At 58.0% G+C, this 115,343-nt stretch carries 91 protein-coding genes (1 of these 91 cut by a window edge); 49 read left to right on the top strand and 42 right to left on the bottom strand.

The genetic code is table 11. The annotated features are described in order from the left end of the window. The 13 genes from RBB49_RS01495 to RBB49_RS01435 all read right to left on the bottom strand — a co-directional run. Window positions 1-290 carry the 5' portion of a class I SAM-dependent methyltransferase gene (locus tag RBB49_RS01495; RefSeq protein ID WP_306140882.1) on the bottom strand. 823 nt of this gene lie to the left of the window's left edge, so the window shows 290 of its 1,113 coding nt (coding positions 1-290); it begins with the start codon at window positions 288-290; its stop codon lies beyond the left edge, outside the window. A 3-nt stretch (window positions 291-293) separates the two neighbouring features. Beyond that, entirely contained in the window at window positions 294-1,526 is a 1,233-nt protein-coding gene (locus RBB49_RS01490; protein ID WP_306140881.1) for a class I SAM-dependent RNA methyltransferase, read from the bottom strand. A gap of 78 nt (window positions 1,527-1,604) precedes the next feature. Then, window positions 1,605-2,849 carry a hypothetical protein gene (locus tag RBB49_RS01485; RefSeq protein WP_306140880.1) on the bottom strand — a complete coding sequence of 415 codons (1,245 nt, stop codon included), beginning with the start codon at window positions 2,847-2,849 and terminating at the stop codon, window positions 1,605-1,607. Between the two features lie 641 nt (window positions 2,850-3,490). Beyond that, complete coding sequence (locus tag RBB49_RS01480) at window positions 3,491-4,231, bottom strand: TlyA family RNA methyltransferase (RefSeq protein ID WP_306140879.1); 741 nt, start codon at window positions 4,229-4,231, stop codon at window positions 3,491-3,493. A 31-nt stretch (window positions 4,232-4,262) separates the two neighbouring features. After that, window positions 4,263-4,400: a hypothetical protein gene (locus RBB49_RS01475; RefSeq protein WP_306140878.1), complete on the bottom strand. Its 138-nt coding sequence runs from the start codon at window positions 4,398-4,400 to the stop codon at window positions 4,263-4,265. Between the two features lie 36 nt (window positions 4,401-4,436). Continuing rightward, window positions 4,437-5,063, bottom strand: coding sequence for an SCO family protein (locus RBB49_RS01470; protein ID WP_306140877.1), 627 nt, complete (start codon window positions 5,061-5,063; stop codon window positions 4,437-4,439). 23 nt (window positions 5,064-5,086) lie between these two features. Then, complete coding sequence (locus RBB49_RS01465; protein WP_306140876.1) at window positions 5,087-5,608, bottom strand: copper chaperone PCu(A)C; 522 nt, start codon at window positions 5,606-5,608, stop codon at window positions 5,087-5,089. A 510-nt stretch (window positions 5,609-6,118) separates the two neighbouring features. Continuing rightward, complete coding sequence (locus RBB49_RS01460) at window positions 6,119-7,582, bottom strand: MFS transporter (RefSeq protein WP_306140875.1); 1,464 nt, start codon at window positions 7,580-7,582, stop codon at window positions 6,119-6,121. A 162-nt stretch (window positions 7,583-7,744) separates the two neighbouring features. After that, window positions 7,745-9,706 (bottom strand): 1-deoxy-D-xylulose-5-phosphate synthase, encoded by a 1,962-nt coding sequence (gene dxs, locus RBB49_RS01455; RefSeq protein WP_306140874.1) that lies wholly within the window; start codon window positions 9,704-9,706, stop codon window positions 7,745-7,747. Between the two features lie 350 nt (window positions 9,707-10,056). Beyond that, entirely contained in the window at window positions 10,057-11,091 is a 1,035-nt protein-coding gene (locus RBB49_RS01450; RefSeq protein ID WP_306140873.1) for a hypothetical protein, read from the bottom strand. Window positions 11,092-11,617: 526 nt separating this feature from the next. Beyond that, window positions 11,618-11,866, bottom strand: a complete 249-nt coding sequence (locus RBB49_RS01445; RefSeq protein ID WP_306140872.1) for an exodeoxyribonuclease VII small subunit — start codon at window positions 11,864-11,866, stop codon at window positions 11,618-11,620. A gap of 118 nt (window positions 11,867-11,984) precedes the next feature. Then, the gene (locus RBB49_RS01440; protein ID WP_306140871.1) at window positions 11,985-12,914 is read right to left on the bottom strand and encodes a histone deacetylase family protein; all 930 of its coding nucleotides are present in this window, start codon (window positions 12,912-12,914) and stop codon (window positions 11,985-11,987) included. Between the two features lie 551 nt (window positions 12,915-13,465). Beyond that, on the bottom strand, window positions 13,466-14,461 hold the full coding sequence (locus RBB49_RS01435) for an L-threonylcarbamoyladenylate synthase (RefSeq protein WP_306140870.1): 996 nt from the start codon (window positions 14,459-14,461) through the stop codon (window positions 13,466-13,468). 226 nt (window positions 14,462-14,687) lie between these two features. On the opposite strand from RBB49_RS01435, the gene RBB49_RS01430 reads away from it, so the two are divergent. The 5 genes from RBB49_RS01430 to RBB49_RS01410 all read left to right on the top strand — a co-directional run bounded on the left by RBB49_RS01430 (window position 14,688) and on the right by RBB49_RS01410 (window position 20,781). Next, window positions 14,688-16,469, top strand: a complete 1,782-nt coding sequence (locus RBB49_RS01430; RefSeq protein WP_306140869.1) for an acyl-CoA dehydrogenase — start codon at window positions 14,688-14,690, stop codon at window positions 16,467-16,469. 16 nt (window positions 16,470-16,485) lie between these two features. Further along, entirely contained in the window at window positions 16,486-17,229 is a 744-nt protein-coding gene (locus tag RBB49_RS01425; RefSeq protein WP_306140868.1) for a crotonase/enoyl-CoA hydratase family protein, read from the top strand. 56 nt (window positions 17,230-17,285) lie between these two features. Then, on the top strand, window positions 17,286-18,149 hold the full coding sequence (locus RBB49_RS01420) for an NAD(P)-dependent oxidoreductase (protein ID WP_306141343.1): 864 nt from the start codon (window positions 17,286-17,288) through the stop codon (window positions 18,147-18,149). A 188-nt stretch (window positions 18,150-18,337) separates the two neighbouring features. After that, the gene (locus tag RBB49_RS01415; protein WP_306140867.1) at window positions 18,338-19,855 is read left to right on the top strand and encodes an ankyrin repeat domain-containing protein; all 1,518 of its coding nucleotides are present in this window, start codon (window positions 18,338-18,340) and stop codon (window positions 19,853-19,855) included. A 119-nt stretch (window positions 19,856-19,974) separates the two neighbouring features. Continuing rightward, window positions 19,975-20,781 carry a mechanosensitive ion channel family protein gene (locus RBB49_RS01410; protein WP_306140866.1) on the top strand — a complete coding sequence of 269 codons (807 nt, stop codon included), beginning with the start codon at window positions 19,975-19,977 and terminating at the stop codon, window positions 20,779-20,781. 30 nt (window positions 20,782-20,811) lie between these two features. Here the strand turns inward: RBB49_RS01410 and RBB49_RS01405 are convergent, their stop codons facing one another. Then, window positions 20,812-23,625, bottom strand: a complete 2,814-nt coding sequence (locus RBB49_RS01405; protein WP_306140865.1) for a cation:proton antiporter — start codon at window positions 23,623-23,625, stop codon at window positions 20,812-20,814. A 65-nt stretch (window positions 23,626-23,690) separates the two neighbouring features. Beyond that, window positions 23,691-24,581 carry a DMT family transporter gene (locus RBB49_RS01400; RefSeq protein ID WP_306140864.1) on the bottom strand — a complete coding sequence of 297 codons (891 nt, stop codon included), beginning with the start codon at window positions 24,579-24,581 and terminating at the stop codon, window positions 23,691-23,693. Between the two features lie 255 nt (window positions 24,582-24,836). Between RBB49_RS01400 and RBB49_RS01395 the strand changes: the two genes are divergently transcribed. Next, on the top strand, window positions 24,837-26,996 hold the full coding sequence (locus RBB49_RS01395; protein WP_306140863.1) for a malate synthase G: 2,160 nt from the start codon (window positions 24,837-24,839) through the stop codon (window positions 26,994-26,996). Between the two features lie 146 nt (window positions 26,997-27,142). On the opposite strand, the gene RBB49_RS01390 is transcribed toward RBB49_RS01395, so the two are convergent. After that, a complete protein-coding gene (locus RBB49_RS01390) occupies window positions 27,143-27,991 on the bottom strand; it encodes a LysR family transcriptional regulator (RefSeq protein ID WP_306140862.1) in 849 nt (282 codons plus the stop codon). 112 nt (window positions 27,992-28,103) lie between these two features. On the opposite strand from RBB49_RS01390, the gene RBB49_RS01385 reads away from it, so the two are divergent. Both RBB49_RS01385 and RBB49_RS01380 read left to right on the top strand, forming a co-directional pair. Then, complete coding sequence (locus RBB49_RS01385) at window positions 28,104-28,949, top strand: alpha/beta fold hydrolase (RefSeq protein WP_306140861.1); 846 nt, start codon at window positions 28,104-28,106, stop codon at window positions 28,947-28,949. Window positions 28,950-28,991: 42 nt separating this feature from the next. After that, window positions 28,992-29,717 carry a haloacid dehalogenase type II gene (locus RBB49_RS01380; RefSeq protein WP_306140860.1) on the top strand — a complete coding sequence of 242 codons (726 nt, stop codon included), beginning with the start codon at window positions 28,992-28,994 and terminating at the stop codon, window positions 29,715-29,717. Window position 29,718: 1 nt separating this feature from the next. Here RBB49_RS01380 and RBB49_RS01375 read toward each other — a convergent pair whose 3' ends face one another. The 4 genes from RBB49_RS01375 to RBB49_RS01360 form a co-directional block, all read right to left on the bottom strand. Beyond that, window positions 29,719-30,696, bottom strand: coding sequence for a cyclic nucleotide-binding domain-containing protein (locus tag RBB49_RS01375; RefSeq protein WP_306140859.1), 978 nt, complete (start codon window positions 30,694-30,696; stop codon window positions 29,719-29,721). Between the two features lie 3 nt (window positions 30,697-30,699). Beyond that, a complete protein-coding gene (locus RBB49_RS01370; protein ID WP_306140858.1) occupies window positions 30,700-31,470 on the bottom strand; it encodes a sterol desaturase family protein in 771 nt (256 codons plus the stop codon). A 147-nt stretch (window positions 31,471-31,617) separates the two neighbouring features. Beyond that, window positions 31,618-31,788, bottom strand: coding sequence for a hypothetical protein (locus RBB49_RS01365; RefSeq protein WP_306140857.1), 171 nt, complete (start codon window positions 31,786-31,788; stop codon window positions 31,618-31,620). Beyond that, complete coding sequence (locus RBB49_RS01360) at window positions 31,785-33,662, bottom strand: bifunctional sugar phosphate isomerase/epimerase/4-hydroxyphenylpyruvate dioxygenase family protein (protein WP_306140856.1); 1,878 nt, start codon at window positions 33,660-33,662, stop codon at window positions 31,785-31,787. The genes RBB49_RS01365 and RBB49_RS01360 overlap by 4 nt, the downstream gene beginning before the upstream one ends. A 103-nt stretch (window positions 33,663-33,765) precedes the next feature. Between RBB49_RS01360 and RBB49_RS01355 the strand changes: the two genes are divergently transcribed. Then, window positions 33,766-34,416 (top strand): TetR/AcrR family transcriptional regulator, encoded by a 651-nt coding sequence (locus RBB49_RS01355; RefSeq protein WP_306140855.1) that lies wholly within the window; start codon window positions 33,766-33,768, stop codon window positions 34,414-34,416. 14 nt (window positions 34,417-34,430) lie between these two features. On the opposite strand, the gene RBB49_RS01350 is transcribed toward RBB49_RS01355, so the two are convergent. The 3 genes from RBB49_RS01350 to RBB49_RS01340 are packed head-to-tail and all read right to left on the bottom strand — an operon-like array spanning window position 34,431 to window position 38,753. Beyond that, window positions 34,431-35,642, bottom strand: a complete 1,212-nt coding sequence (locus tag RBB49_RS01350) for a mandelate racemase/muconate lactonizing enzyme family protein (protein WP_306140854.1) — start codon at window positions 35,640-35,642, stop codon at window positions 34,431-34,433. 10 nt (window positions 35,643-35,652) lie between these two features. Then, the gene (locus RBB49_RS01345; protein WP_306140853.1) at window positions 35,653-37,140 is read right to left on the bottom strand and encodes an aldehyde dehydrogenase family protein; all 1,488 of its coding nucleotides are present in this window, start codon (window positions 37,138-37,140) and stop codon (window positions 35,653-35,655) included. Further along, window positions 37,137-38,753 carry a GMC family oxidoreductase gene (locus tag RBB49_RS01340; protein ID WP_306140851.1) on the bottom strand — a complete coding sequence of 539 codons (1,617 nt, stop codon included), beginning with the start codon at window positions 38,751-38,753 and terminating at the stop codon, window positions 37,137-37,139. Before RBB49_RS01340 ends, RBB49_RS01345 begins: the two co-directional genes overlap by 4 nt. Before the next feature lie 156 nt (window positions 38,754-38,909). Here RBB49_RS01340 and RBB49_RS01335 point away from each other — a divergent pair, with 156 nt between their 5' ends. Next, window positions 38,910-39,806, top strand: coding sequence for a LysR family transcriptional regulator (locus tag RBB49_RS01335; protein WP_306140850.1), 897 nt, complete (start codon window positions 38,910-38,912; stop codon window positions 39,804-39,806). Window positions 39,807-39,830: 24 nt separating this feature from the next. On the opposite strand, the gene RBB49_RS01330 is transcribed toward RBB49_RS01335, so the two are convergent. Further along, a complete protein-coding gene (locus RBB49_RS01330) occupies window positions 39,831-42,212 on the bottom strand; it encodes a fatty acid cis/trans isomerase (protein WP_306140849.1) in 2,382 nt (793 codons plus the stop codon). 5 nt (window positions 42,213-42,217) lie between these two features. Further along, window positions 42,218-42,451 (bottom strand): hypothetical protein, encoded by a 234-nt coding sequence (locus RBB49_RS01325; RefSeq protein WP_306140848.1) that lies wholly within the window; start codon window positions 42,449-42,451, stop codon window positions 42,218-42,220. 229 nt (window positions 42,452-42,680) lie between these two features. On the opposite strand from RBB49_RS01325, the gene RBB49_RS01320 reads away from it, so the two are divergent. Beyond that, a complete protein-coding gene (locus tag RBB49_RS01320; RefSeq protein ID WP_306140847.1) occupies window positions 42,681-44,006 on the top strand; it encodes an FAD-binding oxidoreductase in 1,326 nt (441 codons plus the stop codon). A gap of 1 nt (window position 44,007) precedes the next feature. Then, window positions 44,008-45,330, top strand: a complete 1,323-nt coding sequence (locus tag RBB49_RS01315) for an FAD-binding oxidoreductase (protein ID WP_306140846.1) — start codon at window positions 44,008-44,010, stop codon at window positions 45,328-45,330. 94 nt (window positions 45,331-45,424) lie between these two features. Here RBB49_RS01315 and RBB49_RS01310 read toward each other — a convergent pair whose 3' ends face one another. Continuing rightward, window positions 45,425-45,820, bottom strand: coding sequence for a hypothetical protein (locus tag RBB49_RS01310; RefSeq protein WP_306140845.1), 396 nt, complete (start codon window positions 45,818-45,820; stop codon window positions 45,425-45,427). A 251-nt stretch (window positions 45,821-46,071) separates the two neighbouring features. On the opposite strand from RBB49_RS01310, the gene RBB49_RS01305 reads away from it, so the two are divergent. Then, the gene (locus RBB49_RS01305; RefSeq protein ID WP_306140844.1) at window positions 46,072-46,563 is read left to right on the top strand and encodes a ClbS/DfsB family four-helix bundle protein; all 492 of its coding nucleotides are present in this window, start codon (window positions 46,072-46,074) and stop codon (window positions 46,561-46,563) included. 51 nt (window positions 46,564-46,614) lie between these two features. Here RBB49_RS01305 and RBB49_RS01300 read toward each other — a convergent pair whose 3' ends face one another. Genes RBB49_RS01300 through RBB49_RS01290 form a run of 3 tightly spaced genes read right to left on the bottom strand, consistent with a single transcriptional unit; the run spans window position 46,615 to window position 48,155 of the window. Then, window positions 46,615-47,301: a GNAT family N-acetyltransferase gene (locus tag RBB49_RS01300; RefSeq protein ID WP_306140843.1), complete on the bottom strand. Its 687-nt coding sequence runs from the start codon at window positions 47,299-47,301 to the stop codon at window positions 46,615-46,617. Beyond that, entirely contained in the window at window positions 47,302-47,628 is a 327-nt protein-coding gene (locus RBB49_RS01295; protein ID WP_306140842.1) for an antibiotic biosynthesis monooxygenase, read from the bottom strand. Next, window positions 47,625-48,155: a MarR family winged helix-turn-helix transcriptional regulator gene (locus tag RBB49_RS01290; RefSeq protein WP_306140841.1), complete on the bottom strand. Its 531-nt coding sequence runs from the start codon at window positions 48,153-48,155 to the stop codon at window positions 47,625-47,627. The genes RBB49_RS01295 and RBB49_RS01290 overlap by 4 nt, the downstream gene beginning before the upstream one ends. 90 nt (window positions 48,156-48,245) lie before the next feature. On the opposite strand from RBB49_RS01290, the gene RBB49_RS01285 reads away from it, so the two are divergent. Both RBB49_RS01285 and RBB49_RS01280 read left to right on the top strand, forming a co-directional pair. Continuing rightward, window positions 48,246-48,608: a helix-turn-helix transcriptional regulator gene (locus tag RBB49_RS01285; protein ID WP_306140840.1), complete on the top strand. Its 363-nt coding sequence runs from the start codon at window positions 48,246-48,248 to the stop codon at window positions 48,606-48,608. A gap of 1 nt (window position 48,609) precedes the next feature. Then, window positions 48,610-49,101, top strand: a complete 492-nt coding sequence (locus tag RBB49_RS01280; protein WP_306140839.1) for an SRPBCC domain-containing protein — start codon at window positions 48,610-48,612, stop codon at window positions 49,099-49,101. 82 nt (window positions 49,102-49,183) lie between these two features. Here RBB49_RS01280 and RBB49_RS01275 read toward each other — a convergent pair whose 3' ends face one another. Then, on the bottom strand, window positions 49,184-50,179 hold the full coding sequence (locus RBB49_RS01275) for a J domain-containing protein (protein ID WP_306140838.1): 996 nt from the start codon (window positions 50,177-50,179) through the stop codon (window positions 49,184-49,186). Window positions 50,180-50,380: 201 nt separating this feature from the next. Beyond that, window positions 50,381-50,848 (bottom strand): RT0821/Lpp0805 family surface protein, encoded by a 468-nt coding sequence (locus tag RBB49_RS01270; protein WP_306140837.1) that lies wholly within the window; start codon window positions 50,846-50,848, stop codon window positions 50,381-50,383. An 81-nt stretch (window positions 50,849-50,929) separates the two neighbouring features. On the opposite strand from RBB49_RS01270, the gene pdxH reads away from it, so the two are divergent. Continuing rightward, complete coding sequence (gene pdxH, locus RBB49_RS01265) at window positions 50,930-51,565, top strand: pyridoxamine 5'-phosphate oxidase (RefSeq protein WP_306140836.1); 636 nt, start codon at window positions 50,930-50,932, stop codon at window positions 51,563-51,565. Window positions 51,566-51,603: 38 nt separating this feature from the next. Here the strand turns inward: pdxH and RBB49_RS01260 are convergent, their stop codons facing one another. Together RBB49_RS01260 and RBB49_RS01255 are read right to left on the bottom strand one after the other, a co-directional pair. Beyond that, complete coding sequence (locus tag RBB49_RS01260) at window positions 51,604-52,578, bottom strand: magnesium transporter CorA family protein (protein WP_306140835.1); 975 nt, start codon at window positions 52,576-52,578, stop codon at window positions 51,604-51,606. 839 nt (window positions 52,579-53,417) lie between these two features. Then, a complete protein-coding gene (locus RBB49_RS01255) occupies window positions 53,418-53,846 on the bottom strand; it encodes a hypothetical protein (RefSeq protein WP_306140834.1) in 429 nt (142 codons plus the stop codon). A 204-nt stretch (window positions 53,847-54,050) separates the two neighbouring features. Here RBB49_RS01255 and RBB49_RS01250 point away from each other — a divergent pair, with 204 nt between their 5' ends. After that, window positions 54,051-55,037 (top strand): DUF1499 domain-containing protein, encoded by a 987-nt coding sequence (locus tag RBB49_RS01250; RefSeq protein WP_306140833.1) that lies wholly within the window; start codon window positions 54,051-54,053, stop codon window positions 55,035-55,037. A gap of 4 nt (window positions 55,038-55,041) precedes the next feature. On the opposite strand, the gene RBB49_RS01245 is transcribed toward RBB49_RS01250, so the two are convergent. After that, window positions 55,042-55,944, bottom strand: a complete 903-nt coding sequence (locus RBB49_RS01245; protein ID WP_306140832.1) for an MBL fold metallo-hydrolase — start codon at window positions 55,942-55,944, stop codon at window positions 55,042-55,044. Window positions 55,945-56,566: 622 nt separating this feature from the next. Between RBB49_RS01245 and RBB49_RS01240 the strand changes: the two genes are divergently transcribed. From RBB49_RS01240 to phoB, 8 genes are all read left to right on the top strand, one after another. Beyond that, on the top strand, window positions 56,567-57,046 hold the full coding sequence (locus RBB49_RS01240) for an SRPBCC family protein (RefSeq protein WP_306140831.1): 480 nt from the start codon (window positions 56,567-56,569) through the stop codon (window positions 57,044-57,046). Between the two features lie 187 nt (window positions 57,047-57,233). After that, window positions 57,234-58,574 (top strand): ATP-binding protein, encoded by a 1,341-nt coding sequence (locus tag RBB49_RS01235; protein ID WP_306140830.1) that lies wholly within the window; start codon window positions 57,234-57,236, stop codon window positions 58,572-58,574. Window positions 58,575-59,085: 511 nt separating this feature from the next. Next, window positions 59,086-60,123: a substrate-binding domain-containing protein gene (locus RBB49_RS01230; protein ID WP_306140829.1), complete on the top strand. Its 1,038-nt coding sequence runs from the start codon at window positions 59,086-59,088 to the stop codon at window positions 60,121-60,123. Window positions 60,124-60,204: 81 nt separating this feature from the next. Further along, window positions 60,205-61,677: a phosphate ABC transporter permease subunit PstC gene (gene pstC / locus RBB49_RS01225; RefSeq protein WP_306140828.1), complete on the top strand. Its 1,473-nt coding sequence runs from the start codon at window positions 60,205-60,207 to the stop codon at window positions 61,675-61,677. Next, complete coding sequence (gene pstA, locus RBB49_RS01220; protein WP_306140827.1) at window positions 61,677-63,026, top strand: phosphate ABC transporter permease PstA; 1,350 nt, start codon at window positions 61,677-61,679, stop codon at window positions 63,024-63,026. The genes pstC and pstA overlap by 1 nt, the downstream gene beginning before the upstream one ends. A gap of 11 nt (window positions 63,027-63,037) precedes the next feature. Beyond that, window positions 63,038-63,835: a phosphate ABC transporter ATP-binding protein PstB gene (gene pstB, locus RBB49_RS01215; RefSeq protein ID WP_306140826.1), complete on the top strand. Its 798-nt coding sequence runs from the start codon at window positions 63,038-63,040 to the stop codon at window positions 63,833-63,835. A gap of 31 nt (window positions 63,836-63,866) precedes the next feature. Beyond that, window positions 63,867-64,565 (top strand): phosphate signaling complex protein PhoU, encoded by a 699-nt coding sequence (phoU, locus tag RBB49_RS01210; protein ID WP_306140825.1) that lies wholly within the window; start codon window positions 63,867-63,869, stop codon window positions 64,563-64,565. Between the two features lie 68 nt (window positions 64,566-64,633). Continuing rightward, complete coding sequence (gene phoB / locus RBB49_RS01205) at window positions 64,634-65,332, top strand: phosphate regulon transcriptional regulator PhoB (RefSeq protein WP_306140824.1); 699 nt, start codon at window positions 64,634-64,636, stop codon at window positions 65,330-65,332. Window positions 65,333-65,410: 78 nt separating this feature from the next. Here phoB and RBB49_RS01200 read toward each other — a convergent pair whose 3' ends face one another. Together RBB49_RS01200 and RBB49_RS01195 are read right to left on the bottom strand one after the other, a co-directional pair. After that, on the bottom strand, window positions 65,411-67,060 hold the full coding sequence (locus tag RBB49_RS01200) for a VWA domain-containing protein (RefSeq protein WP_306140823.1): 1,650 nt from the start codon (window positions 67,058-67,060) through the stop codon (window positions 65,411-65,413). Between the two features lie 245 nt (window positions 67,061-67,305). Beyond that, the gene (locus tag RBB49_RS01195) at window positions 67,306-67,842 is read right to left on the bottom strand and encodes a GcrA family cell cycle regulator (RefSeq protein WP_306140822.1); all 537 of its coding nucleotides are present in this window, start codon (window positions 67,840-67,842) and stop codon (window positions 67,306-67,308) included. Window positions 67,843-68,366: 524 nt separating this feature from the next. On the opposite strand from RBB49_RS01195, the gene RBB49_RS01190 reads away from it, so the two are divergent. From RBB49_RS01190 to RBB49_RS01170, 5 genes are all read left to right on the top strand, one after another. After that, window positions 68,367-69,566 carry an aspartate aminotransferase family protein gene (locus tag RBB49_RS01190; RefSeq protein WP_306140821.1) on the top strand — a complete coding sequence of 400 codons (1,200 nt, stop codon included), beginning with the start codon at window positions 68,367-68,369 and terminating at the stop codon, window positions 69,564-69,566. Continuing rightward, a complete protein-coding gene (gene argF, locus RBB49_RS01185) occupies window positions 69,563-70,492 on the top strand; it encodes an ornithine carbamoyltransferase (RefSeq protein ID WP_306140820.1) in 930 nt (309 codons plus the stop codon). The genes RBB49_RS01190 and argF overlap by 4 nt, the downstream gene beginning before the upstream one ends. A gap of 12 nt (window positions 70,493-70,504) precedes the next feature. Then, window positions 70,505-71,479, top strand: coding sequence for an Hsp33 family molecular chaperone (locus RBB49_RS01180; RefSeq protein ID WP_306140819.1), 975 nt, complete (start codon window positions 70,505-70,507; stop codon window positions 71,477-71,479). 272 nt (window positions 71,480-71,751) lie between these two features. Next, window positions 71,752-73,086, top strand: a complete 1,335-nt coding sequence (locus RBB49_RS01175) for an efflux RND transporter periplasmic adaptor subunit (RefSeq protein WP_306140818.1) — start codon at window positions 71,752-71,754, stop codon at window positions 73,084-73,086. 14 nt (window positions 73,087-73,100) lie between these two features. Next, window positions 73,101-76,499: an efflux RND transporter permease subunit gene (locus RBB49_RS01170; protein ID WP_306140817.1), complete on the top strand. Its 3,399-nt coding sequence runs from the start codon at window positions 73,101-73,103 to the stop codon at window positions 76,497-76,499. A 5-nt stretch (window positions 76,500-76,504) separates the two neighbouring features. Here the strand turns inward: RBB49_RS01170 and RBB49_RS01165 are convergent, their stop codons facing one another. Next, complete coding sequence (locus RBB49_RS01165; protein WP_306140816.1) at window positions 76,505-77,152, bottom strand: alpha/beta family hydrolase; 648 nt, start codon at window positions 77,150-77,152, stop codon at window positions 76,505-76,507. A 217-nt stretch (window positions 77,153-77,369) separates the two neighbouring features. On the opposite strand from RBB49_RS01165, the gene RBB49_RS01160 reads away from it, so the two are divergent. After that, a complete protein-coding gene (locus tag RBB49_RS01160; protein WP_306140815.1) occupies window positions 77,370-78,218 on the top strand; it encodes a sterol desaturase family protein in 849 nt (282 codons plus the stop codon). On the opposite strand, the gene RBB49_RS01155 is transcribed toward RBB49_RS01160, so the two are convergent. Continuing rightward, window positions 78,212-79,051 carry a transporter substrate-binding domain-containing protein gene (locus tag RBB49_RS01155; protein ID WP_306140814.1) on the bottom strand — a complete coding sequence of 280 codons (840 nt, stop codon included), beginning with the start codon at window positions 79,049-79,051 and terminating at the stop codon, window positions 78,212-78,214. The genes RBB49_RS01160 and RBB49_RS01155 overlap by 7 nt on opposite strands. Before the next feature lie 310 nt (window positions 79,052-79,361). Further along, window positions 79,362-79,562: a hypothetical protein gene (locus RBB49_RS01150; protein WP_306140813.1), complete on the bottom strand. Its 201-nt coding sequence runs from the start codon at window positions 79,560-79,562 to the stop codon at window positions 79,362-79,364. Window positions 79,563-79,704: 142 nt separating this feature from the next. Between RBB49_RS01150 and RBB49_RS01145 the strand changes: the two genes are divergently transcribed. From RBB49_RS01145 to RBB49_RS01070, 16 genes are all read left to right on the top strand, one after another. Beyond that, the gene (locus RBB49_RS01145; protein WP_306140812.1) at window positions 79,705-81,348 is read left to right on the top strand and encodes a hypothetical protein; all 1,644 of its coding nucleotides are present in this window, start codon (window positions 79,705-79,707) and stop codon (window positions 81,346-81,348) included. A 24-nt stretch (window positions 81,349-81,372) separates the two neighbouring features. Continuing rightward, on the top strand, window positions 81,373-82,482 hold the full coding sequence (locus RBB49_RS01140; protein WP_306140811.1) for a phosphatase PAP2 family protein: 1,110 nt from the start codon (window positions 81,373-81,375) through the stop codon (window positions 82,480-82,482). Window positions 82,483-82,497: 15 nt separating this feature from the next. Continuing rightward, entirely contained in the window at window positions 82,498-84,627 is a 2,130-nt protein-coding gene (locus RBB49_RS01135; RefSeq protein WP_306140810.1) for a S8 family serine peptidase, read from the top strand. 270 nt (window positions 84,628-84,897) lie between these two features. Then, window positions 84,898-85,797, top strand: coding sequence for a hypothetical protein (locus RBB49_RS01130; RefSeq protein ID WP_306140809.1), 900 nt, complete (start codon window positions 84,898-84,900; stop codon window positions 85,795-85,797). A 748-nt stretch (window positions 85,798-86,545) separates the two neighbouring features. Next, a complete protein-coding gene (locus RBB49_RS01125; RefSeq protein ID WP_306140808.1) occupies window positions 86,546-87,787 on the top strand; it encodes a site-specific integrase in 1,242 nt (413 codons plus the stop codon). Between the two features lie 28 nt (window positions 87,788-87,815). After that, complete coding sequence (locus RBB49_RS01120) at window positions 87,816-88,967, top strand: hypothetical protein (protein WP_306140807.1); 1,152 nt, start codon at window positions 87,816-87,818, stop codon at window positions 88,965-88,967. A 93-nt stretch (window positions 88,968-89,060) separates the two neighbouring features. After that, the gene (locus RBB49_RS01115; protein ID WP_306140806.1) at window positions 89,061-89,306 is read left to right on the top strand and encodes an AlpA family transcriptional regulator; all 246 of its coding nucleotides are present in this window, start codon (window positions 89,061-89,063) and stop codon (window positions 89,304-89,306) included. A gap of 105 nt (window positions 89,307-89,411) precedes the next feature. Beyond that, window positions 89,412-89,708: a hypothetical protein gene (locus RBB49_RS01110; protein ID WP_336623379.1), complete on the top strand. Its 297-nt coding sequence runs from the start codon at window positions 89,412-89,414 to the stop codon at window positions 89,706-89,708. Further along, window positions 89,698-91,944, top strand: a complete 2,247-nt coding sequence (locus tag RBB49_RS01105) for an ATP-binding protein (protein ID WP_306140804.1) — start codon at window positions 89,698-89,700, stop codon at window positions 91,942-91,944. The genes RBB49_RS01110 and RBB49_RS01105 overlap by 11 nt, the downstream gene beginning before the upstream one ends. Before the next feature lie 266 nt (window positions 91,945-92,210). Then, a complete protein-coding gene (locus RBB49_RS01100; RefSeq protein ID WP_306140803.1) occupies window positions 92,211-92,693 on the top strand; it encodes a hypothetical protein in 483 nt (160 codons plus the stop codon). A gap of 87 nt (window positions 92,694-92,780) precedes the next feature. Continuing rightward, on the top strand, window positions 92,781-93,362 hold the full coding sequence (locus tag RBB49_RS01095) for a hypothetical protein (RefSeq protein ID WP_306140802.1): 582 nt from the start codon (window positions 92,781-92,783) through the stop codon (window positions 93,360-93,362). Window positions 93,363-93,430: 68 nt separating this feature from the next. Then, window positions 93,431-93,871 carry a hypothetical protein gene (locus tag RBB49_RS01090; protein ID WP_336623385.1) on the top strand — a complete coding sequence of 147 codons (441 nt, stop codon included), beginning with the start codon at window positions 93,431-93,433 and terminating at the stop codon, window positions 93,869-93,871. A 771-nt stretch (window positions 93,872-94,642) separates the two neighbouring features. Further along, entirely contained in the window at window positions 94,643-95,263 is a 621-nt protein-coding gene (locus RBB49_RS01085) for a GNAT family N-acetyltransferase (RefSeq protein ID WP_306140801.1), read from the top strand. Window positions 95,264-95,532: 269 nt separating this feature from the next. Further along, window positions 95,533-96,207: a hypothetical protein gene (locus tag RBB49_RS01080; RefSeq protein WP_306140800.1), complete on the top strand. Its 675-nt coding sequence runs from the start codon at window positions 95,533-95,535 to the stop codon at window positions 96,205-96,207. A 744-nt stretch (window positions 96,208-96,951) separates the two neighbouring features. Beyond that, window positions 96,952-110,370 (top strand): DUF4214 domain-containing protein, encoded by a 13,419-nt coding sequence (locus RBB49_RS01075; RefSeq protein ID WP_306140799.1) that lies wholly within the window; start codon window positions 96,952-96,954, stop codon window positions 110,368-110,370. Window positions 110,371-111,380: 1,010 nt separating this feature from the next. Continuing rightward, window positions 111,381-111,884, top strand: a complete 504-nt coding sequence (locus RBB49_RS01070) for a hypothetical protein (protein WP_306140798.1) — start codon at window positions 111,381-111,383, stop codon at window positions 111,882-111,884. 430 nt (window positions 111,885-112,314) lie between these two features. On the opposite strand, the gene RBB49_RS01065 is transcribed toward RBB49_RS01070, so the two are convergent. The 3 genes from RBB49_RS01065 to RBB49_RS01055 all read right to left on the bottom strand — a co-directional run bounded on the left by RBB49_RS01065 (window position 112,315) and on the right by RBB49_RS01055 (window position 114,190). Continuing rightward, window positions 112,315-112,785, bottom strand: a complete 471-nt coding sequence (locus RBB49_RS01065; RefSeq protein ID WP_306140796.1) for a DUF3592 domain-containing protein — start codon at window positions 112,783-112,785, stop codon at window positions 112,315-112,317. Between the two features lie 203 nt (window positions 112,786-112,988). Continuing rightward, window positions 112,989-113,501, bottom strand: coding sequence for a DinB family protein (locus RBB49_RS01060; protein ID WP_306140795.1), 513 nt, complete (start codon window positions 113,499-113,501; stop codon window positions 112,989-112,991). 89 nt (window positions 113,502-113,590) lie between these two features. After that, the gene (locus RBB49_RS01055; protein WP_306140794.1) at window positions 113,591-114,190 is read right to left on the bottom strand and encodes a TetR/AcrR family transcriptional regulator; all 600 of its coding nucleotides are present in this window, start codon (window positions 114,188-114,190) and stop codon (window positions 113,591-113,593) included. A 78-nt stretch (window positions 114,191-114,268) separates the two neighbouring features. Here RBB49_RS01055 and RBB49_RS01050 point away from each other — a divergent pair, with 78 nt between their 5' ends. Next, entirely contained in the window at window positions 114,269-115,060 is a 792-nt protein-coding gene (locus RBB49_RS01050; RefSeq protein ID WP_306141341.1) for a crotonase/enoyl-CoA hydratase family protein, read from the top strand. 2 nt (window positions 115,061-115,062) lie between these two features. After that, complete coding sequence (locus RBB49_RS01045) at window positions 115,063-115,245, top strand: hypothetical protein (RefSeq protein ID WP_306140793.1); 183 nt, start codon at window positions 115,063-115,065, stop codon at window positions 115,243-115,245. The last annotated feature ends 98 nt before the right edge of the window (window positions 115,246-115,343 follow it).

Below are 115,343 nucleotides of genomic sequence, written 5' to 3'. Positions count from 1 at the left end.
GGGTAAAGCCCGTCCTCGACCGCTTTCAGGTCCTCGGCGAAAAGCTTGAAAATGTCAGCCAGCATCCGCCTCTGTCCGGGGACCGGACCTTCGGGGACAACCTTCGGCGCTTCCGGAAGGTCTTTCTGGATGCGCTTGTTCATGCGGCGCATGGCTTCCGAGTGAAGCGTATAAAGCGCAACGCGGCTTCCCTGGTGAAGTGCATAGCGCGTGCGCCGTGCGAGACGCGCGACAGGAGGAAGGCTTCGGAGTGCGCTGCTCACGCGCGGTTTGTCATTCGCCTTAGCCATGGATCACTCCCTGATCAGCACACCAACCACTTCAATATGGGGCGAATAAAGGAACTGGTCCACCGGTGTGACGCTTTGAAGCGTATAGCCGCCGTCCAGCAGCAGCCGGACATCCCGTGCAAATGTTGCCGGATTGCAGGAGACCGCGACGATCGTCTTCACGCTGGATTGCGCCAGAAGCTCGGCCTGTGCCTGTGCCCCGGCGCGCGGCGGATCGAACACGACGGCATCGAACGGTTCCAGCTCTTCCAGGACCAGAGGCCTGCGGAACAGGTCCCGCCGCTCGTAACTGACTTTCTTCAATCCCTGGGGTTTGCGCAGGGCCTTGTCGAAAGCGGCGATGGCTGCCGCATCACCCTCCACTGCGTGGACGTTTGCCTGCCGCGCAAGACGCAAGGCAAAGGTGCCGGCACCAGAGAAAAGATCCGCCACCGTCTTGGCCTTGCCGACGGCTTCAAGCACGCGTTTTGACAGCGCATCCTCCGCCGCAAGCGTCGCCTGTGTGAAACCGCCCGGCGCGGCGGCAAGGCCGATACCGTCCATGTCGAGCATCGGCGGCCGGACTTCCAGAAGAACCTCGCCGTTGATCGAGAGCCGGGCAAGATCCAATTCGATCGTCTTCTGCGACAGGGCAGGGATCTTGCGCTCATAGGCCTTGTCTGCCTTGTCGATGGCGACATCCAGCCCTGCCGTCGTGTTCAGCACTGTCAGCCGGGCCTCGCCTTTGCGCGGAAGGATCTCCGATACCAGCGATTTCAGACCGTTCACGGCCTGGGCGATGGCGGGATCCAGGATCGGGCATTCCTTGATATCGACGAGCCTGTGGCTTGATTTTTCATGATATCCGAGCAGCGTGTGCCGTCCTGCGCGCGTCGCCGTAAACACGGCGCGGCGTCGTCCGCCGGCGGTCGCCGAAACCGTATCGGAGACGTCGGTCTCAATTCCCCGGTCACGCAGCGCCTTTTCCACCAGCGTGCGCTTCCAGGCGAGATAGGGCGCTGGTGCAAGGTGTTGAACCGTGCAGCCGCCGCATGTTTCGAAATGCCTGCAGACCGGAGTGATCCTGTCCGGCGACAGCGATTTGAAGATCGGGTTTTTCGCACGTCCATCTGCGACCGATGCCGTGACGACCTCGCCCGGCAAGGCACCTGCAACATAAACCGCGCCGTGATCCGTTGGCGCGATCCCGTCGCCGCGGTGGCCGAGTTCGGCGATTGTCAGTTCTCTCTCACTCATGAGCGAGCGATAGCGCCAACGCCCCGTGCGGGCAAGCTCTGGCGCATGTCTATTTGAGCGGCGATGACGATTTTCGGCTCAGCGATCGTTCTTGAACAGCCCCTTTGCCCGCGACAGCCAGCCCTTCGCAGGTTCAATGCTTTCCACTTTGTCTGGCGTGCTGGAGCGTTTCGCGAAATCCCGCAAGGCGTTCAGGTCCTGTTTCTGCTGGGTGATCCTGGTCTCGCGGCGGGCATCGTTGGCAACCTCGCTCTCGGCGGGCTGACGATCAGAAGAGCCCACGCCATCCGAAGCCGTGTCGGGCCGCCTGCCGAAGGGCTGTGGATCATTTGCGGCTGTGACCTCGTGTTCTTCTTCCTCGGCGCGTTTGCGGATGTCTTCCTCGGTTTCGTACTTGTGGTACCGCTTGGCCGTCGTGTCTCCATGAATGCCGAACTGAGGCGCGTTCACGACCACGAGCCTGACTTTGTCCCAGGCGGAATGGCCTTCGATCTTTTCGTGATAAACAGCGACCGACCAGTTGTTGTCCTCGTCGCCGAATGTGTTGTTGTGCGGCAGGATGGAACCTCGGATCTGGCACACTCGGATAAAGCCGTAGACGACCTCCATCATCCATGGAAACGGCACGGGCGCTTCCTCGAATTCGATCATTTTGCCGATGATCCACTGGGATCCGTGCACGATCATCTTCAGCGGCAGGCCTTCGCCGAGCCGCCCGGCGCTGGAACTGAGATAGGGACGAATGTTCAAGAGCGTAATATCGCCGTCCTTTGCAGAGCTCTCGAATACTGCCTGGGACACAAGATTGTCGCTGACGCACCAATGGATCGCCGACGCCTTGTTGTGACCGATGATGAGCTTGGTCAGGGCGTAGCAGAACGCTCTTGCCCGGTCCGCCTCTGCAAGCGTTGTGAAGGACGAAACGGCATTGACGGCTTCGAGAAGAAGGGGAGAGCCCCCGTGTTCTCTGATATGCCGGCTGTCCAGGAACCCCTTGCCGATCGTGATGAAGGTGTTCGCCTTGTGCCGCATGACGACGTCATGGGCGTTTGGGAGGACAAATCCCGTGTACGGGGTGGTCAGAGCGCTGCGAAAGCCTTCCGGTTCCAGGGGCTGTGGATTCTGGCTGACCAGAATGCGGTGCCCGTTTGCGATTACATGAATGTCTTTTTGTGTCGATGAGCCCATCAACTGAACATGGGGAGCGTAGTTTAGTTCTCTGGCAAGTTTCTGGATCGCCTCGAACAGAATGTTTCCGTTCAACGGCTTGAATTGCTCATGGAGTATCGCGCACTCGACGCGCTCCAGCGCTGGAATTTCCATGCAAGGCTCCCCTTTGTCTTGGTCCGGTTATACGTCCGAAACCTTCCCAAAAGGGAAATGCATTCGCAGAAAATTCAACCAATGAGGGAATTTTTGTGGCCCGTGAATGCGATGTCGGGCACTCGCGGCTGTCAGCCGGCACCGGACCTTTCGGGTAGATGCACTCATGGCCGGGTGAAGGATTAAGGTTACCAATGCGCTTCAGACGCTCGTCCCTTCACTCCCGACAGGAGAGGGAAACAGCGGAAGTGGAGAGACCGTCCCCCGCCTGTGCTGGCCCTCAGCACGATGGTCGTACAGCCCGCCGTCCCGGACCTGATCCGGGACCCGAACAACCCAATGCAGGAGGCCCCGGCTCAAGGCCGGGGCGGCAACGTGGGAACACGACATTGAACGCATTCTGAGAGGTGCACCCCGACGAAGCGCAGCGGAGATCCGGTCCCTACGCGTTCGCAGAAACGATGGTGTCATCCGTTGCGCTGCCGCAGCTCTTTCAGATCCTTCGGCAAGTTGACCGGCGAGTGGGCCCCGGCTCGAGGCCGGGGTGACGATGTGTGTTTGGTTCAAGCTCTCAACAAACACACAGTGCCGTCCCGGACTTGATCCGGGACCTGAGCAGCACCCTGGCGACTATCAGCTGATCAACCGGTTTTCCTGCCGTAGAGCAGCCATTCGGCGTTCCCGTCGCCGCCCTTCACGGGGGAGGGGATCAGGTCGCCCGCCTCCCAGCCAGGCACCGATGACAGCCAAACCTGTAGTTCAAGCGCCGTTCTTGCGGCGACATCGGGATCGACAAGTCCGCCCTTGCCGATCTTGTCCTTGCCCGCCTCGAACTGAGGTTTCACCAGAAAGATACCTTCCGCTCCCTCCTCGGCCAGCGTGAGCGCCGGCGGCAGGGCGAGTTTCAGGGAAATGAAGCTGACATCGGACACAATGAGATCCGGTGTGTCGTCACTCAGGTGCGCCCGGGTCAGATCGCGGGCATTGAGGCCCTCTTGCGCAATCACCCCCGGATGGGACGCAAGACTTTCATGCAATTGGCCGTGGCCCACATCGATTGCATGAACCTTCGCAGCGCCGTTTTGAAGAAGCACCTGGGTGAAGCCGCCGGTCGAGGCACCGATATCCAGGCAGACCCGCCCTGCCGGATCGACCCCGAAGCGGTCCAGCGCTTCAATGAGCTTGAGCGCGGCGCGCGAGACATAGCTGGAAGCAGGGTCATCGACGTCAACCGGTACACCCGGCATTACTTTCTGTGCCGGCTTCTTGCAGACGGACCCGTCAAGAAGGACCGTGCCGCGCAAGATGGCATCACGTGCCCGCGCCCTGCTTGCAAACACGCCCGTGTCGACAAGATGCTGGTCAAGGCGTTTGGATGACATGGCGTCCCTGGCGAAACGGTCGAAAAAAGTGCTAGCCGAAACAGCTTGCGATTGCCGACAGCAGCCGGTCCGCATAGACCCGTTCACCGGCGTAGAGCCAAAGGATCGCCGACAGCGCGACAAGTCCTGTCGCACCGGCGGTCAATCCTATGAAGAGCGGCATACGCATCAGAAGATGTTCATGTCCTTCGGGTCTCGGCTCGTCTCAGCTCTGGGCCGGCGCGTTGGCGATCAGCCGGCGCAGCTTCTGCAGGGCCGTTTCCTCGGCCTCAGCGTAGGCGATGGTTCCGACAAACTTGTTGTCCGAATTCATCAGATAAACAGCTGCCGAATGGTCCATCGTATAGTCGCCGTCGTCAAGCGGAACCTTCTTGGCATAAACGCGATAGGCCTTGATCACGGTATCAATCTGTTCGCGCGACCCGGTCAGCGGATAAATGCGCTCATCGAATGCCCAGACGTAATCCCGCATGACATCGGGCGTATCGCGTTCAGGATCGACGGTCACGAAAGCGTAGTTCAGCTTGTCGGCGTCAGGACCGAGTGCTTCTATCCAGCCCTGCAGTTCGGAGAGGGTCGTCGGACAGACGTCGGGGCAATAGGTGAACCCGAAAAACAGAACCAGCGGCTTTCCGGAGAAGGTCGCGTCGGTGACGGTTTCACCGTTGCCGTCGACAAGTTCGAACGGTCCGCCGATGGCGGCCAGGGGTTCGATAAGGGAGCCGGAATTCCCGTTGCCTGCGGTCTGCTGATAAACGAGAAATCCGGATGCGGCGGCAAGGACGGCAACTGCCGCCCAGGCCACGTAACGGAAGAGCTTTAAACCGGACATGGTGTGTCCTCTTCTGGCAAAAATCAGTTTTTGCTGTGGTTCTTGTGGTCATGGCTGCCGTGATCGTGATCACCGTGGCCATGCTTCATCGACTTCGCACCCATCTTGGCTACATCAAGCTCGATTTCGACGTCGCCGGCCTTTTCAAAAGTCAACACGACGGGAACGGTCGTTCCTTCCTCGAAGGGCTGGTTCAGTCCCATGAACATGATGTGCAGGCCGCCCGGCTTCAAGGTAACGGTCTCACCTGCCGGTATCTCGATGCCGTCTTGCATTTCGCGCATTTTCATGACGCCGTCGGTGACTGCCATTTCATGCAGCTCGACATTCTTGGCAACATCCGAGGTTGCCGAGATCAGGCGATCGTCTTGCGAACCGGAATTGACGATCTCCACGAAACCGCCGCCCGCCTTGGCTTTCGGCGGCGTCGCGCGGGTCCACGTTTTGGACAGCGACAGGTCTCCGGCAGTGTAGTCCGCGGCCGTGGCGGAAAGGGATGCGAGCGTAAGCGCCGTCGCTGCGGCGATGGAAGTCCAGAGTTTCATGACATTTCCTTGGGTCTGAGTTTTGTAAGCGGAGTCAGATCAAGGAAAGGGGTGGTGCCCGGATTGCTGTGACGCGTCCCGGCTGCGCATTTCGGACTTCGTGGTCTGCGGTGCGTAATATTCCACTTGCCGCAAGACCGGTCCCGGGCAGCGCGGAGTTTCCGGGAGGCGTGGCGGGCGCCAGTGAGCACCCGTGAACGCAGGCCGGACCGCATTGGCAGACGGCCGGGTCGTGGAACGCAAGCGTGTGTTGCTGGTCTGAGGTCTGACAGAGTTTTGTCAGGCCGGTTGCTGCCGCGAACTCGGGCGCGAGCGCACTTGCCAGGATGACAAGGAACAAACGCAGTGTGAACGCGAGCGTCGCAAGTGCCACCAGTGGGTGACGCTCTCGCCGTAGAAGGTTCAGATTTTCACCACGCATGGCCATGACACGGCTATAGGGCCGTTCTGCGTTTCTGTCGAGGGGCGAAAGCGCACAGGTAAACCCGGGCCCCGGACCCGGGCCCGGTATCAGGGCTTTGTTTCTGCTTTTTCGGGTTCTTTCGCGCCGTCGGATTCTACAGCACCTGAGCCGTCTGCCGGTGTTTCTTTACCGTCTCCATCTGCGGACTGAACCTGTTCCGCCGTCCCGTCATCAACTTCCTTCGGCTCGCCGGCGTCTTCGGTCTCGTCGGAGCCGGTGTCGAAATTGTAGATGTCGTCCTCGTAGGCCGGGAACTCTTCCGGCGGAATGACATATTCTTCGGCTTCGACGTCGAGCGGTTCTGGAGAAATGACCGACCCGACCTGCGCGGTTGCCGCATATTCGAAGTCCGTCTTTTCTTCGTCGGTGAGCGCCTGGCGCGTCAGGACACGGGTGAGAACAAAGGCTGCCATGGCAAGACTGACGACGGCAATCATCAGGTACAGGCCTGAGGGGCCGATCCGGCCCATCACCAATGAGGCGGCCAGAGGGCCGATGATCGATCCGATTCCGAACGAGAGCAGCATGCCGGAGGATGTCTCGACGAAGTCTTCCGGTGCGGCATGGTCGAACGCATGGGCCACGGCGATGGCGTAAAGCGGTTGCGTGAACATGCCGACCAGGACCGCCGTCATGATTGCAATCAGGAATACCGTCGGTGAAAAGAACACGATGGCAAGCGACGCGACAGCCGTGGCAACGCCGAGCCCGACAAGCACGAGGCGGCGGTCCATGCGGTCGGAGAGACGGCCGACCGGCCATTGCGCGATCATGCCGCCGCCGATGATGGCCGCTGCGTAATAGGCGGACTGGTTGGTCGTGAGCCCGATCTGCGATCCATAGAGCGGCGACAGCGTGAAAACCGCGCCCTGGCAGATCCCGATCAGGAGAATCCCGACAAACGCGGCCGGTGATGTCTGATAAAGCCGTATCGGTCTGAAGCGCACCAGCGTGATCGGTGCCGGTTGCGTCGCCGTCGTCAGCGAAATAGGCATCACGGCAAGGCTCAGGGCAACGGACGCGACCGCGAAGGGGACGAAGGATGAAATGCTCATGCTCGCGATCGAGACCTGTCCCAGGATCAGCGATCCGAAAACGATCACGATGTAGATGGACATGATCGTCCCGCGATTCTCGTTGGTCGCGCTTTCGTTCAGCCAGCTTTCGACGATCATGTAGAACCCGGCAAGGCTGAAGCCTGAAACGACACGAATGAGGAACCATGCGTAAGGGTCGATAATCACCGGATGCAGGATCGCTGCCCCGGACATCAGCGACACAAGCGCTGCGAAGGCGCGGATATGACCGGCGCGCATGATCAGGAGAGGCGCGGCAAGGCAGCCAACCACGAGCCCGACGAAATAGGCGGACGATATCGCGCCGATTTCGAAATCGGTGAAGTAGTAGCGATCGGCGGCAAGCGGCAGCAACGTCGTCTGGAGACCGTGCCCGAATATGAGCAGCGCAACCGACAGCAAGAGTGCGGACACGGAAAGAAGCGTCTGAGCCATGGTCGACCCCTGGAGATGATGAAAAACAAACGCGCCGTTCGGCGCCGGCGCGGTTGATCCTGATCATCAGCCTTTCCAGTAATGGCGGCTCGTGTCAATCACGATTTGACGCGTGCCGCATTTGCGGTCGGACGCGTCGATTCTGTCTGAATTGGACGCTGGTCAGGCGCGTTGGGGAGCGCTCAGCGTTTCCGTGCCAAGGGCGGTGAACACCGCCTTCATGATGCCGTCGCAATTCAGGCCGGCCCTTGCATACATCGCGTCGGGTTTATCCTGGTCGATGTAGATGTCCGGAAGCGCGAGCGTGCGGATCTTGAGCCCGCTATCCAGCAAGCCTTCTTCGGCAAGCCGGCTGAGAACGTGGCTGCCGAAGCCGCCGGCGGAACCTTCCTCGATCGTGACAAGAACCTCGTGCTCACGCGCAAGGCGCCGGATCAGTTCCATGTCGAGCGGCTTCGCGAACCTTGCGTCGGCGACGGTTGTCGACAAACCGGCGGCATCGAGCTCGTCAGCAGCCTTCAGGCATTCGTTCATGCGGCCGCCAAAGCTCAACAACGCGACCTTCGTGCCTTCGCGCCGGATCACACCCTTGCCGATCTCAAGAACGCTGCCGCGCTCCGGCATCTCCAGCCCGACGCCTTCGCCGCGCGGATACCGGAACGAAATCGGCCCTTCGTCATAGGCGGCGGCGGTCGCCACCATGTGACGCAGCTCCACTTCGTCGGCAGCCGCCATCACGACGAAACCGGGCAGGCAGGACAGGAACGCCGTGTCGAACGCACCGGCATGCGTTGGCCCGTCCGCGCCGACGAGACCGGCACGGTCTATCGGAAACCGCACCGGCAGACCCTGGATCGCGACATCGTGGATGACCTGATCATAGGCTCTTTGCAGGAACGTCGAATAGATCGCGGCAAAGGGTTTGTAGCCTTCGGTCGCAAGTCCGGCCGCGAAGGTCACCGCGTGCTGTTCGGCAATGCCGACGTCAAAGGTGCGCTTGGGAAAGGCTTCGCCGAAGAGGTTCAGCCCGGTGCCGTCCGGCATCGCCGCCGTGATCGCGACGACCTTTTCGTCGTGTTCGGCTTCCTTGATCAGGGAGGTGGCGAAAACATTGGTGTAGCTCGGCGCATTGGCCTTGGGCTTCGCCTGCTTGCCCGTGATGACGTCGAATTTGGCAACGCCGTGATACTTGTCCTTGGCGCCTTCTGCCGGGCCGTAGCCCTTGCCCTTCTGCGTGACCGCATGAATGAGGACCGGGCCGTGATGCGTGTCGCGGACGTTTTTCAGAACCGGAAGCAGATGCTCCATGTTATGTCCGTCGACAGGGCCGACATAATAAAAGCCGAGTTCCTCGAACATGGTTCCGCCGGTCCAGAAACCGCGTGCATATTCTTCCGCGCGCGCCGCCTTTTCGAAGACCGGCTTGGGCAGGTTCTTGGCGATGTGCTTCGCCGCATCGCGCAGCGTCTGGTAAGTGGGGCCTGACACCAGCCTTGCAAGATAGGCGGACATGGCTCCCACGGGCGGGGCGATGGACATGTCGTTGTCGTTCAGAATGACGATGAGACGGGAGCCGAGATGCCCGGCATTGTTCATGGCTTCATAGGCCATGCCCGCGGACATTGCGCCATCACCGATGACGGCAATGACATTGTTGTCGCCGCCGTCAAGGTCCCGGGCGGCCGCCATGCCGAGCCCTGCGGATATGGATGTCGATGAGTGCGCCGCGCCGAACGGGTCGTAGCGGCTTTCGGCGCGCTTGGTGAAGCCGGACAGGCCGTTGCCCTGCCGGAGCGTTCGGATCCGCTCACGCCGCTCGGTCAGGATCTTGTGGGGGTAGCACTGGTGGCCCACGTCCCAGATGATCTTGTCATCGGGCGTGTTGAACACGTAGTGCAGCGCGACTGTCAGTTCCACGACCCCCAGCCCGGCACCGAGGTGTCCGCCGGTTATCGACACCGCATCGATGGTCTCCGATCTGAGTTCGTCAGCAAGCTGGGTCAGATCGCTTTCATCAAGTGCACGCAATTCCTCCGGGGAATTGACCTTGTCGAGAAGTGGGGTATCGGGCTTTGAAGACACTCTGCTGAAGGCTCCACAAATTAAAATCTGGCGGGCAGGCATACACCAACGGAATATAGGGCGCAAATGCTGTGGCCGTAATGCGCCATATTGTTGCGTCATCTCAACAAGAGATGTGCCGCTGATCCTGTCTCATTATTTCTGAGTCAGCGTGCAGATCACGCGCAATTTTGGATGCATTGATGGTTTTTGAATTTGAGTCACCCTTTTGGGTGATGCATCTACGGAGGATCTGGCCTAAGGAATTAGGCGTGGTCGATGGGGCCACGTGCACAGTGATCAACTTGGGGTCGCATCTCGCGGCCCCTTTTTGTTTCTGCCGGCCACCTGGCCTGACGTGGCAGACTGACTGATGTTTCCGGTCCGGGAAACCGTCGATTCGCCTCTGACATTCAGAACAGGCTTGAAAGGCCGTGAACAAGCTTTGCGAGCTGAAGTTGCGTGTTGACGCCGGTCTTGTCGAAAATGCGCCTCAAATGGGTCTTTGCCGTATTTTTGGTAATCCCGAGCTCCTGAACCGTGTCGTTCATGGATCCGCTCATCGTCAGGTGGCGCGCCAGATGGGCCTCCGAATACGAAAGCTCAAATCGCTCCTGCAGGACGGTCTCCAGCGCTTCGGGAAGTTCCGACGTTTCAAAAATCTTGAGAATGAGCCAGGGTGCGCTCCCGCCATTTCTGCTTGTGCCGGTCGCGGGGACAGCCTTGATCGTGATCCGTTTGAGCTGGCCTTTCGGATCTTCGAACCAGACTGACTGATCGCCGCTCTGGTCTGCCGGCGCTTCGGTGTGTCCGTGCTGGAGAGCCGTATGGGTGTTTCCGGCGAACGTGTCGACAACGTGCTGAAGCCCGGCTTCCAGCTGTTTGTTCCTGAATTCGAACCGAGGCGCCTTGAACCTCACGCTTCCCGTCGCCAGGAGTTTCTCCAGCCCGGATGCCGCGTGCCCAAGCAGAACCTTGTCCCTGGTCATCAACACCGACGGACTTGCAATGCTCGACAGGAGCGCGTCCTGTATCCGCATCTGCGCCTTGTGGCGTTCGATCTGGAAAAAGGCATCGAGACCCGGTTTCAAGACCTTGGTGAGTGTCCGGAAGGTCTTGCGCGCGGTTTCCACGTCGATTGTTTCCGTGGTGTGTTCTTTGAAAAGGCATCCAAACAGGATTGTCGATTTGGCGTCCCGGGACAGGGGCGAAATCAAGCCCGCCGATTCCGCATGGCCGCCGTCTTCGCCGTGACTGACGGATGCGTTTTCAGGGTAGGTCAGTCCCGGTGGCCCGCCGTCTTTCTGCGGGTAATGTGAAACCGGCCTGTTACGTCCGAAGTCGCCTTTCCGGAGCGTTGCCTTGCAATAGGGATAGCTGAGTTCCGCCTCCGTGAGTAGAAACTTAAGGGCATCATCGCCACGCTGCACGGGTTCCGAGAACAGCATATCGTGCAATTTCCGCGAGGACCGGCCACCATCGAAATTCTGTGTCGGAATCCCGTTGTTTTCGAACTCGCACAGGACAGAAATACAGTTCAGCTTCGCATCAATTGAGTCCAGAATGGAGGTCCATCCATCGGATTGTGTTGCGCATTCCAGTACTCGTAAAAGTAGATCTGCCTCGTCTGTTTTGCTTAGTGATGGCATTGTCCAAAGCGTCAACTAAATATTACATAAAGATTTATTATACTTGTAAATATTACTATCAATTTGCGTCAAAAATGGCAATAGAAACACCGCTTTGTTGTCCAGGACATGGTCTGGACCGCCTTTGCGACCATTTGGGGCGCCGGCCGGCGTCAATTGGAAACAGCAGTGGGGAAGGCGCGGTTCCGCCGGAAAGCACGTGGCCTGAAGCTCATCGTGAAGACCCGAAGCGCGTTATGCGTGCTTGAAGTAAATGGCCGCCCGGCACGTTGGCCCAGACGGATTGGGGCGCGGTCGGGATCTGATCCTTGACGAATAACGCCGTCTATTGCGGGTCCAGTTCGGTTGTGCCCCGCGCATTTCCGTCTTGGCCGAGCTGGATCTTCTCCACCTTTGCTTCCGCGGATTTCAGCAAGCTATCGCATCGTTTGCGCAGCGCATCTCCGCGTTCATACATTTCGATGCTGCGCTCAAGCGGAACGTTGCCCTGCTCGAGTTCGCGCACGATTGTTTCCAGCTGCCTGAGAGCATCTTCGAAAGTCAGTTCGGAAATGTCTGTTGAAGCGTCACTCATCGGTGCGTTCCCTTTTGAAGCCGGACAATATCTGGAAAGTCGCGGGACTGGGCGCAAAGGTCAAGCCGGGATATGTGGTTGATCCCGGTGATCCCCGGCGTTTTTCGGCTCAGGGCCGTCAACCTGTCATCAGCGTCATGACATGTGCCGCCGTTGAGCGCGCCAGACCTTCCAGGTCGTATCCGCCTTCAAGGACCGAGACAACGTGCCCATTGCTGTGTTTGTCCGCAACATCCATGAGAACGCGCGTCGCCCATGCGAAATCCGATTCAACAAGGTTGAGGCCCCCAAGCGGATCGCGTGCGTGGGCGTCGAACCCGGCTGAGATAATGACCAGCTCCGGCTCGAAATCGTCAAGGCGCGGAAGCACCGCCACTTCGAAGGCCTCCTTGAACGCAAGACCGTCTTCGCCCGGCGCAAGGGGAACATTGACGATAGTGTTCTTCTCACCGGTTTCCGATGCGGCACCCGATCCGGGGTAAAGCGGCATCTGGTGTGTCGAGCAGTACATCACGCTGCCGTCATCCCAGAAAATGTCCTGCGTGCCGTTGCCGTGGTGCACGTCGAAATCGACGATGGCGACGCGGCCGAGCCCGTGCTTCTCCTGGGCGTATCTGGCTGCAATCGCGACATTGTTGAAGAAACAAAAGCCCATTGCCCGTTCTTTTTCCGCGTGGTGACCCGGAGGCCGCGATGCGGAAAACGCGTTGCTGACCTTCTTCGAAAGGACCTCGTCAACCGCCCGGCACGCCCCACCGACGCCTCTGAGCGCTGCTTCCCAGGTTCCGGGCGACATGGTCGTGTCCGCGTCGACGCGCGCAACGCCTTCGTCCGGAGCGAGGCGATGCAATTGATCGACATACCCCATCGGATGCGCACGCGCGATGTCTTCCACTGCGCCCATCGGCGCGGTGTCACGCTCAACAGATTGAAACTTCTCGTGTTCCAGTATCCTGTCGATCGCCCTGATCCGGTCAGGCCTTTCGGGGTGTCCAAGCGGGGTCAGGTGATCGAGGTAGCAGGGATGGTGCAGGAGGAGCGTAGACAATGCGGCGTTTCCGGAAAGTTTTGTTTTTCGATTGATCGCCGTCCATCAGAAAGGTCTCAACCTGCGCTGTCAATTGATGATAGGTCGCATGAAGCAGGCAGTCGCAGGACACGGGCAACTGGGCAAAAAGAAGGCCGGCTATCTTGCCGGCCTGTTCAAAGGTGCGAGCACCGCAATGCCCGAGGGGAGGTCCGCTGCATCTCAATTGTGTGAACAAGATTACGTGATTCTCGTAAGGGAATGCGAGTTTTTTACCGTAATCCGCCGAAGGTCGGTGTTGATAACTCTCCAAACCGTCAACTACAGGCGTAAATTCTTGGGTTCATTTCTTGCGTGTATTGCAGTTGTAAACTTGATTTTTGTTTATCTGTTATATTGGAAACTTGTTGAGGGCCGGTCTTGACTTCAACCTTTCAAGTGTCGTCTTCCGGTTCGGAATTCTGCCGGGAAACGCTGAAATATATACCTTTTTTCGATGCAGCTGAAAATTGCACCACGAGTCGCCGCGGAGCGGACGCGTTACTGGCCGCGGCCACGCAAGGTTATCGATATCATGGGCGCGGGGCAGCCGCCCGGGTCAGGCGATCGTTGATCGCCTCGCCCAGTCCAAAGCTGGGGATAAACTGCACCAGGATTGTCCCTGCGCCGCTCTCGTCCAGAGTTCGCATTCCACGAAAGAGATTGGCCGCTGCTTCCGCCAGATCGCCGTCCGGACTGAGGTTGAATTCCGCACGGGCGCGCTCCGCGCCCGGGATTGGCTCAGGACCGAACGAAAGCAGGGCATCGTCCTGCGACGCTTCCCGTGCATTCAGGATCATGGACGCATTCGGTGCATAGTGAGAAGCCAGCATGCCCGGAGCGGCAGGTGCATCGGGGCGCATGTCGGGCGAAGCGGCCAGCAGGCTCAATCCCAGCACGCCCTCTATGTCGTCACGCGAAATGCCGCCGGGACGCAGAAGCCTTGGCGTCCCGTCCTCGAAACCGACGATGGTTGATTCGATCCCGACATCGCACGGCCCGGCATCGACGACGAAACTCAGAGCGTCTCCGAGATCGTCAATCACGTCCTGCGCGCAGGTCGGGCTGATCTTGCCGGAGAGGTTGGCGCTGGGCGCTGCCAGCGGCCGCCCCGTTCTTTCGGCAAGAAAGCGCATTACCGGCCCGTTGGGCACACGCAGGGCAACTGTCTCAAGCCCTGCCGTTGCCATGTCCGAGATCGGCGAGGTTTCTTTCCTGGGCACGACGAGTGTCAGCGGACCGGGCCAGAAAGCGTGCGCAAGTTGAAGCGCCGGATCGTCGAAGTGACCGTGCAGACGCGCTTCGTCGAGGCTTGGAACATGTGAAATCAGCGGATTGAATTGCGGACGGCCTTTCGCCTCGAAAATCCTTGCGCAGGCCCTGCCGTTTGTGGCGTCGGCGGCGAGTCCGTAGACGGTCTCGGTCGGAACCGCGACAAGCTCGCCTGCGCTCAGCGCAGCGCACACGGCCTCTGCTTCCGGCGCAGCCTGCCAGTCGGGTTTCTTCAAATTGACGGTCCAGAGCTGCATTCAGATTAACTTGCCCGTTTGTGCGGCCCGCTGCGGGAGCTGTGGGAATTGTGGATGACCTGCCGTAGCGACACGGGTTGACGTTAACGTCAACTGGTCTATTGTCCAGTCCCGAGATGTTTCATGCGCCTTTTGCGGACAAGCATTGCATCCGTCAAGAGTCGAACGAAGAAAACACAGAATGGCCGGCGTCAAAAATAGCCGGATGGTTCTGGGGAGGACCTGAATGTACCGTGCGCCCGTCGATGAGATCGCTTTTACACTGAAGACCGTGTGCGGCCTTCGCGACCTGCAGAACACTCCCCGGCATGCCGAATTGGGAGACGATCTGGTCGATGCGATTGTCAACGAAGCCGGCCGTTTCGCGGCCGAAGAGATCGCGCCCCTGAATGCGGTTGCCGACAAGCACGGAACCCCCTTGAAAGACGGCAAGGTCAGCACGCCTCCCGGTTGGCGTGAGGCCTATCATGCCTGGATCGAGGGAGGCTGGAACGGCCTGTCTGCCGACGTGGACTCCGGCGGTCAGGGACTGCCGCAGATGCTGTCCGCGGCGGCAATGGAAATGTGGAATTCCGGGTCGATGGCCTTCGCCATCGGTCCGACGCTGACGATCGGCGCGGTCGAAGCGATGGAAAAACACGCCTCGCAAACCCTGAAGGCGACATATCTGGAAAGGCTGGTATCAGGCGAATGGATGGGCACCATGAACCTGACCGAACCGCAGGCCGGGTCGGACCTCAATGCGCTCCGGGCCAAGGCAGAACGCAACGATGATGGCACTTACAGGATTTTCGGCCAGAAGATCTACATCACCTACGGCGACCATGACCTGACCGATAATATCGTTCACATGGTGCTGGCGCGCTTGCCGGATGCACCGGCGGGTACGCGGGGCATTTCCATGTTTCTTGTGCCCAAGTTCCTGGTCAACGAAGACGGCAGTCTCGGCGAACGCAACGATGTCCGCGTTGCAGGTGTGGAACACAAACTCGGGATTCACGGCTCTCCGACCTGCACGATGGTCTATGGCGACGAAGGGGGTGCAATCGGCTGGCTCGTGGGTGAAGAGAACAAGGGGCTGGCCTGCATGTTCACCATGATGAACAACGCCCGCCTTGCCGTCGGCATTCAGGGACTGGGCGTTGCCGAAAGGGCCTACCAGCAGGCCCTTCATTATGCGCTGGAGAGACGACAGGGCAGGGCGCCCGGTGACAGCGGCGAGGCGATGAGCCCGATTGCGCGCCACCCGGACATCAAGCGCATGCTCTTGACCATGAAGTCCAAGACGCAGGTCGCCCGCGCGATCTGTTATGCCTGCGCACATGCCATCGACATGGCCAATGTCACCGAGGACGAAGCCGGCAGGACGTTCTGGAACCACCGGGCCAGCCTGCTGACACCGATCGCGAAGGCGCTGTCGACCGACTTCGGCGTCGAGGTCGCATCGCTGGGTGTCCAGATCCATGGCGGCATGGGATATGTCGAGGAGACCGGCGCAGCCCAGCATCTGCGCGATGCCCGCATCGCACCGATCTATGAAGGCACAAACGGCATCCAGTCCATCGACCTGGTCACGCGCAAGCTTCCGCTTGCAGGTGGCGACCACATCAAGGGCTTCATCGCCGAGCTCAAGGCAACCGCAGATGAAGTCGCCGCATCCAACAGGCCCGAATTCGGGGCAACCGCGGCACGACTTGCCGCGAGCGTTCAGGACCTTGAAGAGGCGACGGGTTACATGCTTGCCGCGCTTGCCGATGGGCGCATGGCGGAGTCGCTTTCCGGCGCAACACCCTATCTGCGGGTCGCGGGCCTCACCCTTGGCGGAGCCTTGCTTGCGCGGGGTGCGCTTCGCTCATCCGGGGAACCGGCAGAGCGGCAGGCAGAGAGGACTTTGCTGGCGCGCAGTTTCTGCGAAACGGTACTGGGTGAGACCGCCGGGTTGAGATCGGACATCATCCTGTCCGCGGACGCGATAACGGCCTTCGATCCCGAAGCACTTGCATCCTGAGACCGGAGACAGACGAATGATCCGCAAAAGCCTGGAAGAGGGTGTTCAGATCCTGCGCCTGGATCGGCCGGAGAAGAAGAATGCCCTAACGGGAGCCATGTATACGGACCTTGCCGACGCGCTGGAAGCCGGCAACACCGATCCGGACATTCGCTGCCACCTGATCTGCGGGCACCCGGAGGTGTTCACGGCGGGGAACGACATTGGTGATTTCCTGCAATATGCCGGAAAGGTGGCCGTGGCCGACACGCCGGTTGTCCGGTTCCTGCGCGCATTGGTCCGGACGGAAAAGCCGCTGGTCGCATCGGTCGACGGGCTGGCCATCGGTGTCGGTACCACATTGCTGATGCATTGCGACATGGTGTTCGCGAGCCCGCGCGCCTTTATCCGCTCTCCCTTTGTTGATCTGGGGCTCGTGCCGGAGGCCGGTTCCAGTCTGCTCGGGCCACAGCTGATGGGGCACGCGCGCGCCTTCGAACTCCTGTGCCTCGGCAATCCGCTGACGGCGGAAAAGGCGGAGCGGTTGGGCCTTGTGAACGAGATCGTTGAAGACACTGTCGACGAAACGGCCTTGAACTGCGCGAAACAGATCGCATCGAAGCCGCCGGAGGCCATGACCCTGTCGAGAAAACTCCTCAAGGGAGACACGGGTGCCTTGTCGGAGCGCGTTGAAGAGGAAATCCGTATTTTCGCCGACCGGCTGACTGCACCGGAAACAATCGTGGCATTCCAGGCATTCATGAGCAAGAAGAAGGCGTGAGCGGACATTCCCGCACCGAACACGGCGACAACGGCAATTTTCTGGAGGAAACAAGCATGTCCCTGAAGGGCAAGACACTGTTCGTCACGGGTGCCTCTCGCGGCATCGGCAAGGCGATTGCGCTCAGAGCGGCACAGGACGGCGCCAACATAGCCGTTGCCGCGAAGACGGCGGAACCGCATCCCAAGCTCGAGGGAACGATCTTCACGGCAGCCGAGGAGATCGAGGCGGCCGGGGGAAAGGCCTTGCCGCTTGTTGTCGACGTCCGTGACGATGAGGCCGTGAAAGCCGCGATAGACAAGACGGCCGATCATTTCGGTGGACTGGACGTATTGGTGAACAATGCCAGCGCGATCCAGCTGACTCCGGTTCAGCAGACCGACATGAAGCGTTTCGACCTGATGCACCAGATCAACACGCGCGGCACGCTGGCCTGCTGCAAACACGCGATCGATCATCTCAAAAACGCGGAAAATCCTCATATCCTGATGTTGTCGCCCCCACTCGACATGCAGGAAAAATGGTTCGCACCGTTCACGCCCTACGCCATTGCGAAATACGGCATGAGCCTGGTTGTCCTGGGTCTTGCGGGTGAATTGCGCTCCAAGGGCATTGCGGTCAACGCGCTCTGGCCGAGAACGACCATCGCCACCGCCGCCATCAGGAACATCATCGGCGGCGACAAGATGATGCAGCAAAGCCGGACGCCAGACATTCTCGCCGACGCGGCCCACGAGATTTTCACATCCCCGTCGAAAGATTTCACCGGTCAGTTCCTGATCGACGACACATTCCTCGCCCGCCGGGGTGTGACCGATTTCGACAAGTACCGGGTTGACCCCAGTCTGTCGCTGGCGCCCGACTTCTTCGTGCCCGACGATGTTCCGGCGCCGGCGGACCTTGGCCCGGCGGAATCCTGACGCGCGCAAGCTTGAACCAGGACGGGCTTGCAATTGTAAGTCCGTTCAGGCAGCTTTTCAGGGTCGACGAGGGCGGCAGCCGGATCCGCGGAAAGCGAAAGCACCCTGACACCCAACGCACATAGCCGGTTTTTCACCTGCGCCCGAAACCAGCGGATCGTCCGGGCGGTATAAACAGGAGAAAAGCCATGACCGACGGCATTCCCCAGGATCTTGCAGCTTACAAGAAGGCTGCTCGCGCGCTGCGAAAGCAACATGCGGCAGGCGATGCGGACGCGCTTGCGCGCGTGTCCGTCCACGTGCCTGCCGACAGACAGCTCAGACACGCGGATTTCCTGCATGTGATCGCACGCGAGGCCGGGCAGGACAGCTGGCCGAAACTCAAATTTGCCATCGAAAGCCGGGCGATGAACCGGGAAGAGAAAGCCGAACGGCTGAAGATTGCGCTTTATTTCGGTCAGCACTGGGTGACGGAGCGATTGCTGAACGAGGACCCTGATCTGAAAGACGACAATCTGGGCCTGCAAGCCGCGCTCTATGATCTGGACGGCGTCCGCCGCGCGGTTGACACGGACCGGACATCAGCGACGCGCAAGGTTGGCGTCAGGTCGCCGATGCTGCACCTGGCCTATTCGCAGGAAATCCACCGCAGACCGGAAAAGTCCGGCGATATGCTCGCCATCGCGGAACTGCTTCGGGCGGGCGGCGCAAACGTGGACGACGGTTATTCGCCGGAACCCGACGGCGACTACAAGCTGTCTGCGCTCTACGGGGCCATGTGCCACGCGGACAATTTCGAATTGGGCAAATGGCTCCTGGAGCACGGTGCCGATCCGAATGATGACGAAAGCCTCTATCACAGCACGGAACTCGGGCATACGCGGGCGTTGGCGCTGCTTCTGAAACACGGAGCAAAACCGGATGGTACGAACGCGCTGCCCAGAGCGCTCGATTTCGACAATGTCGAGATGGTGCGGATGCTCCTGGAAGCCGGTGCGGATCCGAACCTGACCGTGCCCGATCATCCGAGCGGTCAGCCGATGAACACGATCCCGTCGCTGCATCAGGCGGCCAGGCGCGGCGGCTCGGTCGAAGTGGTCGAATTGCTTCTGAAATTCGGTGCCGATCCGAACGCGGTGTGGGACGGTCACACCGCCCACGCAATGGCCTGCATCTACGGCAATGACGCGGTCGCGGACCATCTGGCGCGGAAGGGCTTAGCGGGTACGCTCGACAGCAACGAAGCCATCCTGTCGGCATGCGCCTCCGGTGCGGATGCGCCCGGAGTGCTCGATACGTCCCGTCTGAGCGAGGAAGACCAGGGGCTCCTGACCCGTCTCGCCTTCATCCCGGGCAAGCTGGACCACATGAAGCGGCTCGTGCGCGCGGGCCTCGATCCGGATGTTCCCGACACGATGGGCCTGCCGCCGCTTCACGTTGCCGGCTGGAACGGACTTGTCGACGAGACGCGCTATTTTCTTGCGTTGGGGCCGGATCTGACGCGCAAGAACGACTATGGCGGCGACGCTCTCGACACGGTTATTCACGGGTCCGAATTCGCGCCCAAGCGTCCGGAAGCCGATCACGTGTCCTGCGCGCGGCTGCTTCTGGAGGCCGGCAGCGTGCTTTATCCAGATTTCATATCCGGATGCGGGAACGAGGACATGGTCCAGTTCCTGGAAGACTGGCGCGACACACACGCTTAGGCACAGTTCCGGGCGGCCATACCAATCTGTGGTCGAAGACCCGATTGTTTTGACGCGTTCACAATTCTGGAGTTAAGTCGGATCAGAACGGTCGGGTTGTTTCCAATAAGGGGGATCGCATGGAAAGCGCAATGGATCAGGTCGGGGCGTACGGGCCACTGATTATCAATGCGGTGAAAGCAGTCGTTGTTCTCATCATCGGCTGGATTGTGGCAGGCATGATCTCTGGACTGGTGCGGCGCAGGATCGTCAGTCATCCGCAGATCGATGACACGATCGGCGGGTTCGCCGCGTCCATCGTCCGCTGGCTGATCCTGCTGGTCACGCTGATTGCGATCCTCCAGCTCTTCGGCATCGAGGCAACCAGCCTTGTCGCCGTCCTCGGTGCCGGTACCCTGGCCATTGGTCTCGCGCTCCAGGGAACGTTGAGCGACGTTGCTGCCGGGGTGATGCTGATCATCTTCCGGCCTTACAAGATCGGCCAGTTTGTCGACATCGGCGGCACCTCGGGCACGGTCAAGGATCTGAATATTTTCGTTACGGAACTCGTGACGCCCGACAACGTGCAGATCATCATGCCGAACGGTCAGGCATGGGGTGCGGTCGTGACCAATTTTTCGGCGCATGACACGCGCCGGCTCGACCTGACCTTCGGCATTGACTACGGCGACGATGCCGACAAGGCCATCCAGATCATCCTGGATGTCGCCAATGCGGACGAACGGGTTCACAAGGACCCAGAGCCATGGGTGCGCGTCACCAACCTGGGAGACAGTTCCGTCGATCTCGGTGTGCGCCTTTGGTGCGAGGCAGCGGATTACTGGGAACTCAAGTTCCACATGCTCAAGGCCGTCAAGGAAGCCTTTGATGCGGGCGGGGTGTCCATTCCCTATCCGCATTCCGTCGAGATCCAGAAGGCCGGATAAACGGTTTCATGCGCTATCCGGGAGACCGCCTCAACCCGAGGCGGTCTCTTTCTTTGTTTCCTTGTCTGATGCAGTTTCCTGTTCGGAGCCGTTTTCCGATGCGCTTGCGATGCCCGTCTTGTCCTTGTTTTTCGAAACCGTGATCGTTTCGGTCACCTTGATCTCCTCGGTGACCTCGATATTGACCGTCTCTGTGTCTGTTCCCTCAGCGGCGGGAACGGCATCGGCTGAGGTGATCTGGTCGCCTTCCTCGCTTTTCGCTTCGCCCGCCTCCTTCTGATCCTGCACAGGATCCTCTGAGGCGAATTGCGGCACAACGGGGTCTTCTATCTCGTGCTCCGCCTTGTCCGTGTTCATGAGCTGTCTCATTTCGGCAAGGGCGACGACGTGATCGCGCAGGTCGGGATGCTGATCCATGAGGGATTTGAAATCATGCGCACCGAGGCTTAGCAGCTGACAGTAGCCGAGCGCGACCACGTCGGCACTGCGCCGCCCGCCTGTCATGAGCGCGATTTCGCCGAAGACGTCGCCGCGCCCGAGACGGACGGTGTGGCTTGGCGCCTGCACTTCCACTGCGCCCGAGGCGATGAAATAGGCCGCATCGCCCCTGTCTCCGCGGCGGATCAGTTTTTCGCGGGGCGTGGCAAATTGCGGGCGCATCATCCGGCGGATCGCCTTTTGCTGCTTGCCGGGGAGGTCCTTGAACAGCGGATGGGCACTGACGAGATCGCGGGTCTTCAGGCCGAGGTCAAGCGATGGCCGCGTATGGCTCGTGCGCCTGGTGTTTTCCACGTCGCGCAACAGATCGCGGTGGAGTTCCGTGCCGATCAGCATTTGCTCCTTGGCGTCGTCAAAGGCGGTTTCTTCAAGCCGCACGCCGGCCTTGAGCAGGAACAGGCGTTCCAGTGAATCCGCGTAATCCGGGTATTGAAGGCGCAAGGCGTCGATGGCCTGGATCGTCTCGTCCTGCCGCAGGCACAGGATATCGTTCAGGATATCGCCGACACGCTCGCCCAGAAGCGGCCGGATACGGCGCTGGTTGAAATCGATCAGCTCGTCGGCAAGGATCCTGTAGATCAGCAGAAACTCGAACCGGTCGGCAAGCTGATTGGCCAGTGGCCGGGCGATCCGCAGGCGCCTCTGGAGCGCTTGCGCAAACCGGAAGCCGAAACCGAATTTCAGGGGCTGACGCGTCGCCTTGTTGTATCCCGCCCGGCCATCGCTTCGGGTCAGGTCGCCGATCTGGCCCGTCAGCGTCAGGAAACGTGACACCGCGCGTCCCGAAATCGTCTTCTCGTGAAAATGCTCCAGAACGAGCTGCTGCTCGCGGTCGGCGAGTGCGATCAGACCGATACGGACGCGGTCCCAGTCCGAGAGTTCTTCGAGCTTGTTCGTTTCCGAAGCCGCCGCGGCGGCCCGGTCCTCGTATCCTTTCAAAACACCAGACGCGACCCGATCATCGATGTGATAGCTCTGGGCAGCGGCTTCGAGTTCTGATCGGACATCCAGCATGGAGAGCGAAAGGAACTGGGTTCTGAGCGCCTCGTCCCGCGCATTCAGCCGGTCCAGCCCAAGAAGACGGATCAGCGGTTTCAGACTGGTTCCGTAAACAAGCAGGGTGAACAGGACGAAGCCGGTCGCAAGTTTGGTGACGAAACCGGAGATTTCCTCGTTCAGGACCGCGTGTTCCGAGACGCTGAGCGCCAGGATCAGCGTAACGGCCCCGCGCATGCCGCCCCACAGGATCACCGTCTTGTACTTGTTGCTGACCGATTGCCCTGCGCCGAAAAGGCTCATCATCGGCAGGAGCCCGAAGATCACCAGCGCACGTGCGGCAAGAGCCGCCACGATCACGACGGCCAGCAGCAGGATGTCGATGGGTGCGAACCCGCCGACCAGCTTGGGGATCAGGATCGCCGACAGCAGAAAGATCAGGGAAGCGGCCCAGAAGGAAAGCTGTTCCCAGACCGAATGCAGGAACTGCCAGTTTTGCGGCTGAATACGCGAAAGGCCGTAAAGGTTGAAGATCGTGCCCGCGCACACCACGGCGACAACGGCCGACACATCCGCGAACTGGTCGCTCAGGACGTATGTTCCATAGGGCAGGGCGAGGCTGAGGGTCACCTGTGCGAGAGGCAGGTCGCGCATCAGTGACAGCAGGCTGACGGCCACGCGCGCCAGGATAGCCCCCACGATCAGTCCGCCAATGAAGGATCTGCCGAACGCAATGGCCGCTTCGCTGAAGGTGATGGCCTGATCCTGGGTGAGGACGCCGAGCAGAATGACGAAGATCACGATTGCGGCGGCATCGTTCAAGAGACTCTCGCCTTCGACGATCCGGCCAAGCCGTGCGGGCGCGCCGATATCCCGGAAAATGGCGACGACGGCGACCGGATCGGTCGTTGCGACGATCGCACCGAGCAGGAGGCACACGATCAGCGTGATTTCCTTCGAAACGAAAATGGATGTAAGCGGGTAGAGGGCGAAGCCGATGAAGCCGGTCGCCACAAACACGGCCAGGACCGCCATCACCAGGATCGGGACAATATCCTCAAGAATTCTGCGGATATCCAGCGTGATCGTTGTCTGGAACAGCAGCAACGGCAGAAACATGTAAAGGATCATCTCTGAGTTCAGAGGTGGATCGGCGAAAATCTCGGCGAAGTCGTCAAACGTGTTGGTATGGCTCGTGTAGAACAGGTAGGTCGCCGAGATCCCGATCAGCGTGCCGACGATCGCAAGCAGAACGCTCGGTGCGAGTCCAAGCCGGCGGGCAAGTGGTTGCAGCAAGGAGATTGTTATCAATAAAAGCGCGAAGGCGCCTGTAATCAATGGTGTTTCCATAAACCCAATGTGCCTTGTGAATGCGGCGATATCAAATTCACCGAGATTTTATTTGGCACTTGCTTTCAGGCCGCAGGGGCCGCCTTGCGCTCCGAAAGCCAGATCCCGCCCAGAACCAGGACGAGGGCAACGCCGTGGTGCGTCCTGAATTGTTCGCCGAGGATCGAAACGGCGAGCACAGCAGCAAAGATCGGAACGAGATTGACGAAAACCCCGGCGCGCGCCGGCCCGATGAGGTCGACACCCCGCATGAAGAAGATCTGCGAAAGGCAGGACGGAAAAACGGCGATGTAAAGCACGACCAGCCAGCCGTCGAAAGTCGGCCACTTTGCCGTTCCGGTCGAGACTTCAAAGATCATGCCGGGGATCGACGCCAGCACGGATATGGCCGACAGAACGGCAAAGAAGGTCAGACCGGAGACTTTCGGACGGTTCCTCAGGGCAAGCGCATAGCTTGAATAGAGAAGACACGACAGCAGCATGTAACCGTCGCCCGGGTTGACGGCCAGTGACATGAGAACTTCAAGGCTCCCCTGTGCCGCGATCATGGTCACCCCCACCAGGGTCAGCAGAATGCCGAGCACCTGCAGAACCCGGACTTTCGTCCCGAAGAAAATCACCGAACCGATCAGGACGATGATCGGCATGGACCCCTGGATAATGCCCAGATTGACGGCTGTTGTCTGGGTTGCCGCGACATAGAACAGCGAGTTGAACCCGACAAACCCGAACGCGGCCATCAGGATCATGCGCGGCAGATACGGGCGCATGATGTGCCAGTCGGCCCGGATCCGGGTCCAGCACAGCGGCACGAGAATGCCGGCGACCAGCACCCAGCGCAAGAACACCACCATCATCGGGGAGACCTCGCCGACGGCAAGGCGGCCGGCAACCGTGTTGCCGCCCCAGAAAAGGGTGGTGAGCGTCAGCATGACAAAGGCATTGCCATATGTCATGTCGCCGAATCTTCGAGCTATCGCGAACATGCAGGGCCTGGAAAGCGGAACAGTCTGGAGAAGACACCGGTATAGGATCAGCCGTTGGACGGAAAGCCAAATCTTCGCTCCGGATGCGCGATTTCAGATATAATAATGTTTATTTTTTCCGTTTTGGAAAAAGTCATGCGTTTTCTTGAGCAATTGACGAATGGCACGGAACGCCCCAAAACACCGTTAAATGACAATACTCGAGCCATGCGCCTGGAGATACGAATGACTGCCCGAACAAATGCCCACGGATTGCAAGTTGCCGACGTTCTTTTTGACTTCGTGAACAGTCAGGTCTTGCCGGGAACGGGAATAGACCAGGATCATTTCTGGAGCAGCCTGTCGTCCCTCGTTCATGATCTTGCGCCGCGCAACAGGGCGCTGCTGCAAAGACGAGATGCGCTTCAGGAAAAGATCGACGCCTGGCACAAGGCCAATCCGGGAACGCCCGACATGGCCACCTACAAGGCTTTCCTGACAGATATCGGCTATCTCGTGCCCCAGGGCGACGACTTCGGCGTTGGCACGGCGAGGGTCGATCCGGAAATCGGGTCTGTCGCCGGCCCGCAGCTTGTCGTGCCGGTCATGAACGCACGCTACGCGCTCAACGCGGCAAACGCACGCTGGGGCTCCCTCTACGATGCGCTTTACGGCACCGATGCCATGGGGTCGAAGCCGGCACCGGGAGGGTTCGACCCTGACCGCGGTGCAGAGGTGATCGCCTATGCCCGCAAGGTTCTCGATGAGGCGGTACCGCTTTCAGCCGGCAGCTGGACGGACGCGACGGGCTTTGCCATCGGCGACGAGGCACTGGTCGTGAAGACGGCAGGCGGCAGTGTCTCCCTGGCGGACCCGGCGCAGTTCGCCGGCTATTCCGGCGACACCGATGGGCCGTACAAGATCCTTCTGGTCAAGAACGGCCTTCATCTGGAAATCAACATCGATGCGCAGCATCCGATCGGCAAGACGGACGCGGCACACATCTCTGACGTCGTGCTTGAATCGGCCATGTCCACGATCATGGACTGCGAGGACTCCGTTGCCGCTGTCGACGCGGAGGACAAGGTCGTTGTCTACGGCAACTGGCTGGGCCTGATGAAGGGAGACCTTGAGGATACGTTCGAAAAGGGTGGCAAGTCGGTCACGCGCCGGCTGAATGGCGACCGGAACTATACGGCTCCGGATGGCAGTGCTCTGACGCTCCATGGCCGCTCGCTTCTTCTGGTGCGCAATGTCGGCCACCTGATGACCATCGACGCGGTGCTGGACAAGGACGGCAACGAGGTTCCGGAAGGCCTTCTCGACGGCATGATCACCTCTCTGATCGCGCTGCATGACATTGGCCCGAATGGCGGCAACATCAATAGCCGGGCAGGGTCGGTCTATATCGTGAAGCCGAAGATGCATGGCCCGGAAGAAGTCGCGTTCGCTTCGGAGATCTTCGACCGGATCGAAGACGCACTCGGCCTTGAGCGGAACACGCTCAAGATGGGCATCATGGATGAGGAGCGTCGCACGACGATCAACCTCAAGGAGTGTATCCGTCAGGCAAAGGACCGCGTTTTCTTCATCAATACCGGTTTCCTCGATCGCACCGGCGACGAGATGCACACGTCGATGGAAGCCGGCCCGATGATCCGCAAGGGCGACATGAAAGCCTCCACCTGGATCGGTGCCTACGAAAACAACAATGTCGATGTCGGCCTTGCCTGCGGCCTGCCGGGGCATGCGCAGATCGGCAAGGGCATGTGGGCGATGCCGGACCTGATGCAGGCGATGCTGGAACAGAAGATCGGGCATCCGATGTCCGGCGCCAACACCGCCTGGGTGCCGTCCCCGACGGCCGCGACCCTGCACGCGCTTCATTACTACCAGGTCTCGGTCGCGAACCGCCAGGCAGAGCTCAGGTCACGTGACGCCGCCAAGGTTGAGGACATCCTCTCCATCCCCGTTGCCGAACGTCCGAACTGGGCTCCGGCTGATATTCAGGCCGAACTCGACAACAATGCACAGGGCATTCTTGGTTATGTCGTGCGCTGGGTCGAACAGGGCATCGGCTGCTCCAAGGTTCCGGACATCAACAATGTCGGCCTGATGGAGGACCGCGCGACCTTGCGGATTTCGTCCCAGCATATCGCCAACTGGCTGCATCATGGCGTGGCGACGAAAGAGCAGGTCATGGAAACCATGAAACGCATGGCCGCCGTCGTTGACGAACAGAATGCCGGCGACCCGCTTTACCGGCCGATGGCCGCCGATTTCGACAATTCTGTCGCCTTCCAGGCCGCCTGCGAACTTGTCATCGAAGGCACCAGCCAGCCGAACGGATACACGGAGCCGGTGCTTCACCGCCGCCGGATCGAGTTTAAATCCAAAGCGGCCTGATCTGGCCAAGCGCCGGCACCTGAAGCGCCGATGACGGAAAATTCACGGCGGCTGCTGAACCTTGCAGCCGCCGTTTGTTTTGAGGGCTTGCGTTCCGAGATTGCGTGCGCCTCAATCTAACCGGCAATGCGCAACGGGATGGCCGACTAGACTTCCTTGGCAATCTCGCTGATCAACGCGTCGACAGCCGGACTGCGCGCGCCGTCCTGAACCCGGGCGATGTAGGTGATGTCGGGGGGCGTGGGAAACACGCCCGCTATCGTGGCGATATCCGGGGTGACATGCAGTCCGTTCAAAAGCGCGACGCCAAGACCCGACCTGACTGCCGACTGAATGCCCGCAGCGCTCGGGCATTCCAGAACGTTTTCGAACCGATGACCCGCTGATAGGCCTTCTGAAAAGGCCCAGACCTTGTAAAAGCAGTTGCTGTCAAACGACAGGAACGGAATGCGATCACTCGTATCCAGGACAAGGTCTTTTGAGCGGACCCAGTGAAGCGTGTCCTCAAAAAGGATCAGATCACCGGGCTGAACGTCCTTCTTGAAGATCTGCATCACCGCAAGGTCGAGTTCGCCCGCCTGCAGCCAGTCCTGAACACACAGGCTCTGGCTCGCGCGTGTGTGCACCGTGATTTCGGGGAAGAGCCGTGTGAACCGGCCGAGGATCCGGGCAACGCCGCTTGTCGTCGTGTCCTCGGTCATGCCGAGCCGGATCGTACCTGAAACCGGGCGTTTTCGCAGCGAGGCGAGGGCCTCGTCATGCAGATCGACAATCCGGCTTGCATAGGTCTTGAGGCGTTCGCCATCTTCCGTCAGAAGCGGAGCTCCCGTGCGTCTGGTCAAAAGCTCGCAATCAAGGTTTTGCTCCAGCCGCCTGATCTTGTGGCTGACCGCCGACTGGGACACGCACAGATGTTCGGCGGCCCTTGTGACGCCGCCCTGCTGCACGATCGTCAGCAACGCGCGCAGGGCATCGATCTCCAGACGTTCCGGCATGTTTGAGCCTTTCATGACAAAAGTAGATTGAAGTATGACATTCATTCATTTGCGTCATAACATAGATGCGCGCTAGGAGTTTGGAAAGACCTCATGCCACGGAGCGGCACACATGCATCTCGTCAATGACCACACGCTGATCGGCAACACCCGCATTGCGCACGGGACGCATGGCGAAGGTTCGCCTGTCGTTCTGATCCACGGAACACCGTCCTCGTCCTATATCTGGCGCAACATTGTCCCGCCGCTGGTGGAGGCGGGGTATCGGGTTCATGTTTACGATCTCCTCGGCTTCGGGCTGTCGGAACGCCCCTGGAACCCGGATGTCGATACGTCCGTCACCGGTCAGGTGCCGATCCTGGAAGGGTTGCTGCAGCACTGGGGTCTGGACGATTTCCACCTCATTGCGCATGACATCGGTGGTGCGGTCGCACAGCGCCTTGGCATCCAGTCGCCGGAACGGCTCCGGTCCCTGACCATGATCGACACGGTGTCATTCGATTCCTGGCCGTCAAAGCGCACGAACGAGCAGATGAAGAACGGTCTTGAGCACCTCATCAAGGCCGGTGACGACGAACACAGACGGCACTTCCACGACTGGCTGCGGAGCACCGTGCACGAACCGGACGGATTGGATGAAACAGCGGCTGCCATTTACCTGGACTTCATTTCCGGCCCGATAGGTCAGGGAAGTCTCTTCCAGCATCAGGTCCGTCACTACGAGGCGCGCCACACTCAGGATGTGGCGGACCGCCTGCACGAACTGGGCAGGCTTCCGGTCCAGCTGATCTGGGGAGCTGATGACGCCTGGCAGGTCGTCGACTGGGCGCACAGGCTTCACGCGGCGATCCCGGGCTCGGAGCTGCATGTTCTAGAAAACTGCGGGCACTTTGCGATGGAAGATCAGCCTGAAAGGATTTCCGGCCTTCTGGTCGATTTCCTGGATCGGCAAAAGTGACACGCCGCGCACCAGCACATTTTCTCAAGATCGGATCACCTCATGAAACTCTCTGATTTCAAGGCCCTCACATTTGACGTCTACGGCACGCTTATCGACTGGGAAAGCGGCATGGTAACCGGGCTGAAACCGCTGACGGACAAGGTCAGCCGGCACCTGAGCCGGGACGACATTCTGGAGGCGCATGCCTATCACGAATCCACCAGCCAGCGCTGGACACCGGCGAAGAAGTATTCGGACCTGCTGGGCGTGGTCTATCGGCGTCTCGCCGAAGAGTGGGGCGTCGAAGTGACCTGGGAGGAGTGTGCCGCCTATGGCCTGTCCGTGCGCCAGTGGCCGGCCTTCGACGACAGCAGGGACGCGCTGGCCTACCTGAAGGAACACTTCAGGCTGATCGTGCTGACAAACACCGACAATGTCAGCTTCTCCGGTTCCAACGCCCGCCTCGGTATCTCTTTCGACGGTGTCTACACCGCCGAGGATGTGGGCAGCTACAAGCCCGCCGATCGCAATTTCGAATACATGCTTGAAACGCTCGCCCGAAACGGCATCGCCAAAAACGAAATCCTGCACACCGCCGAAAGCATGTTCCATGATCATGCACCTGCCAACAAGCACGGTCTTGCGAACTGCTGGATTTACCGCCGTCATGACAAGGAAGGTTTCGGCGCAACCATGAACCCGGGAGAAATGCCGAGCTACGATTTCCGTTTCGACAGCATGGCGGACCTCGTCAAGGCCCACAAGCAGGAACTGGCTGCCGGCTGATCTAGCGCCAGCGATTGCGTCTCAGGCGTTCGTCGATGGGAATGCGGGCGTGGTACTCCGCGACATCGAGCACCATTGGAACGGAGAGTCCGTTCTCGTAGTGGACAAACTCTTCCGCCGATTGCCGGAACTTCATCGTCGCGTAGAAGCGCGCGAGATCCGGAACGCAGTCGATGTAGATCTCGCGAATGCCCGAAGCCTGCACGAAAGTTGCGATGCCTGCGAAGATCCGCATATACGTCGCGCCGCCGCGCCATTTCTCCGGGATCGCATATTTGGTGATGACGCAGGTCTTGTGCGGATGGTGTTCGGACGTGCCCATGCCGTAGAGATCCGGCAGGATCGAGAGACCGCCATGCTTTGCGAGATTGACCCGCGCGGTCCCCGCGTCTTCGCCTTCGTAGACCGCGATAAAACTGGTTCCGTGCTCATCGAGCGGATCGATCAGCATGCGCGCATCATGGTCGGCGTAGGGGGATGGCCGCCTGAATTCCCCGCAATAGACCTCGTAGCGCAGCCGTTGCGCGCGGATCATGAGGTCTTCGGTGTTGCACTGGAAGACTTCGAGGGCAGGGGGATCAGCCGTTTCAAAGTCGTCCATCAGGACGGTGTTCTGCTGCAATCGCGCGCGCATGAGCTTTGCAAGATATCTGGAGAAGGCGGCTGCCATGTCCGGTCGCCTTGTTTCCAGAAGTTCCAGTTCCTTGCGGCCGATGCCGAGCGCACGAACGTCCGTGAGCGTCTCCACGCGGGCAGACGCGCCGCTCCCGGTCAGGAACCCGATTTCACCAAGGATCGTGTTGCGCGCCGATGTAATCATGGTTGACGCGTCGCCCTGCTCGAACCTGATTTCCACCTCGCCTTCAAGCACGAGCAGCATGTCGCCGGCAAAGCCGCCTTCATAGCGCAGCACGTGTCCGGGCGGGAATGCGCGCTCTTCGCAGATGGAGATCAGCTGGCTCAGAATATCGGGATCCATGGATCAGCTCCCGTCCGGTTCGGCCACGGTCTCCTTGAGCGACGTCAGCGGTTTTTTCTCCACGACCACGCGCTCGAAGACGGCTTCCGAGTCGGGCCACTCCGTTCCGAACAACCGGTCCAGAAAGCGTGTGCCAAGGCCATAATTCCCCGTGTACCGGGAGTGATGCAGGGCATGGTACACCGTTGACGTGATGTACTTCCCTTTGACTTTCATGAAGTTTTCCGACCGGATCTCGTAGTTGGCGTGCCCATAGGAGTTGATCACCAGGTAAAGCGCAAACCAGGTCGCGATGCCGAAGAAGTTCAGCGGCATCAGGAACTGGTCGACAAGGGCGAGCGCCCCGAGAATGCCGAGGTCGAAAATGAGCTTTTCCCAGAACGAGAAGGAAAGCGCCGTGAACGGGCTGGAGAGCCGGCTCCGGTGATGCTCGGCATGGATCCAGTGGAGCGACTTCAGGTGAAAAGCGCGATGGGACGAATAGTGCCAGATTTCCGCCCAGACAGCGGTCAGGAGAAGACTGCCGAAGAAACCGGTGACCGACCTGTTGTCGAAAAGGCCAAGGAGCAGGAACACCATCAGCATGAGCGCATGCAAGGGCGTGTGCAGGGAGTTTTTCAACTCACGCCGCACCTGCGGGTCCTTGATGGGAAGATTGTAGATCCGGTCGCGTGACAGATCGACTTCGTAGTCCTCAACGCTTAACCAGAACAGGGCCATCAGGTGGCCGATGACGGCGATCAGGCAAAGCATTGCCGCTTCCGCTGCATCCATTTTCGCCCCCCACTCGTTTTGTTTCTCCTGGCGTCGAGATCCTGAGGCTAGGAAAATCATTGTCACCGGTCAAGCGGCGTGAAGGGCTTAGTCTTTTGGAATATAGGCGGTTTTGGCGATTGAATGACGTAGGGCCACCCACCGTCCTCAAACGTCGGCTCGGATTGAGTCCTCGTTGTGAGACGCAATGGCAGCGTGAATGAAGCGAACGCCTGCTTCTCCATCCCCGACACGTGGCAAACCGAACCAGCCGGCCGGGCTCGCGATGTTTTTCCAGCTGCGACCGAAACCGATCAGGCCCACCTTGAGGTGTCTCACGGCTTTTCCTGCCGCATCAGCCGCTTCATGGCGGCCGTCCGGAACGGCGCGTTCGGCCCGCCATAACCGGAGTAGTTTCCCGTCCGTTGAACGATTTCGAAGAAAAAACCGCCGGCCAGCGGACGGCTATAGATCTGATAGAACGCGCCTTGGTCGTCTTCGTCGTAGAGAACACCCGATTGCTTCAGGCGCTGGATTTCCGGATCGTCGAATCCAAAGCGGGCCGCGAGATCGTCGTAGTAATTGTCCGGCAACTCCAGTGGCTCAAATCCTCTTGCCTCGAGCACTGCGGCAGTTGCGAAAATATCGGCGCATGAAAAGGCGATGTGCTGGACGGCCGACGCGGCGCGGTCCGCGATGAATTGCCCGGCAAGCGTGTCCTTTGAGTCCGCACCGTTCAATGTCAGGCGAAAGCTTCCGTCGGATGCTTCGATCACCTGGCTGCGCACGATGCCGCCAGGGTCGACCACGTCAAAGACCGGACGTTTGTTCAGGGCGAACTGTGCCGTATAGAAAAGCGACCAGCTCAGCATCTCGGCATAGTCCATCGTCTGCGCGATGTGATCGACCGTCTGAAGCAGTCCTGCATCCCCACCGCTTTCAACCGGCTTGAACTCCACATCCCAGACGTCGGAAAGTCCGCTTGGTTCGTCAAGCAGATGCATGATCGACCCGCTGACGGCATGGATCGCCGGCAGCGCCATTTCCCCGTCGTTAAGCGGCTGGTGAAAAGGTTCTGCGCCAAGGCGCGTGGCGCGGTCCACGGCTGCATTTGCATTGTCGACCCGCAGGCCAATGTCGCAAACGCCAAGGCCATGCTTCTTAAGGCAGGCACGTGCGAACCCGTTGCCGTCCTTGTTGATGACAATCCGGATGCCGCCCTGCTGCCAGACGGCAACCGATTTGTTGATGTGCTGCGCCGCCAGGCGAAACCCGAGCGATGCCAGAAGCTGTTCGAATTCCGCACCTGATGTTTCATCTGCCGTGAACTCGATGAACTCGACCCGCTCGATACGCGGGCGTTCGGGCATCGGCTGAATGCCGATCCGGGAATGCGGAGCTTCCCGCTCAACATCGTCGGCAAGCGCCATCAGCGACCTGTAGCCGTCGCACGCGATCATTTCGGGACTGCCGCCCCGAAACTGATCGTTGAAGATTTCCAGGGAAATCGGACCGTCATATCCGGTTGCGGCAACGGCTTTCAGGAAGGCTGTCACGTCGAGATCGCCTTCTCCCGGCATGTTCCTGAAATGGCGCGACCAGTAGAGCAGGTCCATGTCGATTTGCGGTGCGTCGGCAAGCTGGACGAAGAAGATCCGGTCACCGGGGATCGACTGGAGACTGTCGGGTGAGAGTTTGCGCCCAAGCGTATGGAAACTGTCGACGATCAGACCGATGGTCGGATGATCTGCCCGGCGCACGACTTCCCAGGCGTCGCGGTGGTCGTTGATGTAACGGCCCCAGGCCAGCGCTTCATAGCCGACGCGCACGCCGTGCGCGCGGGCGATGTCTCCCAGCTCGGCCAGATCGGACGCGGCCCGGTCAATGCCCCCGAGTGCCTTTGGATGTACGCTCGAACAGATCAGAACCAGATCGGTCCCGAGGTTGTTCATGACGTCGAACTTGCGCTTCGCGCGCTCGAAAGCGCGGCTACGCTGGGGATCGGGCAAACCTTCGAAATCGCGGAGGGGTTGAAACAGCAGAATTTCTAGCCCATGGTCGCGGACCATTTTTCCGACATCCGTAGCGCCACCGTCATGTGCGATGAAATCCTGTTCAAAGATCTCGATACCGTCAAAGCCGGCGGCGGAAATCGCGGCCAGCTTGCGCGGCAGGTCACCGGCAATGGATACCGTCGCAATCGACGTCTTCACCGCGTCGTCCTCCTCCAAAGCGCGCACCGGACTATCGGGTGAACAGAATGTACCAAAAGGTTAATTTGTCAATGATCAATTCTCTTAAGAGCGGTTCAGGCGCGTGAAAAGGAACGAGGGAGAGCGCAAGTCGAGCTGGAAGCAGGACCCGGAAGGCGTCAAGGCGGACATACTGGCCGTGGCCACATCCGTATTCGCCGAATCCGGTTTTTCAGGCGCGCGGATCGACGAGATCATCCGGCGCACGAAATCGTCGAAGCGGATGATCTATTACTATTTCGGTGACAAGAGCGGCCTCTATGCCAAGGTTCTGGAAGCAGCATACGCGCGGCTGAGAAAGGGCGAGGGGCAACTCGACCTGCAGGCGTTGCCGCCTTTGGACGCTCTTGCGAAGCTGGCAGCCTTCACCTTCGACTTCCACCGGGAAAACCCGGAATATATTCGGCTGATTACGATCGAGAACATTCATCACGGCAAGCACCTGAAGCAGTCCGAAACAATCCCGAAGCTGAACAGCCAGATCATCACCGGCCTGGAGGAGCTTTGCCGCCGCGGTATCGGGGAAGGCACGTTCAGGGAAGATGTCGATCCACTGGAACTTCACTGGACCATCTCGGCATTCTGCGTTTTCAACATCTCCAACAGGGCGACGTTCTCGCACCTTTATGGCGATGACCTTTTCACGGACGCCGGCCAGGAAAGACTGCGCGCGCGGCTGGTTTCCATGGTGCTTGACGCGGTGCGTGCGTCATAAGTCACACCGTCTCTTCAAAGTGGCAGCGCCGGAGTTTCCTGCAGACCCAGATGCAGGTCATCGCCTTCGTAAGGATGCGCGCGGGCAACCTCTTCGTTGAGGTCGGAGCCGAGCCCCGGTTCGGTTGAGGGAATGACGTAGCCGTCCTGCCAACGGATCGGCGACTTCAGAAGCTCCGCGTAGAACCCGTCGAAGGTGCGGATCGATTCCAGAACCAGAAAATTCGGGCTGCAGGTGGCGAGCTGGATGTTGGCGAGCGCGACCAGAGGGCCGCAATAGAGATGTGGCGCGACCTGGGCGGAATGACACTCGGCCATCGCGGCGATTTTCTTGGCTTCGAGCAGACCTCCGACACGGCCGAGATTCATCTGCAAAATGCTGGCGGCCTTCGTTTCCAGAACGCGCGAGAACTCGTACTTGGTGCACAGCCGCTCGCCGGTCGCAACTGGTATCGACGTATAGCGGGCGACCTCGGCCATGTCTTCCGGTTTTTCAGGCGGGATCGGCTCCTCGAACCAGAGCGGGTCGTAGGCTTCCAGCCGCCGGGCCATGCGTTTGGCTCCGGAAACGGTGAATTGTCCATGGGTGCCGAAAAGGAGATCGGCCCTGTCGCCGACGGCCTCCCGGATCTTGCGGCAGAACGCTTCGGAGCGGTCCAGATCCTGAAGGCTCGGCTGGTGTCCGTCATAGATCGTGTAAGGCCCGGCCGGATCGAACTTTACCGCGGTAAATCCCTGTTCGACGGCGGCCATGGCGGCCTCGGCGGCGATGTCCGGATCATTGTAGACATTGGGCTTGTCCGGGTCCGGATAGACATCCCCGGCCTTTGGGTAAAGGTAGGTATAGGAGCGGAGCCTTTCATGAACCCTGCCGCCCAAGAGTTCGTATGCCGGTTTCCCCGCCGCCTTGCCGACAATGTCCCAGCAGGCCATCTCCAGACCGGACAGAACACCCATGACCGAAACATCCGGGCGCTGCGTGTAACCGGCGCCATAGGTCCTGTGCCACAGCAACTCGATATGGTGCGGGTCCTGGCCTTCGAACTGCCGCTTGAAAACATCTTCCGCCATCGCGGCGACCAGGTGCGGCCCGAAAGTCGCGTTGTAGATCTCGCCGTAGCCGGTGATGCCGCAGGACGTCACCAGCTTCACGAAGATGAAGTAGCGTCCGCCGTGGCGCGGTGGCGGATTTCCGACGACAAAGGTCTCGATTTGATCGAGTTTCATGAAACGGTTCTCAACTCGCGTTGCTGATCGTGATCGACTTCACCTTGGTATAGGCATCCAGTCCTTCCCAGCCCTTTTCGCGGCCGTATCCGGACTTCTTGTTGCCCCCGAAAGGCAACTCCAGGCCGCCGGCCCAATAGTCGTTGACGGAAACCTGACCGCAATCCATTGCATTCGCAACCCGCATCGCGCGCCCGACATCCCGTGTATAGACACTTGCAACGAGCCCGAATTCCGTACCGTTGGCAAGCCGGACGGCTTCTTCCTCGGTCTCGAAATTCTGTACCGAAAGCACCGGACCGAAGATTTCGTCCTGGACGGCCGGATCATCGGGGCCGAGATCTGCAATCACCGTCGGCTGGAAGAACCAGCCCTTGCCGGTGTCTGCGTCGACAGTAACGTCACCGCCGGTCAAGAGGTTCGCACCCCGGGCTTTCGCCGCCTCGACATGCGCCTTGATGCGGGACAGATGCAGGTCCGAATTGATCGCCCCCATGTCGGGTGAAGACAGTCCGTGTCCGGGTCTGATGGATTTTGCACGCTCGGCCAGGATCGCAAGCACATCGTCCCGGATCGCCTTGTGCAGGATCAGCCGCGACCCGGCAGAACAGATCTGACCGGAATTGGAAAAAATAGCCCAGTAGGACCCGTCGGCGACCTTCTCCGGATCTGCGTCCTCGAAGGCGATCAGGGGTGACTTGCCACCGAGTTCAAGCGTGAGCCGGGTGACATTGGGCGCGGCCATTTGCGCGACGTTGATGCCGGTGGAAACGGAACCGGTGAAGGTGAGCTGCTTGATCCTTGGATCGCGTGCCAGTTGCGCACCGATATCGCTTCCAAGGCCGGTAACGACGTTCACAAGGCCTTCCGGAACACCTGCCTCGCACAGAAGTTCCGCCATGATCAGCGCCGTGAACGGCGTCGTCTCCGCCGGTTTTGCAACCACGGAGCAACCAGCCGCAAGCGCCGGAGCCACACCGCGTGCAAAGGTGGATGTCGGATAGTTCCAGGGAATGATATGCCCGGTGACACCGACCGGTTCGCGCACCGTGAAGGCGGTATGATCCGGCCCCAGATTGACCGACCGGCCGTCGAGCTTGTCGGCAGCGCCGGCATAAAATTCGAACAGCCGTGCGGAAGACTGCACATCGCCCTGCGCCTCGGCAAGGGTCTTGCCGCTGTCGATAACCTCGATGACGGAAAGGCGATCGGCGTTTTCGCGGAAAAGGCGGGCGACATTGTTGAGGATCGTGCACCGTTCTCCCGGCGAAACCTGCCGCCAGCGGGCCGCCGCCTTTTCCGCCGACGCGATCGCCCTGTCCATGTCGGAGGTCTCGCCAAGCGAGAATTCCGCGAAGGCCTCGGCTCGTCCCGGATCGAAACTTTCCATTTTCTTCGGCGACGGAGGTGTCGTCCTGCCGTCGATGAAGTGGCCGTCGGGAAGGCCCGGAAAGCTGCCGGTCTTCAGATAGTCCCGGGCGATTGTGTTGGCTGTCATGTCGCGGCTCGTTTCAGGTCTTGCAGGATAAGGTCGGCCCCTTTCAGGGCGAGCATCATGGTCGGGGCATTTGTATTGCCAGAAGTGATATTGGGAAAGGCTGAGGCGTCGACAACACGCAAACGATCAACACCGTGCACGCTGAGGCGGCTGTCGATGACGGCCGTATCCCGGTTTTCGCCCATCATGCAGGTCGACACCGGATGATAGACCGTGCTCGCCCGATCCCGGAAATCGGCAAGCAACGCGTCATCGTCAAGGCTTTCAAGACGCGGCTCGAGCGATGTTTCGACGACACCGCGCATCGATTGGCTGGCCATGATGTTCTGACAGAGACGGCCGCCGGCGACCACGGACCTCCGGTCTGCTTCCGTGCTGAGCGAATTCGGCTGAATGCGCGGTGCAACGGCGGTATCGGCGGTCTTGATTTCAACGCGTCCACGGCTCGTCGGCCGGGTCGGCTGGGCGCAGATGATGAACCCGTTGAATGGATCGAGCGCCAGTCTGGTCTGCCTGCCGCCCTGGGTTACGCGGTAGCTGATCGGATTGAAATAGAGCTGCTGGTCCGGCCGGTCCATGTTCGGATCGGACCTCAGGAACCCGCCGCATTGATTGACCGAAAGCGCAAGCGGCCCGCGCCGGGTGAAAGCGTATTGCAAGGCCGCAAGTGCCTGGCCGGCAAGCGGCCGCAAGACGGAATTCAGTGTGCGTTCCCTGGCCCGGAAAGTGTAGGTCGCCGTCAGATGATCCTGAAGATTGGCGCCGACATTGTCATTGGCGCAGATGACCGGAACCTTGAGGGACTGCAATAACCGCCCGGGACCGATGCCGGAGACCTGCAGCAGGTGCGGAGAGCCGATGGCACCGGCGGATAGAATGACTTCATGCCTTGCAGCGAACCGGGATCCGTCAGCAAGCAGAACACCTGTGGCTGTCGTTTCTTCAAATAGGACGCGGCTTACCTGCGTCTCGGTGCGCAGCACAAGATTGGACCGTGCGAGGGCAGGCCGCAGAAACGCACGCGCGGACGAGCAGCGTTCACCGTTTTGCGTGTTGATGTGGTAGACGCCCCCGCCTTCGGGGAACGCGCCATTGAAGTCATCCGATCTCGGCAACCCGGTTTCTTCAAGCGCGGCGAAAAAATGCCGGTTCAGCGGGTGTATCTGATCGGAAGTGTCCTGAACATGGATCGATCCGGTGCCCGTCTTTTCACCACGTCGCCCGACTTTGGTTTCCAGCCGCTCGAAAACGGGTTTGACGTCAGCCCAGCCCCATCCGTGTGCGCCCGCGCGCGCCCAGTCGTCGAAGTCGCCGGGGAGACCGCGGCAATACACCATCGCATTGATGGAGCCGGACCCCCCGAGCATCTTGCCGCGCGGCCACGAGAGGCTGCGTCCGTTCAGCCCGGTGTCGGGATCAGTCTGGAATTGCCATGTGTGTTTTTCACTGGTGACGAGTTTTGCATATCCGAGCGGCAGGCGAACCCAGGGCGATGAATCGCGCCCGCCTGCTTCCAGCAATAGCACGGAGATTTCGGGATCGGCGCTCAGGCGTTCGGCCAGAATGCATCCGGCTGACCCGGCACCCACAATGATGTAGTCGAAGGTTTCCAATGCGTCATCGCCGGATAATTGGTGTTTGCACGGGATATTCATCGCATTCGGAAAAAGGTCAAAACGAAAAAAAATTTGGCTGTATGTTGAAAAATTTTGTAGGAAGGCGTTGCCTGCAAACGCGAATATTTGCACAGCCAGTGTCGGAAAGTGTTTATGTCATACAGTCTTCCACCCTTGCCTTGGCTGCGTGCGTTCGAGGCCGCGGCACGGCTCGGAAACTTTACCAGAGCGGCCGAAGAGCTGTTGCTGACACCGGCAGCCGTCAGCTATCAGGTGCGGCAGCTGGAGCAGAGGCTTGGCTTTCCGCTTTTTGACAGGGTGCACCGGGAACTGGTCCTGACCCGGCTTGGCCAGACCTACCTGCCGAGTGTCGAGAAGGCGTTCTCGGACTTGTCCATCGCAACCGTTTCAGTCTTTGGAGACCGCGACCGCCAGCCTGTCCGCTTCCGCTGTCTCAACAGTTTCGGCCACCTTTGGATGATCCCGAGATTGAGGTCCTTCCAGCAGGCGTTTCCAGGCATCGAACTGCAGATGATTTCGGCAGCCTGGGCTGAAACCCTTCAGCCGGATCTCTTTGAAATCGACATTCGTTTCGGGGACGGCAGCTGGGGCGATGGTCATGTGACGTTTCTGCTGAATGATCCGATCATCCCGGTGTGTCATCCCGGCCTTGCGCTGGCGAGCAAGGAAAAGGATCTGCCGGCGCTGGCAAAAGCGCCTCGTCTCGACATCATGGGTGTCATCGACACATGGGAGAGTTTCTTCAGAACATTCGGGCATCCGGTTCCGCAGCGTACCGGGCTTCAGGTCGATCAGACACTGTCCGCGCTGGAGCTTGCCGCCCTCGGCCACGGACACGCGCTCGTTCTGCAAAGCCTTGCGCAACCGTATCTTGACAGCGGCCGTCTGATCGTGTCGTCAAGCCGCAGGATCACGAGCCGCCACAGCTATCACCTGGTGACCTCCGGGCCCCGTCAGGCCCTGAGCCAGGATGCCGCGATTTTCTGCAAGTGGCTGATCGATGAGCTGTCAGGAAGCGGTGCTCAATGACGTCCGGTCCGGTAACCAAGCCGCTCAGTCGAAGGAGAATGTGAATTCGAACAGCCGCTCGATCGGGTCCAGCGGCTTGGGGTCATTGTAGCGGTTGATGTCGAGCAGACCCGCTTGAACCGCATCCTGATCGTTGAGTTCGGACTGGATCAGATCGATGCTCTCCCAGAACCTGGGGTCGGTTCGCCGGATTCCGTAGGCCGCGATCACGTTCAGATAGTCCCGCTGGCTGCGGATTGCCCTGACGCCGGTCACGAAATCCGGTACCTCTGCGGCTTTCATCCGGAAAATGAAGTTCGGATAGCTGCTGAACTGCCCCTTCACGATCGTGAGTTCGTCCTGTTCCGGTTCCCGGCGCAGATCTTCGTTGAAGATGAAGGCGACGTTGCTGTGCGCCATGTCATGCGCAATCGTGAAGGCTTGCCTCTTGCCGCCGTCCTCGACAACGAGAACCGAAACGTCAGGCATGAACTTCGCCCATGGCGCGGGTTGCTGGCTCAAGCCACGAAGATGGCCGGCGGCAGATGCCGTGTCGGCGCATGCATCGCCGGCGCAACGGTTGATCGGATCGCTCTGCGACCAGAGCCGAGGCGCAATGGTCAAAAGCCGTGTCAGAAACTCTGTCTTGGGTCTGTCGGTCTGAAAACGGATTCCCGTCGGCGTCGTGTCGTCGATGGGGCTTTCCTTCCAGAGATCGAGCAGGCTGGCCAGCGGCCCCTTGTACCAGCTGTCGTGAAGGGCATCGCGCCGGTTGGCGGGCAGAAAGTAGAGGAACATGCGTTCGCCTTCCCGGCGAAGATTGTCCATGTACATGCGCGTGGTCAGTTGATGCTCGACATTGCCGAACACGTCGAACCCGGCAACAAGATCATAGTAGATCCGCTCAAAGAGCGGGAAGTCGATAACCCAGGCGGTTTTCGGGATCGCCCCTTCAAAGCCGGTGACGACCGAAGCCGAGGAGAAGTTCCTGTAGATCGTCAGGCGGGCGTTTGTGTTGGTGCCGTCTCCATCCCAGATGTCCGAGTAGGTCAGGCCGCCGTCTTTTGCCGCTTTCCGCGCGTAGCGCTCCTGACGGAAGGTCTGATACTTGAGTGGCCCGACCAGAAGAAAACTCTTCAGCCGTTCCGACATCTTGTCGTCTGAAAGGGCGACGGGCAGTTCCAGGACGGGAATGGCGTCGGCAAGAAAACTCGGATCCGTGACGGAGAGATCCGCATCGGGGTCAAGGAAGGATACCCAGAACCGGTCCTGAATGACATTCACCGCAACCTGACCGTAACAGACCGGTCCGCGGATGAAGGTGCGCACGAAGAAAAGGGCATCGTCCAGCAGAAACTGGTACCTGCTGCGCGCCGGAATCGCCCTGAAGGTTGAAAGCGGATTGCCGCCAGCTTCCTTCGAGTATGGCGGAAGGTTCTCAAGATCCCAGTCCGGTGCGAAGAACAGGTCTTGATAGCGGGCCAGTCGGTCAGCCCCGATCTCGTAGACGATATGTTCCTTGTGCAGGATCGTGCCGTCTATCGGAATGAGGCGGTAGAAGAACGAGCCGCCAGGGTCGTCGAAGGGTCGCCGGGACGGGATTTCTTCATGTGGCTCTCCTGGCGGCGTGCGCGACCGGATCAAACGGAAGAAACGTCTCGGGTCATCCCCTTCAATGTGCAGATGGGCGAGGAACAGATGTTCATAAAGGTAGCGCGCGACCAGCTTCGATCTCAGCGTGTCCGTGTTGAAGAACGTCTCGACCTTGTTGACGCTGTCGGCGACGTGACCGGGGACCTCGGCGGTTTTGCCCACAGCCGGCGAGCCGTCGGCGGCCCAGGCCAGAAGTGTCTGAAAATCTGCCTCGGGCAGCGGTGCGGTTGCGAACGGCATGCCGCCGTATCTGTGGTCGGACAGGTAGTCCTTGATCTCCCCGGGAGCCGGACAACTGTTGCGGCGCAGTGGACTGATGTTCAGCTCGTCGGGAAGGGCTTTTCCCAGTTCAAAGGTCTGCCGTCGTCCGGCCTTCAGCAACTGTTCCAGGACGGACGCACCGCCTTGATCTGCCGTAACCGGGAAAAACCCTTTTTGCCGCCATTCGGGCACGGTTGTCGCGTCGATGCCGAGGCGCGTGGTCGGAGCATCCTCCAGCCGCTTGGAATCGTAGACCCTTGCCTTCGTTGCCCCGCGTTGCCAACCGTCGGGAGACGACAGTTTCAACTGACAGGGCGCGTCGTAACACCCGTGGCAAACGACACAGCGCTTGTTCAGGGTGTCCTGCACGGATGCATGTGGAACCGAAACCGCTTCGCTGGCATCGGCCGTGCTCGGGACTGCCCACGGCCCTGCAGAAACCAGGAAAATCCCGAGCATCGCGGCTGCCAGCCTCGCTCCGCTCAGGATCCCGTGTGCGAACAACCAGCGCATCGTCTCTATTGCGCCTCGTCTTCACGCGCCTCTGCGGAGGCTTCTGAGGCGGCCGCGTCGGAGCCTTTGTATGCATACAGGTAACACCAGGCCGCGTAGGCCGTGACTGCCCCAATGATGCTTCCCCATCCCGTGTTGCCCATCGCAAATTCCACGACCGTCCAGACACCACAGAAGACAACGAGTACGACGCGCCGCCAGAGCGGATCGAGCCAGGGGTGTTCAGCGGGTCCCAACACAGTTTCGCCTTCCTTTTGGGTCATTTGGAAATGATCATGTCATCAGTCCTGCCCGGGCTGTCAAGGGCCAGTGTTGACGTCGGGTGAGTTCCAAGAGCTTGCAAATTCAAGCGAAACTTACGCGAAGAAAGTCGATTTTCGTCTTGAAGTTGGCACCTGAACGCGGGAAGGTGGCGGCCTTGTTTCAGTTCAACACCGGGTTTCAGTTTACGGGAGCTGGCGGTCCGCGATGCTAACAGCGCTAGATCTCCTGACGGCAAATGACACGCCGGGCCAGCACGCACCTTCCTATTATGCCGCGACTGCGAACTGGACGACGAACAATCCGCCTCTCGATGGGTCCCGAAACTGTCAGGTGTGCATTGTCGGTGGTGGGTACACCGGTCTGTCGGCCGCGTTGCACCTGGCCCAACGCGGGATTGACGTTGTGCTTCTGGAGGCCAACAGGATTGGCTGGGGCGCATCGGGCCGCAACGGCGGCCAGGTCGGTTCCGGCCAGCGCGTGGAACAGACCGTTCTGGAAGAACGGCACGGCAAGGCTCATGCAAAGTTGCTCTGGGATCTGGCGGAACAATCCAAGGCGCTTGTTCGGGATCTGATTTCCCGCCACGAAATCGCTTGTGACTATGCACCGGGCATCCTGCATGCCGATCATCGCAGATCCTATGTTGAGGAAAGCCGGGACCATGTCGAGCATCTCCGGCTTACATATGGATATGAGGACATTCGTTTCATCGACGGCGATGAAATCGGAAATCTTGTCGGCAGTCCGCGTTACTTTGGCGGATCACTCGACATGGGCGCCGGACATCTTCATCCGCTGAACTTCGCACTCGGGCTTGGCCGTGCGGCGGAAGCGGCCGGCGCGAAGATTTTCGAGGAAACAAAAGTCACCGGGATAGACGGCAAGGGAAGCGGCAGGATCACGGTCAGAACCGGGCAGGGCGATGTCACCGCCGACCATCTCGTTCTTGCCTGCAACGGCTATCTTGGCAGGCTCGAGCGAAAGACCGCCGCCCATGTCATGCCGATCAACAATTTCATCGTTGCGACGGAACCCTTTTCGGATGGGGAAGCGGAACGGATCATTCGCGGCAACGTCGCCGTTGCCGACAGCAAGTTCGTGATCAACTATTTCCGGTTGTCCGCAGACCGGCGCCTGCTCTTTGGCGGCGGTGAAAACTACGGTTACCGTTTCCCGGAGGACATAAGAACCTTTGTCCGCGCTCCCCTGGAAGAAATTTATCCTCAGCTCAAGAATGTCGGTCTTGACTACGGCTGGGGCGGAACGCTGGCCATAACGCCAAGGCGCATGCCCTATTTTGCACGGCCTGCACCGAACATCCTGACTGCTTCCGGCTATTCCGGGCACGGTGTTGCCATGGCAACGCTCGGCGGCCAGATCCTGGCTGAAACCGTTGCCGGGACGGCGGGGCGGTTCGATGTCTTTGAAAAACTGGACATTCCGGCATTTCCAGGCGGTGATCGTCTGCGCTTTCCGCTTCTGGTTCTTGCAATGACCTGGTTTTCGCTTCGCGACAGGCTGGGGATCTGAGATGCTGCAGCAGGCCAAGCCACCGCGCGAGGTGATCGGCAGTTACTGGGAAGCCAGTGTCGATCAGCCGCGTCTCGACCGCCAACTGATGGGCAATGCCCTGTTCGACGTTGCCGTTGTCGGTGCGGGATATGCAGGTCTCAGCGCGGCGCTGAAACTTGCCCGGAGTGGCGTATCCGTGTGCGTGCTGGAAGCCGAGCATGTCGGATATGGTGCTTCGGGACGCAATGGCGGCTTCTGCTGTATCGGTGGAACGACGCTCGACCAGCATCAGCTGATCAGAAAATTCGGCCTCGATGAGGCGCGCAGGTTCCTTGCCTACCAGGTTGCGGGGATCAATCTGGTCGCTCAGAGACTTGAAGCTTGGGGTGTCGATGCCGATTGCCATTCAAGCGGAGAAACGGTTCTTGCGCATCGCCCGAGGGATGCCGAAACGCTGAAATCAGAAGCAGATTTCCTCAAGGAAAACTTCGGGATGAAGGCGCGCCTGCTGTCAAAGGAAGCGCTCGGCGAAGAAGGGTACGGCGGCGCCGGTTTCCACGGCGGCATGCACGTGCCTTACGGATTTGCGCTGAACCCGATGAAGTATGTTCTTGCCCTCGCAGGCGAATTGCGCAAGGCGGGCGGCAGCATCTTCGGCAAATCGCCCGTCACGAACCTGACCCGGGACGGGGAGCGCTGGCATCTTGAAACCGAACACGGATATGTCCGTGCAAGAAAAGTTGTCCTTGCAGGCAACGGTTACGCCCGAGAAACTGCGCCGAAATGGCTCTACGGCCGGACGCTTCCGGCCATGTCGTCCATTCAGGTGACGCGGCCCTTGAGCGACGGTGAATTGGCCGATCAGGGATGGACGTCGCAGACCATGGCAGCCGATACCCGCGTTCTGCTTCACTACTTCCGGCTTTTGCCGGACAGGCGGTTCCTTTTCGGAACGCGCGGAGGCATTTTCGAAACCGAGCCCGCGCTGACAACCATGCGAAAGCATGCTCGCTCGGACTTCGAGTCCATGTTTCCGGCATGGGCGGACGTCGAGACCGAGTACAGCTGGCACGGCAACGTCTGCCTGGCGCGCGCACTCACGCCTTTTGTCGGCGCGGTGCCGGGTATGGAAGGCGTCTATGCAGCGCTCGGCTGGCACGGAAGCGGCATCGCCATGGCCTCCATTTCCGGCGAAAAGCTTGCCGGACTGATCACGGGGGCACTGACGCAGGATGATCTGCCTGTACCGTTGCGGCAGCCACTGAAGAAGTTTCCCTTGCCGCTGTTTCGCAAGCTTTATCTGCAAGGCGCCTACTGGTTCTACGGCTGGAAGGATCGCTAGGTCAGAGCTGTTTCCGATCAGTTTGGATCATTTGACCGCGACCCGTTTTCGCGCTGGGAGACGCCTGGATCCGCCGCGTCTCACCACGCATCCCTCACTTCACATCAATGATGTATTTGTTGCTGACGTTCCGGATTTTTGCAGTCCCGTATGTGTGCATGTCCATGACGAACCTGACGCGGAACACATCCTCGCCGCGGAAGCCACGGTTCGGTTTGTAGACCACAAGAGTTCCCTTGACGGTCTTGCCGGCGCAGCGGCCCGCTTTCTCGTTGAGCTTGCTGCTGACCTGCTGGAAGGAAACGCTGCCGTTTTTCGGGGCTTGCGTGACCTTCATCTTCGGAATGGTGCCACCCTCGCACATAGGGCCGTAGGTTGCGTGGGCTCCGACCACTGATGTTTTGTTGGCGGGGACTGTTTCCCGGATCGTGTCTGCCTGGGCGACTGCCGGAACGAGCAGAACCAGGAGCGAGAGAGCAAATGAACGCATTGTCTTGCCTTGTGATTTTATACAATAATGTATTTCCTATTAAATGCGCTTTTTGATTGCAATGAGTCGATGTCGGACGCGCTGGTTTTGATGGAGCTTTGTTGCATAAGTGCAACTAAAGATGGCAGGAATCTCGTGCGGCGCGTTTGACTTTTCGCCCGAAGCACCGGTTCGGGAACACCCCTTTTTTGTTTCAAGTCAATGCCGCCTGGTGTGGATCGCGCTTTGCTTTCAGGATCAGGGAGGGCCGCGTGGCAGCATCGACAAAACAGGACCTTCTGGCACTGACCGGAATGGAATACCGCAAGCTCCGCAACATGCTGGATACCTTGCCGGAAAAGCTGAGGCTGGCAGCCGATGACGACGGTGTTTCGCCGAAGGACATTGTCGGGCACCGGGCCCATTGGATCGAGCTGTTTCACGGCTGGTATCTGGGGGGTCAGGCGGGCAATCCGGTCGATTTTCCCGCCAGCGGCTACAAGTGGAACGAGCTCAAACGCTACAACGCGGATCTGCGCCAACGGCAATCCGGCCTGAACTGGGACGACGCCGTTGCGCTGCTGGAGGTTCGACACGGCGAACTTCTGGAGTTCCTGCAAAGCCTGTCGCAGGAAGAACTCTATGGGGCCCCGATGAAGGGCGGCAAGAATGCCTGGACGACAGGCCGCTGGGCGGAGGCCGCCGGGCCAAGTCACTACCGGTCGGCGGCGAAATATCTGAGGCAGAGACTAAAGACATCTTAGCGGGACAAGGCGGAACGTATTCACCAGCTACCGCGAGGTGTCCCGCGCCGGTCAGGGGCGCCGGCGGACGACCGCAACATTGACCTCGTTCCAGATTTCAAATCCGAGTTTCCGGTAAAGCGCGATGGCGCCATGATTGTCCGCATAGGCATGGAGAAACGGTGTGTCGCCGTCCGCCCGTATTTTCGCGGCAACATGCAGCGTCAGCGCGCTTGCAAGGCCGCGCCCCTGAAAGTCGGGATGGGTACAAAGACCGCTGATTTCCCTATAGCCCGTCAGATTGAGCCGGGTTCCGCCCATCGCCGCAAGCCGGCCATCGTGCCTGACCCCAAAAAACGTTCCGAGTTCAGGCGTCCTGTTCGTGAACGGCCCGGGCTTCGTCAACTCCGCCAGCGCGACCATCTCCGGCACGTCCGCACGCGTCAACGGCCTGATTTCAACGTCTTCGGGAGATGATGCGACAGCTATTTTCTCGATCATCAGGACCCCGAGAGCGGTTTTCTCGGCAGCCAGACCGCTCGGGAGCCGTATCTCGTCCGCCTGCAGAAGGAACACAGGATCGTCCCCTGGCAGGATCAGCTCTTCAAGCGCTGCCAGGGACTCGTTTGATTCATCTTTCGCGGCGGCGAAGGGAGAAACAAGCGGATCAAAGCGGCGGGCCAAGCTGTTCCCTTGCGAGAACGCGCCCTGCCGGGTCGCAAGGGCGGACCATACCACGCGGTTGAGAAGATCGGTCATTCAGGGTTCCACCGGATTTGTCAGGGTCATTACTTCGTAGTGGGAAGCGGTCTCCTCCCAGCGGGCAAGGACCGCCCGGGCAGCATCCGGAACGTGGCTGCGCGCGTAGTCGGGACCCTGAAAGGCGACAATGTCGTCGATGCTTTTGAACGTCATGATGGTTGCGAATTCCACCTCGTTTGCATGGTCGCGCCGCAGAACCTCTATCCCGAGAAATCCGGGTAAGGACATGGCTTTGATCCCGGGAATGACGGTACCGGAAAGAACATTGAAGTACCGGTCCGCATTGTCCGGTGTGGTCCAGCCATGCCAGATGCGCTTTATCATCGCATGTTCTCCATTTTCGACATCAAATCTTCCCAATCCGGCAGTGGTTCGGCTGACCGCCGTGCCCGTAGCGACTGGGCCTCGAGAGCGTCTTCCAACTGGGTCAGCTGTTGCAGCAGGGAACCGTTCAGTCCGGAACAGGCGTCCGCGACCGCCAGGATGATTTCCGGCCAAAGGGTTTTTTGCAGATGCCGGACAAGAGCCTGGCCCTTGCCGGTCAGCGCGATCCTGGCGACGCGCCGGTCACTCGGGTCGGGCGAACCCTCGACCAGTCCGTCTGATTTCAGCTTGTTGACCATGCGCGTTACGCCCGGCTGGCTCAGGCCGACCGCATCGGTGAGACTGCCAACACTGAGTGGTCCGTATCGGTCGAGGGCCGCGAGGACCGGATGATGCGACGCCGGAAGGTTCAGTTCCTGCGACCGTGCGCTGATTTCCTGGGTCTGCGCCTGCAGTTTCTCGCCCATCCGTTTCAACCGGCTGCCGAGTGTTCCGTAGCCAAGTGCCCGGACAATGTCTTCCGTCATCGGGATCTCCAATTTAGATAACAAGTAATATAACAAGTTATACAAAACAAGGGCCTTGACAGATTTGACGAAAAGAATAACCATTAAGTTATGGAACAAGTTGGTTATATAAAGGGCGACTCCTCCCTCGATGCGGTCTTTGCCGCGTTGTCAGACCCGACTCGCAGGGCGATTCTGACGCGCTTGGCGGCAGGAGAGGCATCCGTCAACGAAATCGCGGAACCGTTCGACATGAGCCAGCCGGCGGTCTCCAAGCATTTGAAAGTGCTGGAGCGTGCGGGCCTGATCATGCGTGGTGCAGACCGGCAGCGCAGGCCGGCGAGGCTCAATGCGGTGCCCATGAAGGAGGCCGTCGCCTGGCTGGAAGAATTCAAGACGTTCTGGTCATCGAGCTTCGATCAGCTCGACGCTTTGCTCGATGAGCTGAAAAACACGGAAAAATGGGAGAAATAGCGTGTCCTTGCCTGAGTATGTTCTGGAAAGACGTTTCAATGCACCGCGTGAGCTTGTCTGGCGAACCTGGACGGAGCCGGCGCTGCTGTCCCGCTGGTACGGTCCCGGCGTGGAAACGGTCATTCACAAGCTGGATGTCAGGCCGGGCGGGCTTTGGCTGAACGAGATGAGATTTGGCGGCGGCTCACACTACCAGAGGGTCGAATACACCGAGGTCGTCGAACCGGAAAAGCTTGTCTGGCTGCATTCCGTTTCGGACGAAAACTGGGACCCGTCTTCCAATCCGATGATGCCTGACTGGCCGAGGACGCTTCTGACGACCGTCACCTTCACCGAGGCGGGCGAGGACACCGAAATGCGTCTCGTGTGGACGCCGCATGACGCGACCGATGCCGAAATATCCTGCTTTGCCGGTGCCATCAGCGGCCTCGACCAGGGCTGGGGCAAGGGTATGGAGATGCTGGCCGAGCTGCTGGGAGAGCTCAAGAACTGATCTTCGGCAAGCGCCGCTCGCCGAAAGGCGAGCGGCAGCCCGGAAAGGGCACCGGGCAACTCGGGCTGCCGGGGCAGAACGCTCAGTCGTATTCCGGTCCGCGCGCACGATAAGGCGTGATTTCCTTCCAGGCCTTCATCAGCGTGTCGAGTTCGTTGTCGCTGTGAGGCGCCATGATGATCTGCGGTTTCACCAGGAGATCGCCGTGGCCGCCATTCTTGTTGGGCAGGCCCTTTCCCTTCAGCCGCATGGCCTTGCCGCTCGACGTGTTCGGCGGGATCGTCAGATTGACTGCCCCGGACAGGGTCGGCGTGCGCACCTTGGCTCCAAGCACGGCCTCATAGAGCGTAAGCGGAAGGTCGAGATGCAGGTCCGTTCCCTTCATCTCGAACAGCTTGTGCGGCTTGATCCTGACCTCGACCATCACATCGCCCGCGGGACCGCCGTGTTCACCCGGATGGCCCTGACCCTTCAGCCGGATCTTTTCGCCTTCCTCCACGCCTTTCGGCAGCGTGACGTTGACGGTCTTGCCGCTTGGCAGCGTGACCTGTGTCTTGCCCGAATTCACGATGTCTTCCAGGGAAACGCGCGCGATGATCTCGGCATTCTTTCCCTTCTTCCGCGGCGGTGCCTTCGCGCGTGCACCGGCTCCCGCGCCGGCGAAGCCACCTGGACCCGCACCCGCGCCGGCACCGGAGCGGCTGCCACGGCCGCCGAACCCGCCGAAGATATCGTTCAGGATGTCGTCAAATCCGCCGGTGTTACCGCCACTTGAGCGGAAGCCCTGGGCACCGCCGGTTGCTCCGAAATCTTCAAAACCGGAAAACCCGTCAAACCCCTTCGACTGGAAGCGCTGCTTGCCCTCCGCGTCGATCTCGCCGCGGTCGAACTGGGCCCGCTTGTCCTTGTCTCCAACGATTTCGTAGGCCTGGTTGACTTCGGCAAAGCGCTGCTGTGCACCCGGATCGTCCTTGTTCTGATCAGGGTGGTATTTCTTGGCCAGCTTCCGAAAAGCCTTTTTTATGTCGCCCTCGCTGGCAGTTTTCGCCACCCCGAGAACGCTGTAGGGATCTCGCATTCACATCACCAGGTATCTAAGATTTTCCGGCCATCCGCCTCACGCGGAAACGCTTCGGACACATGACCTGCTCCGAAGCGCGCGTTTTCCCGAGGCTGAACTGACCGGACTTATCTACTATATCGGGACGGTACAGGCAAAATTCCAGTCCCTGGAAGCCTTTGTGCGGCGCGCAGCCGGGAATTGACGGCCTGTTGGCGGTCAGGTGTCCGTAACGCTGAGAGCGGTCACGGCGAATCGTTGCGTGACATCCCGGCAGGCCGTTCCCGAATAGAGCTTTATTCCAGCGATTGTGTTTGCCGTCGTGTGGAAGGAGAGGCACCCGGTCGCATCGAACGTAGCGGTCTCGATCTTCGTGAGCGTTCCCGAGTTTCCGCTGACAGGGTTGAGCCAGGACAGCATGACGTCCTTGCTTTCTTCGCTCAGATCCAGATCGCCGCTCAGCGTATCGAGGTTTTCGGCGATAACCGCACGATCATCTGCGTTGACGTCGGAATAGGCCTGATCTGACGGGGTCGGAATTGAGCCGGTCAATACCGTCGGAGTATCGACGTTGTTGCTTCCTGTTGGAACGGTAACCTGGGCGCAGCCGGCAAGACAGATCGAGAGGATCAGCGCTGTGGCGACAACGGGGTGGATCTTGCCGCCTCTAAGAGTATATGAACGCATAAGATACAATTTTTCAGCCGGCCCCTTCACTGGCATATCCTTGCCGTGCTTCAGGCGGTCGAGTTCTTCGACAGGTAACCCATGACAGATCCCAACCTTCCTACTGAAGAGTTAACAAAAGGTGACTTTGCGGACGTCAAGAAGCCATTTGATCTTTTTTCTGAATGGCTTGAGGACGCCAAGGGCACTGAACCGAACGATCCGAATGCACTTGCGCTGGCAACGGTCGACGAAACCGGCCTCCCGAATGTGCGCATGGTACTGCTGAAGGGGTTCGATGAACGGGGCTTTGTTTTCTATACCAATTTCGAGAGCGCCAAGGGCATTGAGCTTCTGGCTTCCGGCAAGGCGGCAATGTGCTTTCACTGGAAATCCCTGAGACGGCAGGTTCGCATTCGCGGTGAGGTGCACAAGGTGTCTGACGAAGAGGCGGACAGCTATTACCAGTCTCGGCCGCGCGGCAGCCGGATCGGAGCGTGGGCCTCGAAACAGTCCAGACCGTTGGAAAGCCGGTTTGCGCTGGAAAAGGAAGTCGCCAGATACACCGCGAAATTCGGTGTCAGCGACATTCCGCGTCCCGAGCATTGGTCCGGCATGCGTCTGGTGCCCACATCCATCGAATTCTGGCACGACCGGCCGTTTCGGCTGCATGACCGGATCGTGTTTTCACGAGGCGCTCCCGACCAGCCGTGGGAAAAGGAACGGCTCTACCCGTAAGCCGCGGCGCGGCACTGCACATCCTGGAAACGTCCGGTTCACAAGAGGCGTTTCCAGCGGAAGAACAGGAAAGTCAGGACAACGGACACGAACATCATTCCAAGGGAGAACAGGAAACCCTGCTCCCATTTGAGTTCGGGCATGTTGGTGAAGTTCATTCCGTAGATGGACGCGATCAGGGTCGGGGGCAGAAACACAAGGCCGAGGACCGTGAAGATCTTCGAGATCTGGTTCTGTTCAAGCGTCACGAGACCAACCGTTGCGTCCAGCAGAAATGCGAGCTTGTTGTCCATCGCATCGGCATGTTCCTTGATGGATCGCACATCACGTCCGTAGGTTTTCACTTCCGCCGCCTGGTCCTCGGCCAGGCTCACCCGCCTGGAATGCGTGTTGAGGAACAACAGCGCGCGCGACAGGCTCGTACACACGTCGTGCATCTTGGCAACGTGCAGGCCGATCTGCCCGAGTTGCTTGATAGCAACCTGGTAGCTTGCGGTCTTGCGCGTGTTGAGACCGTCTCCGAATACCTGCACAGCCAGTTCATCATAGCGGGCGGACGCGTTTTCCATTTCGTCGGCGCAGCGGTCCACGATGATGTCAAGAAGCGCGAACAGCACTGCGGGCCCCAGATGAGCGATTGTGGCGTCGCCCTGGACCTTCTTTGACAGCAGGGCAATCGATCTGGGTTCGCCGTAACGAACGGTGACAAGCCGCTTGGAGCTGAGCACGATGGTCACCGAAGACAGGATCGGATCGAGCGTACGCGTCGCCATCGGCATCTGCACTGTCATGACAAGTGCGCCGGGCTCGGCGTAGAGCCGCTCGGAGGTCTCGATGGATGCAATCTCGTCCCGCGTCGGGATCTCCGCGCCCATGAGCTTTTCCGCAGCTTTCTGCTCGTCGCGTGTGGGGGAAACGAGATCGATCCAGACGGACGTTGACGGCAAAGGTGTTTCGGGTGCGAGCTCTATGCGCTCAAGACCATTCACGGAAGGGCAGTAGGCAATGATCATATGGTCAGACTCCGCACGGCCTGGCCGCACGTCTCCGGCCGGCATTTCATTCCGGATCTGACAAGAAGCCGATGGGCCGCACAAACCAGGGTCGCAAAGGACCTTCGGCAGGAATTGCAGGACACGTCACCTGGGATGTGTGGCCTGCAAAGCCATCCGCTATGGATCCGTGCACCCCGGTTCTCGATGTCGTGCGCGCCAAAACGCACAGCCACGTCAAGACACCGAAGGTGCTGATCCGTCTGCGACTTTGATCGAACGCGATTCTCGACAGACCTCGACGGGTGCAGTTTGCCGAACAGGTCGGCGCACGGCAAGCGTACTGGAACCCGAAAGACTGTGGTTCGCTGTCCGAAGGGACCGAAATATGGTCCTCAAGCAATCGTTCCGCTGTGCGGCTTCGATTACTTGTTTTTCTTTGTCGAAGCGCCCGCGTTCTTGCAAAGGGCGGCTGCATTCAAAGCAGCGATTCCGACAGGTTTATATTGATTTTCCAATTTGGCTCCCGCCGGTACTTCTGCAGCCGGTTGGGATGATTGCTCAGACATTTTTCCAAGGTCCGTTGTTTGTACCAGTTCCCGCTGACTGGCGGTTTAAAGCGCGGATAATTGCGGGCCGCGTGCATGTCGTGTCCAATTGCGGCATTCAAAGGGCAAGCTTCTGCAAACCTCAAAAAAAGTCGCAACCAGCCTTTGAATGATGCGCTTCTTCGGCCGTTTCAGCCAGTCAAATTCTATAACAGGATGTAACGTAAGGGCAGTGAATTTGAAGTAAATGGTTAAGTAAAATTTAACTTTCTTTTGTGCAGCAGGTCATCTGCGGCAAGTACGCGGAGCGGTTCACAAAACATAGGAACGGTAGGACGGGGGAGGCTTGCGCATCAGGGCGAAAGCAACGCCTTTAAAACATCTTGCAATCGTAAGCATTCCGGCAAGCGCGGCCAACAGTAGGCCGGCAAGAATAAGATGTGTCGAGATCTCGGCTCCCAGAACAATCATCACGCCGCCGATACTGCTGCCGATAACCATCAGGGCTATTGTTGTCCTGATGTAATAATAGTGAGCAAAAAGCCGTTCTTCGCTGTGATCGGCGAATTGTACTGCAAACAGCAATGCGATCGGAGCAAGGAAAAAAACGCAGATGCAGGCGTAACAGATCACGGCGTTGGGGAAACCGGGCGCAAAGAGATGCCAGGCGGCGTCGGTGCCGGTATGCGGGTTCGAATCTGCGCTCTGACAGATTTCGTCAGCAGGTTGTCGTGAGTTCATTCCAATCGTGCGCTGCTCCGTGCGGTTAAGGCTTTTTTCCCCACCATTGGCTCAGAATGATTCGAACCTTGACCAGATAAATTATGAAGAGTGCGCCGTATAAGTGAAGTTCTAATTTGACAAATTGTCCACAAACACAAAAAACAGACTAGGTTTTGGTGATCGGGCACCCATTGCAAGTGCCGCGATCCGGGTTGGAAACGTATGAAACGCTATGCCGTCCATAGAACAGCTTCCGCGCCGGCGAGCCGGACCATTGCTTCGGTCGCGCTAGCAATCACGATAACTGCCTTCGCCGCCAAGCGTTTCGGCTTCATCGATGCGGACGTGTTTTTCCTCTCGCTTCTGTTTTCCGCCTGTGTGGCGCTGTTTGCGCTTCTGGCGGCCTTTGTCGCGTTTCAAAGGATCTGGAGCAAGGGAGGACCTGGCGTTCCCTCGGCGCTGACCGGGCTTCTGTTCGGGGTGGCAGCGCTTTTCCCGCCCGCCGTCGTTGTCGGAATGCTTGTCACAAGCGGCGGCGTCAATGATCTCGCGACCAACCCGGTCGATCCGCCCGAACTGAAAACGCAAGCCATTGTCGAGCAGCAGCCGTTTTTGAGCTGGACCACGGTTCTTCTGAAAGAAAAGGCGTATCCGTTTCTTTCCGGCCTGCCGCAGGAAGCTGCGCTTCGTCGATTCGAGCCGGATCGCGGAACCGCAGATATCGTTCCGCGCCGATACAGGATTGCACCGGGCCAGTTGCATGTGGCCGGTGCCAAGGCACTTGAAAACCTGAACTGGACAATCGTCGACGAGTTGCCGCCCGATCTGCTCGATGCCGCGACGAGGCTTCAGGCCGAGGGAGAAACGCACATCCTCGGCCTGAAATTTGATGTCGCGTTGAGAATACGGCCCGATACCGTTGGAGCGCTCCTGGATGTCCGCTCAAGGTCCAGAACGTCCTTGCGGGACCTGTCAACGAACGCCGGCCAGATCAGGACCGTTTTCGACGAGATCGATCGTGTCCTGCTGGAGACGTATGGCAATCTTGCCCGCCTTTCCGTCGATGAAGGGGAAGAGGAGGAGGAACTTCCTCCGATCGCTCTGGAAGATCAGAGAGAAGTCATCCCTCTGCCTGGCTTCAAGCCTTATTTCGAGAACGGCGAAACCACCGACCCGGACGCTGAGGATCTGCCCGACCTGGAAGGCTGAGGGCTTACGCGGTCGCCTTGTAGTAGGCGCTAAGCGACAGGTCGGGACGGGCCCCTGCAAGGCCCCTTTCGACCAGATCCTCAAGATGCGCGAAAACCGACAGCGACGCGGCCGGATGAAGCGATGGGTCGACGGACGCGTAGAGCGTGCCGACAATCTCGGGGATCGATTTTTCCGACGCAGAAATCTCCGAGAGAATCGAGTTTTCGCGGCGTATCCTGTGTTGCTTCAGGTCCGTGACATAGCTATGCGCATTGTCGATATGTCCGCCATGCCCTGGGTAATAGGTCTGTTCGGACCTGGCCAGAAGCTTCTCGATGGAGGCCATGTAGTCCCGCATCGAGCCGTCGGGTGGCGCGACGATGGACGTGGACCAGCCCATCACGTGGTCCGCCGAAAGAAGCACGTCATCGCCGGCGATGGAAAAACACAGATGGTTTGCCGTGTGACCCGGCGTCTCGACTGTTTCGATCGTGACTTCGCTCGCCTTGTAAATGTCTCCGTCCCATAGTTGGAGGTCCGGCGTGTGCTCCCTGTCACCGCTGCTGTCGAGCGGATTGATCTCGTTTTCCATGAGTGCGCGTGCCGGCCGGTGAGGTCCGCTGCCGACAATGGGGGCGCCGGTTCGCTTTTGCAGCAACCGGGCACCCGGAGAATGATCCATGTGTGTGTGGCTGACCAGGATCGCTTCCAGCTCGCTTCCATCGAGCGCATGCACAATGGTGTCGATATGCTCTTTCAGCGCCGGCCCCGGATCTACGACCACGATTTTCCTTGTTCCGATAAGGTAGGTGTTGGTGCCCCGAAACGTAAACGGCCCCGGGTTGCGCGCGGTCAGCCGCCTGAGACCGGGAGAAAGCTCAACGGCGGAGCCGTAATTTGGATCAAAGTCGAGATTGTGTTTCATGTTGTCCGGCGGCAGATCTCAGATCGGATTGGAGGCGTGACGTCGCATGGCTGAAACTCCGCCAATGCGCAGCCTTTGGCAACTCCCAATTTCGATCTGAAAGGGCAAAGGATCTTCCCTGAGCAGTTCCGGCTTTACTGTCATCTGGATGACGTCGGAATCAGCTAGGGCCCGGTTGTATGAGCCGTTTTGTTCCGGATTGTTTGAGAAATCGGGACGGCTCTTGCATGCCGGTGCAGATTTCCGATGAATGAAAACAAGGCTGATGCACTAGGGACACAGAATATTTTGTCTTCGTGGGCTAGGGGCAGGACCCATTAATTTGGTAGAGTTGGCGCAGCAAACGGCGATGAGCTGCAAGGAAAAGCGCGAGAAGCGGGCCGCCTGCCCGGTTGAGCGGTTTGACGTGGCAGATCGAAGCCGTTTTTGCGTCTTGGAGAGATAGAGTGAATTTGCCCGGCAACATCGTTGCAAATCTTTGGAAACCGGACGGTTTCCTGCAGCTTTGCGCCTCGTATCCGAACAAATTCATCTCTACCAATTCTTCCAAATTAATGGGTCCTGACCCTAGAATGATTTGAAATCAAGCAAGGCTCAAAACCGGGAACGTGGTGTTTTAGACATGGCAGATGATCAGGAATGCCGGTTCGAAGTGGTGCTGGGCCTTTCCCGCGACCGGGCATTCTCGCTCTTCGTTGACAGGCTTGATACCTGGTGGACGTCGCCTTTCCGGGATGCGGGCGAAGAGGGCGTAGAGCCGCATATCGAACCCTGCGTGGGTGGGCGTTGCTATGAAATAGACGGCAATGGCATCACGCGCACTTGGGGAACGGTGCTTTCCATCGAACCGCCGATCTATATCCGCATGGCGTGGCAGGTTTCGCTTGAAGGAGAAGAAGTCGCCGATCCACTCACTGCGAGCCGCGTGATGGTCAATTTCCGCGAGGCCGGCGAGAACACCCGGATTGAGATTGTCCATACAGAGTTCTTGCGCCACGGCGAAAACGGTGCGGACTATTGTGCCTTCATGCGCCAGGAACACGGCTGGCCCCGGATGATCGCAGGATTGAAGTCCGCGGCCCTGACGGCAAAGTGGCGGTAGGGGTCCGGGGTCGAAATCAATTCGCATCGGTGTCGCTTCGCTGACATGTTTGATGTGGTAAGCCAGTTGCAGCCCATGCCCTTAAACCTGAATTCGACCTTGCAAATTACTGAGGCGTCGAAATAGTGTGCGGCAATTGAGGCGTAACCCACAGGTTCCCGATCTTGCGCTTGTCTTCATGTCTTCAATGTCTGTAGAGGAAAACCCGGAAGGGCACCCTCCGGCGTCGCCGCTCACCCGGATAGGCGAGGCGCGCTGGATACTGCTCACGGCACTGTGCGCAGCCTTGGCCGCAGTCCTGCTGTTCAACGTGCCTTTCTGGCCGGCGGCGGCTACCGTCGGACTTATGACCGGTGTCGCGGCCTTTGTTCCAAGACGGTCCGCGAGCCGGCGGGTGAAACTGAACACACAGCGGGAAATCCGGCGGATGTGGCCGGGCACGGGCATGAAGGTCACGGTGGACGCCCTGCCGACCCCATGCTTCGTTGCTGATGGGCGAGGGATCACGCGCTACGTGAATGCCAAGGCGCATGCGATCTACGAAGGGGTGAAACCGGGCGATCCGCTGTCCTTTTCTCTGCGCGCCCCGTCGCTGCTGGAAGCCTTCGACCGTGTCTGCAGCAGCGGAAAGGAAGAACGCATCTCCTGGATCGAAAAGGTGCCGACCGAAACCTGGTATGAAGCGCATATCGCACCGATCTACATGCCCGGCTCTGCGAATTCCGGGCGCACCCATCTCCCGGATTTCATTTTGGTGGTTATTCAGGACCTGACCGAGAACCGGCGTCTGGAACGGATGCGGACCGACTTCGTCGCCAATGCCAGCCATGAGCTGCGCACCCCTTTGGCCTCGCTCACGGGCTTTATCGAAACGATACAGGGCCCGGCCAAAAACGACCCGGAAGCCCAGGACCGGTTTCTGGCGATCATGCTGGATCAGGCTGCGCGCATGCGCCGCCTGATCGACGACATCCTCTCTCTGTCCAGGATCGAGCTGAAGGCGCATGTGCGCCCTGTGACGGTGGTCGATCTTTCCGAGATCGTGCGCCACACGGCAGATGCGCTGTCACCGCTTGCGCGCGATCTTGACGTTGACATCCGGATCGACCTTCCGGACGGACCGACACGGCTGAGGGGAGATCGCGACGAACTCATTCAGGTGGCGGAAAACCTGATCGAAAATGCGCTGAAATATGGCAGCTCCGGCAAGTATGTCGACGTCTCGCTGCGTCTGATCGACGAAACGGAGAGCGCACCGATGTGGGTTTTCTCGATTCGCGACTATGGCGAAGGCATTCCCGCGGAGCATTTGCCCAGACTGACCGAGCGCTTCTACCGGGTCGATGTTGAATCCAGCAGGGCCTTGAAGGGCACCGGGCTCGGTCTGGCCATTGTCAAGCACATCCTGACGCGTCACAAGGCGCGAATGGACGTGGAGAGCGAGCCGGGCGAGGGCGCAACGTTCAAGATTTATCTCCCGGCTCTCGAGGAGACGGAAGACGCCAGCGGGAATGCACCGCACCACTAGTCACTTCAATCTGAAGTTCAACCCATTTTGCAGCGCGCTCCGAACGAACTTCAAATTCAAGACGGTGACTAGCCAGTCTTTGTTTCTAGTGCGGTTTACAAATTTGAAGTTCACTTCGCAGACTGCTGGAGCAATGATGCGGCCTTCAAATTCACCGCACTACCATTTCAGATAAACAGGCGATGCATTGGGGCGCGCTTTTTCTGGCATGATCTTCATATAGGCTGCGCGACGGGCAGCCGCGTGCGCCGCGTTTGCCATTGCCCCATCGTCAATTGAGAGACGGACTCAGGTGCCTGGAACAGGGACATGACTTTCTGCGGGATCGATTCTGACACAAATCAGTCAAGTGAGAAAGAAACTCTTTATTTTTCAGAGGCTTAAATTGTCACATAACTGATAACAAACTGTCATAGAACTCTCATCCATCAGGCCTACGGTCCCGGCATCGCTCAGGCATGACATGCATGGCGACTATCCATAAACCTTGACATTCAAAGGGAGTGGTCAAGTGAAATTTACGACCCTCGTAAGCGCAACTGCCCTCGCGGTTGCATCCACTGCATTCGTTGGCGCAGCCCAGGCTCGCGACCAGGTCCAAGTTGCTGGTTCTTCCACTGTTCTTCCTTACGCCTCCATCGTTGCTGAAGCTTTCGGCGAGAACACCGACTTCCCGACGCCGGTTGTTGAGTCCGGTGGGTCTTCCGCTGGTCTGAAGCGCTTCTGTGAAGGTGTTGGCGAAAACACCATCGACGTTGCCAATGCGTCGCGCAAGATCCGCGAAAAGGAAATCAAGGCCTGCGCGGAAGCTGGTGTAAAGGACATCATCGAAGTCCGCATCGGTTATGACGGAATCGTTTTCGCTTCCCAGAAAGATGGCCCTGCATTCACCGCTTTCGAACCGGTAGACGTGTTCAACGCTCTTGGCGCCAAGGTCCTGAAGGACGGTCAGATCGTCGACAACCCTTACAACACGTGGTCCGAGTTCAACGCCGAACTGCCGGCTGTCGACATCGCTGCCTTCATCCCGGGCACCAAGCACGGCACCCGTGAAGTCTTCGAAGAGAAGGTTCTTGCAGTTGGCTGTGAAGAGTCCGGCGCCCTGAAGGCCATGATCGACGGTGGCATGTCCGAAGACGACGCTGAAGATGCCTGCATCGCAGTTCGTCGCGACGGCAAGTCCGTTGACATCGACGGTGACTACACCGAGACCCTGGCCCGCATCGACACCAACCCGAACGGCATCGGCGTCTTCGGTCTCGCATTCTACGAGAACAACACCGACAAGCTGAAAGTTGCGACCATGAGCGGCATCGCTCCGTCCACCGAGACGATCGCTTCCGGTGAGTATCCGGTTTCCCGTCCGCTGTACTTCTACATCAAGAAGGCACATATCGGCGTGATCCCGGGCCTGAAAGAATACGCTCAGTTCTTCATCGCTGACGAGGTTGCCGGTCCCCAGGGCCCGCTGGCACAGTATGGTCTGGTTTCAGACCCGGAACTGGCCGCTGTTCAGGCTTCCGTCAACAACGAAGAAACAATGAAGTAATCGAGCGCATGCTCGACCGAGGGGCGGCAGTTTCCGCCGCCCCTTTTCTATTCGGTTTCCGTTACATTTCCGGGGGAGCAAATGCCTTTGTTCTGGCTCATCTTGATCGTGCTTGCCATCGCTGCGGTGGGGTACGTTCTGGGGCGGTCACGGGCCATGTCCAGTGCCGGGGGAGAGCTATCGGCTCTGCATTCCCTTCCGTCCTACTATGGGACAAACGTTGCAATGAAGGTGGTTGTTCCTGCCTTCCTGCTCCTGATTGTATGGCTGCTCGCGCAGCCATTTTACGTTAACAGCGTCATTTCCGGGATGATCCCCGAAACGTCGATTGAAGAAGGCTCGTCCCGCGGGCTCGTGATTGCCGAAGTGCGCCGTGCTGCCAGAGGCCTCGACAACGCCGTTGCAAGCGGCGCAATGACTGAGGAATTTGCAAGCAACGCCCGCGCCGATATCGCTGACGTCAGCGCGCGGCTCAAGGACGCTGGCCAGATTGTCACCACGCAGATCACACAGCCGATCCTGCTTGCGGCGCAGCGCTACCGCGTTCTGAATTCAACCGGCAACTGGATCATGTCTGTTGTGGTTATTCTGGTTGCCCTGTTCGGAGCTTTCTGGGCGCTGCGGGAAACCAATGCCGAATTCAGGGCGCGCAATGTCGTTGAAAAGGGCGTCAAGGCCATTCTGATTGCGGCGGCGTCCATCGCCATCCTGACCACCATCGGAATTGTGCTCTCGCTGGTGTTCAACACCTGGGAGTTTTTCCGGCTCTACCCGGCTTCGGACTTCTTTTTCGGTTTGACATGGTCGCCAAGTTTCTCAGGACGAGGCAGCTCGTCTCAGCTCGGCATCCTGCCGCTGCTTTGGGGTACGTTCTACATTTCCATCGTCGCGCTGGTCGTCGCGGTGCCGATCGGCCTCTTTGCCGCTGTCTACCTGTCGGAATATGCGAGCCCGAAGGTGCGCGCCGTCGCCAAACCGCTTCTTGAAGTTCTGGCTGGTATCCCAACCATCGTCTACGGCCTGTTTGCGCTTCTGACGGTCGGCCCGCTGCTCTTGTCCGTCTTTGGCAACGAAGGCCTCGGCATCATGCAGGCGGGAACGGCGGTCATGACCGCCGGCCTCGTGATGGGAATCATGCTGATCCCATTCGTCAGTTCGCTGTCGGACGACATCATCAACGCCGTCCCCCAGGCAATGCGCGACGGATCGTACGGTCTTGGGGCGACCAAGTCCGAAACGGTACGCCAGGTGATCCTGCCGGCCGCGCTTCCCGGGATCGTGGGTGCGATCCTTCTGGCCGCCTCACGCGCGATTGGCGAGACGATGATCGTTGTACTCGGTGCCGGCGCGGCTGCACGCCTCAGCCTCAATCCCTTCGAGGCCATGACGACCGTCACCGCCAAGATCGTCAGTCAGCTGACGGGCGACGCGGACTTTGCCTCGCCGGTCGCCCTGGTGGCCTTCGCGCTGGGCATGACACTCTTCGTGATAACCCTGGGTCTCAATATTGTGGCACTTTATATCGTGCGCAAATACCGGGAGCAGTATGACTGATGACCGACGCAACACTTCCTCCCGAGACATCCGCACAACCTGCAAAAGCCTCGAGGCAGCCCAAGTCGCTCTACGCGCTCGATGATCTGACCCGCAAACGCAATGCTGCGGAAAAGCGGTTCCAGGCCTACGGGATCGCCGCGATTGCCATCGGGCTCTTCTTCCTCGTCGTCCTGGCTTACGCGATCATTTCGCAGGGCATTCCCGCATTCTCGCGCACGGTCGTTGAAGTAGAGTTCACCTTGACGCAGGAGCAGTACGACGCTGCAGAAGGCACGTTGTTCAAGACGAAGGCCTACGAGGAGATCTTCATCAACGCCCTGTCCGGCCAACTCACGGAAAGTGGCATCGAAACACCTGTTGAGCCGGACGCCATCGAACGCATCGTCGGCAAGCCGGGCGGCACCATCCGCGCGTTTTTTCGCGAAAACGAGGACCAGTTGGGTCAGGCTGTGCGCTTCGACCTTGCCGCGTCTTCCAGGGTGGACGGCTACATGAGCGGCCGCATCACCCGCGACAGCATGACTGACAGCCGCTTCCTGATGTCGTCGGATCTGGACGTCGTCGACAATCTGGTCGAGGCCGGCGTCATCAAGACGGTGTTCAACTGGCCGTTCATCACCGGTGCTGACGCCGGCGTCGACAACGCCGCCGCCGCAGGCATTGGCGCTTCGGTGATCGGGTCTTTCTTCATGATGCTGGTGGTGCTGTTCCTGTCGCTCCCGATCGGGGTGGCCGCATCCATCTATCTTGAGGAATTCGCTCCGCAGAACCGGTTCACGGACCTGATCGAGGTGAATATCTCCAACCTGGCCGCCGTTCCCTCGATCGTGTTTGGTATTCTCGGTCTGGCGGTGTTCATCCAGTTCATGCATCTGCCGCAGTCTGCACCACTGGTCGGCGGTCTGGTTCTGACGCTGATGACGCTGCCGACGATCATCATTTCGACACGCGCGTCACTGAAGGCGGTTCCTCCGAGTATCCGGGATGCCGCGCTCGGTGTCGGGGCGTCCAAGATGCAGGCGACGTTCCATCACGTACTGCCGCTGGCCATGCCCGGCATCCTGACCGGCACCATCATCGGTCTCGCACAGGCCCTTGGCGAAACAGCGCCGCTTCTCCTGATCGGCATGGTCGGATTTGTCGCGCGCGGATATCCGGACGGGTTCATCGCCGGTTTCACGGAGCCGAATTCGGCAATGCCGGCCCAGATCTACACCTGGGCTGCGCGGTCGGACCTCGCCTTTACCGAGAAAGCCTGGGGTGGAATTATTGTCCTGCTGATTTTCCTCCTTTCAATGAATATTATCGCGATCATCCTGCGCCGCAGGTTTGAGCGCCGCTGGTAAGGACTGATGCGATGAATGAAATGCCGAGCATTGAACAGGCGAAAGACATGACCGAGAGCAAGATTTCCGCAAACAAGGTCCAGGTCTTCTATGGCGAGAACCACGCCATCAAGGACGTCGACATCGAGATCCAGCCGCGGTCGGTGACCTCCTTCATCGGACCGTCCGGCTGCGGCAAGTCCACGTTCCTGCGAACCATCAACCGCATGAACGACACGATCGACATCTGCCGCGTTGAAGGATCGATCAAGATCGACAACGAGGATATCTACGATCCGAAAGTGGATCCGGTGCAATTACGCGCAAAGGTCGGCATGGTATTCCAGAAGCCGAACCCGTTCCCGAAGTCAATTTATGACAACATCGCCTACGGCCCGCGTATCCACGGTCTCGCCCGCAACAAGGCCGAGCTTGACGACATCGTCTCGTCCAGCCTGCAGAAGGCCGGTCTTTGGGAAGAGGTCAAGAACCGTCTGGATGAACCTGGAACCGGAATGTCTGGTGGCCAGCAGCAGCGCCTCTGCATCGCGCGGGCCATCGCCGTCAGCCCTGAAGTCATCCTGATGGATGAGCCCTGTTCCGCACTCGACCCGATCGCAACGGCAAAGGTCGAGGAACTGATCGACGAGTTGCGCGAGAACTACACGATCGTGATCGTGACTCACTCCATGCAGCAGGCTGCCCGTGTCTCGCAACGCACCGCATTCTTTCACCTCGGGGTTTTGGTTGAAGAAGGTCTGACCGAGGACATTTTCACAAATCCGAAAGACAAGCGCACTCAGGATTACATCACTGGCCGCTTCGGCTAGGCGGAATTCCGAAATCGGAAGGAGACACACGATGTCTGAACACATTGTCTCGGCGTATGACGAGGAACTGACGGAAATGGCCGGGAAAGTTGCCGAAATGGGCGGCCTGGCGGAGCGCGCGTTTGCCGACGCGGTCGCAGCGCTTGTTTCTCAGGATCATGAGCTGGCCAAAACCACGATAGCAAATGACGAACGTCTCGATGCACTCCATCAGGCTGTTGAGGCGAAGCTGATTGAAATGATCGCGCGCCGTCAGCCGATGGGCCAGGACCTGCGTGAAATCACGGCGGCAAGCCGGATTGCCAACGACCTTGAGCGCGTCGGCGATCTTGCCAAGAACGTTGCAAAGCGTGCGATTGCCATCGACAACAATCTGCAGTCCAAGAAGCTGGCGATCGGTGTCGAGCACATGACCGAACTTGCCCTTGGCCAGCTGAAGCAGGTTCTGGACGCTTATACGCGCCGGGACGCGGAAGCTGCACGACGCGTCCAGGAAGCCGATGCGGAGGTGGACGCAATCTACACGTCCCTCTTCCGGGAACTGCTGACCTACATGATGGAGGACCCCCGTGTCATCACGCAATGCGTCCACCTGCTGTTCTGCGCCAAGAACATTGAGCGTATCGGCGACCACGCAACCAACATCGCCGAAAACGTCTATTTCATGGTGACCGGCGAGCGCCTGCCGGAAGACCGTGAAAAGGTCGACGAGATGTCGGGTGCTGTCTGAGCCGGGGAAACGGCTCGAATTTTTGGGCTGGCGTCACAGTGCCGGCCGGACAATCGGAGCGAAGTTGAATGCCGAAGGTGCTCATCGTTGAGGACGAAGAACCTCTCAGCCTTCTTTTAAGATACAATCTGGAAGCGGAAGGATATCAGGTCGAGTCCTGCGTGCGCGGTGACGAGGCGGAGATCCGCCTGCGCGAAAGCCTGCCTGATCTGTTGCTTCTGGACTGGATGCTGCCGGGACTGTCCGGCATTGAACTCTGCCGGCGTCTGCGCGCGCGTGAAGACACCGAGCGTCTGCCGGTGATCATGCTGACAGCCCGCGGCGAGGAGGCGGAACGCATCCGGGGCTTGTCCACCGGCGCCGACGATTATGTCGTCAAACCGTTTTCTGTTCCCGAACTCATGGCCCGCGTCCGCGCGATCCTGCGCCGTGCCAGCCCCGAAGTCGTCTCGACGATGCTGCGCTCGGGCGACATAGAGCTGGACCGAGAGACGCATCGCGTGCGCCGCAGCACCAAGGAAATCCACCTGGGTCCGACCGAGTTCCGCTTGCTGGAATTCCTGATGACTTCGCCTGGCCGTGTGTTCTCGCGCGAACAACTGCTCGATGGCGTCTGGGGACATGACGTCTATGTCGACGAACGCACCGTGGACGTTCATGTTGGGCGGCTGCGCAAGGCCCTCAACCGCGGCAAGGCGAAGGACCCGATCCGCACTGTCCGCGGTGCGGGCTACGCCTTTAACGATCAGTTCTCGGTCGCCAGCTGAGGCGCTCGCGTCGCGTCGTCCGACTGCAAGGTCAAAAAAATACCCGCTGGAACAGCGGGTATTTTCGAGAGCATTGCCTCACATCTTTGCTGTGATGAATTGTCCTGGCTCAATCGTGACTTCCGGCACGATCGTCATGGGCGCAGAGCCCTTTATCTGCATATCGATCTGGTAGCGCCCCGCGCCGAGCGGCATGGGCGGCCAAGGGTTTCTGGAAGTCCCGCTCCAGTTGATTGACGCTTCGCGGCCGGTGTCGAGATTTCTGGCGGTGACCTTGATCTCTCCAGGGATCTGTGTGTCGAACCTGATCCCGGATGTCAGCTTGGCGTCGACAAATCCTTGTTCGGGAACAGTGATCGTGCCGAAGTCCGCCTCCGTGTGATTGTGTTCGGTCAGCCGCAACGCAAGATCATAGGTGCCTGGTGCCAGGAACACGGGACCGCGTCCGTCGAACTTGGTTTCAACACCGCTTGAGTCCGTGACCTTGAGATAGGAGATGCCGTCCCAGTCCTCATTCCAGTAAAGATTGAGACCCTGATCGAGTGCAATCTGTTGCAACTTTCCTTTTTCCAGTGAGATCTTCCCGAGATTTACCTCAGAATGATCATGCTCGCTTTGACGCACAATCAGCGTGTATTCACCAGGGGGAACCGGCACGGCGTCCCAGACCCAATACCAGGCGGCGGGTTCTCTTTTTCTGAAGCCGTTTTCAAGATCGCTGTCATTGGTCAGCAATTGCCAGTAATACGGTTTGTCCTGACCAGTTGGCGGTACAAGCTGGAGACCGGTGTCGATGGATACTTCGGTCGTTTGACCCGATGTAACGGACACCACTTCGGGAAGTGTCACTTCCTGCGCACCATGTTCGAGATGCCGCCAGACAAGCTGATATGATCCCGGCATGGCGGAAACGCTGTCTTCGGTGACCTTCGCCATTTCTTCCGCGGTTTCCGGGTTGGTGATTTTCCAGTACTTGGGCATCTGGGCCCAGTCGGCGAGTTTCAGCTTGATGGTTCCAGGGCCGGCGATCTGCAGCTGGATCGTGCTTGCGGTTGCCGTGACTTCCGGCGCTTCAACAACGATTTCTTTCTGATTGGATATGCTCTCGGTGACCTGGGTGAGAGCGTCGGTGAGACCGGAGGTATCGTTCGCCGTGAAATACGCTCCGCCACCCTTCTCGGCGACACATTGCAGCTGGTTCTGCGCCTTCGCGTCTACGCCATATCCAACCACGTGAATCTTGAGTCCGGCATCTGATTTGTGAAGCGCTTCCGCAAGGGCGCAGGGATCGCCTTCGCAAGTCTCGATTCCATCGCTGACCAGAACGATGGTTCTGTCCTCCTCGTTTCCGGTCAGCGTGTCGGCGGCGAGACGCAGTGCTTCCGTAATCGGCGTTTTTCCGCGTGGCGAGATAGACCCGATCTTGGTTCCGATAACCGCGCCACCTGCAGCCGACACCGGGTGGACCACTTCAATGTCTGAGCAGTCCCCTTTGCGTCTATGGCCGTAGGCGATCAGGCCAGCATTCAGCGAAGCGGGAAGCTTTGACGTAAGGTCGCCCATGACTTCGCGTGCAGCCGTGATCTTGTGACGCCCATCATCCAGACGGCCCCACATTGACCCGGAAGCATCCAGAATGAACATGGAGGAGGGGTCCGCAAGGCCAGGCGTGGAAACAGTCAAACCGAGTGCTAGTGCGGTAACGGCGGTTTTTGTAAGATATTTCATTCTGATCCTCTAATAGTTTAGTCGCCAGGAATGTAAAATTCCGAAAATGAGATTCAGAGTTCTTATGTATTCAAGCAACTCTGTGTCATTGATGGCTTCAAGTTAGAAGAGTTTCAGGGATTATCTGTAATATCGGTCACAGAAGGGTATATGGGTGACGCAATAAGAGATGTTTCTCTAGGTAAGGTAAATAAATACAAAAAACCCGCCGTTCGGCGGGTTTCTTAAAATCGATGCGGTTTACGTCAGGAAGCCCGGGCGACGGTCTTGCGGTCGCGCCTGCGGTCGGCGACGGGCTGATAGGCAATTTTGCAGTGATAAGTGCAGTAGGGCACGTTGGGGTCCGACTGCCGGCCACAGAAATAGAAGTCGTCCGTTGCCGGATCTCCGATCGGCCATTTGCAGGTGCGCTCGGTCAGCGTGAGAATGCTGGCACGTTCCGATATCGGCACGACCATTTCAGGCACCGGTTCCACACGCGGCTTGAGCTCGACCACGGGATCCGGCGCAGTATCAGCCTTCAGTGCCGTTGCACCGACCGACTGCGGCGGACTAACCGGCTTTTTCGGCGCACCGCCCGCTGCCGGTGCGGCTGCGCGTGGACGGCGGGGTTTGCCGGCCGAACTGGACGTCTTGGCGCGGCCCGACAACCCGAGCCGATGCACCTTTCCGATGACCGCGTTTCGCGTCACACCGCCAAGTTCGCCTGCGATCTGGCTTGCGCTCAGGCCTTCGCTCCAAAGTTTCTTGAGCAGTTCAACCCGTTCGTTCGTCCAACTCATTGCCCGCACCCTTTTGTCTGGCTCAAAAAGCCAATCATCCCCTGAAGGACGTGCACCCACACGTCCAGTGTGGCATATCTTGTGCCTCTGGATGGTTTGTCCCACGAGATCTCGTGTCTGATAGGCCAAAGGTTACAATAACGTTAATTTGGCAGGCAACCGTTGCGCGCAAAGCAGTTGGGGATGAAACGACTTTTCCCCAGTTATGGTAAGCTCTTCGGGAATTTTACGAATTCGGTTTCGGAGCTTCCGCGCGCGCGGGCCATTGACAGATCACCGTGATGACGGTGTATAACAAGAGCGCAACGTGCCGCCTCTTCGGGGCGGCACGTTGCGTTTTGGCTTATTTCCACTTTCGGGACGCATCGGTGCGAAACGCATGTTTCGTTGCGGCGATAAGCTTTTCCAGATCCGGGAATGCGCGGCCGGGATGGCCGGCTCATTGTCCTGGTTGATTTCAAACGCAAGGAGCCACCGGCTTGCACTGACAGCAGCCAGAATGCTCTAGGGAGTTACACGAGGTTATGTCCGCGACTGCACTATTCGGAAACTACGCAAGATCGAACCTGACATTCGATCACGGGGAAGGTGTCTGGCTGGTTACGACCGACGGCCGACGATTCCTCGACTGCGGGTCCGGCATCGCGGTGAACTCCTGCGGTCACAGCCATCCGCATCTCGTTGCGGCCCTGCAGGAGCAGGCGGCAAAGCTCTGGCACGTCTCCAATCTGCACCAGATGCCCGAGGGTGAACGTCTGGCGCGGCGGCTCGCCGAGGCGAGTTTTGCCGACAAGGTGCTTTTTGTGAACTCCGGTGCCGAGGCGATGGAAGCAGCGATCAAATGCGCGCGCCGGTATCATTACGACAACGGTCAGCCGGACCGGTATCAGATCATCACCTTCGAAGGCGCATTCCACGGCCGGACGCTCGGCACGATCGCCGCCGGCGGCCAGGAAAAATACCTGGAGGGATTTGGGCCGAAGGCGCCGGGTTTCGATCAGGTTCCGGCAGGTGATCTGGATGCGCTGAAGGCCGCGATCGGGCCTCAGACTGCCGCGCTCGCCATCGAGCCCATCCAGGGCGAGGGCGGTATTCGCGAGATCCAGCCCGACTTCCTGCGCGCCCTGCGGCAGATCTGCGACGATCAGGGCATCCTGCTCATATTCGACGAGATCCAGACCGGCGTCGGCCGGACCGGCAAGCTGTTTGCGCATGAATGGGCGGGCATCAGTCCGGACATCATGGCTGTCGCAAAGGGTATCGGCGGCGGATTTCCCGTCGGCGCGTGCCTGGCAACCGCCGAAACGGCAACCGCGCTGGCGCCTGGGACCCACGGGACCACCTTCGGCGGCAACCCGCTCGCCATGGCGGTCGGCAATGCTGTTCTCGACGTGATCCTGGCTGACGGGTTCATGGAGGATGTTCAGAAGAAGGGGCTCAGCTTCAAACAGAAACTCGCCGGCCTCGTTGACGGGCATCCCCAGGTTCTCGATCAGGTGCGAGGCATGGGACTGATGCTCGGACTGAGATGCGTTGTGCCGGCAGGTGACTATGTCGCCGCGGCGCGGGAAGCGGGCCTTCTGGCGGTTCCTGCAGGCGACAACGTCGTCCGGATCATGCCGCCGCTGACCATGACCGAAGAAGAGATTGCGACAGCCGTGGAGCGCCTGGAACAGGCCGCACAGGTCGTTGAAGCGAAGCTGGTGGAAGGAGCGGCCGAATGACCGCCAACGGAGCTTACCGGAACTTCCTGGACCTGACGCAGTTCGAAGGCGACGAACTGCGTGCCATCCTTCAGACCGCGAAAAAGATCAAGGCAACCCGCAACGGCGTCCGCCGCGGCGAGGGACCGCTTGCCGGCAAGGTCCTGGCGATGATCTTCGAGCAGCCGTCCACGCGCACGCGCATCTCCTTCGATGTCGGCATGCGCGAACTCGGCGGCGAGACGCTCATGCTCACCGGTGCGGAGATGCAACTCGGGCGCGGGGAATCGATAAGCGATACCGCCAAGGTTCTCTCGCGCTTCGTCGATGCCATCATGATCCGGATCCTGGATCACGATGAGCTGAATCAACTGGCAGAGCATGCCACGGTTCCGGTGATCAACGGTCTCACCAAGATCTCGCATCCGTGCCAGATCATGGCCGACCTGATGACATTCGAAGAGCACCGCGGTTCGATCCGGGGCAAAAGTGTTGCCTGGACGGGCGACAGCAACAATGTCCTTGCCTCCTGGATCCACGCCGCGCCGCGCTTCGATTTCGAGCTGCGTATCGCAACCCCGGGCGAACTCGCTCCGCCGCAGGAGCTAATCGACGTCGCGCGCGCCAAAGGGGGTTCCATTCAGGTGACAACGGACCCATATGAGGCGGTCAAGGGAACCGACTGTGTGATCACAGATTGCTGGGTATCCATGGGCGACGACGATTCTGAATCGCGCCACAACCTCTTGAGTGCGTATCAGGTCAACGAGCGTCTGATGTCGGAAGCAAACGGCAATGCGCTCTTCATGCACTGCCTGCCCGCGCATCGCGGCGAGGAAGTCACGTCCGAGGTCATGGATGGCCCCAATTCGGTGGTGTTTGATGAAGCCGAAAACAGGCTGCACGCCCAAAAGGGCATTCTGGCCTGGTGCTTCGGCAAGGATTGAGGCAAAGCCGACGTGGCATTGAATCTTGAAGAACTGGGTATCGCACCCGCGGGGCTGGACGCTGTCCGGCCCTTTGCCGTCGAGGAACTGGATGTGCGCGGACGCGCCGTGGCGTTCGGACCTGTCCTGGATGGCATTCTCGGACGGCATGACTATCCCGAACCGGTCTCCCGGCTTCTGGCGGAAGCGATTGTCCTGACCGGTCTGCTCGGCACCTCGCTGAAATTCGACGGCCGGTTCACGCTCCAGACCCAGACCGAGGGTCCCGTCTCCATGCTGGTGGTCGATTTTGCGTCTCCCGACGCAATCCGGGCCTGCGCGACCTTTGACAATGACCGTGTTCAGGCGCTGATGGCGGCCGGCAAGGCGACGCCCGAGGCATTGCTCGGCCATGGTCATCTGGCGATGACCATCGATCAGGGTCAGCATATGCAGCGCTACCAGGGGCTGGTCGAGCTTGACGGCATTTCGCTTGAGGAAGTCGCACGGCGCTATTTCGAGCGATCGGAGCAGATCCCGACGGAAGTGCGTCTTGGTGTCGGAGAACTCTATACGCGCAAGGAAGGGGAGGGTCACGCCAGGACCTGGACCGCCGGTGGTATTCTCATTCAGTTTCTGCCCGAAGCGCCCGAGCGCCTGAAGCAGGCCGATATCGATCCCGGGGACGCGCCGGAAGGCACCGTGCCGCACGAGGTGGAAGAAGACGATGCCTGGGTCGAGGCCAAGGTGCTGGTGGATACCGTTCAGGACGATGAACTGACCGATCCGGAAGTCAGCGTCGAGATGCTGCTTTTCCGGCTGTTCCACGAGCGTGGCGTCCGTCTGTTCGATGCGCAGCCGCTGGCGGACAAGTGCCGCTGTTCACGCGAAAAGATAGAGGGCGTGCTGGCAGGCTTCAGCGTGGAAGAAATCGACGAAATGACCGTGAATGGCAGGATCGAAGTGACCTGTGAATTCTGCAACGCGAAATACGATTTCGACCGCTGATCTCCCGGACCGCGGGACAATTTTGAGTCTTCAGACACATTTCGTTACACTTTTGAAGGTGTCATCTTGCGTGCCAGGGCGTATGCGGGACTTGAATTTTGCAGTGCGAAGTAAATCTATCTGCAAGCACGCAGTTCTAAACTTTGCCCAGGAAACGGTAGTCCGGAACGCAGACAATGTTGCAGTCCTTGCCTCAGGAACCCGGAAAGGAACCGGTTTCCGAATTCCTCCCCCCAGCCGACCCGCAACCGGGAAACGGCTGGCGAAGGGTGATGCTGATCCTCAAAGCTCTCCTTCAGGCCTTGATCGCCTTCGCGATCCTGGTGGGCGCATTCATGGGCATGAAAACGCTCGTGGCAACCAAGCCCGAAGTTGCCAAGCGGCCGATCCAGGAACGCAGCTACGCGGTCGTCACCACGGTTCTGGAACTGGGTGATTTCGCACCCGACATCCGCGTCTTCGGTGAAACCGCGGCAGGGCGCGAAGTCGAACTCCGGTCGCTCGTTGGCGGAGAGGTCACGGAAGTTCATCCCGACCTGAAAGCCGGGGGCCACGTTTCGCAAGGAGACTTGCTCGTTGCGATCGATCGCTTCGACTACGAGGGGGCCGTGACCGAGGCGGAAGCCAACCTTGCCGAGGCAAACGCCGGGCTGGTCGAAAGCGAAGGCCGCGTTGAACTGGAAAAGGCCAATGTTGTCCGTGCGCAGGAACAGCTTGAGTTTGCGGAAAGGGACCTGGAACGTGCCGAGGAACTGATCGGACGCGGTGCGGTGACGGAACGAACGGTTGACGACAGGCGATTGCTCGTTTCACAGCGCCAGCAGGCGGTCGAGCAGCGTCAGAACTCTCTCGCGCTTGAACAAGCCAAGGTCGTGCAGCAGACGGCAACCGTAAAGCGCCTCGAATGGGGTCTTGAAAACGCGAACCGTCAGCTCGACAACACGATCCTGAGGGCTCCCTTCGACGCCGTTGTGCGCACGGAGGCGGCCGAGCCCGGTCGTCTGGTCAGCGTCAATGACGCGGTGGTGTCGCTTTACAGCAGTGATGAGTTCGAAGTCCGCTTCACGCTCTCCGACAACCAGTACGGCCGACTGCTTGCGGACAGCGGAACCGTCATTGGCCGTCCCGTCAACGTGACCTGGTATCTGGGCAACACGCCTGTCACCTATCCGGCAAAGGTATCCCGCGTGGGTGCCGATGTTGCCAGCACGCGCGGCGGCGTGGAACTGATTGCCGCGATCGACAATACGGATGCCGCGGTGCCATTGCGCCCGGGTGCGTTTGTCGAGGTATCGCTGCCGGATCAGACCTATCTGCAAAGCTTTCGCATTCCAGAAACCGGATATTACGGCGAAGGCACGGTCTATGTCGTCAAGGACAGTCGGCTCGAACCGCGCAAGGTCGAGGCCCTGGCCATTGATGATGGTTTCATTCTGGTGAGAGGAAATCTCCAGCCCGGGGAAACCCTGCTGACAACACGCATTCCTGAGGCAGGAGCGGGCCTGCTGGTCAATGACGTGGCTGTTTCCGCACGCGAAGCGCCGACACCCCAGGGCGAAGACGGCGCTGCGCAAACGGCGGGCAATCGCAACGCCGACGCGCAGTAGACGGGGGCACGGCGATGAGACAGATCCGGTCCAGAGGCTTTCTTGAACTGATTGTCCGGCACGCAAATGCCGCCAATCTCATCATGGTGGTGATGGTGCTCTTTGGGGCCTACGGGTTGGCGAAGCTGAACACCCAGTTCTTTCCGACCGTGAAGACCGACAGGATCTCCGTTTCGGTGATCTGGCCGGGTGCGAGTGCCGAGGATGTCACCACGAACATTCTAGAGGTGATTGAGCCGGAACTGCGTTTCATCGACGGGCTCGACGAGATCGTCTCCTATGGCCGCGAAGGGGCCGCATCGGTGCAGATGGAGTTCATCGAAGGCACCAACATGCAGCAGGCGCTGTCGGACGTGGAGCAGGCGATTTCCGGCGTCACGACATTGCCGGTTGATTCCGAAACACCGGTCGTGTCAGCATCCACCTTTACCGACGGTGTTGCAACGATCGCGCTGCGCGGCCCCTTTTCGGAGCAGGCGCTCAAGGTGTTCGCGCGCCAGATGCGCGACGATCTGCTTGCGCGCGGCATCGACAAGGTCGAGCTTTATGGCTACCGCGCGCCGGAATATCTGGTCGAGATTCCGGAGCGGGAATTGAGGCGTCTCGACCTGACGATCTCTGACGTTGCGGGTCAGATTGCCGGAAACACGATCGACGTGCCTGCCGGCAATCTGGACGGCGATGTTGAAAGACAGATCCGCGCCCTTTCCGAAGACCGCTCCCCGGAAGCCGTCGGCAGGGTGGAGGTCAAGTCTTTCGCCTCCGGCGAGAAGACCCTCGTCGATGATATAGGAACCGTTGTCAGGGACTTCGATTCCAGCGAGAACCAGGGATTTTCCAATGGAACCCGCGCGATTGAGCTGCAAATTCTCAGGACCGAGAAAACCGACACGCTGAAAGCTGCGCAGATCGTCGACGACTATCTTGCCGAGATTTCCCAGCAGCTGCCGCAGACCCTGGAAATCCTGAAATACGATGTGCGTGCCGACGCCGTGAAGGGCCGCATTACGCTTCTGCTCGAAAACGGCCTGACCGGGCTGGTACTGGTTGTCGCCATCCTGTTTCTTTTCCTGAATGCCAGGATAGCGCTTTGGGTCGCCGCCGGCATTCCGGTGGCGATGATGGCAACGCTCGGGATCATGTGGCTCATGGGCGAGAGCATCAACATGATCTCCATGTTCGCGCTGATCATGATGCTGGGTGTCATTGTCGATGATGCCATTGTGGTTGGTGAGCATACGGCGACACGCCAGAGCATGGGCGACGACCCTGATGAAGCGGCGGTCAACGGCGCGACCACGATGCTGGCCCCGATCTTTGCGGCAAGTCTGACAACGATCGCGGCCTTTCTGCCCATACTCCTGATCGGCGATGTGCTCGGGCAGATCATGGGCACGCTGCCCATCGTCGTGATCGCGGTTGTGATTGCCTCGCTGATCGAGTGTTTCCTCGTGCTGCCGGGTCACCTTTCGCACGCGCTCGGGCGCAGGCCCGGCTGGAGCTGGTGGCGCGTCGTGATCGTTGCCGGCGTACCGGCCTTCTTCCTGAGTGCGCTTGTCGCGCAGCCGGACATCTCCGTGCCGCCTTATCTTGATGTCGTTGACGATCCCCTGCGCAGCTTGCGGGACACGGCGGGCGTGTTCGTGTTCGAGATGATCGTGATTGGCGTCTGCTTTATCTTTGCCCTTGCTTTCGAGACGTTGCTGATGGCGTTGCGCCGCAGGAAACAGCAAGAACGGGATCCGGCGCGGCAAAGCTGGTTCCGGCGCGGGTTCGACACCGGTTTCGGCTGGGTCCGCGATTATCCGTTCCGGGCCTTTGTCTCCCTGGCCGTTCACTGGCGGTACGTGACGCTTGCCGTTGCAATTGCGGCAATGGTTCTCGCGGTGGGGCTCGTCCGCGGCGGCCGCGTCGGTTTCACCTTTTTCCCGTCTCCGGAAGCAGAAAACCTGACCGCGTCGGTCTTCTTCCATGCCGGCATCCCCGAAGCCGAGGCGATCGAAGGCATTGCAAGGATCGAGCAGGCGCTCAAGGACGCCGAAGCCGATCTGACCCGCGACAACGGCGAGACGCTGGTGAATGCGACATATGCGACCCTCGGACAGGCAGGGAACAATCGCGGCGACAACGTCGCAAACATTTCCGTTCAGCTGAGCCGTTCGGAGGATCGCACGATCCGCACGCCGGAGATCGTTCGCGCCTGGCGCGCGGCGCTGCCCGCAATTCCAGGAGCGGCTCGCGTCGCTGTCGCGGAACGGCGTGGCGGTCCACCGGGTCGTGACCTCGACATTCGACTGACCGGCGCGTCCTTGCAGGAGTTGAAGGCAGCAGCCGAAGAACTGCAGGAGGAACTCTCCGCATTCCCGGGCACGAGCGCCGTGGAGGACGATCTCCCCTGGGGCAAGCCGGAGCTGCTGGTTGAACTCACCCCGCGTGGCCGGGCGCTTGGCTTTACCGTTGAAAGCGCGGCCCGGCAGATCCGCAACGCCTTTGAGGGCAACATCGCCCGGCGCTTTGCCGAAGGCGACGAGGAGGTTTCCGTCAGGGTCAAACAGGTGTTCGATGCGGACGGCACCGCGGCGCTGAGACAACTTTCCCTGCGCACGCCCGCAGGCGAGTTCGTCCCGCTGACGGAGATCGTCGATCTGACCGATGCACAGGGCTTTTCCGTGATCCTGCGGCGCGATGGCCGCACTGTTGTCACGGTCGTTGCCGATGTCGACAGCACGATCACCTCGAACAACGAGATCATCGCGGAACTGAACAAGGAATTCCTGCCGGCTTTGTCGCAGAAATACGGTCTGGAATACTCCTTTGCCGGACGGGCGGAAGAACAGTCGAACGCATTTTCCGATCTCCTGACCGGCATCCTCATGGCCGTGGCCGGGATCTACATTATTCTGGCGGCGATCTTCGGAAGCTATTCAAGGCCTGTTGTGGTGATGTCGATCATTCCCTTCGGCATCGTCGGCGCGATTGTCGGGCACTACGCGATGGGCTTCAACCTGACCATCCTCAGCATGATCGGGCTGCTCGGACTGGCCGGCATTCTCGTGAACAACTCGATCATCCTTGTCGCGCGTTTTGAAGAGCGTCTATCGGGAGGTGAGGATCTGGATGCGGCGGCAATCGGTGCCAGTTGCGATCGTCTGCGTGCCGTCCTGTTGACCTCGATGACAACCATTGGCGGGTTGTTGCCGCTCATGTTCGAAACCAGCCTGCAGGCCCAGTTCCTGCTGCCCATGGCCATCACGATCGTGTTTGGCCTGGCGACCGCGACCGCGCTTGTCCTTGTGCTCGTGCCGGCGCTTGTCATGATCGGTGATGATATTGGCCGGGTTATTTTCCTGAGCAGACGTCAAAACCGGCATGCCCTGCCGGGGAGCGGCCGGAGCGTGACGCCTGCCGAATGATGGGCTTAATCAGCGAGTGATCCTGTGAACGACGCGACTTCCTTGGCAGCCTTTTGAATGTTGCCGTCCAGCGTCGCCGGCGATTTTCCGCGCGGGCCGAAGTCGTGATTGCCGTCTTCCAGGTAGGTCAGGGTAACGCTCCCCGGCAGAGCCACCGCATCGAGTTCCACCTTCGACCCGAACGGGTCCCGGTCTCCCTGAAGAACGAGAACCGGTCGCTTGCTTTCCTCTAGCGGCGACAGACGCCATTCGGCGTCCGGTTTGCCGGTGGGGTGAAACGGATAGCCGAAGCAGCAGATGCCGCGTACCCTTTGCGGGAGCGAACCACCTCCGCCGAGCATCGCCGCAACGCGTCCGCCCATCGATTTGCCGCCCAGAAGCAACGGGCCGCCGCTGTCTCTGAGAAGGGTTTGAAGTGCGGTCTGAAACTCTCCGGTCAGGCGATCCGCGCGCGGCGGCGGCTTTTTGGGGCCGCCGGTGCGCCGCCCGGCCATGTAGGCGAACTCGAAGCGCGCCACAGCAACGCCCTCAGCGGCGAGCGCGTTGGCGAGTTTTTCCATGAACGCAGAATCCATGGGTGCTCCGGCGCCATGCGCCATCAGCAGCGTTGCCGCAGGTTCGGTTTCGGGACGGGTCCAGAGAAAGTCGCTCATGGTGATGTGATCTGTCGCAGCTTCTTTTTTGGGAGTGTGGGCTATATTTTCACGAATGGTGAAATAAAAGATCCCGTTGCCAGTTGCCCTGGTGCGGTGAATTTGAAATTCGCATCATTGCTTCTGCAGCCTCCGAAGCGAACTTCAGATTCAGGTGACTAGCGCGCCTTTCGGGACTTGGCAAGGTGCCTTGAAGGGCCAGCGGACACGAGACGGAATGTTTGAACAGATCGACATAAACCAGCTACGCATGGCCTGCTTTGCCGGCATTTTTCTGGTGATGGCGTTGCTGGAAGCAGGTTTGCCCCGGCGCCGTCTGGAAAACGGGCGATTGAAACGCTGGCCGACAAACTGGGGCCTGATCCTGCTGGACTCCCTTCTGGTGCGCTTGATCTTTCCGATCGGAGGTGTCGGGCTCGCGCTGCTGGCGCAGGAAAACGGCTGGGGCCTGTTCGGACTGCTTGGCTGGTCGGGGGCGCTCGCCGGTATCCTGACGTTTTTCGCGCTCGATTTTGCCGTGTGGGGCCAGCATGTCGCGTCCCACAAGATCCCTTGGTTCTGGCGTATCCACCGCGTCCATCACGCCGACAGCGAAGTCGATGCGACGACGGCGCTCAGGTTCCATCCGATCGAGATCCTTCTGTCTTTCGTCTGGAAGGGGCTTGTGATCGTCGCTCTGGGCGGCCCGGTCGAGGCGGTGCTGATCTTTGAAATCGTGCTGAACGCCTCTGCCGTCTTCGGACATGCAAATGTCCGCTTGCCTCTTTGGCTCGACAGGATTTTGCGCCTGGTCATCGTGACACCGGACATGCACCGTGTCCATCACTCGGTAATCCGGCGGGAAACGGACAGCAATTACGGCTTCTACCTGTCGATCTGGGATCGGATGTTCGGCACCTATGTCGATCAGCCGGAAAAGGGCCATGACGGCATGGAGATCGGCCTTGGCGCGCCGCTCACCCCGAAGGCGCATCAGTTCCCCTTCAGTCTCGCGATTCCCTTCCTGGGCGGTTCAAAAACGAAATCCGAAAAGTCCGAAGCGATGGATGTGCGCAGCAATCAGTAAAAGCTGAGCGGAAAATAGCGCAGGTAGAGTTCCCGGTAGATGCCCTTTTGCTGAAGCTGTGTCAGCGCGTAGTTGAGCGCCGCCGCGCGCTCGGTATCTTCCGGGCGTGTCGCGATCGCCATGCCCCGGTCGAAATAGCCCGGCTCCAGCCAGGGACCGCCGGCAAACGTACAGCAGGACGCGGCCGCTTCGCTCGGGAGCCAGAAGGCGAGGCTCAATCCATCGCCGAAATGGGCGTCGGCCTCCCCGTTCTTCACGGCGTCTCGTGCCAGGGACACGCTTTCCAACCCGACAATGTCGGCTTCCGGCCAGAACCGGTTCGCAAAAGCCTCATAGCGGGAGCCGGTCACCACTGCGATTTTCTTGCCGTTGAGCGCCTGTTCATCGAAGTTGCCGGCTTTGCCCGCCGCGACCACGAACCGTGCGGGCAGCTTGAGATAGTCGTCGGTGAAATTGAGACGCCGGGTTGCCGGCAGGCCCCGGGAGAGACCGGAAATGATCGCATCGCCTTCTTCCTCGTCGAGGGCGGAAAGAAGCACGTTGAAATTCTTGATCCGGAGCGCGCATGAACTGCCGAGTTCCTGGCACAGCGCACGCGCCAGATCCACATTGAAGCCGGTGAGCCGGCCCTGCGGGTCCCGGAAGACGAAGGGCGGGTAGTTGTCGGTTGCCAGGAACTGGATCTTGTCCGGAATGGAATTCGGCCGGTCGCTGACCGCCTTGGGGTCCCAGAAATTGGGGACGCGCACGCCGTCATCCTGCGCAAAAACTTGCGCGGGCATCAGGGAGGCAAAAAGAAGCACGAGCAGGAACGCGACCGGATATGTTTTCATGAAATTCTGGATCTGAAACCGCTTTGATTGTCCGCAACCGGGTGACTGCTCACGCAGCGTACCCCGCGCGAGTCACCTCTTGTGGCAAGGATGATACCGCAAAGTCATCCCCGTGAGCAAAAATCAGAATGCGGCACCGGCCTCGGTCCCGGCGAAACCGGGGCCAAGGCAATTAGGGATGGAACTGATGAGCCGTCTGCACAAGCACGAAAAGAGGCTCCGCGACCCGTCGCCAGTGTCGCGCCTGAGCTGTTTCCGTTATGGCAGCGGCTTAAGGCCGTGACCGTTCATCGAGGAATTCCTGCATGCCCTAATGCAGATCGTCCTTCTCCAGATCGGTCAGGCTGACCCTGTCCGCCATCTTGACGAGCCAGTGAAGTGTCTTCTTCTGCTCGCTGTCCAGCTGGTCCATTTCCGAAATCTTCAATACGGTTTCACGATGATTGTTCCAGGCCAGGAAGAAATCAACAACATCCGAAACATCGTCAATAATAGCATTTTTGTCTGACAATTTTCCTGCTCACGGTTCTGTTCCTCACGGCGTGAGTTTAGTGGCTGTTCCACGCGAAGGAGCGTGAAAAAAGTGTGAGGCTGTTGGATAGTGACTATAAGTGCTGTTCTATAGATACGTAGTTTTCTCGAGGCGACGGGGCATGCGCGCAAAGATATTGGAAATCAGCTTGTTCGGGTCCTGCATCGTACGCTCCCTGGAACCGGGGGCGTTTGACGTCACGGGCAAGAAACACCGTGCCTTGTTCGCATTGCTGGCAACCGCACCGCATGGGTGCAGAAGCCGGACCTTCCTGCAGGAAACACTCTGGGGCGTCTCGAGTTATGACACCGGCCGGCAAAGCCTGCGGCGTGCCCTGGCCGATATCAAGGCGGCGCTTGGGCCCTATTTTGCCCAACTGATCACAACCAACAATTCCGAGGTAACCCTCGACCTGAACAATGTCGTCTTTTCGGGCAAACCGGGGCAGGGAACCTTCCTGGAAGGGTTGGACATTCCGGCACCCGATTACCTGAGCTGGCGGGAACTGATACGAAGCAACCCGGAACAGATCAGCGCCTTGTTCCGGGCACCGTCGTCACCAATTCCACGCCCGCCCGTACCTACCGTAACGGTCGTTCCGCTTTTGAGCGTCGAAAACAATCCGGAACTCATAGCGCTGGGAGACTGGTTTGCCGAGGAAATCTGCCGCTCCCTGTCGCGGACCAATCTTCTGGCGGTGATTTCGCATCTTTCAAGCCGGGCGCTCGCTGGACGCCAGATCGACATCGGATCGGTTCGTTCGAAACTCGCCGTTGATTATTGCGTGTGCGGCAGTATTCGGCAGGACGACGAGGAAGTCATAACGGATATCGACTTTCTGGACGCTGAAACCGGCCGCATCCTCTGGACGCGGCAATACAGCACCAATCGCCGGGATTTCCTGAAGGATGCCGGTGAAGGTCTGTCGAATATCGTGCGGTCCGTCGGCAGTGCAATCGCGTCCGATACGCTGAACTATGTGCGTGGACGCCCGATCAGCGAAATTGCCGATCACAGGCTGCTCATGGCCGGCGTCAGCCTGATGCACCGGCCGACTTTGCGTGATTTTGCAAAATCGCGGGAGATCCTTGATGAGGCCATTTCCAGAACGCCGCAATCGGCTGAAGTACATGCCTGGCGTGGCAAATGGCACGTCTTGAGCGTGTTCAATGGCTGGAGTTCGGATCCGGTAAAGGATACGAAGGGTGCGATCAGCAATACCTCCAAGGCACTCGATATCGATCCTGAAAGTGCGTTCTGCCTCACGATTGACGGGTTCGCGCACAACAACTTGTTGAGAAGGTTGGACGTCGCCTCGGAGCGCTATTCCACGGCTCTCGAACACAATCCGAACGAGGCACTCTCCTGGTTGCTGAGAGGTACGTTGTTCGCATTTCAGGATGCAGGCTCGCAAGCTGTCCATGCGGCCGAAAAGGCGCGGCAGCTGTCGCCGATCGACCCCTTCAAATACTATTTCGACTCGTTGAGTGCGACGGCATATCTGGCCGCGGAAGATTACGAGACGGCCTTGAAGTTTGCCGACAATTCGCTCGCCCGAAACCAGCGGCATCTGTCAACGCTGCGGGCAAAGATCACCGCACTTCACTTTTTGGGTCGAGACGAAGAGGCAAAAGAGGTTGCAGAGGAACTGCGCCGCAGACAGCCGAACTTTTCGGTTGATGATTACATGCGCGCGCACCCTGCAGCGGACCATCAGCTTGGGCAAAACGTTGCACGTTCGTTGCGCGCGGCAGGCTTTCAATAACGTGATTTAAGAAGGGGAATGAAAATGGCTTATTACGGCGGTGTTGGCGGTGTTGGTGGTGTTGGCGGAGTTGGTGGCGTCGGCGGCGTCGGCGGCGTCGGCAATTTGAACGCCACCGGGCTCGGTAGTTTTCTGGGCGCAGGTACGGTTCCGGTCCTGGACCCTGCAACTGTCCAAGGGCTGCAGGTCAGTGCTCAAGCCATAAGTCATGCTGCCGGTGATGACGAATCGCATGCGTCGCGCGAATTGGCGTTTTCGTCAGCCGACAATCTCGACTATTGGGGCGATTGGGTGCGGGCATCCCTTTACTTGAGTGACTTTCTCAGCGAACTGCGTTGGACCGTGGACAAGAACGAACCAGAATCAGTGACGTTGAGCCACCAGGGTTCTGGCGGCACCGTCCAGTCGTTTTTTGAGATCGTGCGTCCTGCGGCGGCTGTGTTTGACGAGCAGCTGAAATACGTGCGCGCCTACATGGACCAGCGCCCGGAAAGAACGCCGGAAATCACGTCCCAGCTCGGGTTTCCAACGCCCTATTTTGCCATGATCCTTGGGCTCCATGCTGCCCGCAACGCGAAGACTTTCGAGTTGATCACTGTCTGCCAGGTTCTGGCGGCACACGTGGCGATGATCGTGAAACACCACCTGGCCATTCGCAGGCCTGATCGCATTGGTGCAACAGTGTTACCGATGATCCCGACACCCGGTCACGGGGCATTTCCGAGCGCACATGCAACAGAAGCTTTTGCTGTAGCGCATCTTTTGGCGGGTCTGGTCGATGCCACCGGGTCGCACTATCCGGATCCTGACAAACGCAAAAATCTTCTGTTCAAGCAGGCCGAGCGTATTTCTGTCAGCAGGACCGTCGCCGGTGTTCATTATCCCATCGACAGCTGGGCGGGTGCCCTGCTCGGCAAGATGATCGCGGAGATCATTCTGAACAAGTGCGGTATCACGAACACCATGACCGGCTTGAAATACGCGGCCAAAGGCGACTCCGACTTTATGCTGTCGCAGTACAAGGATCCGGTCTGGAAAGATCACGGCGTCAGCGAACTCTCGAACTGCAATGTGGCGAAAAGCGAGCTGTTCGAATGGCTTTGGCTCAAGGCCGTAGACGAATTCGAACTCTGAGCAGGAGCGCCGGACATGACTGACGAAAGCACGGCTGCGGACAGCAGCTTTGATGTCGAATCGCTCAAGAACTATCTGGGGCCGTATGAAGCCTGGAATTTCGGGATTGGCAATCCTTATGCGTTTCCTGCCTTCAGGCGCGATGATGTTCGATATTTGACCGCTCTGGCTGAGCTCCCGACAGGGCAGGTGCCATCAGCCGGCACGGGTGGCCCGAGGAGATGGTTTCCAACACTTTGGGGGATTTCTGACAATGTGCCGCTGAAGTTCTGGCCGATGGTTATCGACAATCCGCTGGGGCGCATGGCCGGTCCGCGGGATATAGGTCAATGCGTGAACGAGGGCCTCGGGGCTTCCGGGATCAGCAAGCCCCGTTTCAGGATGGCCTTTCCTGTCGCGGACACGGCGATGAACGAAACCACCAGCGGGTTTCCGTCCGATCCTGTCTGGTCGCCAGACCCATCTGTTCAACAGAATCGTAAGCCGGGAAAGCGCATCAACGTTCTCGGTGTCATTGAAGACGGCGTTCCGTTTGCGCACCGGAATTTTCGGGCTGCGGACGGAAAGAGAACACGGCTCGAATTCTGCTGGCTGCAATCCGCGGACAAAGACCCGGATCTCCAGGACCCGAGCGTCATCTGCGGCCGGGAGTATACGCGCGATGAAATCGAGACCCTGATCCGCGACTATGGAGCGGACGAGGACGCGCTCTACGACGCTGCTGGCGCGACCTCGGACATGTTCGAACTCGGCCCGGCCATAAACAGGCATGCCACGCATGGGGCGCATATCATGGATGTCGCCGCGGGATATGATCCGAACGGACTGAAGGAACCTCCAGAAGAGACACGCCTGATCGCGGTGCAGCTTCCCAACACGATCGCGTGGGACACGTCGAGCTTTGCCAAAGACATGTATATGCTGGCCGCCGTGCATTACATTCTGGAACGGGCCGAGAGAATTGCCGCCGGCTACGACGAACCTGACATCCGGGTTGCGATCAATTTCAGCTATGGTTTTTCGGGCGCACGTCACGATGGCGAATCCGAGCTGGCGGCTGCAATCAACGAAATCGTTACCGAACGCCGCAAGCTCGGCCGTCCCACTGTCATGGTTCTGCCTTCTGGCAACACCTTCATGGATCAGTTGCATGGTGAGATTTCCGCTGATCAATTCGAGGAGAACGAATTCGCCTTCACCTGGGCGGTTCAACCCAACGACAGAACCTCCAGTTATCTGGAGGTCTGGTTTCCGGGCGGTGTCGATCCGGCGGGGTTCGTGCTTGAGCTGGAAGGCCCTTTCGGCAAGACAAAGGCGTCGCTCGATCTCACACCAGACCCGCTGTGCAGGGGAGGCGATCCGAGGCGTTTTGAAGTGCTTTACCAGAACCGGCCGTCGGGACCTGTCCCGATAGGACAACTGAGCGTGGACAACCATCGTACGTCCGGTCATTGGCGGGCGATGATCGCACTGGCACCGAGCGAGCCGGAAGACATGGATCTTCCCGCCGCACCAGCGGGCGACTGGAGCGTGACGCTCAAACGCGGTCAGGGAGCGCCAACGTCCCATCCTCCGCTTTATGTGTGGATACAACGCGATGAAGATCCGGATGAATTCCGGTCCGGCAGCCGGCAAAGCTATCTCAGAGACCTTGACTACCGCAAATTCAGCGATCTGGGAGAAGAAGCTCAGGATGACGACCAGAACAGTCATGTCCGGCGCTTCGGCACCTTGAACAGTCTTGCGACGGGGCAGACCTCGCTGATTGTTTCCGGTTGCCGTCCGGCCGCCCAAACGGGGTGGAACCCTGATAAACCTGTCGCATCGACCTACAGTTCGGCGGGAAAGGTGGACCTTGCGGCTCCTGCGGGTGCTGTCGATTGCACGGCGCCTGCCGACAGGTCGAACATAAACCTTGGCATCATTGCAGCAGGAACGCGAAGCGGGTCACATGCGCTCGTACAGGGTACGAGCGTGGCGGCTCCTCTGGTTGCGCGACGTCTGTCTGAAGCATTCGCGACCGCATCTGATGTTGCGGTCAAGAATGCAGAAGCAGAAAACTATCTTCCGATCGTGGAGAAGTGCGCGTTGGCAAATCAAAATCCCGAAGAACGCGCTCGACTTGGCAGATATCTGGTCAGATGAATTGAAGCATATTCAAATTTTACTGATTGGCCCGGCATTTGCCGGGCCTTTCTTTTTGTGAGTGTTTGTTTTCACGCTTTTCTCACGCGCGTGAGCGCAATGGATATTGTACAAAAAATCAACAACGACGCACTCAAGTGGGGATCTGAGCGGATCGGTAAGACTGCGTTGATGCGTGCCAGGTGGGATGGCGCGCACTGGAGAAAGAGAGCCGGGTCTCCCGTTTTTCCCTTTCCATCGCACAGACCGACGAATGCTTAGGAGGTAGCCATGTACGCCGATATCCTGGAAGCGACAGTCCTGAACAACACGCGGTATGAAAAGGATCCGAGCAAGTGCCTTGCCTATCATGTTCTTGACGATACGCGGATGCCTCTGACCCAGGAACAGATCGCCGCCGAATGGTCCGCCTCGGGCAAGGGCGATGACACGCATCCGATCCGCGTGAGCCGGTCACCGTTACGGGTGTGCGCCTGCGGAGATTCATGGATCAACGTTGTGATCGAGGTCTCAAGGTACCTTGGCTACAACAAGACCTTTTTCGACATTCTGGAAGGCTACTACCAGACGGCAAGTTCCGCATGGCCCGGTCACAGTTTTGAAAGCATCGTGAGGGAAAAGCCCTTCCGCGTCCATGTCGACAGGGGTATCTACGACTACCTTGTCTTTTCAGGTGGCGGCGGTGAGGTCCTCGGCGGATGCGCGCTGACCAGGCTGCTCAAGGACAGGAGCGCGGGGCTCGGGTCCGACGATCCGGAGGATTTCCTCCAGATGGAGAAACTGGAAGAAATCCTGGCAGGGCTGAAAAGCGGCTATGTCGAGATTGCACGCTACCTGCACCAAAAAGCACCGCGCACGCAGCTTCTTGTGCACGGCTACGACTATCCCGTTGCCCATAGCGACGGACCCTGGTTCGGCCGCCCGTTCATCAAGCGCAACTTTCGCTTCGAGTCCGACAGGGACCTGATCCACGCGATCCTTGCCTATCTTGTCGACCGGTTCTACGGGTTCCTGAATGAGATCGACGACGCCAATCCGAACGTCACGGTGGTCGATATCCGGAACGTGGTGCGCGGGCGCTGGACGGACGAATTTCATCCCGATCTGGACGCGTCCAAGGACATTGCCGGATTTTACCGCAACATGATCGATGGATATCCCATCGTCTGAGGAACGAGTTTCGCGGGCAACCGCACAATCCCTTTTTGCCGACGGGCCATCCGGCCCCGAAGCGCCAGACCTTTGACCATACATTGCTTTTTAGTTCTATTCGGTGGCGGAGATCTTCTCCGCCACTTATTTTTTGTGGTTTGGATATGGAGAAAGTGAAGCCCGGCCTGAAATCGAGGGGAGGTGGAGCGGGTGAAGGGAAACGAACTCTCGTCTTAAGCTTGGGAAGCTTATGACGGTATTTCTTTTGATTTCGATAGAGTACGATAAAGTACTCAAAATATTGAATTAATAAAAAAGCTGTGCGATGACTTATGATCCATATTGCGCTGAATTGCTTCCCCGTGCTTCCCTATTGCTTCCCCGGCAAACCCGGACAAGGCAGAAAGTCCGATCCTTTGGGCCAGTTTAAGTGCGTTGTTCAATTACAATACGGAGGATCCGCCGCCCGTGCCGTCCACGCCGTCTAAGACCTTGCTAATTGGTGGGATATTACTGAATGAAATGCGTTCTTATACCGTCCTCTCAGCTTTCGCAGCTGTCCTAAGGGTCGGCTTGTCTCGTGACCTTGAGCTGTGATGCGACCGGCGTTGGGTTTTTAGGGACCGTACCAAACCGAATTCAGATACGGGGTGGCTAAGCGTTGGATGTCGCCAGTCAGGTCCAAAAACTGAAGCCTAAAGAACTAAACTAAAGTCCTAAAGTCGGAGAACGACTTGAGCCTGTGGAGCCATCGTTGAGAACTAAGTTGACCAAAAGAACGATCGATTCGACCAGCGCCGCTGACAAAGAAATATTTCTTTGGGACACGGAAGTTCGGGGGTTTGGTGTTCGGGTCAAACTAAGCGGGACAAAAACCTACCTTATACAGTACAGGAATGCCCAGCGTCGAACCCGAAAACTGGCTATCGGTCAACACGGCCAGCTTGCCCCGGATGAAGCACGCAAAATCGCCAGGCAGCTTCTTGCCGACGTCGTACGTGGCGCGGATCCTTCGGCGGAGCGAAAGGCCATCAGGGATGCGGAAACGGTCGCTAAGTTGCTCGATCGTTTCGAGACGGATCATATAGCGAGGAACCTGGCAGCAAGCACAGCCAAGGTCTGGCGATATCTCATTGCCACTCATATCCGTCCGTCATTGGGTCCGTTCCTTGTGGATGCGGTGACGCGGCAAGACATAATCAAACTTCACCGATCCATCCCCGGCAGCGGCCGGCAAGCGAACAATGTGCTGACTGTACTCAGCAGCGTCTTCGCGCGTGCCGAGGAATGGGGTGCGAGGCAGGAGGGCACAAACCCGGTCACGGGCGTGCAGAGACACAAGGAAAACGCGCGCGAGCGGTTCCTGACTGACAAGGAAATCACCCGGCTCGGTAAAGCGCTGGCTGTCGTTGAAGCATCGGGCAGCGAGCACCCCAGCCACCTCGCCGCGGTTCGTCTGCTGCTTTTCAGCGGAGCGCGAGCAAACGAGGTGCTGACTCTCGAATGGCGTCATATCGATCAGGAGCAGGGACTGGTGGCGTTTCCCGGAGTGAAAGGCGGCGAACGTGTCGGACACCCTGTGAGCGTTGACGTGCTTGAGATCTTGAAGGCGCAACCCCGAGTAAAGTACTCACCGTGGGTTTTGCCGATGCCGACCGATCAGCAGAAGCCGATGCCCTACCACCAGCTGCGTCGCTGTTGGGACCGTTTGCGGACGGCAGCCGATTTGAAAGACGTGCACCTGCACGATCTTCGACATACGGTTGGCACACTCGGTGGGCAGTCGGGTGCGAACGCCTTCATGGTTCGCGATCTTCTGCGGCACCGCACGGTCGCGATGACAGGGCGATACGCCAACCGGGACAATGACCCCTTGCGTGAACTGTCAGACAAGGTTTCAAACCGAATTGCAGTCGCGTTGGGCCAAGGGAAAGAGCTCGCCGAGGACGAAGCGAAACCGATGGAGGTCCGGGGCGACACCTTGGCAGCGAGAGAGGGTTCTTCGTGAACAGATTTCATTTACGGGATGCCCGGTAATGATTGGGAAGAGACCGACCGATCAGCTGCAATGGTTGCCAGAGGGATATGAGCCTGCACTGAAAGCCCTGATCCATTTGCGGGACAAAAGGGCGAGCTCCGTGCTTTCCTCGGACGACGCAAGGGACCTTGACAGGGGAACCCGGGATCAAGCCTTGTGGCACCGGTTGTTTGGCGAGAAGCTCCCGCTTCAAGCACTGGCGCGACCGTACCAAGCGTCGTTTCCGCCAAACTGGCGAGCATGGGAACGCCCGTCCACTTCCTTCAACCGTCATGCGTTTGATGCACTCATCGAAGAAGCCCTCAAATGTAGGGGTGAGGCGTGGAATTGGCGGCAGCAGCATTCCGGCGTTCAGTGCATTTACCTAGAAGTCAGGGCCGAGATACGTCGATGGTTTTTGACAATCGAAAGAGCTCATTCAGACAACGTCCAACGGCAAGAAATCGTAGAGAAACTGGAAATCCTTTTGTCTTCGAGCTCAACAATACTCGGAGCCATGGATGAGATGCGAGGCGCAATCTCATACCTTTCAAATCTAAAACTGCCGCATGATGATGATGATGTTGGTGTCAATACAAAGATTTGGGAGCTTTTTGATCAGGAGGTTTTCGAAGATCGATTTGAAGGTTTGGAAGAATATCTTGATGATCTAGAGCATCCGACACGTCGATACGCCACCTACTACTCTCCGAAAGAGGAAACCTCGCACCCGGGCGAAAACAAGCGACCCGGCCGGAAGAAGGGAGTGGGTGTCAATATCAGGAGAAGACTGTTTGGCATCAACGCCATGACATTGTTCGCGTTTCTCAAGGGCTCATTTCCGGGTGAAGGAAACGGTGCTTTTGAGAATTTTCTCTCGGACCTTGAGTATATATATTTTGCCGATGAAGACACGGAAGCATCCCTGCCGACAGAGGTGCCGCCCGTTAACCGCAAGGATATCCGTAGTCTTGCGTCCAGAACCGTTTGGCTCCTCAAAGATGTCGACAACGGTGAACGCACGCATCTCATCCCGAAGGACTTTGAAGACTTGACGGAAGTGCAGGCGCGCCTTCGGGAGCTCTTTGAAAAGCAAATCTGGAACACCTGGGAAGAGACGGCTCCGCTGCATGAGTCCGATCCGTGCGAAGATACTTTAGGCCCCACTTAATTGGCTGAAAAAATCACAATTCGGGTTGGGTGCTAAACTTCGATTCTCAGTCATCAATCTCCTGCGCAATCCATAGCGAAGGAGAGAATCACGATGATGAATTTGGTTGAGCAACTAGATCCCGACCGGTTGATGAACGAACAGGAAGCAGGCGACTTCTTGGGCATCAGCTTCAGAACGCTGCAGGCCTGGCGTGTGCGTGGTGGTGGTCCTCGCTTTTGCAAGATAGGACGAGCTGTCCGCTATCGCCGCGCGGACCTGGTTGCCTTTGCCGGGGCCAACATCGCCCGCACCACGACTGAAGCAGATGCAAATCGTGAGGGCCCGGTCGATGTATAAAACTAATATTCCATCGTACTCCGATTCTGACTGCTTAAGTCCCGTTCTCAAAGTTGCTCAAGATATGGAAAAACCTGCAAGCGGAGCAGTGGTATGAGGCGGCGGGTGAATTTTGAGCAGGTGGCAAGGGCCGCGTTGTCGCGGTCCGGTATCTTATTGGAGCGCTGGTTGCCGGATGGCCGCCGGGAGGGCACGGAGTGGGTGGCCCGCAATCCGCGAAGGATCGACAGGCGGCACGGGTCCCTGAAGGTGAATATGCGCACAGGGAAGTGGGCGGATTTTGCGACCGGGGAAGGCGGACGGGATCTCATCGCACTGGCTGCGTTTCTGTTCGATTTGTCGCAGCGAGAGGCGGCCATCAAGGTCTCGGACATGTTGGGGGTGAATCCCTTTGTCAAATGATCCGTTTGCACCGATTAGGGAGGCAGAGACGCCCGACAAGCGGTCTGCCTCGCAGGACTGGATCCCCTTGGTTCCCGTCCCGGATGAAGCCCCAACTCCGCCCGGGACGCATCCTCAGCGAGGGAAGCCTTCTGCCGAGTGGCGCTATCTTGATGTGGGCAGCAAGCTTTGTGCCATCGTCGCCCGCTTCGAAGGCGACGATGGTGACAAGGTTGTCCTACCATTGACCTTCTGGCGGAACGACTCAACAGGACGCACGCGTTGGCGCTGGGCCGCGATCTCCGAAAACCGCTCTCTTTATCGGCTTGACCAACTTGCACAGCACAACGAGGCGGTCGTGTTGGTCACCGAGGGTGAGAAAGCCACAGATGCGGCTCAAAAACTGCTTCCAGACTTTGTAGTAACAACAAGTAGTGGAGGCAGCAAAGCGGCCGGGAAAACCGATTGGTCCCCCCTTGTTGGACGTCATGTTGTCATCTGGCCAGATGCCGATAAAGCGGGTAGTGCCTATGCGGCAGATGTGATGCGCCTGGCATTCAATGCTGGAGCTGAGTCAGTTGCGATAGTTGAACCGCCCGAGCAGGTCAACCACGGCTGGGATGCTGCCGATGCCTTGGCAGAGAATTGGAACCAAACACGTGCAAGGGATCTGATCTCGCGTGCAAAAGCGTGCTCGACGCGGGCACCCCACACGTCGCGCGGAAATGAAATTTCATCCGATTCCAAAGAATTGTATTCGACGCATGGCTCAAACAGCCGGACGCCCCAGGACACCATTGCCGACGACTATGCTGAAGAGGGGGCGAATTCCAGAAAGCGGAAACGTCCGCCCCAGCGAACTCAATTGTTGAGCCTGTGTGAATCTGTTGAGCTTTGGCATGACGAAGGGTTTGAAGCCTGGGCAACTTTCCAAGTCCGGAACCATTTCGAAAACTGGCCCATTCGCTCCCGGGAATTTCGGCGTTGGATCGCAGCACGTTATTACAAGGAAAGCGGAGGGATGCTCGGCGGCCAGGCAATGGAAGACGCATTAAGGGTTCTCGACGCTCGCGCTGTAAATGAAGGCCTTCAGCATAGTGTGTTCATTCGTTCCGGCGAAACGTCAGAAACCATCTGGATCGATCTTTGTGACGCAGACTGGCGGGCAGTGAAGATAACACCGGCAGGGTGGGAGGTCGTTTCCCGGCCGGACTGCAAGTTCCGCCGAACACAAGCGATGTTGCCGATGCCAGAGCCCGAGAAAGGAGCCTTTGTTGAAGAACTGGCGAACTTTATCCGGGTTTCAAAAAATGAGGATATGCTGCTGATCGTCGCCTGGCTGGTGACTTCGCTACGGCCGAATGGGCCGTATCCAATTCTACTGGTTAACGGCGAACATGGCAGTGCGAAGTCCACCACAAGCAGGATGTTACGCAAGCTCGTTGACCCCGCCCGTGCTTCATTGCGGTCTGCGCCGAAAGACGATCAAAACGTCGCGGTCGAGGCTGCAAATGCCTGGGTGCTGGCGATAGACAATTTAAGCAGGATGCCCAACTGGTTGTCTGATGCACTTTGTATGCTCGCCACTGGCTCGGGCTTGACGACGCGCCGTCTTCACACAGATCGCGAGCAGGAAGTCTTTGATGCCGCACGCCCGATCATTCTTAACGGCATCAACGATCTTGCAGAGCGTGGCGACCTGGCTTCGCGCGGCGTTGCAGTCTATCTACCTGCGATTCCCGAGCATGAGCGGCGGCCGGAAGAGGACTTGTGGGAGGAGTTCGAAGAGGCATGTCCGCGTATTCTGGGATGCTTGCTCGATGGTGTTTCGCGCGCCATGCAGCGGAAGAAGTCGGTGCAACTGACGCGATTGCCGCGAATGGCGGACTTTGCTCGCTGGGCTGAAGCTGCTGGCCCGGCACTTGGCTGGGAGCCAGGCGAGTTTCTGTCTGCATATGAGCAAAACTTGAAGGGTGCAACCGAAAGCAAGTTTGAAAACGATGCCTTGGCCGTGGTCATTCGCGACAAGCTCCTTGTAGACTTTCCAGACGGCTTTGCCGGCACGCCAACCGCTCTCTTCACGGCAATCATGCTTTATGCACCAGACGCCCGTGAACAGCGGCGCGGCTGGCCTGCAAACGCGGCAGCTCTTGGCAAACACTTGCGCCGGATCGCTCCGATGCTTCGGACGGCAGGGATCAATTTTGAGAGCGCGCACTCAGGAGATCGGACTTGCCGCTTGTGGTTAAATTCTTGATTTGCAATCCTCTTCGATTGCCGAACAAGGAGTTACTGGGAAATCGTCAATCACCATCCCTTTTGACTTGGACTTTCGGGAAGGACTGGATCGAGGTGTGGTTCGGAAACAAGTTGCCAATTCCAAATGCGAAATCGTCGAGCAACACGATCTTTTCTCGAATCCCCGAAGCGTTTAGCGCAATATATCCTTAAGTATTTAGGACAGTTGGCCAGCTCGGCAGAGACGACGATCTTACCCGCTCGAACTCCAACTGCAACACAGGGGTGGCAGACGGGTCTGAGGCGGACTACCGCGCCGGTGTGTATCTCGCCCGCGAAGCGCATCAAACGCGATCTTCCGCTACATCCCGTTTCCCGAAGAAAAAGCGCGTGCTATTTTTTGAAAAAGCAACAGCCCAGCCGAACCGGTTCGGGTTGATCTATGCTGTTCAGCGTGGAGCAGAACCGCTTGCCGAAGATGGTCATTACGGCTTTGCCTCGGTTCATGCCGGAGAGTATTTCCTGGGAACCGGGACGTTGATTGCGACGGTGCAGACGCTTAATGTTTCTCGAAAAGTTTCCGGCACGTTTCTTGGTGGCAAGGCGGCGTTGCAGCTCTTAAAGGCAATGCGTCATAGGGCTAAGATGCGGAACTTTGAGCATCTGATTGTTCATGTGACCAATGGTGTGGATGCGGAGGGAACTGACAAGTTTTTTAGGCGGTGCGGTATGACAACTGTTGGAGGGAATTATTGCAGTGCTGGCTGATAGACTTCGAGATCGCTTAAATCGCAGATTTGTGCGGCGGCCTTCGGAATAATGTTCGCATCTCATGTTTTCCTGACTGGATAGACGATGTTTAAGTCGCAAATTCAGAAGTTGTTGTTACTTTTCTGCCTCTGTTCCAGCGCTTCGCCAGCATTCGCGGAACAAATGCATGACAAGAGTGATTCAAAAATTGTTTCAGATTTCCTTTCGGCGAATGGCAATAAAATACAAAAAGAAACGAATTTAGTCTACTATTGTTCCTACGAAAAAGAATATAATCGAAGTAAAATTTGTAGTAAAATTACTCTTATTCTTAATGATATTTCAAGAGACGCAGAAAATATCGAGTTCATTCCAATTAACGACGTTGTGCCAGAAGTTTTAAATTTCTTGTATGTATCTACTGATCCGCCAGAAATCGAAGAAAAAATTCTTCAGGTAGCAAATTCTTCAGAGAAAACAAAACTTGCAGAAGGATGTGAAGCCCTTCTGTTTTTACTTGGTGGGCAGAAATATGTCATATTTTTATTAAGAGAGAACGTAGATCTTCGATCATGCGTTATGAAATCAACTTTATATTACCTAGGATATAGAGGTCTGTCGAAACTAAAAACTGATAGATCAGTAAATCAAGTATTTGGCCACATTTTCAAGCGTAAAAGAGGATGAAATGGGTGATAGGTGGATTAAAGGAGTTGATGGTAAGATTATAAGACGTTGGACCGAGCGGGGGTAACATATGTACCAGCCCGATTTCGGGATGTGGGAAGGTCCTCAAGAATAAGAAAAAACCAGACCCAGTAGAAAATCCATATCATCCATATGAATCTGCGTATTCAGGAAGCGGCAATGCCGGGTTTTTGTTAGGCGGTGCCGGCGACGATATTTTGAGCGGTGCCGGTGGAAGCGACATCCTATCCGGAGGAAGCGGTTCGGACACGTTTGTCTTCACAAGCGCGGGTGCTGCAACCGACACTGTTACAGATTTCGAGACAAGCGGAGCTGAGGCAGACGTTCTCCAATTCGAAAGCGCGGTATTTGCCGACTTCAATGCCGTTCTTGCAGCCGCTGTGGACGACGGCGCCGACACGACGATAACTCTCGACGCGGACACCGCTGTCGTCTTGAAGAGTGTGCTCGTTTCCAGTCTGCAGAGCGATGACTTCGTGTTTGTTTGATCGCTTTTGGTTCTTAGAGGACGCAGATTTTGCAATTGGGTTTGCCTGCCGCCTTCGCGTGTGCAGGCGAACCTGAGCACCGAGGTAAGTCACCGTTCCGAGGTCATCGCCATGCTATTGTGGTCGTTGGCTGAAGCGATGCTTCACATGCAAGCTTTCGCAATCACAGTGGTGGTATGACTTGAGGTATTGAGTGCAATTTCAGAAAGAAAATTTAAAAAAACAATGCCTTGAAAAGATAACTCGACGGACTTCCTCTCCGCCACCCCACCTACATGTTGAATGACCTCCAGATCCGCACTTGCTAAATCGGGCCAATGAGCGGCCGGATGCCGCGGTCTGCAAGCCGTTGAAAGAGCCGGTATGCGAGCCTTCAGTGCGTATGGCTGGCGGAAAACCCATGCCGTGTTCACGGATAGGATCTGCGCCACACTCCAACAGCACAAGGCCTGGTCGCAAAACACGGGATATGAGCATCCGGCGGCAACGGTGACGGCTTATGTGTCCCTGCCGCGTGAGCAGCAGCGGGAGATTATTAGGGGTCTTGCAAACAGTGACACGTGGTGAGGCGAGGTTCGTTCAGCGATCTAATTGAGAACGCTGCGGAAGTTCAAATTTCAACCCTAAATCGAACAAAACCGGTTGCACGTGACTTCGTACTATTGCTAAGGTTTGGTTAACAAGATGTTAGGGGTGCCGTCCGGCATCTCGGGCCGGGCGCCTGCTTTGAGGCGAGAGCGGATACCGGCCAGGCTTGGAAGTGGGGGCAAGGTGGACAGAGGCGATTCTGATCTCTCCGGGCGCATGGAAATTGCGTCCGGCGACACGGGAACTGCTGTGCCGGATGGCGGCGCCGGAGCGCGCAATGACCCTGTTTCCGGGGCGCGGTCCGAGATACGCAAGTCCGGCCGGATTCTGGTAAGGCTCGCGCGGGATAGCGAGGCGGATTTCACTGCCGCCTTTGACCTCGTCAGGGACGCCCACGAGAGAACCATCTTCCGCGACATTCCGTTTTCAGAACGCAAGGCACGTGCGCTTTTCGACAAGGTGGTCCGGCAGCCGGATCAGCACGGGTTGCTGCTCGCGACGCTCAATGAGGCAGAAAAGCCGGTCGGCTTTGCCTCGCTCAACGCCGGTGAGTATTTCCTGGGTGAAGGCGCGCTCGTCTGCTCCGTGACCGGGCTTTATTACAGCAGTTCGCTTACCGGATCGATGCTGGCAGGCAAGGTCGCCCTCCGGCTGATGCAGGCGATCCGGCAATGGGCAAAAGAGCGGAATTGCAGCCATATTCTGGTCCACGTTACCAACGGGATGAGCGCGGCGGAGAGTGATCAGTTCTTTAGGCGGTGTGGGCTGAAGACGGTTGGGGGGAATTATGTTGAGGTGCTTTAGATGCTTTGTTTGCTGAGAACAGAAACTTACCGCCTTAGATTCGCAAAGGCTAACATGAATACACACTCTTAAAATGTTGTAGCGGTTGTAAGTAAAGTGAAAAAAATCAATGTAGAAATGAAATGATCTATCCGCAAGGTAATTATCGAAAATATAAGTAAATTTTTTATTTTGTTTTTGCTTAGACGTTCGGGGGGCTGTCATTACTGTCTTTGTCAATTGAAAACACAGAAAAATATTTCCTGCAATGGCTACAGGGAGGAAAGGCAATGAAACCTCAATATCGAAACTTTCTATGTCTGAGTCTGCTTGGATGGTTGTTTTTCTTTTTCTTTGTATTTTCGACACTTAAAGTAAACGCGTTAGAGTGCACAGATAAAAATTACCTTGAAAAAAGAGAAAGCGCTTCAGTAACTGGAAACTATAAAGATTTTTGGCATGAAATTGATTTGGGCAATCAGAATTGTATTCTAGACAAGCTTTACCAGAAGGCGATGCTAGTAATTATTGGTCATGTGAATGAAGATAAGTGCGCGGCCGTAAAATATCTTGAAGATGCGTTGTTATTAAATATGAAAAACAGTAGTAATGAAATTGTTTTCGAGAGAAATGAAAGAACATTCTTGGACTTGTTGGATGTAGTATATTCTGGAGGATATATACATTTATCTGCTGCTGAAGGGAACATGTATTCGATTTTTTTGGTTCAAAAGGATCGCGTGAGAAATTTGCAAAGCGGCTTCTTTTCAGTCGCCGCTGTGAGCAAAGAATTAAAAAAATATTCGGAGGAAACGCTATCAAAGTTATTACTTGTTGTTGAGAATTTGGACGTTGATGTTCAAAATGAAATACTTTTCTTAAATGGCATCTTGAAAGAAGAAGCTGCCTCTATAAGGCCTGCGTCCTCTTCTTCCGTCGAAATTATTTGCCCTCCAAGAACCTAAATCGTGAATTATACTTTTGTGAAGTTGAGGAGCGCTGCTTAAATGTCTGATCGTCTATCAACGGCTGAATTCAACGAAGTTGAGTTTCTGTACGCTCGCGCTGCTCGCGTTGGTTTAGATTTTTTGCCAAATAGTCTTAGGACAAGCACCGGGCAACTAAACACCGCTGGCCTAAGTGTGCTGGAAGGGGGGGTTGGTGCTGCTCTCGATAACGAAGCAATGATGGGTTTAGGCAATACTAGGCGAGTAGAAAGGAGACTTGCAGACGACCTTTCTCAGGTCAATCCGAATATTTCAAATGATGATTTTCAAGCACTATCAACGGGTATATCAGATTTAATACGTAAGCACTCCAATGAGCAAATAACATCTAAAGAATTAGCGAGAAAGAACGAGTTTTTCGATTATCTTGCTCGCGTAATAGTACAGCAGGAAATTTATGACCTAGTAGTTGATGAATACAAAAAAAACATAAATGTAGATGAAGCATTGAATAAATCGAAGAGGGAATTGTTAGAAAATGGTGTGAAGACATATTCTGACCATTTAAGAGAAAATATCATTAAGTGCTTTCCTAGTAATACTCTAGTATCAACGTCAGAAGACGAGCGCAAACCAATAGGCGAATTGGGTGAAGGCGATTTCGTCTTGTCGTACAATCCAACAGATACAAATGGCCGCGGTCGTTTTTCTCTGAAACAAGTCGCTCGCACCTTTACAAACATTACTGACGAATGGCTGCGTTTGAGTTGGGTTGAGGATGGTGAGGCGAAGGAACTCGTTACCACACCCGGTCACCAGTTTCTGGCAGCGCAAGGTGGGTTCAAGGAAATCGAAAGCCTTGTTGCCGGGGGGCGTGGCACAGTTGTTCTGGCTGACGGTTCGGAGGCAGAGGTTACCTCCGAGCGTATCGTCTATTCGGCTGCGACAGCAGACATGTTCGAACAGGCCCAAGGTTATGTCTATCCGGAGAACGGCAATCTTGCGCTGAAGCCAGTCTACAAGAAGGGCTGGAAAACCTACAATTTTGAGGTTGAGGATTTTCACACCTATGTCGCCGGCGGTGTCCGCGTACACAATGACTCCTGGAACGAGAAGGAAGCATTTGGCTTCGAGTATCCAGGTTGGAGATCGCGCGACGGAGTGGCTTCGATTGAAGTCAGTGATGGTGTTCGAGCGCCGGTGAATGGTGAAGACATTGTTCAATATCTTGTTGAGCAACCTGAACCGTACCGGAACACCACTCTTGCGCGAGCAGAAGCAGTTGGGTTCGGACTTGGAAAGCAAGGCTTTAGCGACAAAGAAATTCACTATGCTTCGTGGCAAGAGATCACCAGTCTTAGAGGCGGACCGACAAGCGAGCCAATCACGGATCCGCGAGAATTTTCAAAACACAACAGCGCAATCGGCTTTGGAAAGAACAAAGGCCAAAGAGATCCTGACGCCGCCGCTCCCGGCTCGAACCAGAATTCCGGTCGCGATACGGAAAGTTCCGCGGTTGACACGACACGCTCGCGGGAAACGGGCATCGGCAGTGGTGGTCTTGGTGACTATGACAACGACGGTGAGGTCAGCGCACGCGAGTTCAACCGGGCGCGATCTGCGGGCGAATACAAAGACGGTTCTGGCAAATCCGACGGCGAGTCCGGCGGCAATGGCGGCGGTGGCAAGCCGCCGATCATCTTTGATCTGGATGATGACGGCATCGAGGTGACCGCCCTCGACCGCTCGACGATCTTCATGGATACGGCGGGTGACGGGTTTCTGCGGCGCACCGCCTGGGCGGGCGAGGGGGACGGGGTTCTCTATTTCGATCCGGATGGACGCAACGAGATCACGGAAAAACGCCAGTTCATCTTCACCGAGTGGGACCCGACGGCAACGAATGACCTTGAAGCCATTGCCACCGTCTTCGACACGAACAGCGACGGTGTCCTGAACGCCAGCGATGACGACTTTTCCAAGTTCAAGCTGATGGTGACCCTTGCGGACGGGTCGATTGTCTCCAAGACCCTGGCCGAACTGGGCATTACCGAGCTCGACCTGACGGCGGATGCGACCAATATCGAACTTGCCGACGGGTCCGTGATCACCGGCAAGACGACCTTTACGCGTTCCGACGGAACCACGGGAACGGTGGGCGACATGCTGCTGGCCTCGGAGGTCCAGGGGCACCGGGTTGAACAGGTGGAAACGGCGGATGGCAGCGGCAACCGGCTGCTGACCTCGACCGCCTATGCGGCCGATGGCAGCAAGGCCTACGAGATCCAGTCCACCTTCAGCCCGGACGGACTGAATGTCACCAACCGCTACGACGACAATGGCGACGGGGTTGTCGACCGGATCCAGACGATTGTCACGGTGGTCAATCCGGATGGCAGCCGCACGGAAACGGAAACCAATCTCACCGGCAGCGACGCCGCAACGGCTGTGCTGCAAACCCGCATCGTCACGACCACGAGTGCCGACAACCGTGTCGAGACCATCGAGCGCGACCTGATGGGTGGGGGCTGGTATGACCAGCGTGAAGTGCGCACCGAACATGCCGATGGCAGCTGGACGATTGTTGTCAGCGATCTTGCGCAGGACGGTTCGGTGATTACCAGCCGTTCGGAAACCGTCTCGATTGACGGTCTTGTGCGCACCGACGGCACGGATCGCGACGGCGATGGCCTGGCCGATACAACCGTGACCCATACGGTGACGGTGCATGCCGATGACAGCCGGACGGAAACCGTCGCGACCACCAACCGGGACGGATCGCTGCGCGCGCATGTTCAGGAAGATGTCAGCGCGGACGGGCGCACCAAGGCGATCCTGCGCGATCTGGATGGTGACGGCATTATCGACACGCGCGAAGAGCTTGCAATTACCGTTGCTCCAACCGGTGAAACCACCTCCGTGCTGACCGTCAAAAACGGTGACGGGTCGGTGCGCAGTTCCTCCACGACGGTGCAGTCTGAGGATGCACTGACCAAGACGACGGAGCTCGACCAGGACGGTGACGGCGACATTGATGTCAAAACCGTCGAGGCGACGGTAATCCATGCCGATGACAGCCGCGAAACGACGGTGACGGTGACAAACACCGATGGATCGGTGCGGTCGAAAACCAAGGAAACGCTCGGTGCGGACAAGGTGAGTTCCACAACCTGGGCGGATCTCAACCAGAACGGGAGTTTTGAGTCAACGGACCTTGTGTCTTCTGTTGCGGTCAATGCTACAACCAATGAGAGAATAACGACAAGTTACACACGCAATGCGGATGGCTCCGTCAACGCGAGCACAACTTCAACGACAAGTTCGGACGGTCTGACCAGGACCGTTGCAACCGATCTGGACGGGGACGGCGACACGGATCTGACCGTCTCCGACGTCACGGTTCTGAACGGAGACGGCAGTTCCAAACGCACGATCACGACCCGCAATCAGGATGCGTCGCTGCGGACAGTGAGCGAAACGGTTACCAGTGCAGACAGTCTGACAATGACCGTTCGAACGGATGTCGATGGCGATGGCCAGTTTGAGGAAAAGACCGTCGATGCGCGGGTATTGGAGACCGATGGCGGGACAACCCGAACGACGTCCAGCTATGCCGGTGACGAGACTACGCTCCTCTCTGAGACCACCGTGCATGACAGCGCCGACCGGCGCATACAGACGATCACCATTGACCGGGATGGCGACGGCAACACGGACACGCTCTCGGTCAGGAGCGAAGGCAGCGACGGGGCGCTCACACTGACCGAGACCGTGACGGCGAATGACGGCACGGTGCTGGGGCAAACGGTGACCAGCACCAGTGCCAACGGTCTTGTGACGGAGACGGCAACGGACCTTGACGGTGATCTGAGCGCCGACGTGTCGGCGACGCGCACGACGGTCCTGAATGCGGATGGCAGCCAGACAACCACGCAGCAGTCCTTCAATGGTGATCTGTCGCTCAGAAGCGCCTCTGTTGTGACCGTCAGCGATGACGGGCTGGAGACGAGCACGTCGACGGACAGCGACGGAGACGGCACGTTTGAGCGCGTCGTCACCGAGACCGGCGTTCTGGAGAGTGACGGCGGCACGACCGCGACGATGGACATCCGGTCTTCGAACACGACGCTTTTGAGCCGGACGCGGACGGAGGTCAGCGACGACGGTCTTGTGACCACCGTCAGCACGGATGCAGATGGCGACGGAACCTATGATCTTGTCGAGACGTCCACGACGGTTCTGAACGCCGACGGATCGACAGATGTGTCCAGCGAACTGCGCGACGGTACAGGTCTTCTGCGCAGCGCATCGACGCGAAGCGTCTCCGACAATGGCCGTTCCGTTGTCACGACCGAGGATGTCGATGGCGATGGCACCACCGACTTCAGGACCACGCAGACGATTGCCGATGACGGTGTTGCCACGGCCTTGTCGGAACATCTGGCCGCGGATGGCAGCCTTCAGAGCCAGACGCAAACGGTTACCAGCGCCAATGGCCTGGAAACGACGTCCAGCACTGATGGCGATGGTGACGGCATTTTCGAGACCAGGGTCAAAACCACCCGCGTTCTGAATGCGGACGGGTCGGAGACCGTCACGACCGATCTTCTGGGCAACGACGGCACGCTCTGGTCAAGGACGCTTGCGGACACTGCCGATGACGGCCTCACGAGCAGTCTTGCCGACGATATGGACGGCGACGGTCAGGCGGATAGCACCATGTCGCGCCAGACGGTGATTGCACAGGACGGAACGGTCACAACAACGACGGATCTGACCGCCCAGGACGGATCCCTGATCGAACATTCGATTGAAAGCGTCAGCGGCGATGGCCGCACGACGTCAATGCATGTTGACCGGGACGGGGATGGTCAGAACGATGAGGAGATGGTCACGACCGTCGGCGACGATGGTGTCACGACAACAACCTCGTCCTATTTTGCCGCGAACGGCACGCTGCTGGCGCGGATGACCGCGACGGAAAGCGGCAATGGTCTGACTAGGACGATGGCCTACGACCTTGACGGTGACGGCACCAATGAGCGGACCCTTGCCGCTGCCATTACCCTTGGTGCTGACGGCAGCCGGACAAGCACCGTCGAGCACCGGGACGGTGCGGGAGCGCTGCTTGCCAAGGAGCAACTCACCACCTCCGAAAACGGGCTTGCCAGCACAGCGTCCCTGGATCTTGATGGCAACGGCACATTCGAGACCAATACGTCGTTCACCACGACCTTTGCCGCAAACGGCGCGACCGACGAGACATGGGAAACCCGCGATGCGGCAAACACGGTGAGGGCCTCCCAGACGCGCACGACCAGCGGTGATGGTCTTGATGTCACCCAGTCGACCGATTTTGAGGGCAACGGCACGGATAACCGGGTGAACACCCTTCAGCTTGGCGCGTCAGGCGGCAGTACGGAAACGGAAAGCTTCTACGGTGCCGATGGCACGCTGCTGCGCGACTACGGCACCACAGTCAGCGCTGACGGGCGCAACGTGACCTCCACGCTCGACCGGGACGGCGACGGGGTGGACGACCTTCACATTGTGACGGAGATCGATCTCAGCCGCACCGAGACGGTCACCTATACGGACAAGGCAGCCGACGGATCGGCTGAGGCCATCATCACCCAGACAACATCGGCCAATGGCATGGGTCAGACCTATGCCTTTGACATCGATGGCGATGGCACGACGGACACTACCCGTGTCACCACCAGGTCCTATGACACAGCCGGCAATGAGATCAGCATCTTTGAGGAACGCGGCGCAGACGGTCGTCTGGAATTCTCCAGCACGACAACGACGTCGGCCAACGGATTGCACTCGACAACGGTGGTGGATTCCGACGGCAACGGGGAGGTGGACAACACTGAAATCACTGTCACCACCTTGAATGCCGACGGATCGACGACGACCAACAGCACCGACTGGTTCGACAACGGCGCGCTGCGTTCCAGCTTCGAGGAAACCGTCAGTGCCGATGGCAGAACGGTTACCCGGGCGTATGATTTTGATGGTGACAGGGCAACTGACAAGACATTCGTCTCCGTGACCGGAGCAGACGGCAGTGTCACGGTCACCGAGACGGCGTTCGGTGACAGGGACACCCGGAATTCCGTGACCACGACGTCGTCTGATGGACTTCAGACGACGATCCTCCGGGATGACGTCACCCAGACGATCAACCGCTCTCCGGTGGAAAACGGCAGTTATTCCTGGGACAACGGCGTTGCGGCGACATCGTCGGATGCGCATATCATTGTCTCCCATACGGTCGATGGCCTGGGCCTGGAAACCTGGGAGATGCGCGAGACCGTGAATGGCACCACGGCGGTCTTCACGCAGACATTCGACGCCGAGGCCAAGGAGCGTCTGCTCGCCGAAGCCGCACGGATCTACGATGCCGTTCTCGATCGGGACATGGATCTGTCGGAGGTCGAGGTCCTGGTGGAACATGCGGCCGACAGCCAGCTGGACCGCGTGGCGCTGACCGAGGCGCTTCTGTTATCGAGCGAATATCTCATCCGCTACGGGTCCTTGAGCGATGCCGGTTTTGTCGCGCGGCTTTACCACAACACGCTCGGCCGTGAACCGTCTCTCGACGAGCTTGAAGGCCATCTCTCGGATCTCGACGGCGGCACGGTCACTCGTGCGCAGATTGCGGCGGATCTGGCAGAATCGGCTGAACATATTGTGGTCGGCAACGGCCATACCGAGACCAACAATCAGGACGTCTTTCTGATGGATCTGGAGAAGGAGGACCCGCTTCAGGTCTCCTTCGACGGTGGTCCGCTCGAGGTGGAAACCGACGATGCCCATATCCTGATCGGCGATGCCACTGGTCAGACGCTGAATGGCAGCGGCTATGATGCCCTCTTTGGCCGGGACGGCAACGACACGCTGAACGGGGGCAACGGATCAGAAGCCCTTGTCGGCGGCGCCGGCAACGACACAGTGAAGGGCAACAACGGTGACGACACGCTCGCCGGCGGCACCGGCGACGATCGCCTGGAAGGCGGTGCAGGTGACGACACCTACTATTACGATCGCGGTGACGGCGATGACATCATTGCGGACACCGGAAGCGGGACCAATGGCGACACCCTCGTCTTTGGCGCCGGCATTGGCATTGAAGATCTCAAGTTCACCGTTTCCGGCTCTTATCTTATCATCAGCTTCCATCCCGAAAGCGCTGAGGACGCCGCTTCCGCGGCAGCGCTCGGTCTGGCACCGCTCTCCGGCTCGATCATCATCCCAAGCTGGTCGACCGCTTCGCGGCGGATTGAACGGGTTGTGTTCGATGACGGCGAAAGCTACTGGCTGGGGCACCTGACCTCCTTCAAGGATGACACGGCCGGAACCGGTACGGTCGCGGGCAACAGTGCCAATGAATGGCTGGCCGGGCTGGACGGCGACGATACGCTTACAGGCGGCTCTGCCCATGACCTCATGCATGGCGGCGCTGGCAACGACACGCTCACCGGAGACGCCGGCAGCGATGTCCTCCTCGGCGGAGCCGGAAATGACGCGCTCAACGGAGGCAGCAACGACGATTTTCTTGATGCAGGCTCGGGCGACGCCACGCTGGGTTGGCAGAGCCTTGACGGCGGCACGGGAGACGACCGGTTCGTGGTCGCGCGAGATGCCGGAAAAGTTAGCGTCACAGAGCTTTCGAACCAGGGCGACGACACCCTGTCCCTCGCGGATCTCAACATCAGCGACGTGACGGTCTCCGTCTACGACTACTCGACCGGTACCGACAATCCGCTCGGAGAGACATCCGAAACGGAACCGGACGCGCTGGTTCTGTCCTGGAACGGTGGCGGCACTTCAGGAGAAGCCTGGCTGAACGATCTCGGCCAGAACTTCGAACGCATCGTTTTTGCCGATGGCAGCTCTGTCAAAACCATTGCCGCAAATCAGGATGGTGGGCTTGATCTTACCGGCACCGATGAGAACGACTTCATCACCGGAAGCGACGGAAACGACAAGATCATAGGTGGTGATGGCCAGGACACCGTGTTTGCGGGCGATGGCGACGACGAGGTCCACTATGCGCTTGGCGACCGTTTCTGGGGCGACAATGGCGGTGCGCGCGATGTTGGCGGTCAAGGCACCGACACGCTTGTCGTTGAGGCGAGCTCGGGTTTTGTCACGGATCAATTCTCTGCCCTCGGCTTCGAAATCTTCAAAGGCGCGGAACTGAATGACCGTGTTGCCGGTGAACTCGATTCGATTGACTATCACCTCGATGGCGGCGCCGGAAACGATATCCTTAAGGGTAGCGGCGGCAGCGACACCCTGATCGGTGGTGAGGGTGACGACACGCTGGACGCAGGGGCCGGCGTTGCGGGCAGGACACAAAGTGTCGACGGCGGTTCCGGTGATGACACCTACGTCATCGGGCCGGAGACGTCCCATCTCTGGATCACCGAAAATGCCGATACAGCGATCGGTGGCAATGACACGCTGCAATTTGTCGACATTGCCGAAGACCAGCTCGAAATTGAACTTTTTGACGATCCTTTGCTCGGAATGTTCACCCAGATCTCCTGGGGAGATGCGGCGAGCGGCAAGTGGGTTCGCTTTGCCGGAACGTCCGTACCCGTCGAACGTTTCAGCTTCACAACCACCGAAGAAATGAACGCAACACCTTATGTTATCCGTGATCTTGCGACGAATGTGATCGAGAAGGTCGGTGGGAGCAATACGGCTTACGACCGAGGAGCTTATTCTGAGGAAGGGTTCGTCGGGGCCGGAGTGTTGACCACGACGGTTGATGCAATTGGCAAGCACGTCATGTTGGGCCTTTCTGCAGAGCCAGGCGACCCTGGCTATGCTTCGATTGACTTTACACTTCAACAGAATTGGGACGGTCAGCTCCGGGTTTATGAAAGCGGTGTGCAAATAGGCACATTTGGAACGGTTAATGTCGGCGATGAGCTGAGCATTGAGCGCCTCGCGGATGGCACGGTTCGGTATCTGCACAATGGCGACGTCGTTTATACCAGCACACTCGTATCCGACATTTCGACGTCGCTCCATGCGGATGCGAGTTTCTACGCGCAGGGCAGCCGATTGGGTGAAACTTTCATACAATCCGGATCCGGCGCAAAGGAACTTGTTTCCTGGGTCACAGATCCGAATTTGGAGATCGCAGGCAAGTTCGACGCTATTTTGCCGTCTTTCGATGACCTGAACGGCGACGGTTTCGTCGATGCTGCCCTTGCGGACGAGGACGGGTCTATCTGGACGCGACTTGGTGATGGTCAGGGCGGGTTCGGTGAGGCGCAGGCGCAAGGCCGAGGATTCGCCGGAAATGGTCTCGTCAAAACCGGTGGTGTTCACGGCACTTTTGATGAAGGTGCATTTTCTATAGATGGGTTCGTCGGAGTTGGGTCTCTCAAGACGATCGTGTCACGAGGCAATCTGAACAAGGCGATCGGACTCTCGGTCGAGGATACCAATGCCAGACACGATTCGATCGACTATGCGTTCTATCAGCGCAATGATGGACAGCTGCAAGTTTTGGAGAACGGTGTCAGCCGGGGGATTTACGGAACATACCATGTCGGTGACGAGCTTCAGATCGAAAGGCTCGCCGACGGTACGGTTCAGTATTTGAAGAACGGTGTCGTTTTCTACACAAGCACGGTGTTGTCCGATCTCGCGACGGAACTCCATGCAGATGTAGCGCTCCAGCATCATGGCAGCAGCGTTGGTGACACCTATCTCCTGTCCGGATCGGCAGCGGAAAAATTGGTGACCTGGCAACAAGGGGTCGGAGTGTCGGCTATTGATGTCGGCGTCTCAGTTTCCACGAGCTTTGAAGACCTGAATGGTGACGGTTTTGCCGATGCCATCCTGTCGTCCGAGGACGGGTCGATCTGGACCCGGCTTGGCGATGGCCAGGGCGGGTTCGGCAAGGCCCAGGCCCAGGCGCAGGGCAGGCACCTTGCGACGAACGTTCTGGAAAAGACCGGCGGTGGAACGGATTGGGACGGGGGCGCTTATTCGGAAGAGGGGCTTGTTGGTGCTGGGTCTCTCTCGACCACGGTTTATCAAACCGACAAGCCCATAATGGTTGGTCTTTCTGAAGAGCCCGGTGATTCAGGCTATCAAACGATCGACTTTGCAATTTACCAGCACGCAGATGGCAAGCTGCGGATCTTTGAGAGTGGCGTAGGACAAGGCACTTTCAGCTCTTATCACTTTGGTGATGAGTTGAGCATCGAACGCCTCGCCGACGGAACGGTTCAATACCTGCAAAACGGTGTGGTGTTCTATACGAGCTCGGTTTCGTCTGATCCTGCAACCGAACTGCATGCGGACGCCAGCTTGCATACAACAGGCAGTCGAATAGGTGACACGGTTCTCAAGACCGGCAGTGCGCCTGGTGAACTCGTGACCTGGATTCCCGATCAGCACATGACAGTGATTGGGGTCTCGGATCCTGTCACGACGACCTACGAGGACCTGAACGGCGACGGCGTTATGGATGCTGTCCTGTCGGGCGAGGACGGGTCTATCTGGACGCGCCTGGCCGATGGCCAGGGTGGGTTTGGCAAGGCCCAGGCGCAGGGCAGGGATCTTGCGACGAATATTCTGGAAAAGACTGGGGGTGGCAGCTCCGACTATAATCGTGGCGCGTACTCCACGGAGACATTTGCAGGGGTCGGTAGACTAACCTCTAAGGCCCTTCAAACAAACAAAAAGCTAGCTTTTGGTTTGTCTGCGGATGGACGCGCTTCTGATCGCGCGTCCATAGAATACGCCATTCTACTTCACGAAACTGGCGATCTCAGAGTTTTCGAGAATGGCGTCAAAATTGGTTCATTTGGCAACTACCACGTTGGTGATGAACTGAGTATTGAGCGGCTTGCCGATGGCACGATCCAGTATTTGCAAAACGATGTTGTTTTCTACGTCAGCACAGTTCAGTCGAATACAACGGTCGCCCTGCACGCCGATGCAACCTTTTTGCATGAGGGAGGACAGCTCGGAGATACAGTTCTTCGGCAAGGTAACGGTCTTGGAAACCTAGTCACCTGGGTTCACGACCGTGATATCACAGCTGTTGATGCCGCTGGGGCCGTCAAGTCGGAGTATGCCGACCTCAATGGCGACAATAACATTGACACAATTCTGGCAGCTTTCGACGGTTCGATCTGGACGCGACTTGGTGATGGCCAGGGCGGGTTCGGCAAGGCCCAGGCGCAGGGTCGGGATCTGGCGACAAATGTTTTGGAAAAGACCAGCGGCGGAACGGATTGGAACGCGGGAGCTTCATCAGAAGAAGGTCTTGTTGGTGCAGGGTCTCTCTCGACCACGGTTTATCAGACTAATAAGCCTATAATGGTTGGCCTCTCTGAAGAGCCCGGTGATTCAGGCTATCAAACGATCGACTTTGCAATTTACCAGCACGCAGATGGCAAACTGCGGATCTTTGAGAGTGGCGTAGGACAAGGCACTTTCAGCTCTTATCACTTTGGTGATGAGTTGAGCATCGAACGCCTCGCCGACGGAACGGTTCAATACCTGCAAAACGGTGTGGTGTTCTATACGAGCTCGGTTTCGTCCGATCCTGCAACCGAACTGCATGCGGACGCCAGCTTCCATACAACAGGCAGCCGAATAGGTGACACGGTTCTCAAGACTGGCAGTGCGCCTGGTGAACTCGTTACTTGGGTTCCCGATCAGCGCATGACCGTGATTGGGGTCTCGGATCCTGTCACGACGACCTACGAGGACCTGAACAGCGACGGCGTTATGGATGCCATCCTGACGTCCGAGGACGGCGCGATATGGACACGTCTTGGCGATGGCCAGGGTGGGTTTGGCAAGGCCCAGGCGCAGGGCAGGGATCTTGCAACGAATGTAATTGAGAAAGTGAGCGGTGGACACGGCCACTGGAACCGTGGCGCTTACTCCGAAGAAGCATTGGTTGGTTCTGGTACGCTTACGACTACGGTCTATCAGACGAACAAACATACGGCGCTGGGGCTGTCGACAAGCCCGGCAGCTGAGGATTTCACGTCCATTGAGTTTGCAATTTATCAGGCTGCGAATGGCTTACTCAGCGTGCACGAAAGCGGGACCTCACGCGGACAGTTCGGCGCGTACAGCGTTGGGGATGAACTTCAGATCAAACGACTTCCAGACGGGACTGTTCAGTATCTTAAGAACGGGGACGTTTTTTACACCAGTACCATTGTGTCTGATCCAGCGACGTCTCTTTATGCCGATGCAAGTTTTGCTTATCATGGTTCGCGCTTGAACGACACGTATCTGCAGGTCGGCTCGAGTGCTGCAGAGCTTGTGACATGGGTGCATAGTCCTGATGTCGTTGCAATCGCACCAACAGACGCGGTTTCCACGAACTTTGAAGACCTGAACGGTGACACCGTCGTTGATGCCATCCTGACGTCCGAGGACGGCGCGATATGGACACGTCTTGGCGATGGCCAGGGCGGATTTGGCAAGGCCCAGGCGCAGGGCAGGGATCTTGCAACGAATGTAATTGAGAAAGTGAGCGGTGGACACGGCCACTGGAACCGTGGCGCTTACTCCGAAGAAGCATTGGTTGGTTCTGGTACGCTTACGACTACGGTCTATCAGACGAACAAACATACGGCGCTGGGGCTGTCGACAAGCCCGGCAGCTGAGGATTTCACGTCCATTGAGTTTGCAATTTATCAGGCTGCGAATGGCTTACTCAGCGTGCACGAAAGCGGGACCTCACGCGGACAGTTCGGCGCGTACAGCGTTGGGGATGAGCTTCAGATCAAACGACTTCCAGACGGGACTGTTCAGTATCTTAAGAACGGGGACGTTTTTTACACCAGTACCATTGTGTCTGATCCAGCGACGTCTCTTTATGCCGATGCAAGTTTTGCTTATCATGGTTCGCGCTTGAACGACACGTATCTGCAGGTCGGAACCGGTTCCGCAGAGCTTGTGACCTGGATGCATAGTCTTGATGTTGTTGCAATCGCACCAACAGATGCGGTTTCCACAACCCTTGAGGATTTGAACAGCGACGGCGTTGCCGATGCCATCCTGTCGTCTGAGGACGGGTCGATCTGGACACGTCTTGGCGATGGCCAAGGCGGATTTGGCAAGGCTCAGGCGCAGGGCAGGGACCTTGCGACGAATGTGCTTGAGAAAACCGCGGGCGGAAATGCCTGGAACACCGGAACTTACTCGGAAGAAGAATTCACCGGGGCTGGCTCACTTACAACGATCGTTTATCAGGTTGGCAAAGATCTTCTTGTTGGTCTTTCGGTTGATGGCAAAGACAACAGCTATACATCGATTGACTATAGCTGGTATCAAACTGGTAGCGGCCGTTTGTTCATATACGAAAGTGGCTCGAGCAAGGGGCAGTTCGGCACTTATGCAGTCGGTGATGCATTGAGCATCGAGCGTCTGTCTGATGGAACGATCCAATACCTCAAGAATGGAATTGTTGAATACATAAGCGCTTCCACAGTGGACCCTGGGGTTGCTCTCAAAGCGGATTTGTCTGCGTACAATCAAGGTCTAAGGGTCGGGGAAACAACACTTAGCGTTGGCTCGGCTCCTGAGAAAGTCGTAACTTGGGTCCAAGACAGCACATTTGCTTTGGTTGATCTTTTTGGCACCATCGCGACGTCTTACGAAGACCTTAATGGCGATGGTGTCACCGATGCCGTCCTATCGTCTGAGGACGGCTCTATCTGGACGCGCCTTGGCGATGGCCAGGGTGGGTTCGGTGAAGCGAACCAGTTGAATAGTCAAGAGGAAGGTCACACTGTCGAATTCTTGAACGGAACGACCGGAAACGACACGCTTTCAGGAAGCGGCAATGCCGAGTTTTTGTCTGGTGGTGCCGGCGACGATATTTTGAGCGGTGCCGGTGGCAGCAATGTTCTCTCCGGAGGAAGCGGCTCGGATACCTTCGTCTTCACAGGCGCAGGTGCCTCGAGCGACACCGTCACCGATTTCGAGACAAGTGGAGCTGAAGCCGATGTTCTCCAATTCGAAAGCGCGGTATTTGCCGACTTCAATGCCGTTCTTGCAGCCGCTGCGGACGACGGCACGGACACAACCATAACTCTGGATGAAGACACCGTTGTCGTCTTGAAGAGCGTTCTGGTCTCAAATCTGCAAAGCGACGACTTCGAGTTTGTTTGATCGTTTTTGGTTCGCTGTGAACGTCGATTTTGAACTTAGGTCAGGGAAAGAGGTGGCTCGCCAGTCACATGATTGGTGACTACTTCCTTTTCCCGCCCCTTTTCCAATCCGATGCGGCACGCTGCTCATTTGTTGCATGGACAGTAGATAGGGCAGGAGGGACGGGGATAGGCGGCAATGATGCAATTTGGTGCGGGCTAAAAATAGCCTTTTCGGACAGCCTGGACAGCGCGGACGGTAGATTTTCTGTTTTGACTTGAAGCGTCTATGTGGTGTGACACTTGATGTATGAAACGCTGCCTTCTGCTTCCCCGGTGCTTCCCCGAATATCAAGCTTTTGGCGAAATGACTTCTAAGTTATTGAATTAATTGGAGCGGGTGAAGGGAATCGAACCCTCGTCTTAAGCTTGGGAAGCTTTTGACACACGAGATCCTGAAGTATTCAGGACAGTTGGCAGGCTCGGCTGACATGGCGATCTGACCCGCTCGAACCCCAGCTGCAACACAGGGGGTGGATATCCGAAACACCTGTGCAGCGCCCATGATCGGCCGTCCCGGCGCGATCCTTGGGCCTCCGCGCTCGGGGGCTGAGATATGCCGCTTGCACAAGATGAGCCGGGTCACAAAGGGCGGGAAACAGATCCTTGTTGTGGTCCGGTCAAATGATCAGATTTGGGCGGGAAGCGGACTGGCCGGTTCCGTCCACAAAGTCGTTGAAGTGAATGTTCAAGCGGCGCGAGTTCGCGGCCGGTTTGGCCCGGAGCGGTCATTGACACACCGCGCAGCGAAAGCCCGCTTAGAGCCCAAAGCTCAAGATGTTGCAAATTGCACGAGTGTCTGCTCTAAGTTGTTAGACTTTCGAGTTATAGAACATGGATAGCCATCTACGAACGTTGATAAAGTCCTAAAGAGTCGATTAACTGCGATGGACCCAAAATTCGGTATGGAGAAGCTCATTAATTCAAAGCACCCTACTAGATTTGTGGGTATGTTGAGCTCAGGTGAAAGAGATGCCCGAAGATTCAATTGATTTTTTGATTGAAGAATACAAGGCGGCCCGCGCCGAAATTTTGGATCGTAGCCGCTTGGATCAGCAACTCCAACGAAATGGCAACCTTTCGATTATTGCAGTCTTGGGTATTTACTACTCTGGAACTTTTGACATGGACAACCCATTCATATTGTTAGCAGGTTCAGCGATTGCTTTCTATACTTTACTGACACAAGCGCGTTTCAAACTCTACGGGATGAGGCTTGGAAGGTATGTCAAATCAATCGAAGACCGCATTCACGCAGGTAGTAACAGTGTCGAATTGGGTTGGGAAACACAGCTTCAGAAAATCCGCGCCGAAGAAAAAAACCCTCCTTCGAACCTGACCGGAAATTTGATGCGAGTAGTGAAGGGCGAAGGTTATGCACTCGGCGCAACGCAACTTGATCGAGTTTACTGGTCCGTCGTTTCAATAGTTCTTCTCTTATTGTTTATGTCCGAGCTTGTTTTCAGCCTCTTTTGACTTTGTTCACCAGTGCCACTAAAGAAGGTGAGCTCGATAACTTAGATCGGTTGTTCCACTCAACAGGATGAATGCCAGGTTTGTCCGCAGAGCTGACCTTCGCTCAAACCACCGCGAATGACAGCTTCCCGCCCATCCTGTGAATTTGCTGCGCCTTAAATGGATGTCCGCTCTTGGGCGCTGCATTCAATACGGCGCATGACCGAAATGGTGGCGCAAAGCCGTCATAGGATCCAGCGTTTGCCGAAGGCGATAAAGTCCCCATCTCGGACGTTTGCATATCAGCTGACAAATGTCTTTTGGGACGGTCGGCAAGAGCGGTCTTTGCGCACATCATGGGTCTCAGGAAGATCAACTACAATTCCTACAACTTCAACGGCGTTCTGCCTGTGATCGCTCGCTTCGCCCGTAGTCGAACAACGTTGAAAGCTTACAAAGCCAAAAGAATGAGAGCCGCGACACCAAAGCAAAGCGCAGATACCAGGGCCATTTGCTTCCAACCAGGAACGACAAGGTAGGCCTTTTCGGGTGTTCCGGGGTGGTAGAACACTGTTACGTCTGATCCGTCGTGCCTGTCTATGTAACGAAACTGCCAATTCAACAACGCCCGCAGATTATGAGAAAGTAGGATAATCCAGGGGTTAATTTTGTCGTTTTCATAAGGCACACCATCGACAACGTAGGTGTAACGAACAGTCGCGCGGTAGTTGGTTTCATCATGTGAACCAACCCCTGAGCCTTGGATGTTTTCCTCATGTAATTTCCCGATGACACTTGGCCACTTACTTATCCGGTACATGTGTATCAACGAGTACACGCCTATCAGCGCAAAATATGCCGCGGAAATCAGAATAACTGCTCCACGATCGCCTGCGATTAGTTTTTCAAGAAATTCAATCATATGAATGCTCTAAGCTGAAAAAAATTCACTGCCAATAGACAGCTGGCTTTTTTTGAAACCCGGAAACAGACAGGTCCTTCAATAGTGCTTGAATGGAACCATAAATTGACGCGAGCGGAGTGATTTCCCCTTGCGTCTGCCGAACCATGCACTTCGTGTCAGAGCTCAAATCAATCGCTTACCCGTATGAATCACATTTACTTCTATCCGGCAAAGAAACCCGCGCCGGGGCGCCACGGGATATCCGTCGAACCATAGTCAACGCCCATCTTGTGCAACGCTGTCGTGACCTGGCTTCGATGATGGGTTTGGTGATTGAAGATCTGCACAACCATCACCCAGCGCGGAATGGCGGGTATGTCGTCCCCCTGCGGATCCCTCTTGGTGGTTTTTCCTGCCAACCATGCCTCTGTCCAGTCGCGTGCACCCGCCGCAAGCTGATCGTCCTGCTCCAGACGAGCGCGTTTCAGATCTTCCCAATCAGGCCATGCCACATGCCCCCTCGGACTGCGTTCCGGCAAGGTCCCATCGAGGAATGTCAGGATCCTGCGATTGACCACGCAAATGTGATCCAATGTCTTGTGGATCGACCCGAAAAACAGCCCCCGATCCCGGTTGCGTTCGTCGTGGCCAATACCGTCGCAAAGCTGAAAGACGGTGTCGTTTTGCCAGCGTGTATAGGTGGCCATCTCGTTGATATAATCATTTGTAATCATGGAGCTTTTCTTTCAATCGTTTAATCGTCGCCGATGGTGAAGACAGGCGTTGGCAGCCCACCATCTGATGAATTCAACCGAAGACTGGATTACGTTGTCGGGGCGTCGTTATCGGCCATCTTCGAGGCGACAAGGCTCTTTGCTGTCTCGCCCGCGTCCAATGCATAGTCTGGATCCCTGTGGATCAGCATTGTTGAAAACGCACCCTCCATCAGCAGTACGATGCTGCGGGCAGTTTGCCCGGGGTGCCGGAGGCCCGCATTCTCGTACTTTTCCGCCAGCCAGCTTTCGAATTTCTTTTTATGGCCGGCGCCAACGACGACCGCCGGGTGACCCGGCATGCTGGCAAGTTCCGCAGCGGTTCTGATAAAGCCACACCCTCTCCACTTGGGATGACGGGCACTCTCTGCCACTCGCAGGAATATTTCGGCTGTTTTGTCAGCCAAGCTGCCCTCGCACTCATCAAACCAGCCGGCAAACGCTATCAGGTTGGGATGATCACGTGACTCCAGATATCCGGTTATGAGATCGTCCTTGCTCTTGAAATGATAGTAGAGCGTCTTCTTCGTAATGCCTGCCTTCTCGGCCACGGCATCAACGCTGACGGCGCGAATACCCTCCTTGTAGAAGAGCTTGCTGGCCGCATCCAAAATGCGATCTCGCGTCGGCTTTCCGGGGTCCGAGCTCATGTATACTCCTTAGTGAGTGTACCTAAGAATGCATTCCCAATAACTTTAGTCAAGCTAAAGAGATTGGAGAAAAAAGCGATGCAAAACAGTGTCCTGATTGAGATCAAGGATCGCGTGGCTCTTCTGACCTTAAACAGGCCGGAGAAGTTGAACGCACTGAATTATCAAACCAATGACCGACTATTGGAGCTTCTGGATCAGATCGAAAACAACGATGACATCGGCGCTGTCATTCTGACCGGGGCAGGGGATCGGGCCTTCTCTGCCGGGGGCGATATTCACGAGTTTGCGGCAAGCATAAGAGAAGGTGTCGATGTTGCGGTGAATCAGTTCTGCAAGCGCGGTCAAACCATGACGGCCAGGCTGGAATCCTATCCAAAACCCATACTGGCGGCCGTCAACGGAATTGCCTTTGGAGGCGGTTGCGAAATCACCGAGGCCGTCCACCTGGCTGTCGCCTCGGATCAGGCAGAATTTGCCAAACCGGAAATCAACATCGGCATTCCACCAACATTCGGCGGTACCCAGAGATTGCCGCGTTTGGCGGGTCGGAAACGGGCTTTGGAGTTGCTCCTGACAGGTGACAGATTCTCTGCTGAGCGCGCGTATGAGCTCGGATTGGTGAACAAGGTCGTTCCCCACGAGAAGCTGCTTCCTGCTGCATTTGAACTGGCCGAACGCATTCTCCGACATTCACCTCTCGCCGCTTCGAGAATCATCTCGGCCGTCACCAGAGGGATCAATACGACGATTGAACAAGGCCTCCTGATTGAAAGGGAACAGTTCGCGCGCATGGCCGCGACGCAGGACGTTCTGGAAGGCCTCGATGCCTGGATTGCCCGCAGGGCACCGATCTATCAAGGAGCCTGACGATGGCTGTTTTCACCAGTTTCGACAAGGCGACCTGGCAAGCGTTCAAATCCTTCGATCGCGAGGGACCAATTCAAATGCTGAACTTGATAAGGCTGCGAGACAAGGCGGAGTACTCCGCCGAGTTTGCTGCCATCGGGGAAAGCGCGAATGCGGAATACAGCCGACTGAGCGCGCCGGTTTGAATCGTGTCGGTGGCCGCATTGTCTGGTGGGGCGCTTTTGACCTCATGATGATGATTGGACCGCAATCGGAGAATTGGGACATCTGCTTTGTTGCCGAA

The sequence above is a fragment of the Roseibium sp. MMSF_3412 genome (assembly GCF_030733265.1).
GTDB lineage: Bacteria > Pseudomonadota > Alphaproteobacteria > Rhizobiales > Stappiaceae > Roseibium.
The sequence above is the reverse complement of the archived record's forward strand: the minus strand, read 5'-3'. Positions and strand labels throughout refer to the sequence as shown.

What these genes read in the sequence shown, in the direction of transcription:
- RBB49_RS01385 (WP_306140861.1), top strand. Translation starts at nt 28,104, where the DNA reads ATGCATCTCGTCAATGACCACACGCTGATCGGCAACACCCGCATTGCG.
- RBB49_RS01420 (WP_306141343.1), top strand. Translation starts at nt 17,286, where the DNA reads ATGTCCCTGAAGGGCAAGACACTGTTCGTCACGGGTGCCTCTCGCGGC.
- dxs (WP_306140874.1), bottom strand. Translation starts at nt 9,706, where the DNA reads ATGCCTGCCCGCCAGATTTTAATTTGTGGAGCCTTCAGCAGAGTGTCT.
- RBB49_RS01310 (WP_306140845.1), bottom strand. Translation starts at nt 45,820, where the DNA reads ATGCGTTCATTTGCTCTCTCGCTCCTGGTTCTGCTCGTTCCGGCAGTC.
- RBB49_RS01070 (WP_306140798.1), top strand. Translation starts at nt 111,381, where the DNA reads ATGCCCGAAGATTCAATTGATTTTTTGATTGAAGAATACAAGGCGGCC.
- RBB49_RS01130 (WP_306140809.1), top strand. Translation starts at nt 84,898, where the DNA reads ATGTACGCCGATATCCTGGAAGCGACAGTCCTGAACAACACGCGGTAT.
- RBB49_RS01195 (WP_306140822.1), bottom strand. Translation starts at nt 67,842, where the DNA reads ATGAGTTGGACGAACGAACGGGTTGAACTGCTCAAGAAACTTTGGAGC.
- RBB49_RS01165 (WP_306140816.1), bottom strand. Translation starts at nt 77,152, where the DNA reads ATGAGCGACTTTCTCTGGACCCGTCCCGAAACCGAACCTGCGGCAACG.
- pdxH (WP_306140836.1), top strand. Translation starts at nt 50,930, where the DNA reads ATGACAGATCCCAACCTTCCTACTGAAGAGTTAACAAAAGGTGACTTT.
- RBB49_RS01050 (WP_306141341.1), top strand. Translation starts at nt 114,269, where the DNA reads ATGCAAAACAGTGTCCTGATTGAGATCAAGGATCGCGTGGCTCTTCTG.
- phoB (WP_306140824.1), top strand. Translation starts at nt 64,634, where the DNA reads ATGCCGAAGGTGCTCATCGTTGAGGACGAAGAACCTCTCAGCCTTCTT.
- pstB (WP_306140826.1), top strand. Translation starts at nt 63,038, where the DNA reads ATGAATGAAATGCCGAGCATTGAACAGGCGAAAGACATGACCGAGAGC.
- RBB49_RS01245 (WP_306140832.1), bottom strand. Translation starts at nt 55,944, where the DNA reads ATGAAACACAATCTCGACTTTGATCCAAATTACGGCTCCGCCGTTGAG.
- phoU (WP_306140825.1), top strand. Translation starts at nt 63,867, where the DNA reads ATGTCTGAACACATTGTCTCGGCGTATGACGAGGAACTGACGGAAATG.
- RBB49_RS01140 (WP_306140811.1), top strand. Translation starts at nt 81,373, where the DNA reads ATGGCTTATTACGGCGGTGTTGGCGGTGTTGGTGGTGTTGGCGGAGTT.
- RBB49_RS01275 (WP_306140838.1), bottom strand. Translation starts at nt 50,179, where the DNA reads ATGCGAGATCCCTACAGCGTTCTCGGGGTGGCGAAAACTGCCAGCGAG.
- pstA (WP_306140827.1), top strand. Translation starts at nt 61,677, where the DNA reads ATGACCGACGCAACACTTCCTCCCGAGACATCCGCACAACCTGCAAAA.
- RBB49_RS01485 (WP_306140880.1), bottom strand. Translation starts at nt 2,849, where the DNA reads ATGGAAATTCCAGCGCTGGAGCGCGTCGAGTGCGCGATACTCCATGAG.
- RBB49_RS01335 (WP_306140850.1), top strand. Translation starts at nt 38,910, where the DNA reads ATGTCATACAGTCTTCCACCCTTGCCTTGGCTGCGTGCGTTCGAGGCC.
- RBB49_RS01285 (WP_306140840.1), top strand. Translation starts at nt 48,246, where the DNA reads ATGGAACAAGTTGGTTATATAAAGGGCGACTCCTCCCTCGATGCGGTC.
- RBB49_RS01295 (WP_306140842.1), bottom strand. Translation starts at nt 47,628, where the DNA reads ATGATAAAGCGCATCTGGCATGGCTGGACCACACCGGACAATGCGGAC.
- RBB49_RS01300 (WP_306140843.1), bottom strand. Translation starts at nt 47,301, where the DNA reads ATGACCGATCTTCTCAACCGCGTGGTATGGTCCGCCCTTGCGACCCGG.
- RBB49_RS01270 (WP_306140837.1), bottom strand. Translation starts at nt 50,848, where the DNA reads ATGCGTTCATATACTCTTAGAGGCGGCAAGATCCACCCCGTTGTCGCC.
- RBB49_RS01475 (WP_306140878.1), bottom strand. Translation starts at nt 4,400, where the DNA reads ATGCGTATGCCGCTCTTCATAGGATTGACCGCCGGTGCGACAGGACTT.
- RBB49_RS01350 (WP_306140854.1), bottom strand. Translation starts at nt 35,642, where the DNA reads ATGAAACTCGATCAAATCGAGACCTTTGTCGTCGGAAATCCGCCACCG.
- RBB49_RS01120 (WP_306140807.1), top strand. Translation starts at nt 87,816, where the DNA reads ATGATTGGGAAGAGACCGACCGATCAGCTGCAATGGTTGCCAGAGGGA.
- RBB49_RS01490 (WP_306140881.1), bottom strand. Translation starts at nt 1,526, where the DNA reads ATGAGTGAGAGAGAACTGACAATCGCCGAACTCGGCCACCGCGGCGAC.
- RBB49_RS01250 (WP_306140833.1), top strand. Translation starts at nt 54,051, where the DNA reads ATGAAACGCTATGCCGTCCATAGAACAGCTTCCGCGCCGGCGAGCCGG.
- RBB49_RS01415 (WP_306140867.1), top strand. Translation starts at nt 18,338, where the DNA reads ATGACCGACGGCATTCCCCAGGATCTTGCAGCTTACAAGAAGGCTGCT.
- RBB49_RS01145 (WP_306140812.1), top strand. Translation starts at nt 79,705, where the DNA reads ATGCGCGCAAAGATATTGGAAATCAGCTTGTTCGGGTCCTGCATCGTA.
- RBB49_RS01170 (WP_306140817.1), top strand. Translation starts at nt 73,101, where the DNA reads ATGAGACAGATCCGGTCCAGAGGCTTTCTTGAACTGATTGTCCGGCAC.
- RBB49_RS01400 (WP_306140864.1), bottom strand. Translation starts at nt 24,581, where the DNA reads ATGACATATGGCAATGCCTTTGTCATGCTGACGCTCACCACCCTTTTC.
- RBB49_RS01330 (WP_306140849.1), bottom strand. Translation starts at nt 42,212, where the DNA reads ATGCGCTGGTTGTTCGCACACGGGATCCTGAGCGGAGCGAGGCTGGCA.
- RBB49_RS01065 (WP_306140796.1), bottom strand. Translation starts at nt 112,785, where the DNA reads ATGATTGAATTTCTTGAAAAACTAATCGCAGGCGATCGTGGAGCAGTT.
- RBB49_RS01095 (WP_306140802.1), top strand. Translation starts at nt 92,781, where the DNA reads ATGTTTAAGTCGCAAATTCAGAAGTTGTTGTTACTTTTCTGCCTCTGT.
- RBB49_RS01380 (WP_306140860.1), top strand. Translation starts at nt 28,992, where the DNA reads ATGAAACTCTCTGATTTCAAGGCCCTCACATTTGACGTCTACGGCACG.
- RBB49_RS01320 (WP_306140847.1), top strand. Translation starts at nt 42,681, where the DNA reads ATGCTAACAGCGCTAGATCTCCTGACGGCAAATGACACGCCGGGCCAG.
- RBB49_RS01410 (WP_306140866.1), top strand. Translation starts at nt 19,975, where the DNA reads ATGGAAAGCGCAATGGATCAGGTCGGGGCGTACGGGCCACTGATTATC.
- RBB49_RS01430 (WP_306140869.1), top strand. Translation starts at nt 14,688, where the DNA reads ATGTACCGTGCGCCCGTCGATGAGATCGCTTTTACACTGAAGACCGTG.
- RBB49_RS01175 (WP_306140818.1), top strand. Translation starts at nt 71,752, where the DNA reads ATGCTGATCCTCAAAGCTCTCCTTCAGGCCTTGATCGCCTTCGCGATC.
- RBB49_RS01465 (WP_306140876.1), bottom strand. Translation starts at nt 5,608, where the DNA reads ATGAAACTCTGGACTTCCATCGCCGCAGCGACGGCGCTTACGCTCGCA.
- RBB49_RS01235 (WP_306140830.1), top strand. Translation starts at nt 57,234, where the DNA reads ATGTCTGTAGAGGAAAACCCGGAAGGGCACCCTCCGGCGTCGCCGCTC.
- RBB49_RS01290 (WP_306140841.1), bottom strand. Translation starts at nt 48,155, where the DNA reads ATGACGGAAGACATTGTCCGGGCACTTGGCTACGGAACACTCGGCAGC.
- RBB49_RS01460 (WP_306140875.1), bottom strand. Translation starts at nt 7,582, where the DNA reads ATGGCTCAGACGCTTCTTTCCGTGTCCGCACTCTTGCTGTCGGTTGCG.
- RBB49_RS01190 (WP_306140821.1), top strand. Translation starts at nt 68,367, where the DNA reads ATGTCCGCGACTGCACTATTCGGAAACTACGCAAGATCGAACCTGACA.
- RBB49_RS01240 (WP_306140831.1), top strand. Translation starts at nt 56,567, where the DNA reads ATGGCAGATGATCAGGAATGCCGGTTCGAAGTGGTGCTGGGCCTTTCC.
- RBB49_RS01370 (WP_306140858.1), bottom strand. Translation starts at nt 31,470, where the DNA reads ATGGATGCAGCGGAAGCGGCAATGCTTTGCCTGATCGCCGTCATCGGC.
- pstC (WP_306140828.1), top strand. Translation starts at nt 60,205, where the DNA reads ATGCCTTTGTTCTGGCTCATCTTGATCGTGCTTGCCATCGCTGCGGTG.
- RBB49_RS01115 (WP_306140806.1), top strand. Translation starts at nt 89,061, where the DNA reads ATGATGAATTTGGTTGAGCAACTAGATCCCGACCGGTTGATGAACGAA.
- argF (WP_306140820.1), top strand. Translation starts at nt 69,563, where the DNA reads ATGACCGCCAACGGAGCTTACCGGAACTTCCTGGACCTGACGCAGTTC.
- RBB49_RS01435 (WP_306140870.1), bottom strand. Translation starts at nt 14,461, where the DNA reads ATGCAGCTCTGGACCGTCAATTTGAAGAAACCCGACTGGCAGGCTGCG.
- RBB49_RS01135 (WP_306140810.1), top strand. Translation starts at nt 82,498, where the DNA reads ATGACTGACGAAAGCACGGCTGCGGACAGCAGCTTTGATGTCGAATCG.
- RBB49_RS01200 (WP_306140823.1), bottom strand. Translation starts at nt 67,060, where the DNA reads ATGAAATATCTTACAAAAACCGCCGTTACCGCACTAGCACTCGGTTTG.
- RBB49_RS01080 (WP_306140800.1), top strand. Translation starts at nt 95,533, where the DNA reads ATGAAACCTCAATATCGAAACTTTCTATGTCTGAGTCTGCTTGGATGG.
- RBB49_RS01315 (WP_306140846.1), top strand. Translation starts at nt 44,008, where the DNA reads ATGCTGCAGCAGGCCAAGCCACCGCGCGAGGTGATCGGCAGTTACTGG.
- RBB49_RS01060 (WP_306140795.1), bottom strand. Translation starts at nt 113,501, where the DNA reads ATGATTACAAATGATTATATCAACGAGATGGCCACCTATACACGCTGG.
- RBB49_RS01345 (WP_306140853.1), bottom strand. Translation starts at nt 37,140, where the DNA reads ATGACAGCCAACACAATCGCCCGGGACTATCTGAAGACCGGCAGCTTT.
- RBB49_RS01480 (WP_306140879.1), bottom strand. Translation starts at nt 4,231, where the DNA reads ATGTCATCCAAACGCCTTGACCAGCATCTTGTCGACACGGGCGTGTTT.
- RBB49_RS01160 (WP_306140815.1), top strand. Translation starts at nt 77,370, where the DNA reads ATGTTTGAACAGATCGACATAAACCAGCTACGCATGGCCTGCTTTGCC.
- RBB49_RS01395 (WP_306140863.1), top strand. Translation starts at nt 24,837, where the DNA reads ATGACTGCCCGAACAAATGCCCACGGATTGCAAGTTGCCGACGTTCTT.
- RBB49_RS01445 (WP_306140872.1), bottom strand. Translation starts at nt 11,866, where the DNA reads ATGAGTGACGCTTCAACAGACATTTCCGAACTGACTTTCGAAGATGCT.
- RBB49_RS01045 (WP_306140793.1), top strand. Translation starts at nt 115,063, where the DNA reads ATGGCTGTTTTCACCAGTTTCGACAAGGCGACCTGGCAAGCGTTCAAA.
- RBB49_RS01425 (WP_306140868.1), top strand. Translation starts at nt 16,486, where the DNA reads ATGATCCGCAAAAGCCTGGAAGAGGGTGTTCAGATCCTGCGCCTGGAT.
- RBB49_RS01470 (WP_306140877.1), bottom strand. Translation starts at nt 5,063, where the DNA reads ATGTCCGGTTTAAAGCTCTTCCGTTACGTGGCCTGGGCGGCAGTTGCC.
- RBB49_RS01155 (WP_306140814.1), bottom strand. Translation starts at nt 79,051, where the DNA reads ATGAAAACATATCCGGTCGCGTTCCTGCTCGTGCTTCTTTTTGCCTCC.
- RBB49_RS01255 (WP_306140834.1), bottom strand. Translation starts at nt 53,846, where the DNA reads ATGAACTCACGACAACCTGCTGACGAAATCTGTCAGAGCGCAGATTCG.
- RBB49_RS01055 (WP_306140794.1), bottom strand. Translation starts at nt 114,190, where the DNA reads ATGAGCTCGGACCCCGGAAAGCCGACGCGAGATCGCATTTTGGATGCG.
- RBB49_RS01390 (WP_306140862.1), bottom strand. Translation starts at nt 27,991, where the DNA reads ATGCCGGAACGTCTGGAGATCGATGCCCTGCGCGCGTTGCTGACGATC.
- RBB49_RS01375 (WP_306140859.1), bottom strand. Translation starts at nt 30,696, where the DNA reads ATGGATCCCGATATTCTGAGCCAGCTGATCTCCATCTGCGAAGAGCGC.
- RBB49_RS01260 (WP_306140835.1), bottom strand. Translation starts at nt 52,578, where the DNA reads ATGATCATTGCCTACTGCCCTTCCGTGAATGGTCTTGAGCGCATAGAG.
- RBB49_RS01405 (WP_306140865.1), bottom strand. Translation starts at nt 23,625, where the DNA reads ATGGAAACACCATTGATTACAGGCGCCTTCGCGCTTTTATTGATAACA.
- RBB49_RS01450 (WP_306140873.1), bottom strand. Translation starts at nt 11,091, where the DNA reads ATGCTGTTCTCGGAACCCGTGCAGCGTGGCGATGATGCCCTTAAGTTT.